The following is a 112,458-nucleotide window of genomic DNA, read 5'->3' on the forward strand; positions in this document are numbered from 1 at the left end:
TGACTGCGCCGTTCTTGCCCTGAGCCGCATCGGTCGAGAGCGAACTGAGGATCGTCGTTGCCGAGGTCGCCTGGGAGTTGCCGCCAAGACCGCCGCCACCGCCGATCGACTGCAAAAGCGCACCGTAGGACTGATCGCCGTGGGTCGTGACCTTGCCCTTGTTGGTGACGGTCACCGCACCGCCATCGCCACCACCGTCGCCTGTGCCGGCAACGGCAACGCTGGCGGAAATGGAGACCTTGTCGCTGAGGCCCGCCACCGGTGTTTCGGAAAACGCCGTTGCCGCTCCGCCGGAGCCGCCGCCACCGCCGACCGAGGCAGCATAGATACCGAGCGCATCATCATCATTGGTGATGATGGAGGCGAGATTGGTGACGTTGGTCGTACTGCCCGCTCCACCCTTGCCGCCATTGCCGCCGATCGAGACCGAAACGGCAAGGCTTACGCCCTGGATCGGAATGCCGAAGGCTGCACCGGTTGCCCCGCCCCCATCACCACCGCCGCCGCCGACCGAAAGCGCGTTGATACCATAGGCACCCACCCCCCATGTCTCGATTGTTGAACTGGCGGCCTCGGCTGCGACAGCACTGTTCAGAACGGTCGGCGAGACCGTGACCGCCCCGCCATTACCGCCATCGCCGCCGCTGCCGCCGATCGTCACCGTCAAAAAGCCGTTTTCGGCGAAGGAGCCGCCGCCCGCACCGCCGCCGCCGCCAATCGACTGGGCGATGACGGCGTGCGCATTGCTGCCATTGGTGGTGATGCTGCCAATGGGTGCGATCCGGACGGCGCCGCCCGCACCACCGCCGCTGCCGGCACCGCCACCGGCATAGAACGCACCGCCCGCGGAACCGCCGCTGCCGGTAGTTCCGAGCTGGGAGCCGAGAACGAGCCCGCCGCCACCGCCGACGCTGAATCCTGCCAGCCCGATGGCGCCAGCACCATCGGTCGTCACCTTGCCCGTACTGGAGATCGTGACGGCGCCGCCATTGCCCGATCCGCCTGCATTGCCGCCGATCGAAACGAGCGCAGAGGACGATCCGCCATTGCCGCCGCCGCCGCCGACAGACTGCCCGAGGATTGCGAGCCCGCCTGCGCCGCTTGTCTTTATCGATGATCCTGACTTTGTCGTCACCGTGATGGCGCCGCCAGCGGCACCTGCGCCTCCGGTGCCCGCATCGGCATAAAAGGGATCGATCGAGCCTGCGCCGGCGCCGCCGGTACCGGCATAGGAATGCGCGACGATCCCGAGCGAGTCATCCCCTTCGGTAACGATCATGCCGGAAAGGGTGACCCCGATTGTTCCCCCCGCCCCGGACGCGCCGCCATCACCGCCATCGCCGAGGCTGCCGCCGGACCCGCCCGCGCCGCCCGCGCCGCCATTGGCAGAGGCGTAGAGGCCGGCGGCGCTTTTGCCGGTGGTCTTGAGGGAAATATTCTCGCCCAGATTGATCGTGACAGATTGCGCCGCGCCGCCATTGCCGCCGTTCTGTTCCGTGCCGCCACGGCCACCATCACCGCCGGTGGCATCGACCCAGAGCGCCGGCGCGTTTTCGCCGGAGGTTTCGATATGGGCGGACCGGCCCGTAAACGTGATCGTGCCACCCGCACCGCCATTGCCTCCAACTGCCTCGGTACCGAACGGCTCACCCTCGTTCTGGCCCGCGCCGGCGTTTCCACCCGCAGCGGAGATATGCACCGCGCCGGCGTTAGCGCCTGCCGACGAGATTACCGGCTGCATCCCGCCCGCGCCGGCATCAAGCGTCAGTGACAATTTTCCGCCTGCGCCGCCGGCGCCGGAGCCATTGGGATCGTCCCAGAAAGCCCCTGTCGCGCCGCCATTGCCTCCCTGCCCGCCATTGCCGTTCACCGAAATCGCGGATGTTCCGCCGCCCGTTGCCGCAAGCGTGGCGCCTGAGGTGATCGTCGCGCTGCCGCCAGCGCCGCCCGGCGCACCTGAAACATCGGGCGTGTCGTCAAAACCGCCGGACATGCCGGCACCGCCACCCTTGCCGCCTGAGACATCCACCTGAACGGGCGCCGTGCCGGAGGGTTGGCTGTTGATCGTACCCGTAACATCGACGGTCACCACCGCACCGTTTCCGCCGGGAGGAAGCGGATCGGGCGGACTGCCGGAATAATCGGGATAGTTTGTGCCGCCGCCCTGGTAATTGAGCGGTGCGTTCGCGCCGTCATTGCTCACAGTGTCGGAAGACCAGGCCGGAGCCACGAGAAGCGGACTGAGGAGGGTTGAGGCGAGAAGAAGTCGCGAAAGGCGTGCGCTACCCTTTCTGGCTGGGCTCTTGTCAAAGCCGCTTCTCACGGGAGTTTCTACAGCGCGCGTCTTGGTCTTCATAATGTCTTGTCCCCTCGTCATGCCCCCATGACCAGGCAGCAGGATAGTTTAGGCATTTCCAGAAGACAATTGAACAAAGTCAACAATTTCAACACCCTATACGTGCACTCCTGCCAAAAATCGCGTCAGGAAAGAGGATGAAAAGCCCTGACGGCCGCCATCGATCCTGTTGCCGCATCAGCCCGACGCAAGCGCATTCCTGAATGCCGCGTGCAATCGACCTTGCAGAACGTGAAGAAACTGCCGTGTCGCAGCAGAGCGAAACGGGGTTGGCGGGAAGACAGCATAGATGCCGCCGGATATCAGCGTGAAATCGGGCAGGAGGCGGACCAGACTGCCATCGCGCAACGCATCGTTGACGAGAAAATCCGGCAGGATCGCAAAGCCGCCGCCGGCCATCGCGCACGCTTTGATCCCCATCGCCGTGTTGGCCCGGATCGCTGGGGTCAGCGCCACATTCCGCGCCGGTTCGCCCGCGCCCTGAAACAGCCAGCGGTCCGCATCGGTCAGGGCACGGTTGGCAATGAAGGGGAGCGCGATCAGGTCATCCGGCACGGACGGCCGGTCGAGGCTCTCCATCAATGTCGGCGCAGCGACGGCGAATTGCTGAAAGTCCGCAAGCTTCCGCGCGATATTTGCCGAATCCTTGAGCCAGCCGACACGAAAGGCGATGTCGAACCGGTTCTCGACCGGGTCCAGACGGGCATCGGTGAAATTCAGATCAACACTGACCTGAGGATAGCGGCGGGCGAACGCGGCGGTCGCCTCGGATACAAAGGCAACGCCGAAATCCAGGGGCGCAGTCACGCGCAATTCACCGGTCGGAACCTCGTTGCCCTGCTGCGCGCCCCTGTATGCCTCCTCAATCTGCATCAGGGCGGCGCGGGCGCTCTCATAAAAGGCCGCTCCCCGCTCCGTCAGCTTCAGGTGCCGCGAATTGCGGATCACCAGCGCGGTGCCAAGCTCGGCCTCGAGAAGCTGCAACTGCTTGCTGACGACTGCCTTGGTGATGTTCAGCCGTTCGGCTGCGGCCGTGATCGTGCCAGCTTCCGCGATAGCGGTGAAATATTGCAGCCGGGTGAAATTCCGCATGATCGTATCCTTTCGACTGACACACAGTCAAAATATACGCCCTTTGGCAAACATTCGTCACCGCTTATCTGTACGCCACAAAGAAAACGCCGGAGACGACCGCATGCCGCATTTTACCTATATCTACGATACCTATTGTGGCTGGTGCTACGGTGGCGAGCCCGTGATCACCGCCCTGGTCAACAGCGGCGCCGAGGTGAAGGTCCTTCACCGGCACCTGTTCCAGGGCGCCAACGCCCACCGGATGGGCGACGGCTTCGGCCGGATGGCAATGCAGTATGATCGCCGCATCGCATCACTTTCCGGCCAGGAATTCAGCGATGCCTATGCGCGGAACATTCTGCAAGCTCCGGACGAAGTGCTGGAGTCCGGCCTGACCGCAAAGGCGGCGGCACTGGTTCACGGTCGCGGCGCGAAGGCCGAAATGGCGCTCGCCGCCCGGCTGCAGCGGGAACGCTTCGTCAACGGCCGCTCGGCAGCCGACAAAGCCGTTATCGAGGCGGCTCTCGCGGAGGTGGGGGTAACCTCCGACCTGGACGGGGCAGAAGATCAGGCCCGCGCGATCTGTGAGGAGGCCGCATCACTTCTGGCGCGTTACGGCTTGTCGGGCGTACCCGCCCTGCTCCGTCATGATGCCAGCGGCACGCAGATCATCAATATCGGCGATTTCTATCAATCTCCCGAACGCATCGCAGCGCTTGCTGCCTGAAATAAGGAAAAGACAATGAAACTTCTCGTCATCGGCGCCACCGGCATGGTCGGCTCGCGCATTGTGAATGAAGCGCTCTCCCGCGGCCATGACGTGGTGGCCGCAACCCGCAATCCCGACAGGATCGAGGCTCGTGCGGGCCTCACCGCCGAAGCACTGGACGTTACGGAGGTCAAAAGGCTGAGCGAACTTGCGGCCGGCGTCGACACGGTGATCTCGGCCACCAGCCCGCGCAGCAGCGGCAAGCCGGAGGAAGAAGCCGTGTCCTACGCCACGGCCCTGGTTGCGGCGCTTGGCGAGACCCGCCTGGTCATGGTCGGCGGCGCAGGTTCTCTGAACCTGCCCGACGGCACACCGGTCGCCGATGTCGTGCCGGATGCCTATGCCGCCGAGGCCCGCGCCATGCGCTCTGCCTATAAACGCATCAAGGCCTCGGATCTCGACTATACGGTTCAGGCACCGGCGGGCGAGATCGCGCCCGGAGAACGGACCGGAAGTTTCCGCCTGCAAACGGATGTCCTGCTCTCCGACGCCGAAGGCAATAGCCGTATCAGCGCCGAGGACTACGCCGTCGCGCTGCTCGATGAGGTCGAACACCCGCAGTTCCGCCGCCAGCTCTTCACCGCTGCCTATTGAAATCGGTCAGATCCTTGAGCGTGGCTTGCCTTTGACGTCCACGCTCTACATTTCACCAAGAAAGGGAGATGAAACATGATCACGCGCAGAGAGACTTTGAAATTATCACTGGCGGCATCGGCTCTCGCAATGGCCGGACGCCGTGCCTTTGCTGCCGGAGCGCCGCTCGACTGGCAGGTGTTTCAGGCCGGACAGGCAGGCTTTCGCCGCACACCGGTATTGGTGAGCGGCGCGACCGAAGCGATCCTGCTCGATGGCGGCTTCACCCTGTCGGATGGCCGCGCCCTCGCCCAGGCGATCAGAGATACCGGCAAGACGCTGACGACCATTTATGTCAGTTGCAGCGATCCCGATTATTACTTCGGCCTGGGCCCCGTCGTTGAGGCTTTTCCGGAGGCAAAGGTGATCGCCAGGACGGTGACCGTCGAAGCCATCAACGGCAATGTGGAGAGCAAACTCGCAACATGGGGACCGATGCTCAAGGACAATGGTCCGCAGAGCCTCGCCGAGGTGGTCATCCCCACGCCGTCGGACCAGCCATCGCTCGAGCTGGAGGGGCAGACGATCGAAATCGCCGAGATTTCGGCAATGCATGACCGCCGCTATCTCTGGGTGCCGTCGCTCGAAGCTGTCTTTGGCGGCGTGCTGGTATTTTCCGGCGTCCATGTCTGGGTGGCGGATTCGGCTGCGCCAGAACAGCGCGCGGCCTGGGTTGCTGCGCTCGACGAAATCATTGCGCGTCAGCCTAAGATCGTCGTTCCCGGCCACAAGACGGAAGAGGCGCCCGGTGGCGTCGAGGCCGCGATCTTTACCCGCGACTACCTTCTGGCCTTCGATGAAGAGCTGGAGAAGGCCGCCGATAGCGCCGCCCTGATTGCCGCCATGACAACGCGCTACCCGGATCTGGCAGATGCAAGCTCCCTCGAACTCGGCGCGAAGGTCGCGACCGGTGAAATGAAATGGGGCTGACCTGAGGCGACCCCGGCCAGCCGGGATTCGGGCCGGCCGTTTTCTTTCTGCCTTCGCTCGATACGCGCGCTTCCGTGAGAAACCCGGAATGAGAACAGCGGCCCCGCAGGAGGACAAGCGCCTGCGGGGCCGCTGCTGATTCCAGCCGCCGCGCCTAGCAGCACCGGTCAGGCTCGGCCCAACGCAGACCGACCTCCACCCCCGCTCGGGCGACACCCTCCTGCGGGTCTCAAGCCTGCGTTCAAAGTGACCGACTTTTGCTACGCCCCGTGGCGGGTTTTTACGCCGCCGTTGACACTTATAGAAAGAATGACAGAATCGCCGTCTTCTCAGAGCGTGACTGTCTGCAATGCGCGCCCATTTCGGTCGGTCAGCTGCTCTCGGCCCGATCCCTAAAGCAGCCGGCTTCGGTCTTCCAGGGCGTTTGGCGCGAACGTGCGCACAGAGTTAGCGGCCGAGGCTCCAAACGTCGGGTGGCTCACCTGGCCTTTTGATCAAGGGAAGCATCAGTCGTCGTTGCCCGATGACTTGGCACTATACATTTTGGGGGTCGGTTCATTTGCATCACCAGCTGTTAGTGGTTGACCTACTATAAAATGAGGATCTGAGCATGACCCAAAAGCCATTCTACGAAGATCCAGCCGGAAATCAGACGCCGGAAGAAATAGAAGCATTCCTTCGGTCAAGGGTCGTTGGTGATGAGGTTGCGATTCACAACCCCCAAGGCGGCCCAGGACTCTTGAGTATCGAGTTGGCTAGGGTTACAGAGGTTCGTCCGCGCGGGCGGCTTTGGACGGACAAATTCGCTTCTTTCGGAGACAATCGCTGGTTCATGAAATCCGGCAAGAATTGTGGCGCGCCAACTGGACAATCGCGGCTGGTTATGCCGACAAAAGAGGTAAGGCGGTATGCAACAGAGCACCGGTTCGCTCTTGATTTCCGGCCATTTTCATAAGAGCTCGCTCAAGAGATTCCTGAGGATTCGGAGGGCGTGTTCAAGAGATCATCCTGATCTGGCGATATCCCGATATTGAGATCAGCCTGCTCTCTGGAAGAATTGTTGCTCGCAGCGTAAGCGCCGCCCCAACAGAATTGCTGCGAGACCTTCCGAGCGATTATTCTGGGAGCGTGGCACGCAGCAAGGACGAAAATCGACCATCTGAAGGATTCTGAATTGGGCACCGCTCGCGCTAGGATCGAAAGCCTGAAAATCGCGCGCTGCGGACATTGGGTTGGAGGACGTTGCTCGCATGTTGCCGCGAAGGGCCGGTTTGAGGAAGCTGCGGCGTAGCGGTGGCCAGCATTGTGAATGTCCGGAAAGGGCCGACTGCGGACTGGCGGCTTTCTTCGTTGAAAGAGATACAGCTGACTAAATTTCCGCGCGCAGGCCGGTAGCTGCCAGCGCCCGGACAGCGGCCAAGCCGCAGGTTCACCGCAATGCCAACGTCGAATTAGTTCTTAGTACCGATGGTCGTTGAAACGTCTGATTCGCGGCGAAAGCAGTGCGGCAGCAATCTGAGCACTGCAGAAGTCCATTGGGGTACGGCCCCGCCGAAACGGAGCCGCGTATTTTTAGATCTCTGTGTGCTCTGCCAACTCGAGGGCATCCTCGATGTCCACACCAAGGTATCGAACCGTGTTTTCGATCTTGCTGTGACCGAGCAGAATCTGGACTGCACGAAGATTGCCGGTCGCCTTGTAGATCATCGCCGCTTTGGTTCGGCGGAGTGAATGAGTACCGTAGTCTTCCCGCCGTAAGCCGATTGCTGTCACCCATTCATCGACCAACCATGCATATTGCCGGGTGCTCAAGTGACCGGCAGGATCGACCCGACTGGGGAAAGCGTAGTCGTTAACAGTTCCACCTCTTCGCTCCAACCAGGCGAGCAAGCTCGCTCTCACGTCCGCTGTGATCTCAAACTGAACCGGGCGACCCGTTTTCTGCTGAACCACCATGGCGCGGGTCCGGATCGACGGCCCCGAAACCAGCGTACCGATCTTGATCTTGACGAGATCACAGCCTCGAAGCTTGCTGTCTATGGCGAGATCAAACAGGGCGCGATCACGCATTCGCCCTTCGCGATCGAGAAAGAAGCGGATTGCCCAGATCTGGCGCTGCTTCAGGGGTTTCTTAACACCGACCATTCGTCCGGCGTTCCATGCAGGCCTGCCGCAAGCGGCAGGATCGTACTTTGCGATACCCATGTCGATACTCCTTCGGCCACCATTGGCCGTCAGGAGGATAGGCGAACATGGCAAAGCCAAAGGACCCGAATGCGGAATGGCCGCGCATGATCGCCTTTTTGAAAGGCGGTATCTTGGGCGTGCTCAGCGCTACCCTGCTTCCGTAGCAAAGGCAAAGGAAGGCCTGCCCCAGGGAGCCATTGTGAAGTAGACTGGTCTTATGGTCTGCGTGCTTGGAGAGGGAGTGAGGCGGATATGGTATTTCGGATAAAGCGGATTGAGTGCTCTGCGCTGGCGGCGAGCATGATTGCCGTCCTGCTTTATGCTGGCGTGACGCTGGCACAGATGCCTGGCGACGGGCTCGTTGAGCATGACACTCCTGCCGTTACTGAGGATGCCGTACCGTCCGTAGGAGAAGAAGAGGCTGAAACGGAGGAGGCGAAAGAGGCGCGGCCGCTCAGTCTTCTTGATCGGACCGAACAGCAGATTGTTGGCGGTGTCCTGCCGGAGAGCACACTGAAAACGCTACGTGCCTCGCTGGCGCGCCAACGTGCCGCAGCCTTTGAGGTGATCGAGAGCGGCAGCGTGATTGTCCGTTCACTTGAGGCGGAGCTTTCAGCCCTGGGGCCTGTCCCAGACGACGGCTCAACCGAACCTGCCGCTATCGCAGAAGAGCGGGCACAATTGCGCGAAGCGCTGGCCGTTGCCAGAACGCCGATCATCGACGCTCGACAGAACTTCGAACGTAGCGAGGTGCTGATCCATGAAGTGGACCGGATATTGCGGGAACGGGGTTTCAACTCGCTGCTCCAGCGCCTGCCCACACCACTCAACCCCTTGAACTGGAACACGAGCGTCAACGAATTGACGACCTTGGTTATCGCACAGTCGATGGCACTCAGCGAAGCCCTTGGCGACCGCGAGGAGCGGGTCCCCTTGCCGATTTTGATCGGATTGTTCCTGCTCGGACTGATCGTCACCTATCTCGTTCACCCCTATGCGGTGAAAAAGGCAACGCAGTTTCTGGAACGTGGTCACACGGGCGTGCTGAAAGCCGGCACGTTGACGACAATTCATATTATCCGGTTCGTTCTACCAATTGTCGGCGGACTCATCATTGCAAGCCCATTTGCCATCGTCGGGATGGAAATTTCGTCACCGACCACGACCCAGATCGCCCTGGCGGTGCCTGTTGTCATCGCCTTTTCCTTCTGGATTGGCCATGTCGCCTTTTCGCCGAACTATCCGCAGGCCGCAATCGTCAGGCGGCGCGATGAACTTGCGCGCCGAGGCCTATGGGTGACGCATTCGCTTGGCTGGGCGATCGCTCTGGTTAGCGCCATCAACCTGCTGCAACTCACCGGCATATTATCGCCCACACTGGAGAGCCTTCTTCTGTCGCTCGCCGTTGTCTGGGCGGCAGCCTGCTTTTTCGGTCTTGCTCAGATCATCGGCACCACCAACGCCGAAGAGGCGACCACAGCAGAGATGCCGACCTATCAGCGAGCCGCACAGGCCGGCGCCTTTGCTATCCGTCTCATTGCCATCATCGCCGCAGTTTCGGTTGCCATCGGCTATGCAGGTATTGCTAGACATGCGGTGACATCACTGGCGCTGACGCTGGCATTGCTGGTGATACTGGTGGCCATTCACCGGTTGGGCATGGGCATTCCGGCCCGCGTGCTGAAGCATGATCTTTCTGCGTCAGAAAAGGGTATGACCGCTCTCATCCCCGTGGTGCTGGCTTGCATTCTTGGCATCGTCGCCATACCGCTTCTGGCGATGACCTGGGGGGTACGCCAGACCGATATAGGCGAGCTTTGGATGCTGATCCTGACCGGGTTCGATGTCGGTGGCATCCGGCTTTCGCTGATGTCGCTCATCATGCTGATCGGCGTGTTCGCCATCGGTGTCTTTGTCACGCACTGGGTGCAGATTGCGGTGCAGACAAGCGTGATGCCGCGCACGAATGCAGATGCCGGTGTGCGGGCGGCGGTTGTTACATTCGTCGGATATCTGGGAGTCTTTCTCTCGGCGCTGTTTGCCGCAGGCGCTGCCGGCTTCAACCTTTCCAATCTCGCCATTGTAGCCGGTGCGCTTTCGGTCGGCATCGGCTTCGGTTTGCAGGCGATTGTCGCCAATTTCCTGTCGGGAATCATTCTTCTGATCGAAAGGCCGATCAAGGAGGGAGACTGGGTGGAAGTCAGCGGCTATTCGGGGCTGGTCCAGAAGATTTCAGTCCGTTCGACGCGCCTGCAGACCTTTGACCGCCATGATGTCATCATTCCCAATTCCGACCTTATCGCCGGAACGGTGAAGAACATGACGCTCGGCACCAGGCTTGGCCGGGTCATCGTACCTGTCTCTGTGGCCTACGGAACGGACACGCAGAAGGTCAAGGCGCTGCTATTGGAGATGGCGGTCGACCATCCGCTTGTGCTGAGCTATCCCGAGCCGGTGGTTCTGTTCCGCTCCCTTGGAGAGAGCAGCCTCGATTTCGACATGCGCTTCTTCATCAATGATGTCTTTGACACGCTTGGCGTTCAGTCAGACATGCTTTTCACCATCACCGAGCGGTTCACGCAGGAAGGCATCAGCATTCCGTTCCCGCAGCGCGATGTCCACATCACAATGGATGAGGCGTTGCGCGACCAACTGCGCGGAGACAAGGAATAGATCAATCCGCCCCGCGCTTGATCGTCAGCTGAAAGTCGGCTGAGCCCGTCTCCTTGGCCTGACCCAGAAGGAATACGCGGATTTCATATCGACCGTCCTGATCGAGCGTCCCCTTGTAGCCCTGCTCGCCGCCCCACGTGCTGAAGATCGCTTCGGGATTGCCATAGTGAAGCAGGTTGAAATTGGCAGAAGGCGTCGAAGCCTCGATGGCGATGTCGATCATATCACCCTTTGCGGCTTCGAAGACATAAGAACGCGCATCGCTTTTGACGATCCGGTCCTCGATCACCGCCGTTCCATCGGCACTGAAAGCGACAGGCTGAGGATCAAGGCCCAGTTGCTCGGGCGTCACAATACTGGCCTGGTCGTTCATGCCGTCATCGCCGTATTCCTGCCGGGCGTCAGTGCCCGCACCGACCCAACTGGCAATGTGATAGTTTTTCGCCTTGGTTGCTTCGCTGCAGCTATTGTCGAAGCGGCGCGTCGGATCATTGAAAAAGGCAACGGCCATGTCGCCAACGCATTTCTGGAAGATGAGCGCGCCGTGGCCTGCTTCGTGAATCAGAAATGACTGGCCATTCGCCAACGGTTCCACCGCATCGGCGGCCCAGCTTTGCGCCGTCTGCACATCCCAGGTGCTGCCAAAGGAGAGTGTGGGCACCTCGCTTGTGACCGGCTCGTGAAATCCGCTCTGCGGCAGCTTCTCGAAGAGATCGCAATTTGCATAGAGGCCGGCAGCAGTCGAAACTGCAACCCAGGTCAGCTCGGGATAGGCAAGATTGTCGATGACCTCCTGATAGCCGGCCGGGGAGTTATAGGGCATGTCCTCCTGACAGGCGTAAATCAGAAGGTCGACGCCGGTGATGAACTCACCAGTATATTTGAAGCTATCGGTCGAGATTGCTGCAAAGGTCGCTTCGACCTCGCTCTCCGACATCGCTGAAATCAATGCCTCCAGCCGTTCCAGCGTGGCGCCCTCGAAATAGCGCTCAACGAACGTACGCAGCAATTGCTTGTCTGGTGCCTCGGTTTGCAGGCTTACATAATCCGTTGCCATGGTGGAGATCAGCGCTCTGTCGCCCTTCACCATCGGTATGGTTGCCTCGGTTAACTCCTGATCGAAAAGGGCGGCCAACGGACCGTTGATTGTTTCATCATGCACGGAATCCTTCAGATCATGAATGATGTCCCGGAGCGCTCGGAGCGCGCGTTGCTGAATCACGATGTCTGATACCGCGCTCTCGGCAAGCGCCTGCTGGCTGTCCGACAGCTTTTCTGCAGCAGCGGCGACATGGCCTTCACCTAGAACTGGCAGGACAAAGCCATTCTTGAACAGCAACTCGACGGTTGGCGTCGGGCCACCGTTATTCAGTTCATAAAAATAGGCCGGAAGATAGGGCGTGATGCTGGGCGTGCGATATGACTGATTTCGGGTGACGAGAGGCGCCATGATCTGGTCGACGTCGAGCTTGGTGTCATCGATGATGAGCTCGCCCGCCGCTGCTTTTCCAAGAACCTCGCCGATAACGCGATCAAGTTCAGGATAAGCCGCGTTGCAGGCCTCGTTCTCTGCACAGTCATTCGCCAGGCTGACCAAAGCCTCGTCGATTGGCGTCGCGATTGTATCGTAAAGCTTGACGACCGGCGAAGCGACACCATCGATCACGGCAGCACGCAGGCCCTCCGGTGCAGACCGCATCACTTCAAGCGTCAGCTTGGTGCCATAGGAGATGCCGTAAAGATTATAGCTGTCATAGCCCAAAGTATTCAAAATGGCCGGAACATCCCGGGCATTCTGGACCGTATTGTATTTTGCAATATCGATCTCAGCCGCTTCCAGCTCGGAAAGACAGGCGGCCAATTGTTCATCCACTTCGCCGTCGGCCGCAGACATGATGTCCGGATCCACTTCACCATCCGGAGCAAGGGCAATATCGAGGAAGTTCTCGTTGATGGCATTGAAGCAGGTGACCGACTGGCTCGACAAACCCGCCGCCCGTTGGTCCCACATGACGACGTCACGGGTCTGGCGGAAGGGGTCGAACACCTGCGCCACGCCCTCAAGCGATTCCAGAGTGCCAGCTCCAGGTCCGCCGTGAAGATAGACCACCGGATCCGGTTCCGGGACGCTTGAGTGCGATTTCAGGACCGTAAAGAACAGACCGATGTGCTTGCCGTCCGGCGTATCATGATCTTCGGGAACGGAAACCAGACCGCAAACAATCGTCTTTCCCTCTATTTCCTCCATGCCGATCGGTCGAGGGCAAGCCTTGATCTGCACCGGAACCAGGGGATCGACACCGCCGCTCGCGACTGCGGGAAAAGCATCATCTATCGCGCTCGGCGCAGAAAGAGCGGCGAGCAAAGCCGCCATTTGTGTGAAATCCAGCATTGACCCCTCCAGGCTGCAGTAAGTAGCTTTTATTCTTGGTCAATCGGCGAATCTGCAGCTTGCCTGATTGAAGCTTTTGTAACCTTATCATCGGTTCGGCGTTTTCCTCTCAAGCTGAGAGTTTCACCTGGTCTTGCCTCAGAATCGCACCGTTCCGCTGCCGATTTCCAAGCCACCATAGGTGGCGCTTTTCGGTGCGCCGTCACCATCGTAAAGCACGGTCGCATTGCCGCCCTGACCGCCTGTGCAGGACAGAGCACGAAGCTCGCTGCCGTTTGGTTCTGCATCGGTGTAGATCGCAGAGCAAAATGCGCCGTCCGCGGTTATGCCAAGGGCGTAGCTTCCATCCGCACGTTCCCTGATGAACCCGCTGGCCGTGCCCCCGCTGCTATTCGGGCCAATCCCGCTTGAACTATGCCCAGAGCAGGCGGTCGCGAACAGCAATAGCGGTATCGTAAGTGCAGATCTTTTCATACCGACACACCCCATCGGACTAGCTTTGATCTTCGGAAACCGAAAATGGATGCCATTAAAGCAGAACGAGAAGTAAGGTTCGCATGATATCCCGGTTACGCCAAGCAAAACATTGGTGAGTTCATTCTGGCCGATATGCCAGAAATGCTTCTCCCGATGCATATGTCGTATTCCAAGGCCCCGGGTACCGCCCCTCTCGCCGTACTATTGGATGCTATTTCTGTAGTTGGTGAGCGTAACACTCGCGGATCGACCAAAGGTTAGAAGCTGCCGACACTGTTGGAGAAATGCGACTAAACGCCAACGATGGCTTTCGACCAAAAGCTCAGAGACAGGAGCCGTTGCTTAGGTGGTAGAGGCTAAAATAAACATCCTGGCGCATGCTGATGCTCACCGGAAGCATTGAAGATTGCTCAGCCAATGACAGCTTTCAGGAGCCGGTGAGGTCGCGCACTACGTCCGACTTGGGGGCGCTAAGCTGTCGTTCCCAGATGCCGCGCCAGGAGAAATCCGGGCGCATATATGCGGTTGGGGGTGCGTTCAGGATGCTTTGCCCCCACGCTTTGGGCTTCCGCCTCTTCACGCAAGCCGGGGCAGGAGCCGAACTTTGATTCAAGTTCAAACATGACAGAATCCCCATCTTCATCGTGATCTGATCCGATAAAGCCACAAGTATCTGATTTAATTTGACTTTCAAAGAATATTTGCATTTTCCGAGAAATCGCTCGACTCGGGGGTGCACGAAAATGGCGATTTCGTGCATTCTTATGCTTCATTGTCATCAGATAATGAGATGGCGACCCCTGCAGGATTCGAACCTGCGACCGTCGGCTTAGAAGGCCACGACGAATCCCCTTAAGCACAGGGGCTCCGGACATTCTAGGTGTAAACCGCTCTCCGCAGAAACATTGGACTTTTTGTAGGTCCTGTAAACCAGATTGGCCAGAAATCCCCTAGCCTATTCGCGCGTCCGAACAGAGGGGAATTGCCGCAAAAGCGACCTGATGAAGGCGATCCGTTTCCACCCTGCCATGAAACGCGGAAGCTAGAAGGACGCGAAATCGCCTCTCGCCCCTCGCTTTGTCGGCCAGATGGCATTTTGGATTTGAAAACATCCGGTTCGGAGTGCTAACGGACTGCCAACCTTTTCCAAGCGGTTTCCTGCAGGTTTTCTCGCCGGTTTCCAGCACAGCAGAAGAGAATCCGATGGCAGAACATGTCTCCGGCCTGGCCGAGCGGTCGGTTGCTGAACCCGGCTCGCCGATGGTCAGCTTTGAAAATGTGACCAAGACCTTCAACAGCCGGGAAACCGGCAGGAAGGCTTTCAGGGCACTCGACAATATCAGCTACAGTGTCCCGCGCGGCGCAATCACCGGCATTATCGGGCGCTCTGGCGCGGGCAAGTCGACGCTTGTGCGCCTGGTCAACGGTCTCGAGCGCCCGAGTGAAGGCCGCGTCATCGTTGATGGCACGGATGTCGCTGCGCTTGACGAGGTGGCGCTTCGCTCCGTCCGGCGCTCGATCGGGATGATTTTCCAGCACTTCAACCTGCTGTCGTCGCGCACGGTCTACGACAATGTCGCCATGCCGCTCGAGATTGCGGGCATGGCAAAGCAGGATATCAAGAAGCGGATCGAGCCGCTGATCGATCTCGTCGGCTTGTCGGAGCGCACGCGCCATTACCCGGCCCAGCTTTCCGGCGGACAGAAGCAGCGGGTCGGCATCGCCCGCGCGCTGGCCTCCGAGCCGAAGCTGCTTCTGTCGGACGAGGCAACATCGGCGCTCGACCCGGAAACGACCCAGCAAATTCTCGGCCTCCTGAAGACGATCAACCGCGATCTCGGCCTGACCGTGCTGCTGATCACGCATGAAATGGAAGTGGTCAAGGCCGTCACCTCGCGGGTCGCGGTGATGGACAAGGGTCAGATCGTCGAGAGCGGCCGCACCTTCGATGTCTTCACCGCGCCTGAGAACGAGACCACCCGCTCGATGCTGGCGGCCCTGCCGGGCGGCAGCCTGCCGGACTGGATCGGCCGGCAGGTGATCGCCGACCCCAAGCCCGGCTGCAATGCGCTTCTCCGCCTGCGTTTCTTTGGCGAGACCGCTGACCAACCATTGGTCTCGCGGCTGATGACGGTGCTCGCAAGCCCGGTCAATATCATCGCCGGCACTGTCGACGAGATCGCGGGAGAACCCTATGGCACGCTCTATGTCGCCTATTCCGCAGATCCGGCGGTGATGCAGAAGGCGGATCAATTCTATGCCCAAACCGGTCTGAACGCGGAGGTCGTCGGCTATGTCGCCTGATATGCTCATCTCTCTTCTGACCAAAGGTACGCTGCAGACACTGCACATGGTCATCGTCTCCGGCCTGATCGGAACCGCGCTCGGCCTGCCGATCGGCATTTTCCTTGCGACCAGCGGCAAGGGCGAGCTTCTGCAGGCGCCGATGCTCAACCGCATCGTCGGCCTGATCGTCAACGCGGCACGGTCTACCCCCTTCATCATCCTCGTGGTCGCGATCATTCCGTTCACGCGGCTGGTCGCGGGCACGTCGATCGGCACCCAGGCCGCGATCGTGCCGCTGACGGTTGCCACCATCCCCTTCTTCGCGCGCCTTGTGGAAAGCGCGATCCGGGAGGTCGACAAGGGGCTGATCGAGGCCGCGCGCGCGATGGGCGCGACGCCGATGCAGATCGTCATCAAGGTGCTGCTGGCGGAATCAAAGCCCGCCATCACGCTCGCCTTCACGCTCACCATCGTCAGCCTGATCGGCTATTCCGCCATGGTCGGCGCCGTCGGCGGCGGTGGTCTTGGCGATCTCGGCATTCGCTATGGCTATCAGCGCTTCATGCCCGGCGTCATGCTGGCGGTTGTCGTCGTGCTGATCGTGCTGGTGCAGGCCATCCAGAGTGCCGGCGACCGTCTGGCGCGCAGCTTCGACAAGAAGAACCGCAGCCAGTAAGGCCATCGTCGGAGTGGCGTAGGATGTGAATTCCTCGGCCTTTGGATTGGCAAGAAATTGCGCCAAAGGCCCAACTTTGAAAACCGGATTTCTTCGAAACCATCCGGCTGTTCGATAAATCAACAAAACCATCAGGAAACACAGCGCACCGGCGAAACCGGTGCGCCGGCGTCAAGGACAATAGAAATGAAACTCGCAACCCCATTTGCCGTACTCGCCATTGCATCCAGCCTTGCCGCCGGGACGGCCCTTGCGAAAGACACGATCACCGTCGGCGTCACGCCCGGCGCGCATGAGGAAATTCTCGAAGAGGTTCAGAAGCTTGCCAAGGAACAGGGCCTTGATGTCGAGATCGCAACCTTTAGCGATTACGTCGTGCCCAACCAGGCGCTGAATGACGGCGACCTCGATCTCAACAGCTTCCAGCACGTGCCGTATCTCGACAACCAGGTTGCCGATCGTGGCTACGACCTGAAGGCCGTCGGCAAGACGATCATCACGCCGATGGGCATTTATTCGAACAAGGTCGAAAGTGTCGATGACATTCCGGAAAACAGCCGCGTCGCGATCCCGAACGATCCGACCAATGGCGGCCGTGCGCTGCTCCTGCTGCAGGCCAAGGGCGTCATCAAGCTGGCCGATGGCGCCGGGCTGAAGGCTACGCCGCTGGATATCGTTGACAATCCCAAGAACATCGACATTCTAGAGCTGGATGCGGCACAGCTGCCGCGTGTTCTCAATGATGTTTCGGTCGCCGCCATCAACACTAATTATGCGCTTGATGCCGGCTTTAACCCGATCGAGGACTCGATCGCTATCGAGAGCCCCGACAGCCCTTACGCCAACGTGATCGTCGCACGCACGGAGGATGCGGACGCCGACTGGGTCAAGCAGTTCGTCGAAATCTATCAATCCAATGAGATTCGCAGCTTCATCGAAAATACTTATGGTGGTGCGGTCGTCCCGGTCTTCTGATCAGGCCCTCATGAACGGGAAACGTCTCTGCCATACTGCGGCCGACTTGTCGCGGTGAAGGGGGTTCCCTGCAGCAACGACCTTGTTTCGCCGAGGCAGCAATCATGTCTGCCTCGGCAAAGCTTTCAGAGGTAGGTTCGTCTTTGACAAGGCCGCGTCCGTGGGGGCTCCGTCGACCCGCCGCAGTAGGGTCGTCGCGACACGCAGCTTGAGTTTTGGGTCTTCGATAGACCGGTGGCCTGACCATTGGTGAGGATTTAGAACAGAGGAAGGTTTCGGTCTCCGCAAATATCCTTACCATCCAGTATAACGACCTCGCCCACGGCCTTCTGCTCACCGCTGCCGATCGTGTAGTCGAGCTTCAGATCGGCAACCCGAAAGTCCGAGAAGATATCGCGCACCTCCGGCCGGTCATTGAGCGAGAGGATGAACCGACCCTTGATTCCGACAAGCCGTTCCGCCATTTCGGCAAAGTCGGCGCGTCTGAAGCTATCCTTGCTGTAATCCGTCTCGCAGCCGTAATAGGGCGGGTCGAGGTAGAACAAGGCCCCTTCCCTGTCATAGCGATCGATGAAAGCGCGCCAGTCGAGGTTTTCGATGACGACACCGGAGAGGCGTTCGTGGATCTCCTCGAGGATCGGCCCCAGCCGCGTCAGGTCGAAGCGGGCCGGCCCGTGGCGCTCGACGCCGAAACTGCGGCCCATGATCTTGCCGCCGAAGGCGAGGCGCTGGAGATAGAGAAAGCGGGCGGACCGCTCGAGGTCCGTGAGCGTTGCCGGATCCGTGGCGGCGAGCCGCTCGAACTCCCGCCTGGAGGTGAGTTGAAACTTCACCACTTCCATGAACTGCGGATAATGCCGCTGCAGGATCCGGAAGAGCGTGATCACGTCGCCGGAATAGTCATTGATGACCTCGCAGCGGGCAGCGAGCGAACGGCGGAAGAAGACGCCGCCCATGCCGACAAAAGGCTCGGCATAGAGATCGTGCGGTGTCTGTTCGATGATGGAGGAAACGCGCTTGGCGAGACGTTTCTTGCCGCCAAGATAGGCGGCCGGCGGCGACACGGGCCGCACCGAGATCATTCCTTGCATTGTGGGATATGTCCGAATCTGCCACACACCGCATCGCCTGCGCAGGCAACCGGGTGTGGTGAGGATTCGATGTGCTTACCGGACGGGACCAAGTTTGGCGACTGACCCGTCGTTTGCAGCCTTTGCGGGCTGCAGACCGCCCGGGATCCGGGCAGAGAAAAAGGCCGGTGAAGTGTTCGCTTCACCGGCCTCAATTATCCATAAATACGTTTGGCTTGGCTTTTCCACGACGGCCCTTCATCAAAGATAGACCGGCAGGAAGCTCCACCCGGATGTGAAGCTAATCAGCCAGATGGCAATCGGGAGAACGGTATTCGGAAGAGGTGTGTAAAGGCGCATTAATCACATATCTGCAGACGATCACACGCCCGTATCCGTCAATATAAGCAAACACGGCATATTCTCCGTCAGATCCCAGCGCGATGAGATTCTGGGCACTCGTCTGCGCAATGGCGGGTGAGCCAATTAGCAAGAGAGAAGACACCATTAATGCAAAGATCTTTTTCACCGAAGCAACCTCACCTTTAGACGAAACCTATTTAATATCACATCGTTAGGCATTCTTGACTGTTGAATCAAGAAACTTCAGCATCTACCCACCCTTCAGCGCCTTCAGCACCTGCATCAGCCCATCGGAAAGCCACACGCCGAACCCGGTCCCGGCCATGGCGGCGCCGAGGATGTAGCCCCGACCGATCTGCTTGATCTTCTGGTATTCGGCGACGAACTCCTCGGTTTCGCCGAGACGTTTTGACAGAGCCTTGTTCTGCTCGAGCAGGCGTTCGTTCTGGTGCTCGACCGTATTCAGCCGGTCGTGGATTTCGTCATTGCCGCTGCGGTTTTCATCCACCTTGCGGATCAGGGCATCGAGCTTGCCCTGAACCTCTCCCAGATGACGCGCGAGATCGACCGTCATGCCCTGCCCTCGTTACTTGATGATTGCGCGCAGCCCGGCAACGCCCGAACCGACATAGAAGACCCACTGGATCATGTTGCCCGCCCAGGCATCGAGCGGGGCGGGAAAGGCGGCGATCGTCCAGGGCTGCGCATAGATGCAGTCCGGGCACCAGAGCATGTTGTAAAGGCAGATCGCTGCCCACCAGACGGCAAGCGGCACGAGGAAGAAGCCGGCAAACAGCCAGAACCACGGCACGGCGAACTTGGCCTTGTTGAGCGCCGCCATCTCGCGGGTTTCGGCAACCAACTGCCGAAGATATTCCGCTGTCAGTTCGGCCTTGATCTTCTCCCGGTCGTTTGCCTGTTCCGCCCGCTGTTCGATCAGGTCGGCGGCGCGGTCGATAAGGCCGCCCGCCCCCACCTTGGCGAGCCATGTCAGAAGTGCGGCAATCATACCCACACCTCATGACCGGTGAGCGTGTTGATCCGACGCGCGATCACATCGCGGTAGCGCCATGCGAACCAGAGCGCTGCGGCAACGGCCACGCCGCCGACAATCCAGCCGACCGGCAGACCAGAAGCCCAGGCGAACGCGCCGGTTGCCGCAGCCGAGACCCCGGATTTTTGCGCGGCATCCCCAACGGCCTTCATGTCGCGGCGCAACTGGGCAATGGTCGCCGGGCCGATGATCCCGTCATTGACGAGATGCGGATGCGCCATCTGATAGGCAAGCACAGCCGCTTTCGTCTTCTCGCCGAACCAGCCATCGATCGCGCCCGGATCAAAGCCACGCTTGGAGAGCATCGTCTGGACATCGCGCACGACGGGATCACCTGTTTCAGGCACGGTGCCCGTGGCCTTGCGCGGAACACCTTCGGGCGCGGAAGCATCCACACCGGTGTAGACACCCTTTTCGAACAGCAGCGCCTCTTCCCTGCGGCGGCGCACCAGCCCGGGCAGGCGCTTTCCATTCGAGGTGTTGTAATGCGTGGCGAGGTAATCCGCCGCCGCCTTCAGCTTGCCGGCGCGCCAGAGCTTACCGAAGCGCCATGTGCTGACCACGCGGCCGCCGAGATTATAGGCAGCGCTGGTTGCGGCATCGAGCTGATACTGCGTGCGATCCGCCGGCGAGTTGGCGACGACCTCTTTCGCATAGCCCTGATTGAGGACGGCGCGGAAGATCCGGTCGCCATCTTCGACCAAGATTTTCGTCTTGCCGGGCACGATTTTGGTGATCCCGATCTTTGCCAGCTCCAGCCGGCAATAGGGCGAGTTCATCGTGAAGCCGGCAAAGAGTGTCGGCGTGCCGGTCGGATCGATATAGGCAACGGTGGGCGCGCCCTCGTGACCGCGCACGAAGGCTGCCCCCGGTTCGGAGACCGTGGTGATTTCCATATTCTAATTTCCCTTGAAGTTGGCGCCGGGCATTCCGGCAGTCGTTCAGGCCGGCAAGCGGTCAGGCAAACCTTTCGGCCGGCGTTGCCGGTTGCGGCGCGACCTCGAAGTCAACGAGCGCCGCCGGCAGCGCCGCGCCATCGGTCATGCGGAGATTGACGTGGAAGCCCTCGACGGCTTCCATCAACGGATAGTCAAAGCCCTCGCCATCGGTCGCGGTCTCGCCGGTCGGCGCATAGACCAGGCCGTCGCAAGCCGCCCCGACGGGTTTGAGCACCAGAAGAGCCTCCGGCAGGCCGGCGTCGAGATAGGCAAGTTTGCCGGCGGGAACTGTCACGCCCGCGGCCTCAAGCGCCAACAATGCCTCGGCGTGATCCGCGAATTTCAGGAAATGGTCACGCATAGGCCACCGCCTTTGCCGCAAGGTCTTCGTCCGTCATCCGGAACGGCCAGATCACGATCTGATCGTACCAGCCGGGGGCAAAATTGCCGCTGTTGTCGCGCCCGAGGAACACATTGCCGGCGAATGCCGGTTGATGCGCGTCTCCTGCCGAGATGCCCGCAGCCGAAATCCGACGCCCCGAATCATCCCAGGCCACGCCGAGCCCGAGATCGGCCTGATCATCAACCCCAGAGGGAATTGACAAGACAGGCCCCGCGCCATCCCACTGGGAGGGCTTCTTGCTCGTGTCCAGCCCCATTATCGTATGGCTCGTGCCCATCCATCGGCGGGTGAAGCTCGTTGCGAAGGGTTGGAAGGCCTGGGCCACGATCGTGACCGCATCGCGCCGGACCAGTTCGGCGACCGCATCGGTCAGCCGGGCGCTGTCGGCCGGACGCGTCACCGCGCTGCCGGCCGTCGGGATATAGGAGGAGGGATACGAACCGGCCTCGACCTGCGCATTGGCGACGCTGCCCGAAACCGTGGCGGTCAACGTCCCCGCAGTCGCGGCGAAGGTCAGCGACACCCGATCCGATGCCCCCGTGCCCACAAGCGCTCCAGAATAAGCCCCGGACAGCGTGACCGTCCCCGTGCCTTGGAAACTCAGCGTGTATGTTGCGGCCGAGACCGTGACGGATTGCGTCGACAGAGCCGGGGAATTGAGAATGAGGTTGGTCGCCGGCCCCTCAAGCAGCAATTGCCGCCGCCCGTTGGTGTAGTCGAAGCGCGGCAGGTTCGCCGCCGCCGTATGGATCAAGCCGTCGGCGCCGACATAGGTCGCAGCCCCCGGCCGGGTGAAGGTAATCATGTCGGCAAATGTCGCGTTGCGCATTGCTACCTCGCATATCGGTTAGAGGAAAAATCCAGAATGGCGGAAGGCGGCCGCGCGACGCCCTCGGCATCGCCTGCCGCATAGGCCGGCAGTTCCCACCACCCTTCGGGGATCGCATAGCGACTGCGGCCAAAATCCACGACGGCGGCGGGCCCGTGCATCAATCCCGTGCTGGCATCAATGGCCCGCCAGGCGGCGGATGCCCACCAGCGCCCGTGCCCCGGCGGTCGTATGGCCGCAAGGCTCAGTCCGGTTGTCAGTGAAGGCATGGGGCTACTCCGGCCAGTGTCTGTCGGCGGCAAAATCGGTCGGGATCGGTGATAGATCCTTCAGCGCCCGGGCAGCGAAGATATGCGCCTGTTTATGGGCAAGCGCCGCCTGGCCGAACGCATACATGGTCGCGGCATCCATTCTGTTTGTGCTGTTGTCGGCGGCAATCCAGACAAAGTCGCTGTCCCCGCCGTGCCAGCGATAGTCGTCGGCTTCAGCACCATTGATCATGGCGCCGAGAGCCGCTGTTGCCGCGCCGGCAATGTTCTCACGGTCTTCCGCTCGGGACTGGTAGAGAATGCCCCGGAACACGAAGCCCGCCGCGATCCGGCGGTCACGCTCGGCATCAATGGCAATCAGCATTGTCCGGATGTCGCGATCCCGGATGAACGCGTCCACCGCTACTCGATGCGTATCGAGCATAGCGTGAAGATCATCCGGAGAAGGGAACTCAACATCGACATGCCATTCGAGGATCACAGCCGAGCCAAGTCGTCCTCCGGATCGCCGTTCCAGATGCCCGGCCAGAAAGTCACGGCCCGGTTTCAGATCCGGAAATTCGAGCGAAAGCAGATATTCCAACGCGTCACGGTCAATATCCGGATTAAGCGCATTGGAACTGTCAGGAGAGATCGTTTCTACCATCAGGAATTCCTCAGATATCTTGCGCGAAGCCTTACCCACTGGTTACCGCCACTGAAGCATTGAAGCCCTGTCAGGGCCTGACTTCCGGCACAATCGACCGTGTAGTCGCCAAAACCGACATCGCAGCCGCCGATATCGTAAGTGCCGGAATCGTGCTGGATCCGCGCACCTTTCGGTGCCTTGTTGCCGGCATGCGCTGCAGCACGGTCTTCGATCCTGTTGCTGACGGCCTCAAAGGCATAAGGACTACCCCAGCTTTGCCAGCGACTACCGCTGACATTGCCATCCTGATGGACCGACCAGCCCGCCGCCGACGACAAGATGCCGTCACTGCGGAACGAATACTCCATGCCCCGCGACAAGATGAAGCCGTCGCCATTGTTGCGCTGGCCGATCTCGACATAACCATTGCCGCCATTATTCGACCGGAACTCGATCCGGGCATCGCTCTGGCCGCTCGCCTGGAACGACGCTAGCGTCGCGCCATCGAACAAGACCCTCACAAATCCCGTGATCGCTCCACCGCTTGTCGAAAATGCGCCCAGCTTGTCCCGGGCACTTTCATCCGTCTCGGCCGTCATCAGGTCATTGGTGAAGTCGGTTCCCCCGGCGCTCAGAAAGCCATGCCCGTCCGGATCCAGTTCCCCGATCGCGACATCGGCCGCCCCGTCGAAGACAAAGAGTTTCCATGGTTTCGAGGCCGTGCTGATCCACATCGTGCCGCTTGTCGCATAGGCTGGGCGCTCCACACCGCTATGCATGGACAGGCTCGCTGTCCGCCAGTTGCTGATATTGGCCGCAAGCTGCGCGCCATTGGTGACGGTCGGATCGATCGTCACGTTGTTATACTGCGTCATGCATGTACCTTTCCGTAGCCGGCAGCCACATAGTCGAAAGAGCGCCCGACCGGCGTGCCGGACCGGTCTTTGAACACGATGTCAAAGCCGCTCTCATCCTTGTTTGCGATCTCGTAAAAGTCGCCGAAGCGAAGCCCCTCAGCCGAGACAGAAAGCCCGGTCAGACCGAAGTAAGGCGGATCAAAGTCGATCCTCCTCCCGCCGGTGGGCACGGCGAGATTGTTGCCGCTCAGGATCCGGTCGGGCATATCGACCGTCAGTTCCGCCCGCGCGACGATCGGCGTGATGTTGTCGTCGACCGAAGACAGCATCAGCCGCATCTGATAGGCCCTGGCCGCCACATCGCCGGTCGCGGCTTCCCGCCAGTCCGACCAGACAATACCGACGCTTTCCGGATCATCATCGGTGGTGCGCATCTCCATGACCACATTCCACTTCGACGCATCCGCGCCGACAATGCCGTCCAGCGCACTCAGCACCGGCCATTTGGCCATCGTGTCATCGAGATCCTGCCCATAGACGGAAAGCACTGGCGTGACCCTGGACGTAAAGACCGAGCCGAGATCGATCGTGCGCGAAGAGACGTAAGTGCCGGACGGGGTGAGCCCGCCCTCTTCTGTTTCCGCAAGTCGCAGGCCCGGCTCCCCCACACGGCAGCCGTCAAAGGTGCCGGACCAGGCCGGCTGTTCGACAAAGCGTTCCACTGCATTCATCGGCGTGGCGCCGACCGTGGTCTGGATGATGGTCGCAAGCGGACTTTCAACGCCCTGCCGCGTCACCGCCTTGATCAGGTAGGTCCCCGGCCGCGTCGGGATCTGCACGCTGGTCGCATCCACATGATCGAGCTGGGCGCCGGATGAGCGCCAGGACACGCCCGTCAGTTCTGGCGAATAGCGGATCACGTAGTGCGACAGGTTCAGTGCCTTCACCGGCGCCCACGTGAGCGTGGCAACATCGCCGATCACCGCGATATTGAACCGCTCGACATTGGCAGGCGGCGACAGCAGGCTTGACAGATAAACACCATCGAGCGTTGCCCAGGGCGAGCGCTGATTGAGAGCGGCAAAGACCGAGCGGACTCGGAAACTGTAGATCCCCGGATCGAGATCCTGCAGGTCGATCGAAACGCTTTCCGTTGTTCCGACATTCAGCCAGATCCCGCCCGGCCCCTGATACTGAACCTCATAGAGCGTTCCCCTTGTATCATTCGGCGCGCTCCAGCCGATGGTGACGGCACCACGCGCGGAAACGCCACCGGCAAGATAGAGATATTCGGCGACCGTCATACCGGAGGGGGCCAGAAGCGGCCCGGTCGGATAGGTCGAGAAGGATGGCGGTTCGAGCTCCAGCCCTTTCTCGACGCGATCCCATTTGGTCGCGTCATAGATCAGCGCCGAGACATCGAACTGATGCTTGTCGTTTTCCGTGATCGACAGCACCCGGAACGGACGCGGCGCCGCATCCGATCCGGTCAGGATCCACATCGCGCCGGTAACCGGTCGATCCGGCAGGGCCGAGGACAGGACAAGCGTTTCTACTTCCCCTGCCCCGTTCACGACGACCCGATCGGCAAGCGTGCCATCGGGCATGGCCACGGTCAGCGTGTAGGCATCGCCGTCTGCCAATGTCACCGGCGCATCAAGCGTTACCGACGCCAGATCTTCGGACACCGCCTTCACCCGGCCGCCATAGCGCACGCCGGCATAGGAGGGATCGGCGACCAGCACCAAATCGCCCGGCGCGACATCGGCATGATCGAGCCCGGCCCGATAGGTCACGACCTCGGTCGAATTCTGTTCCGTATCGAGCAGCCATGCTCCATAGCGATGCGCCTGCCCACGCGAGCAGCAGCCGATCGCCTGGATCTCGGTCTGGCGCGATCCGTAGCGGGCCACCGCCTCAGCATCCTCGACCACTTCGATGGCGGGCATATAATTGTTGGCCGGATCGAACCAGCGGACCAGCACTTGCGTGTGGCGGGCCGAGAGCGCCGATCCCTGATAGCTGAACGTGCCGTCGACCACATTGGCCGGCGTCACCAGTTTGACGGGATCGGCAGGCTTGTCGCAAACCGCCGTGACTGCCCCCGTGCCCCAATAGACCATCCCCCGGAACACGCCGGCAAAGGCCGTCAGCACATTGATCGCCTCATCGCGCGAGGTGATGGCGCCGTTGAAGGTATAGCGCGGTTCCTTGCCCCCGAACCCATCATCAACCGCTTCATCGCAATAGCGCGCGATCTCGTAAAACGCCCATTTGGACACCTGCCCGACATCGACATATTGGCCGAGGCCATAGCGGTCATTGACCACAAGGTCGTAAAAGATCCAGGCCGGGTTATCGGTGACAGCGCGTTTGAACGTCCCATCCCAGACACCCGCATAGCTTCGCGTTTCCGGATCATAGTTCGACGGGACAGCGATCTCGATCCCGGCCCAGTCGACCGAAACCGTCGGAATGGCGCCGCCGCCGAACTCGGCCGCATCGAGCGTCACACCCATCACCGCACTGTCGGGATAGGTCAGCCGGTAGTCTTCGATCACCGTATAGGAGGACCAATAGGTCTGGTTGTTCGAGGTCGTGCCGTTTGCATCCTCGGAGAGCCGCCGCACGCGGATATACCATGGCCCGGTTCCCTCAAGCGGGATCCGGTAGGCCCGGACATAGGGCGAGGTGCATTTGCCCGAGATCGTATCGCTGCGGACTTCTTGCCATGTGCCATCCTCGGTGCGGCGATCGATGGCGATATCGACGGCATTCTCCTTGACATTGCCATTGTCGGGATCGGTGAAGATCAGCTGCGGCACCTGAATGGAGACGCGCACCGCCGTTGCCGCGAGATTGGTGATCGCCCGCGTTGCCGACAGATCCTTCTTGATCTCGACACCGACGCCCTGTTCGTTCTCGACGGCCGGAAAGCCGGACAGGGCCGCCTGATCGGGAAAGCCATTGCGGGTCTCGAACGAGCCGCCCTCGAAGTTGAACGTGCCGTCGCTATTCTGGACCGGCACATCATCGAAGAAGATCGACTTCGCCCCATCCTTAAGCCCGCCAGTGACGCCTTCGCTCACCAGGAACAGAAGACGCAGCGTCTGTTTCGAGCGCAGCGTGTTCGCCGCCTCGCTGTAGCCGCCCGAGCCGCCGCTCTTGCCGCCCTTGCCGCCGCCACGGCCGGAGATGCGCAAATCATGCATGAGATTGTATCCGGTAACTCAAATGGCCACGTCTTCGGTGGAAAGCCCGGCGGCGATCAGCACCGGCTTGACGCGGAAACCGCGCCCATAGACCAGCGGCACGGGACCGCCTTCGGTCGTGACATTGGCGCCACCGCTGAAGAGGTAGGAGGACTGGTCCTCGCCATTGTTGCTATTGATCTTCGGCGCAGGCGACAGCATCTGCCCGAGCCCGCCCATGGCAAGCGCCACGCCAAGACCCTTCATCGCCCCGCCGATCGTCGAGCCGCCAATACCGATGCCGGTGATCGCGCCCGGAAACATGAAGGCCGCCCCGATCAGGAAGACGCCGGCGATGATCTTGCCAAGCCCGCGATTGCCCGCGCCGGCGATGACCGGAACGATATGGAGATCCGCATCCCCGAGCTGAAAGTCGAGATCATCCGGCCCGAGCGCCATACCGGTTTCCGGATCCCCGCGCAGGACACGAAAGTTCCGGTCAGCCGCATATTGGCGGAAGCCCGGCACGACGGCGGCGAGCGCCTGGCCCGCCTCGCCGGCGCTGGCGACGTCGAGCTGGTAGACGGGCGCGAACTTCCGGGCGAGATCGCCGTGGAGGTGAATGGTTCTCTTCATCGGTCACGCTATACGTATTCTTATGCGTATAATTGCTTGAAAGCCGACAGCTTAAGGCGTATATATATGCGCATAGAGAGGGAATGAGTTGATGGACACCAACAGTCGAAAGATCATCAAACACTTGGAGAATGATGGCTTCGAACTGGTCAAGGTGACGGGGTCGCACCACAAGTTCAAAAAGGACGACAAGACCGTCACCGTCCCTCATCCCAAGAAAGACTTGCCGATTGGCACAGTGCGCAACATCTACAAGCAAGCCGGTTGGCTGTAAGGAAAGGAAAGCGCCATGCATTACTACATTGCAGTGGTTCATCAGGAAGGCGACAGCGCTTTTGGTGTGCACTTTCCGGATGTTCCCGGCTGCTTCTCGGCCGCCGACGACATGAATGATCTTCTGGCCAATGCAAGCGAAGCGCTTGCGCTCCACCTGGAAGGCGAGGATCTGCCCGAGGCGCGCTCACTCGACGCCGTTCGCGCTGATAGCGACGTGGCACGTGATCTGGCCGAGGGCGCCTTTCTGCTTGCCGTGCCCTTCATCCAATTGAGCGGCAGAACCACCAAGGCCAACATCACTATGGATGCAGGCCTCCTGAGCGCGGTCGATCAGTATGCAAAAGCGCACGGTCTGACACGATCCGCGTTCCTGGCCGATCTGGCACGCCGCGAAATCGCAAGCTGACTAATCCCGGTACCACACCCAACGAGAAACAGATCTGCCCCACTTCGACTTGGTCACTCGTGCTCTATCTGCTCGAACACCAGCATTTGGCATAGCAGAACTGGTACGATAGCGACCGTCGCCAGGTCGCTTGACTCCACCAATATTCAGATTAATCTTGCGTTAATATGAAAGCACTGACGAACTTAAATTATTGGTCCACTTTCGTAATGGTTGGGGGAGCAAGACTTTGGACAGTACGTTACCTGCGGTTCATCCCGGCGAAATCCTTCGCGAAGAATACCTCGTTCCGCTCGAGATTGATCCAAGCCAACTCGCCAGCGCCCTGAAAGTCTCATCCGAAGATATCGATCTGCTTGTGAAGGAGGTCTCTCCGATTTCTGCAGAGCTTGCGCTCAAGCTTGCAAAATACTTTCGCACGAGTCCTGAGTTCTGGATGCACGCACAAGCCAGCTACGATCTTCATATGACCGTAGGTAAGCTTCGCGATCAGCTTAAAACGATATCTGAATTCGAGAACTTAGCCGATGTAGCGAACGCAATGGGTAACTCGTCTCAACCACGGCCCGATGGGTTCGCGTCGTGACAGCCGTCCATCGAGGTGATGCAGGCAAAGGCCATCCGCGAGCAGAATGCCGGAATGGCACGGCACCTTCGACACCAGCCGCATGAAGAACACATCGCCCGGCCGGACTTCCGACCCATCGACCGCCCGGAAGCCTGCCTCTTCGAAGTGATCGGCAAGCAGGTTCTCGCCGTCTTCCCACCAGCTTTTCGAGCGAGCGAAGTCTGGAAGGCGGATGCCGCGTTCCTGCCAGCACCAGCTGCGCACTAGCCCGTAGCAATCGAACACACCCGGCACGAAGGACCGGCCCGTCAGCGGTGCATCCAGGCAGTGATCGCCCCACCAGAGAATGGGCGTCGTCACCTCGCCGTCGCAACTCACAATCCCGAACGGGATATGCGCCGCGATCTGACTGTCCATATCGGCTTTTGACGGCCAGTGTGGATGCGCTTTGGCATTGTGGCTGTGAATGACCGCTTCCGGCTGGAACTTCAGCCAGGTTTCCGCCGGCATCTCGAAGCCGTTCTCACGATCGGCCGCGATGTTTTCGACGCGGATATAGCGACCGCCAGACACCACGCCGCAGGCCTCTTCCGGCCATGCGGCAAGCGCATGCGCCCGGGCTTCCCGAGCGACATCATCACCAAACATGATTGCTTATCCTTCAGGTGTTTGCCCGACCGACGCCGGGAAAGGCCCGGGTCGGCAGATCGCCATGGCCGAAGCGCTTGACGCAGCCCGATTGCAGAAGCTTGCTGCAGCGATCCTCCGACGCCGAAACCGCATTGCCTTTCGCATCAAAACAGGCGGAGCCCGCATAGGGGCATGTGGCCCTGGAATAGTCGAACGAACCGGTTTCCGGATCGAAGCGCCGATAGGTATGCGTGCAGGCGCTCTGGATGACCTGCCGGCCGGGGAGCTTTCGACCCTGTTGATCAATCGCGGCGGCCAAGGTCCACTCGATATAGACCCGGTTTTGGTTGGTCTTCTGCTCGATCCGATAGACATCGACCGGAAAATGCGCGTCCGGATCCGCATCTTCCATACCGTCGAGAAAGCGTCGAAAGGTGCGGATGCGCCGGAAGGTCGCGCCCACCAGGTCGCCGAATTCGTTGACCACGGCCGACAACACGCCGGAGACATTCGCGACCTTCAGCGTCGGGCGCGGCATCGTGCCCTGCGAGGACATCTCCCAGCCATCGGTCTCGATCGGCGTCGGCGCATAGACATTGCCGCAGAAGGACACCGGCGCTTCCTCGAAGGCCGATGACGTGAAGCGATAGATGCCGCCGCCGATGACGGAGGCATCAAGTTCATAGAGGTGGATGATATCATCGCTCACCAGCCCCTGCGCTGTCTGCGACAGGCCGTTTCCCGCCTGCTCGACAACCAGCATCGTGCCATAATGCGATCCCGTCATTTGACCAGCGCCACGATCTCGGAAGCTGTCGTGCCCGTCGCCAGCACCTTGTGGGCGGCGACCGGCAGAAGCGTGCCGCTCTGGCAGTGATAGACGGCCACGCCACCGCCCGCCTCGATCGCGACCGCACCGCCAAAGCCGACAAAGAGCGTCAGGACATCCTCCAGCACCGCATCATCGGATGGCGTCACCGCCTTGTGTCGGCGGGCCGGGGTGACGATCTCCACCGCTTCGCGGACCGCTTCCACCAGCGCTGCCGCTTCGGCTGAGAAGCCATGGCGCGGACTGATTGACCCGTCCGGATTGGTCTCGGCGGCAATCGGACGCTGGACACCCGTGGCGTCATAGACTTTCAGCTCCGTCATAGGTCGAAGACCCTTTCAATGGTCGCGTTGATCGTGTCATGGGCGCCGCCTGCCCCGGTTCTTGTCCAGGATTTGCAGCGATAAAGCCTTGCCTCCTTGTCGCGCGGCAGCTTCCATTCAAAAGCATGGAAACCGCGAAGCGACAGGAAGAAGCTTTCGATCCGATCGGCCTCGTCCAGCGTCAGGCCGGGCCACGTCGCATTGAAACTCACACCCGTTGTGTTAAGCCCGTCACCGCTGCGTTGACTGTAACCGTCGCCGAAGCGGCTCTCCAGCGTGCGCAGCTCGACCGACTTGGTGCTGGTGATCGCCGGGCATGCCGGCGGCTCGAACTTCTCGGCCATCAGAACGGCCCTCCTGCAAGCATGCCCCGCGCCCGGGCGTTTTCCTGAAGACGCCTGTCGACGACGGCGTCGATCTGTTTGCGGAATTCCTTCCCCATCGCCACGGCATCCTTCGGATCCGTGCTCTCCGGAACCGACACATTGATATCGCCAATGCTGACCGAGCTGATCATCGATCCCGAAGACAACGTTGAGCTGACCGCTCCAAGCCGGTGATTGGGAATGATCTCGCCGCCGCGCGGCAGTTTCAAAATCTCCGGCCCGCGCTCGCCAACCAGCGCCATGCCGCCCTGGGTGAAGTTCGTGCCCGTGGCATGGGTCGGCAGGAAGCCACTAAGCAGCCCGCCACCCAACAAACCGCCAAGCGGTCCGTCGCCGAAGAGCGCCGCCTGCGCTGCCGCCTCGATCAGCTTGTTGATCATGCTGTCGAGGGCGGCATTGCCGGTCTCGATTGCCGGTATCAGCGCCAGGAAGCTGTCGCGGGCCGTATCGCGGAAGAATTCGGCCGTATCGGCGGCGGCTTCCTGCTTGTACCTCTGTTCCTCGATCGCAAATGTCAGCTCCCGGATCGAGGCTTTTTCAGCGTCGGTCGCGGCCGTGCCGGCACGGCGGAGATTTTCGAAGACCTTCTTCTGGTCCGCCGTCATCTCGGTCATCCGCAGTTCGTCCTGCAGCGCCTGAATGAGTTTTTCGACAGCCTCGCGTTCGCGATCGACCGCAGTGGAAGCCGAGCCACCGCCGCCGGATTTGCCGTTGCTTCGCCGCGATGTCTTGGCCGCAAGCCGGGCCTCGGCCTGGGCCCGCACCATTTCCTTTGTCGGCGCGCCGCCCGCGTCCTCATAGAGCTTGCGGACGGTGGCCATTTCCTTTTCCAGCGCGAGCTGGTCCGAGGTCAGGTCGTTCTGCCGCTCCAGTTCCGCCGTCACCTCGCGGTTGGCGGCCATTTTCTGCTCATAGATTTCGCGGCCGGCATTATAGTCCGCGTAGTCGGCAGCCATGTCATAGCCGGTTGTCACATCGACGGGAGGGAGCGCTATTGTCCCATCGGCCATGGCGCCCATTTTGGCGCCGGCCTCGGCGGCACGCAGCCCCACCCGCGCATTCTGGATGGCTGTGCTCAGGTCCTGCATCTTGCCGATCAGGCCGCTGATCAGCCCGCCGATATCGACCAGCGCCCCTTTGACATTGGTGCCGATGATCAGCGCCATGGTTTCCCATTCGGCGTTGATGTCTTCCGCCTGTTGCAGAAGCTCGTCATCCATCACCGCGCCCATGTCCCGGGCCTCTTCCCGGGCATCCGCAATGCTCTGGCCGGTATCGTCCATAAGCCCAGCAAAATCCTCCGCAGCCGTGCCGCCGAAGATCTCGTCCAGAACCCGGATCTGCGCTGCCCTGTCGAGCTCGCGGATCTTGCCGATCAGCGTTTCGAACATCGCCGCCGGGTCTTCCAGCATGCGGGTGAGCTGCCGGGCGGAAAGGCCGAGACGCAGAAAAGACTCGGCAGCAGACCCACCACCAGTCTTGACGAATTCATCGGCGCGAAGCTGCATCTCTTTCAGGCCATCGGTCAAAGCGTTGAGCTCGATACGATTCTTGACCGCCGCATAGCGCAGTTCCTGGAACGCCTCGAAATCGACGCCGGCGGTCTTTGCCGCCTTGCCGAGATCCGCCACGGCGTCGACGGCCTTCTGCGTTTCGCTGACGATCACGCCGAGACCGAGGGAGGCGGCAAGGCCCGCCGGGCCGCCGCGCAATGCCCCGAAGATGCCATCCAGTCCTCCAATCTTCTTTTTGATCGAAAGGAACGAGCTTGCCGTGTCGTTGGCAGCGGTGCGCGCCTGCATCCGGACCCGGGTCATCGCGGTTCTGAATTCGCGATCATCGGCGCCGATCGTGACAGGAATATCCGGTCTGCTCATCTTCGCTCAGCCTTCTGACGAATGGATTTTTGGGGACCGTGATCCGCGACAATCTCGCGGATGCGGGTGCGGCTGACGGGTGAAGTCTGCGGGGACCGGCCCGTTACGCCGGCGATGGTCATGACAAGCTCGGAGGGCGTCGCCGCCCAGAAGGTGGCCGGCGTCCAGTGGATCCGCTCGGCGGAAACGGCAAGCTCGAACAGCGTCCTGACGTGATCGGCAATCAGGACGTCGTCCGAGGCTTTTTTCCGGTGACAGCCGCCTCCACGTCTTCCAGAGGCGAGGAGGTTTCGCGCAGCGCATTGCCGGCCTCGATATGAGCGGTCAGCGCCTGTTCGATGCCGATGCGCCAGCTTGCCTGGTCGGCAGCCGAGATGTTCTTGCCCGACAACACCCGGGCGGCAAGCGCGGCCCTGCCCTCGTCATCATCAGCAACGGCAAGGCAGCGGATCGCGCAGGAGACCGCGAAGGGTTCGAAACCGAGCAGGCGCTGATAGATCTCGTCCATCGTGCGCGCGCCGATGGCCTGCGACAGGTGCATCAGCCCGGCAAAGGTGACGGCGACAACGAAGCTCTCGCTACCGATCGTCACCGCCGCCTCGCCGCGCAGCTCATTGGCGAAGGCCATCATCAGGCAGCCGCCGCAAAGGCGACATCGCCATCGAAGACGCCGGAGAGATCGCAGGTCAGCTCGCCAGTCTTGTCGCCCTGGAAGTTCGCTGCGAGCACCCTCATAGAACCTTCAAACGTTCCAACGCTTGGAACGCTCACCTGATATTCAGCGCGCGCCTGGGCAAGAACGTCCTGCAGCACAAGCGCCTGCGTTGCCGAACTCACATAGGCGCCCGATCCCGACCAGCGCACGGACTGGACGCCGCCGATCGAGGAATAGTGCAGCACCCCGCCCGGATTGTCGCAGTCCGGCTTCGTCGTATCCACTTCCTCATTGTTGATGTTAAGCGAACGCTGCTCGACAACGCAGACGATCTCAAATTCTTCCGTCGCGTCGTTCCGGCGCTTGATGATCAGTTCGCGGCCCAGTGCCATGGCAAATTCCTTTCAGGAAGAAAAGCGCTCACCAGAGCGCAACGATGTTTCCGGCCGTGGTGCCGGTCTCTTTGACGCGGACGTAAACGCCCAGCACATAACCGATGGGATGGTTCTTCAGCGTCACTTCCGTGCCGCCCAGGGTCACGCCGCAAATGTCGCCCTCCGCGCCCAGATAGAGCGTCGAGGCCTGCGGCAGATCGGCATGGTCATCCGGCACGACAGGCGCGCCGAACCAGAAGGGCTGGTCGAGACCGCCCTCTTTGGAGGTGGGAATCATAAGAAACACTCCTTCTTCGTTGGCTTTCAGAGCCCCGAAAAACTTGACGTACCGAGAAGCGATTGGACGCGGTCAGAGACCGGGAATGGAGAACGCAAGACAATTCGACGCACTCGCCGCGATCAAGCCGACTTGACTCGCGATCGGTTCGGGGACACACATGCCCCATGAACAACACGCGTCTCCATCTTTGCACTCAGCGGGTTCGCCTCATCGTAGGCAAATAACCCCCGACCCGGTCGCGTCGCGCCCCGGTCGTGGGGCATAGGCAGTTTGCCACTGGGCGTTCATTTCGACCCACATTCAGCGACACAAGATCACAAACCGCAGAGACAACACTCGCACTCGCGAGGTTCATTATTGCTGGCTCGCTCAGCACGGAGATGCACTATGCCCGCCAACCAGAAGAGAAACCGCAAGCCGGCGATCGTATTAACGAAAACCGATCACAAGCGCCTGTCGCTTCTTGCCGAACGATTCGCCGACCAAAATGCAGAACTTGCTGATTTCCTTCTCAGTGAACTCGAGCGCGCCCGCATTGTTGAAGATGGGCGCATCGCAGCAGACGTGGTGCGAATGGACTCGTCCATTCGCTTCACGACGGATCTCAATGAAGACAGGCACGTCACGCTTGTTTACCCCGGAAAGGCCAATATCGCCGAAGGCAAAATCTCTGTTCTTACTCCAATAGGCTCCGCGCTGATCGGGCTCAAAGTCGGACAATCAATCGACTGGACGACGCGAGACGGCCGGGTTTGCCGGCTGACCGTAGAATCAGTCAGCCATATGCAGGACCAGACCGCCCTCTGAGCAACTCAGTCTCAGGATGGGCTGCACCTTGCCGTCCCGCGAGGACGCGTCTCACCAGAGGCGAACGGTCTGCTCCCTTGATCCCCACTCATTGACGCTCTTTCGAGCAAGGACAGAAATCCAGTGACTACCAAGCTTCATCTCGATCAGCCACGCAGCCGTGCGGAATTTACACAAGGCCTGATATGGGTCGCACTGAGCATGGCCGCCTTTATCGGAATGTCTGTCGGATCCCGCGAACTCGCGACGTCGCTCTCCATACGGCAGGTCCTGTTCTTCCGGGCTCTCGTCGGCTTGGGGATCATCATCGTCCTGGCAAGACAATTCCTGCCCGAATTAAGACAGGCAAAAATGGTCCGGCTACATATTGTGCGGAACGTCGTCCATTTCACAGGACAGTATTTCTGGACAATCGGCGTTGTGCTCCTGCCGCTGGCATCGGTCTTTGCGCTGGAATTTACGATGCCCATATGGGTTGCTTTCTTTGCCTGGCTATTCCTCAAGGAGAGGCTGACACGGCCGCGCATACTGGCCACGTTGGGCGGTTTCATTGGCGTACTGGTGATTGCTCGGCCCGGCCTTGGAATGATCGATCCGGCAGCCGGTCTCGTGCTGCTGGCCGCAGCATTCTACGCTTTGGCTCTCATCTGCGTGAAAGAGCTGACGCGCGAGTGCTCTCCCGGTGTGATTGTCGTATGGATGATTCTTATCCAGCTGCCGCTGGGTTTTATTGCCGCTCTGACAGACTGGCATCCAGTCAGTGTAGCCGATGTGCCATGGATGCTGCTTGCTGGTGTCGGTGCGCTCAGCGCTCATTTCTGCCAGGCGCAAGCGCTCAAAAGGCTCGAAGCATCCGTTGTAATTCCGATCGACTTTCTTCGCGTGCCGCTCGCGGCAATCGTTGGTTACTACGCTTACGGCGAAGCCATCGACCTTTGGGTATTCCTGGGCGGGGCGATAATTCTTCTCTCCAACTATCAGGCCGTACTCAGGGAGCGCAGCAGATATAGCAAGCCGTAGTCCATGCGCATGATCGGCAATATGGCCGACTTCCGGGTTCTTGGCTCGACAAGCTTTCAGAGGCTATGCTTCGATTTGACGATCAGCAAAGGGCATTGAAAGACCGTGGACGCATATGGACATCTGAGAATCCTCGTCAGCCTCATTCTGGGGCTGGCAATCACGCGCGTCTTGTCAGGATTGGCCCGCCGGCTCCAGGAGCCCATTAAGACCGATCGCCGGCATGCGCAGATCATCTGGTCGTTCGTTCTCCTCTTGAGCGCTGTTCACTTCTGGTGGTGGGAGTTTGCGCTTCGCTTCATCGATCACTGGAACTTCTGGATCTATGTCTTCATTCTTTCGTATGCCTCGCTGTTCTTCCTGATGTCGACATTGCTTTACCCCGACCACATTCATGAACATGCGGACCGCGAAGATTTCTTCATTCGAAGGCGACACGCGTTTTTCGCTCTCTTCGCGATCTCGTTCGCGTTCGATCTGATCGATACGTTAATCAAAGGGCGAGATCACCTTGCAGCGCTTGGCATCTGGTACGGCGTTCGCCTCCTCGCCGGGGCTGCAATAGCGTTAATTGCGATGAAAACAGAAGATAGTCGCAAGCTCACGTGGCTAGGTCTGATTTGGCTTGCAGGCAGCATCGTCTGGATAACGACCCTTTACGGTGGCCTGGACTGAGAAACGCGCTTCAAAGCGCGCCAGCCCCCGGATCCCCCGCCACGATCTTGTACTCCGCCACAAAGGTCAGGGCCCCGACCCCAAGCGCGATCCCGGTTGCCCGATCAATGAAACTTCGGCTTTCCGAAAGCGTCAGTTCGATCACCAGCCCGTCGAGCTTGATCGCCTGCCCGAGCGCGGTCTCGACCAGAACGGCAATACGGTCAAATTCGATATCCGGCTCCTCGGCCTTGAAATGCGCGATCACGTCGATCGGCAGACGTCGGTCATAACCGACCTCCCCGTTCGGTCCAGCGCAGGGCCGGACTTCCGCCGTTTCCTGATGCTCGGCCCAGGTGATGGTCAGCGCCGGCAGCAGGCTTTCGCGAATGGCGCTGGTGCGCGCCCGTTTCACCTTGCCCTCGCCGGCAAACTCCGGAATGGCGGAAAGCCGGGCGAGGATCGCATCGAAGATTTGCGTTCGGAGATGCGGCATCAGATATCACCTCGCAGCCAGATTTTTAGCATGGCGCGGCCGTCATCGGTGACGTTGCGGATGCCGTAGGTCGTGCCGTCGATCGTGACGCTGTCGCGCTCGCCTTCGAGCTCATCAAGCCCGGCCGCTGGCACCGAAAGCACATGGGTGATCGCCTCGACATCCTGCCGGCCGAATTCATCGGCAAGCTCGAGCTCGCGCTTCTGCCGCAGAATGCCGCGCACCGGATCCGCTAGCACGGCGCCGGCAATGGTGAAGCGGCAATCGACATTGCCGAACGTGCCGGCGAAGGCCTCGCCCATGCCGGCAAAGATCGCCGGCCGCTCGATCTTCATGTCTTGTCCTTCGCCGTGTCGTCGTCGGCCGCCGCCTGAAGCTTCTTCAGTTCGTCGGCCAGCGTGGCATTGTCCTCGGAAAGCTGATCGCGTTCTTCGGTGACGGCCTCCAGCTTTTCGGTCAGTTCGGCGAGGTCCTCGCCGCCATCGGTCTTCGCAGCCAGCGCATCGCGTTCTTTGGTCAGGGCCGCAACACGATCGGCGAGAGCATCCCGCTCTTCCGTCAGCGCGGTGATGCGTTTGTCGACTGCCGTGTCGGCCTCTTTGCGCCATTTGCCAAACACGCTCTCAAGATTGTCGGCATCGGCCTCGCTCAGACCGTTCTTCGAGACCGGCACATCCTCGCCGGGCGCATAGGTCTTGCCGCCGATTTTCACCGTTGTATTGAACTTTCTCGTTGTAGCCATTGTTTTTGCTCCATAATTTTCTGACTGAGGTGGGCGGCTTTACGCCGCCCGGTCCTGATCAGCGCACGAGCGCAAACAGGCTGGCATTCGGTTCTGGTGCGATCGGCAGAGGTGCTGCCTGCGTCTGCAGGATGGTGCGCGAGGGGTTTTTCTCCCGCCACATGTCGGGGAAGCGCTCCATCGGCACCAGCGCCTGGTCATCGAGAATGGCGCCATAGCCAAAGTGGCCCATGAAGCCCTGCGGATCGAGAATGCCCACACCATAGCTCGGCCAGAAATTGCGCTTGACGCCGCCGGCGGTATAGCCCTGCGAATACTGCAGAAAGGTGATCTCGCCGATCTGGCCGAGCACCGCCGAATATTTGCCTTCGGCGCCCGTCGAGACCGGGCCGAACTCCATGGAGCCGGAGGCCTGCCGGCGATTGTCGAGAAGCTTCTGGAAGCGCTCGGACCGCTTCAGCAACGTTGCCGCCCCCGGGCCAAGCGTCACCTCGCGCGCGGTAAAGCCATCGGTGATCGCCAGAAGGTCGATCCAGTCCTCGATATCGTCATACGGGTCGACGCCGCTTTCGCCCCAGCGGGCAGCGCCCGAAAGCGCGATGGTCAGTTCTGCGGCGCGCTGATAGTTGACCGTCTGGGTCGGATAGTTCTCACCCTCGACAATCACCCGGCCCGTGCGCAGGACTTCCGAACACATCAATTCCTCGCGCCGTGTGATGCGCATGTCCTGATCATCGAGGATCTGGGCGATATTGTAGGCATAGCGCTGCTCAGGCGAGACCGCGCCGGAAAGCTGTTCGCCGGGCATGCGGATGAGATTGCCGGACGGGCGAAGCGTGTTCTGCGGCTTCACATAGGCCGGTTTCAGGCTGGTCGCCGTAAAGCCGCGATTGGCCGCATCCTTGCCCGGCACGTCCGGATGGACGAAGGGGGCAAGCTCGCGATCGGGCAGGATCCGATCGAAGACGATCTCCTCCTGTTCGGAGAGAACCGTGGTGGAGAAGTAGCGGTTGCGCAGAAAGGCTTCCGGCCGGTCGCGCGGCGGCAGAACCGTCACCAGTTCCGCCGTATTGAGAAGAAGGTCGCTCATGGCATTGATTTCCTGTTTGTTTCAGGGATGACGGGAAGGGCTCAGTCGAGCCTGCGCACGAAGAGGGCGGCCCCCTTGCGGCGGAAGGCCTGGTCGACGCTTGCCGCATCATGCCCGGCGCCAAGGCTGAGCTTTGCGGCATCGACAGCCGCGCCAAAATAGGCCTGCGCCTCGACATCGCCGCCCGACGCATCGACATCGAAAGCAAGAATGCAGGCGGGCTCTTCCGAGCCATCATTGGCGGCAGCGAGCGACAGCACATGCTTGCTGTTCGCCGTGATCTCGCCAAGCACCGCGCCGCGCTTCAGGTCCTGGCCGCCCGCGATGGTGACGGTGCGGGTGACGACCGGAACGTCGCCGACGATCAGGTCATTGGGGGCAAAGCTTGCCGTTTCCATGGTCTCACTCTCCGGTGTTACGGCGGCCATGCCGCGCATTGATGGCGCCGCCGACAGCTGCCAGCAGCGATTTGCGTTCAGACTGCGCAGAAGGTGCGCCGCCGGCGCCCAGCTTCGGGGTCTTGCCCGCCATGCGACCGGCAAGGCGATTGCCGTCCGTTGAAGCCGAGGGCGTCGAGGCATTGAGGATCGCGCTCGCCTCTTTCGCCGAATAGGCCGTCGAGAACGCGAGATGACCGGCAAGCTCGGCATTGGCCGAGGCCTTCGGATGCATCAGGATCGCCTGGATCCGGGAGCGTTCATCGGCGCGGGCCGAGGCGGTCGCCGAGACAGGTTTTTCGTCTTCTCCCTCGGGATCGTCGCTTTTGGGATTATCACCGGGCGCGCCCTTGCCTTCGGCGTCCGGATCGGGATCATCCGCCTCGGCCTCGGGGTCCTTTTTCCCGTTTTCGAGTTCGTCTTCCGGGTTTTCCTTTTCCGGATCGTCTTCCATCCGGTTTCCGGCCCTGCCGCCGCGCATGGCAGCGAGCACGCTTGCGGACAGGCCGCGCGTGACATTCGACATATCGATTTCCTTTTGGTTGATCGTTTCAGGCCGCTCGGCCCAGTTCAGCCCCGAAGGCAGCAAGCACCTGCGAGGGACGCGCCACGGCATCGGCAAGACCTGCCGACACTGCCTTTGCACCGCGATAGACGCCCGCCTCCGTGGCAAGCGCCTGCTCTTTCGAAAGCCGCTCGGCACGGAACCGGGCAACCGTCTCTGCGAATTCGACACGCAGCTCTTCCAGCTCGGAAAGCTCACGCGCCAGCACATCCTCGGGGATGGCCTCGTAGGGGTTGAGATCGGCCTTGTGCGCACCAGCCTTCAGGATGGTGACGTTCAGCCCCTCCTTCTTCAGCCAGCCGCTGACATCGACATGAACCGAGACGACGCCGATGGAGCCGCAAAGCCCGGTCGATGGCAGCACGATCTGCCGAGCCGCCGAGGCCAGAAGGTAACCGGCCGAACAGGCGTGATCCGTCAGCACCGCGATCGTCGGCTTGACCTGCGACAGCTCGAAGAGCTTCTCCGCGCAATCGAAGGCGCCGGTCACCTCGCCGCCGAAACTGTCGACCTCGATGACGACGGCCCGGATACTGTCATCCGCCCGGCAGTCATCGGCCAGGATACCGATGCCCTCATAGGAGGTCATGCCGCAGGATTTACCGATCCAGCGCCCCTTGTTGACCAGCGAGCCTTCGATCTCGATCAGACCGATGCCCTCCATCGGGCGATCGACACCGCGATAGGTCTTCTCGCCCCACATGTCGGTGTCATCGCGTAGCTTCTCGCCAATCAGGCCCATCTGCCCGCCATCTGCTTCCGGAAGACCGAGGACGCGCGGAGCAAAGGCCCGGGCGATCGTGTCGGCCTTGGCCGGCTGCAGCATCAGCGGCGTGTTGAACATGCGACTGGCGATTTCGGGATAGTTCATCGTGGCTGCCTTCCGATCTGTGGAATGCCGAGTGGATGGCGCCGGGCGGAGCGATTGCCGCCCCGCCCGTTGACGCCTTCCTCGATCTCCGTGTCCTGGTCGGCCTCATCCAATTGCGGACCGCCATCGGAGCCGGTCGTGCCGTTTTCCATTTCCGCCGGATGCTTCAGGCCAAGGCTGCGATAATAGCGGGCCTCGCGGGCCAGCTGGTCGGCATCCATCTTCCAGTCCCGGCCCTGTTCGGCCGACTCCTGCTGCAGCGTCGTCAGCTTCCGATCGAGCCGTTCGCCGGCGGCCTGCGCTTCCCTGAGCGGATCGATCCAGCCGCGTCCCGGTCCGATCCAGTCGGCATGACACCACGCGGCCGGGTTTTCCTCAAATGGGACCGCGCCTGCCGGCAGTTCGATAAGCCCCTTGTCGAAGATCTCCTCCAACCATGCCCGATAGATCGGCGCCATGAACTGGGCCGCAAAACTGCTCTTCTTGGCCGTAAAGCCGCGCCAGATTTCCAGAAGTGCCGCCCTTGCCGAGGAATAGTTCACCTGGCTCCAGTCCATGGTAAGCTGCTCGTAGGTCAGCCCCACGGCCGAGGCGATCTTGCGGAGCGCCGCATTGACGAACACCTCGAAGTTCGCGTTCGGATGCTCTGGTTTGGTCAGATTGGCCTTCTCGCCCGGCAACAACGTGTTGACACGAACACCCGGCAAGCTGATCGGGGCGGCACCATAATAAGCCTTCTGGGCTTCCGACATCTCGCCATAGATCCTGCCCAGCGCACCCTCGCCGCCATCGGCATCGAGTGCTGCCATCATCTCTTCCGGATCAAACGGGGTTTCGATGAAGGCGGCCATGATCGCATTCAGCATCGCCGCCTGACTTTCAAAATCCTCGTAATCCGTCGATTGCTTGATGGAGCGCATGATCGGCGCCCAGTCGGAAGCCCCCCGCGTCATGCCAGGCCGTTTCGGGTCAAAAGCATGAACCACGACCGGACGGCCCCATTCGGTCGACCGGCTGACATATTCCCAGGACCAGAGTTTGGTATTGCCGGCATAGACATCGCCGGGATGGCTCTTGCGGAAGTGATAGCCGACCGGTGCGCCATAACCGTCAATGGCCACGCCATCGCGCAGATACTCGCCGTCGAGCATGCCCTTCGGATTAGAGCACCGGGCCGGATCGATCATATGCACCGCCGTGGAAAACAGCGGCGCATCCTCTTGCCAGACGATGACGGCAAAGTTCTCGCCTTCCGGGCCGAAGCGATTGCGCGCGGCAAGGCCGAGGATCCCGGCCATGTTCTTCGTCCGCTCGGCGTCACACCACATGTCGACGTCCTGCGTATAGTCCCGCCAAAGCCCCTCGATCTGCGTGGCGATCGCCTCGGCCTGATCGAAGGTGAGGTTCAGCGTCGTGTGGTTCGGCCGGGCAGCAAGCTTCCAGCCCGCCCCGATGATGTTGTCGACAAGCCGCGACGTGCCGGCCGCACCCCAACCGTCATTTCGCGCCACATCGTTGAGCCGATCAACCAGCGTCGAGCGCGAGAAGGAAAGCGCCGACTGACCGGAATAGTTGCCGGCCTTCCATCCGGCAAAGCTCGGATGATCATAGGAGGCGCCCTGATAGGCTGCCCGCGTCACCGCCTCGCCCGACACGGTCGCGGCCATTTGCCGGTTGCGGGCGGCCTGCAGGCGAGCGGCATTGCGCACATCGGCGGCAAGCGGCCGGCTGTCCGGTCCAAGGATTTCCACTGTCATCCGAAGATCACTCCCCGCCCGCGCGGCCGCGATGACCGGCGAAAGCCCAGTCTTGTTTCGAGGTCGCGGATATAGGCGCGCAGCGATGACCGATCAGCTCCCGAGTAAGTGACGCTCTCGCCGTCATAGGACAGCGTCACCGCGCTCTGGCCGATCTCCAGCCTGTGAAGCGCAAGCTTCGCATCGCCGAGCCGGGTCTCCAGCGTCAGCCGTTCGTCTGTCGAAGGCATGATATCTGTCCTCTTGTTATCCCGGTCGAGTACGTTGCGCGGCCCGCTCGGCCCGGCGCATCGCTGCCGCAACGCGGTCGGAAACGGGCGCGTCCGGTGAAGGCGTTGGCTTTTCTTCCGGTGTCTTGCCCGGATCACTGACAGCCTTCACTGCAACAGCAAGGCTGCCGATCAGGTCTTCCAGATCGCCCTGTTCTTCCGGTTCCTGCCGGGCAAGCTCTTCTGCCCGCGCATCCCATTCCTCATCCGTCCAGTAAGGCACGTTGAGCCGGATGGCGGCTGCCCGGGACTGGTTGAGCATGTCGAGCACTTCGTTGCGCTGCCCATCGGGCAGTTTCCACACCCAGCGCGGATAGCCGTTGCGGTCCTTTTCCTTGATCCGGACCTCGGATGTGGCCTGCTGATAGAAATTGTCCCCGAGACCGATGGCAAAGCTGATGAAGCCCGGCTGTTCGGGATCATCCTTCCGGAAGTCACGGTAGAGCCCCATCTTCATCACCGAAGCATTGAAGTTGAAGAACCGCGTCGACCATTTCTGTTTCTTCGGCCGGCCGCGCTTGTCGTATTCGCGCACCTGACTGAGGAGCGGCGCGGCATCACGATTGTCGCCGCGCACCATGATCACTTTCGAGCGCGGATGACGCCGGGCCCAGAACCAGACATCTTCGGTATAGGCATTGCCGTCGATCGCGACCCGGTCGACATCGCGCATCCGCCCGTTCTCATCCGGCCAGCGTTTGGCAATCAGCCGGTCAAGCGCCTCCATGACCTGATGTTCCGAGATATGGCCAGAATGCTCGCGATAGCCCGGCAGGTGGCTACCCGCCCGGTTGTCGATCACGCCGTAATCGATGACCGCGCTCATCTTGTTGCGGCCCCAGCCGCGAAGCAGCCATTCGACGCGATCGCCCTGGACGTCGATGCCGATCGTCAGCGCCAGCATGTCGCCGGGCACAACGCCGCGCCGGAAGCCGGTTTCCTCGGCCCGGTCGCGCAGGTCCTCCCAGGCAATCGCCTTGTTGTCGGCCTCATAGGCAAGCCCAAGCGTATCGTTGAAGAACACCTGCTCGGCGCCAGCGCCCTTTTCCTTGTCGTCAGCGCCACCCGACTGGACCTTCAGCCAGGCCCGGGCAATCGCCTCCCAGCTTTCCAGCGGCGAATACGGCACCCAGACATGGAACGAACGGTGATAACGCGCACGCTCCGGATATTTGGCCACCCATTCCGCACCGTTCTCCGGATCGACCATCCACTGGCGATGATGCTCGTGGATCTCGCACCCGCAATGGACGCAGACGAAGTGCGCCAGTTCGGGATACTGCGGATCGATGTGATCGCGCATGTTCTCCCATTCGAGCGGCTGCAGCTCATGGCAATGCGGGCACGGCACATGATAGCGTTCCTGCGTGCCGGCGAGATAATTGGCGGTAATCCGGCAGCCCGGTGCAATCAGCGGCGTCGAGATCTTGAAGACCTTGCGGTTGAAGAAGGCCTTCGAGCGACTGTCGGCCTGGCTTTCCGGGTCCCCCGCCTCGTTATAGACCCATTTGGCCAGGTCATCCTGCACCTGGGCGCGCGGTGAGATCATCGAAAGACCGGCCGCCGAATTGGCGCCGGCCGCCTGCACCGCGCCGCGCCCGTCGACGCGCTCTTTGTAAAGGATCGAATTGCCGCCATCACGACCGGCTTCGGGAAACAGCACCCGCACAGAAACCGTTTCGCGCAGCAGCGGCATCAGCTTTGTCTTCGACCAGCGCGAGGCGTTTTCCTCGGTCGGATGGACATAGAGGAAATCGCAGGGGTCTAGGTCAAGCGTGCCCAGCAGGAAGATATTCGCCAGCACCGTACCGCCGACCTGCGCCGACTTCGAAAGCGTGACGATAGAACAGGGATCGTCCGGCGACAGCGCCCGCAGGATCTCGGAGAAGAACGGGAACATGTCTTCCCGGTACGGTCCCGGAAAGGCCGAGATGCGCTCGGAGAACACGATATTGCTCTTGGCCCAGCCAAGGTAGTCGACCGGTGGCGGTGGTTCGCAGGCGTTTGCCAAAGCCTCGAACATCAGCCGCTCCGGATTGAACAGCATAGTCATTCGGCGCCCGCCTCTTCCTCGATCATCTCCGGCGTCGCATCACGATCCTCGCGAAAGACCGCTGAGGCTTTCACCCGGATCTCGCGCCACTTGCGCGTCAGCGCCTTCTGGATATCGCGCTGGGGCACGTTGAAGGCTTCGGCAACGGCTGTTGCCAGATCAGGCAATCCCTGCTCCATCACCTTGAAGGCTTCCGACGAGGCCCGGCCGATCTCGCGGCGCACATCCTCGGTGCGGGTATAGATCCCGGCCTCGGCCTTTTCCTGCCGCTCCATCTGTGCGGTCTTGTATCGCTGCTGCTGCAGCCGCTCGCGGGCGAGCTGCTCGGCAAGGTCTTCCTCCTCAGGATCGTCTGCAGGCGAGCGCAGCGGCAATTCCGCCGCCGCGCTCGCCCGGCGCTCGGCACGCGGGAAATCAGCCTGTTTTTTGCATGTTGCTGTAGGGGCTTTTCCGTTGGCGCCGTACCCTTGGGAGGGATCGATGGTGAGGCCGAGCTGGCCGATGGCGACATCGGGGCGAATGCGGGCAAAACGCCCCTCGCCCGTAATCGCCTTGCCATGGATCTGACCGGCGCTCAGATATTGCGAGACGCGGCCCGCAGATACCGAGATCAGGGCCGCAAACTCGGCCTTGCTCATGCTGTCCGGCATGGTTTCCATGGTGGCTAAACTCACCTCTGACTTTAATTTAGGCTTGGACTTTAGGCTTGAGTTTCGGGCTCAGACTGACGAACCCGCGCGGTGCCAAATACCCGCGTGGCAAAGGGCCCCAGGAAGGACCCGTCGCGATATCGAATGGCGTTGAGGTCAGGTCTTCGGGAAGACCTTTTTGAAAGCCCGGCGGAATGTCCGGTCCTTCTTCTGCCGCACCAGGTCGGCGACGATCTCATTCAACTTCAGGCGTTCCGAATAGGACGTCATCCGAACGAACAGGATCACCGGATAGAATTCGCGTTCCGTGCGCCCGGAAAACCAGACGCCCGGGAACAGGTCCGACCGTCCTTGCGGCACGAAGAACTGGTTCGGCTTTGCCCGGCGCTTGCGCCGTTTCGAGCCGCTGGCAACCCGCGTTGCCCCTGCCCCGCGATAGTCGATCCGAAGATCCCGCATCACGCGGTTCAAAAAACCTTGCGTCATGTTGCCATAGCGGTCGAGTGGTGTTCGATCCGCCGGCACGGCCACCTGATTGCGCGCCATCAGCCCCCGGCCGATCAGCTGTTCCTCGAAGGATTTGTGCCGGCGCATGCCGCCATGGATCTCCGAGCCGAGATAGGCCGCAGCCGGCAGCCCGCCCTTGCGCCCCGATCCGCCGACCACAACAGCCGACACCGGATTGCGCTCGCTCGCCTTGTCATAGACGATCCCGCGAATAGCCCGTGCTGTCGGCCGGTCGAACACGATCTTCATCTTCGCCCGCACATCCCGCATACCGTCATAGGCCAGCCAGTTCAGCGCCAGCGCCTCCGCCTTCGGCAGGTCACGGCGTTGCGCGGACGTCAGCTTGGCCTCGAAGCGCGTCAGGTCGATGTCGATATGGGAGGAGAGCATGGGCGAATTTCCCTCTTGCCCTAAACGCAAAAAGGCGGACCGTTTTCGCGACCCGCCCCAATATCGGCTTCCGGGCACCACTCGATGGAGGGCAAGTAATTTCTAACTTTCCGCTTTAGCGCGCAAAATCGGGAACTTGCCGAACTACAAGTTTCTGTTCGATAAGCCAGCTCCCAGGTCCTCTTGCGCTTCTCGCGATCAAGATGGCCTCCAAGAACCAATATTCCGTGATTGTGGCAAATCGGGAGCGTCCTACTTGCAGTTCATTCGTTCGTTCGGGCCTGTCATAGCTCCAGCTTCCTGGAAAGAAGCCCTTCGCGCTGGAATCGGCGCTTTCATCGGTCTGGGTCTTGTCGGGCTATTTGTCTTGTCGCCAGTTATTGATTTGACGACTGGGCTCTACCTGGTCGCTCCCTTTGGCGCGACATCTGTCCTGCTATTCGCAGTCCCGAACAGCCCGTTGGCACAGCCATGGTCTGCAATCATGGGAAATACGATCGCGGCCGTTATCGGCGTAATCGTTGGTATGCTTGTCCCGAACCCGGCAGTGGGGGTCGCCCTTGCAGTTGGCCTTTCAATCATTGTGACCATGTTCTGCCGCGCAGTGCATCCGCCAGCAGGCGCTGTCGCAATGACGGCAGTACTAAACGCGGACGCCGTCGAACAACTGGGATTTTGGTTCGCCCTCACTCCAGTCGCCCTCGGAACGGCTGCGCTCGTCTGTGCAGCATCCGCCTATGCCCATTTCACCGGGCGACACTACCCTTTTCGTCAGTTCAACGATCAAAGCAAACACCGGACTGGTGATCATAACCCATCCGAACGGTTGGGACTCTCAGAAAGCGAACTGGCACAAATCTTGGAGCGATACCGCCAGTCTTTCAACCTCGGCGTTGAAGATCTTGCACGATTGATCGGGGCTGCCGAGCTTCAGGCCTCCACCCACACAACAGCGCCGTTTCAATCATCAGACGTGATGTCTCGTGACCTGATTACGGTCGGCCCTGACGCCAAGCTGGATGAGGTCGCCGACCTCTTCGAACACCACAAGTTTACGTCTTTGCCTGTCGTGAGCGAAAACAAGGAATTCCTCGGTGTGATTTTTCAGATACACTTGATCAAACGCGCGAGCAAAACGGCATTGAACGGTCAAAACAGTTTCATGAAGAGCTTCCGCCAGATGCTTGGACGAAACACCGAGGAGGACATGTTGGCTCGAGACGTCATGGCCACAGCAGGGCCACACGCCTCGTCCGATACACCGATTGCTGCGCTACTTCCGATGATGGCAGACGGTGAAGTCGATGCCGTACCCATTCTTGATGGAAACAGAATCGTTGGTATCGTCACCCGGACAGATTTGATTGCGGCCATGGCGAGAAACGCGGTACGGCATCAGAACTAAGGTATAGAGGCGTCATGCACATTTCGGCGTAAGCGACGTGCTTGGCGAAATTCCCTTTTGCCCTAAACGCAAAAAGGCGGACCGCCTATACGATCCGCCAGAAAGGAACAGCACCCGTCCCTAAAAATGATTTCAACTTCTGAAGAAGGCATAGCTTGCGCACTGGCCCTCAATCGCATCTGCCGATCGGCTGTCGTGAGGGCGGGGTTCGGGCGCGAGAGCGAAGGTCACTGAGAACCGAATCAACCAATGACTCTATAAAATTCATAACTTTTCGAGAATTGCAAGAGGCAAATTTACAGGCGTTTTCTGTCCGAACATATCCACCTCGACCACCACGTCGCCCTTGCCCCTGTTGTTGGGAGTGACCACGTCGGCTTCAAGTCCCGCAAACATACCCTCGCCGATGCGCACCCGCTCCCCGGCAACAACAACGATCTTCGGGACCCGCTCCCAATCGAACCGGCCATCGCCGGCTTTCTGCATGATCCGGACAACCCGGTCGTTTTCCAGCGCGAACGGGCTGAGCCATCCGCCGAGCATTCCACGCACATGCTCGAAGCCCAGCAGCGCGCTGACCGCCGTTTCCGACATAGCAAACCGCACCAGCACATAGCCGGCCATCAGGGGGATATCCTGCGGTGGCAGAACCTTGTGCCGGCGTCGCCGCTTCGGCCCTTTTCGCGTCGGAGACAACGCCTCGGCGCCGCACTCCGTCAGCGCATCGCAAACGGCTTGCTCCCGTCCGGTCATCACCTGCAGCACATACCAGGGCGCTTCCTTCGCCGCCTCGTCGGCCAGCGCCGACCGGCCGGAGAGACGGATCAACCGAAGCCGATCCTCGAGTTTCAGGCCGTAGGCCAGATCGACAGAGGTTCCGATCTTCCGATATTCCGTCATTGAGCCGCCTCCACCTGTTTCGCCCTGTCCAGTCTGCCGAAGAACCTCTCCAGCGCCTCGCCCGGTGTTCCGGCCCCAAGAGGCGGGAAATAGACCCATTCCACCCGCCCCATCTCCGGCAGAAACGGCCAGCCGCGCGCCGCATGCTCAGCCTCCCAAGCCGCCCACTGATCGCCGCCCACCCGCACCGCCTCGAAGTCAGCACCAAGCAGCGCGATCTCGCCGGAAACCCGCATGCCTTTGCCGGGGAAACGGACCGCCTGATCGTTCATGGCGTTGACGGACGTCCAGCCCATCTTGGCCATGCGTTCACGCCAAAGCGCCTTGCGGTCTGCCCGCCCTTCAGCGATCTCCATTTCCTGAAACCGCGTCAGCGCCGGCAGCCGTGCGCACGGTTCGCCAAGCCGGGCAAAGCGTTCCGCCATCCAAGCCTTGCCGAAGGTCGCAGCAATCACCGAACCGCCCGCGCCCTCCATGCCCTCCGGAACAGCCGTCCAGCGCTTTTCCCGCAGATAGGTGCTGGCCGCGAACTTCACCGTCCGACCGTTCATCGCCTCGAACGCCAGAAAGCCCGGAAGCATGGAATCGGCAGCCTGCCGCTCTTCCGGCTGCAGCGCCTGCCATTCGGTAAACGCCCGTTCGTCGCTGTCGTCACCAAAGGTCGGCCACTGCCGATAGAACTTCAGGAAGGCCCGACGCACGGCCTTGCGGTTCTCAGCCTCAGTCATCCTCGCTCTCCTCCACCTTCTGGGCCTTGGTCGCAGTGCCGATCATCTCTCGCACGGCTCTTGCCCTGCGTCGGCGGCGCTCGCGCTCTTCCGGGGTCAGGTCCCGCCGCGCCCGTTCCGCCTCCCGTTCTTTCGCCGCCTCCGCCTGTTCGTGTTCGATCCTGAGCAAATCCCGGTCATGCTTCGCCGCCGCATCGACAAGAGCCGAAAGCTCGGCAGGCTTGGGCAGAAACGACTGGAATTTCGGATAGCGGCCGAGCCGCAGGTTCTCGAACACCCGGCGAAGCGCGCCGATCGGCTTGCCCCTCATCGCCTCGGCATAGAACTGCCCGGCCTTGTCGGCGTTGACGCTGTCGGGGATGGCAAAGCCACGGTCCATCAGCGCATCGAGCATGATATCGGATTGCCGTTCGTTCGCCGGTTCAAGAGCCTTGCGCAACCTTCCAATCTCCCCGGCTGATGTCGATAATTTTACGATCTTCGCTGCCATCGTCCTGTCCCATCCGTTTGCGCAAACTGTCCCGAGCGCGCTGATTGTGATCCCTGATTTCGTCGCCACGTGATGGCTTTGCCGGCGATGCCCGAGGAGCGCCCTGCTGCCGCTCCTGCACCCAGCCGGGCTCGAAACCCTGCCAGCCGCGACCGATCATGGTTTCCGCCGCAGCGTCCGGATCCGGCATCAGCGCAAACCGCCGTGCGAGCAGTTCGGCAGCCCGGACGGTCAGCTTCTTGCGAAGCGCTTTGCGATGTTCGATGACGGCATCGGCAACCTCCGGCGACAGCACATCGCAGAGAACCGATTTGGGCGATTTCTTTGGTGTTCCTTTAGGAACACTTTCTTTCTTAACTCTGGCTTCTGGCTTTAGCATTGCAGCTGCATTGCAAGTGCTATGCACCTGCATGCTCGCCTCATTGTTTTCATTGCTTTTTTTCCAGCGTTTTTTCGCGGCCTGTTTTTTGTCTTCCGAACTTTTTTCGCGAAATTGAAATTCTTTTTCCACGCGACGGTTCCAGAGACCGCCTCCGGAGCGGATGATTTTGCCGTCATCCAGGAACACATCGAGGTATTGGGAAAACACCTTTTTCGTGCAGCCGCACTGCCGCGCCAGTCGCTCGTGGTTCTCGGTCAGCGGCTCTCCGCGCTCATACATCAGCGCCAGCAGCGTGAAGTACACGCCCATTTCCGCCGCCTTCATGCCGCGCGTGGCAGAAAGCCAGTCAGACATGTAAAAGCGGACATACGGCATCTCGCTCATGACGCCACCTCCAATACATCGTTGAGGGCAGCGGCAGCCGACAAGGCCGCCCCGCCCCATTGGTCGGCCATTGCGCTGGCAATGCCCGGATATGTTCGTGATCTCAGCCGCCAGCGGTCGGGCCCCGGCGAGGCCCGATGCACGATCGACCATTTCTTGTGTTCGTCCGTGCCCGGTTTCGGCGGCTCCAGCCGGTCGGTTTCGGTCAGGGGCGGCAGTCCACGCAGATAGAATGAGGTTGCCTTGAACGCCCGGTTGCCAAACCACCACGGCTGCACGGTCTGCGCCGGCTTCTGATAGTTGACGATCCGCTCTTTGGCGTGCCGGTGCATCACCGGGTTCTCGATTGCCACCCGATCGACCGGCGCATTCCAGCAGGCGGAAAACAGCGCCGCGCCTTCATCCAGCAGCCGCCACATGATGGTCCGGCGCTCGGCAACGGAAAGAACAGGCCAGGCCTGCTTCTCGGCAAGGGTCGCCTCGTTCGGCGCATTCTTCGGCGGGCCGGAAAGCCAGCGCACGCCGCTGTTGCAAAGCCGCGTGCACGGCGGATGCATCACGGCCAGCAAATCCCAACCGTCATCGAGAATATCGCGGATATCGCAGACGATATGCCGGTTGCTTCCATCTTCGGCCGGCAGAACATCGCATGACCAGACGTCATGCCCGCGTGCGGCAAAGGCGCGACGCACCACGCCGGAAGTCTCGCAGCCGACAAGAACGCGCAGCTCGGTCATCCCGTCGCCCTCCTGTGCGCCCGCCAGGGCGGCAGCTCCTGCAACAGCTCATAGATGCCCTCGGCAATCGCCGCGCATTTGCGCTTTTGCGGCCACGAAAGTTCGCCGGCGCCATTGGCGTCCGACATGCGCCGTTGCGCCATGGCATAGGCACGGGCATCGTCAGCCGAGATCCGCTCATTGCCGCAGCACACCGGGCAGCGGCGGCGGTCACCGGCCAGATAGCCATGCCCTGCACAATGCGGGCAAAGAATTCGGGTAATCCTCACCGCGCTCACAGCCTGCACTCCCGAACGATCCGGTTCTGCTGAACGCCGATTTCTTCGGCACGGCGCTGCAGATCGAGCGCGGTATTGTGCAGCCGCTTGCCCTCCGCCTTGTGAGCCGCCAACTCGGAGCGAAACTTTTCGTAGTCGGCCTTCCATTCCGAGTGGACGCGCCGGTATTCGGCAAGCTTCGGATTCTCGTTGGCCGGCCCGAACATGAAATCGCGCACCTCCGCCACCCATGCGCGCGGCACACCCAGATCCTGCGCCACGAGTTCATCCGTCCACGGTGCGATATAGCCCTCGTCGTCGTAGACATCGGCAATCTTGTCGGCGACGATGCGCCGGTCCTCGCGCTGCATTTGCGGCGGCGGTTCTGCCCGCTTGGCCGCCGTCGTTGCCGTTTTCGTCTTTCGTGTCGCCATCGCTTCAGTGCCTTCCTTCGTTTTCGGGTGGACGCAGGCAAACGGCCTGTCATCGTAGTCGTTGCCGCCGCAGCGGCTGCAAAAGGTAAAGCCCCACACAAAGGAGATATCGCAGGGGCTCGTGTCTTGCGGGCTTTGCGTTTCGCCGGTCATCTCAGCCCTCCCCTTCGCAGCCATGCGCCTTGCTCTCCACGGCGTGGGCAACCCGCATGAAGTTCGCGTATTTTTCGAGGATTTCGGCCGCTTCGCGCGGGTCGACCTTGCCGTCGGCAACGGCCTGGATCATGGATTGCGACAGCGCGTGGAAAGCGTCCTGAAATGCCCCAATATCGGCGATACCCAGCCCGCCGCCGGCGCTGTCGGCCCCGTCATCGCGCACGAGCCGATAGCCGAGGATCCGTGCCATCTCGCCGACGATCACCGGCGCGCCGGCCTCCATGTCGGCCTCGACGGCAATGTCGATCGCCATCACATGCTGGGTCTTCCGGCTGGGGTCATGGGTCCAGCATTTCGAAAGCTGTCCCTGCGTCACCCTGGTCACATATTGAAACCGCTCCGGTCCGCCGCCCTGCACGACCGAACGGCGGGAAGCCTCGCGCAGGCCATCGACAGCCTTCTGCGCCAGCAAACGCTCCATCACTGCACCTCGTTTTTAGAATGATTTCGGGGGAAGCATTCACGGCGGCCGACCGATCGCGGTGCTATGCCAGAGAAGTCGAGAACAGAGACCAGATCGGAAATAGCCGACGGTGAAACGAGTAAGAGAGAACCCGAGTGCTTCGCCTGAATTGATAGCTGTTTGCGGGGTGTTAGCATTCGTCCTCCTCCATAGGAGGAGCGCCGAAGATATCCGGCCGCAAATGGTGGCGCGATATTCCGACGATGCGTTCGAGTTCGAGAACACGGCCAACAGGCACGCGTTTCCACTGAGAAACCGCCTGAGGCGAAACGCCACCTATCGCCTTTGCCAAGGCTACCGGCCCGCCTGCCTTCTGCTTCGCGAGTTTACAAAAATGCTCCATACGGCATTTGTAAGCATTTCTTGCATTTATATGCAAGCATATCTTTCGATGAAAGATAAGCTTTCATCGGTCATAATTCTCCCATGATGACCAAACGGAAAATCGACAAAGCTCGCGGCGAGCGCATTCGGCACGTCCGATCTGAGATCCTGAAGATCGGTTCTCAGGAACAGTTCGCAAAGCTCTTGAGCCAACACGGGACACCAGTCACGCGTGGCGCTGTTGGCAATTGGGAAACCGGAAAAGAAGTCGGCATCGAGAACCTCAGCCGGATATGCAAAGTGGCTCAAGTGAACCTCGATTGGCTCGCATATAATCGGGGCCAGCCGAAGGGATTGGCGATTGCTTCATTCGATCCGGACAGCCCAGACGATGATCCTTTCGAAGCAGGTTATACCCGTGAGCACTGGCAAGGGTCGCAAGAGGGCGCCATCCCCGAGATCGATGGCAAACTTGGTGCCGGTCAAGGGCAAGTCGGCGAAGTAATAAACCTTCCGGTCGGAAAGAACGCTATTTCCGGTCACGCAGTGAAAGCTGAATGGATACTACCGATCGAATACCTGAGAAATGAAGCCAAGGCCTCACCCGCAAAGACGATCGTCATGGAAGTTGTCGGTGATTCAATGTCACCAACCTACCAGCCCGGGGATCGTGTTCTCGTGGACCTCTCGCAAGACACCATGACTTCCGACACTGTCTACGCCATATCCGACGGAGAATCGGAGCCGCAGATCAAGAGACTGCAGCGTGTGCCGTTTAGCTCACCTACAGAGGTGATCATTATCTCTGACAACGAAAACCTTCAGGATTTCACTGTCGAACTGAATCGCTTGAAGATACTTGGCCGCATTTGCGGCGTGATCGCTCGCCGATAAACTGACTTGCCTCAACAACCTGCACGAAAACAGCGCCGACTAGCGCCGGCGCGGAGCTGGCCGCGCGCTCGAATGACAGCATTGCTTTCATTAATGCGTGATGATATGAAAGCATATCTTTCATACATCGTGCTCTGAGGTAGCTTATGTCCATCGACCACATCATCGGGTTCTTTTGCGGAACCTGCATTGCGATCACAGCCTACTCTTTGATTGGAGGTATCGCGATGCGTCGCTCCCTCAAGCGAACAGAAGCAATCCTCTCCAACGAGAGGCCCAGAATCCGATGAGACAAGCTTCTGCCAAAGATCGCCTCAGCCGCATTCGCGAACTGGTCGCGAGCGCAGTCCCGATCGCCCATGTATCTTCTGATATCGAAGGTCTCCGCCTGGCGTCAGACAGCATGGAACCAGCCGAACCCGAAATCATCGGGACGATCCCGCAAGCGTGCCCGGTCTCAAACCGCGAACTATTGCTCAAGCATGTCGAGATACCGGCCGATCTGATCCGAATGATCGACGCAGCGGCCAAGCTCGACCGAAGACGTCGGACCGAAATCGAACGCCTGCAGATGGAACTGGAAGCGAGAGGCGGCAGGCCGGCGAAGAACTATGCCGCCGAATGCGCTATGAAATGCAGCGAGCCGGCCTTCAAGGCATTCATGGAAGCCCGGCACGCCCTCGCCCGACCGCTGACAGACGATCGCGTCGCCGCTCGCGTGCGATCGGTCCTCGCCATTTCAAGCCGAACCGAACTGAACACAAGCAACGAAGCCGCCGCGCGCTGGCGCGAAATGGTCAAAGACTTTGACGCATGGAGGAAAAGATAGCCATGGGACGCCGAACCATTCCATTCACACTGGACGCCGTTAAGCGCGCCATCATGGCCGTCAAAGCCGCCGGCATTGATGTCCGCACCGTCAGCGTTCGCCCCGATGGCACGGTTGTCATCAACGGAGATAACGGGAATAATTCGGAAGACGATCTTGTCGACCGGTCTCAACCGGAAAACCTGAATAGTCTGGATGACTATTTCGCGTGGAGGGAGAAGGATGCACGTCGTGACAGAGCTTAAGGGCGTGCACAAGGTCAGGAAGAAACTGGCCAGCGGAAAGATCGTTTACTACTTCTACGCATGGCGCGGCGGCCCGCGTATCCACGCGGATCCTAAAACAGAAAAGGACGCCTTCATCGCCGAATATCGGCAGCACATGCTGACCGCATCGACCGATGGCGTCCTGACACTTGAAGGCCTGATCGACCTGTTCACCGGCTCCGAGAAAAAGCCGAATCCTGACTTTCTTGCGCTGTCCGCTTCAACCCAGCGCGATTACCTCTATGCGTTCCGGCTCATCCGGCAGCGATGGCCCCGCCTGCCCGCGCGCCTCACCCAGCAGCGTGGCATGAAGCGCGATATCAGGGACTGGCATCGATCATTTGCGAAAAACCCTCGGAAGGCGGACAAGCTTCTGTTCGCGCTCTCCAAGGTTTTTTCCTATGCGATCAAGCACGAGTACATCGAAAAGAACCCCTGCGCCGGCATAGACCGACTCTATCGTGGATCAAGACGGGAATTCGTCTGGACCGACGCCATGATCGACAAGGTTCGCAGAGAGGGAAACCCGCACATCGTCGCGGCCATGGAAGTCGCCGTCTACACCGGCCAGCGCCAGGGCGACATCCTCGCGCTGAAATGGCCGCAATACGACGGCACCCACCTGTCGCTGAGGCAAGGCAAAACCGGCAAACGCGTCAAGGTCAGGCTCCACAAGGACCTGAAAGCCCTGATCGACCACCTCAAACAAGCCGCCGAAGACCGAAAGGTCCGCTCGGCCAGCATCCTGACAAACAGTCGCGGCCGCCCCTGGACGCAAGACGGCTTTCAAACTTCATGGCGAAAGGAAATGGCCCGCCTAGGCATCGAGGGCGTCACCTTCCACGACCTGCGCGGCACCTTCATCACCGCCCGCCGCCGCGAAGGCTCCACCGTCGAACAAATCGCCAGCATCTCCGGCCACACGATATCGGAAGTCCGCTCAGTTCTTGAAAAGCATTATCTGGCCGACGATCAGCTGGTTAGTGATGCGGTGATTCTGCGTATGGAACGAAACAACGGCTCGTAAGGTTAACGAGTGCCGTATTTAGCCCACCGTGAATTTAGTTTGCGACTAGAATTCTTCGCCGACCCCCTTCCAGCAAGACACACAACTCCCCGATTGCGTAAGTAGAACTACCCAAATCAATCAAAGCTGGACAAGCACATGCGGTTTGCATGTTGCGCGCACCTTTGGAATCGAGCACTCTTTTCCGAAGTGATTGGGAGACTTTTGCATTCGCAGTTCAATCGTTTTTTGTTGACAAGAGGCAGCCAGTATCATTTGATGCCGGAATGAAGAGGTATGATGGCAGAGGTTGAAGTCAGTGATGCCATTAGGCAGATGCTTGCGCGAAGGTGCAGATCCAGACGCACGAGGCATGCTACCTTTTCGTACGAACAGCCAACCGATTGGAAGCCTAACTCATTGCTTGATCCGAGGGATCCAACTCGGTACTTCACAGAGGATTCAGCATGGGAATTCATATCACAGCTAATTGCCGATGGCTGCGAAATCGAGATGGTAGCTCTGACAAAACCATGCGGTAAAACCGGCTACGTTATTATCGTTGAAGGATGCCCACCAGCTTCCCACATTTACATAAAGCTCCAGCTCGGGCCAAATAATGTCATCGGCCGTAGCTTTCATGAGAGCTACGTTACGGCGAGCTAAGCGAAAAAAAGGATCAAATGATGCAGCGTTGTGAAATTTGCGAAGCAAACGCCGTCACGGTTCGAGAACACGAAGAAAAATTCGTTTATGGCTCAGGCGATGACCAAGTACTGCTGTCCGCGATTGTCCCGGTTTATGAATGTAGTGAATGCGGTGAGATGTACACCGACCACGAAGCAGAGGAACTGCGCCACGAGGCCGTTTGCAAACACCTTGGACGCCTGACACCTCGCCAAGTTAAAGCGATCCGGGAAAGCTATAATTTGTCCCAGGAAAAGTTTGCAGACGTCAGCGGATTCGGTGTCGCTTCCATAAAGCGTTGGGAACTTGGAAATCAGATACAGGGCGAGTCAGCCAACAATCTTCTCTTGTTACTTCGCGCACCCCGCAACCTTCGTCTTGTTCAGGAAGCCAACAGGAAGGGTTCATTCCAGCCGAAATTTCGCACGAAGATTGCAGATACCACACGCCAGCAATCGCTTAAATTTAAACTCCGGCGCCCCGCCCCACTCGAAAATGCTGCCTGATGTTTGTCATCACTTTCTATTCATACAAGGGCGGCGTTGGCCGCACAATGAGCCTTGTAAATGTCGCGTCAGAGCTCGCTAAGCGTGGCCGGAAGGTTCTCGTAATAGATTTTGACCTCGAGGCGCCGGGTATTCCGAGTTTTGAGCAATTCTCTGCAAGTGAAAGCCGTAAGGGTATCGTCGACTATGTTTCGGAGTACATGGAGACATCCGTGGCTCCCGATGTAAGAGACTTCATTGTTGATGCGCAGCTAGATATGCAGGGTGCGAAAGCTCCTCTGTGGGTTTTGCCTGCCGGAAGGAATGATCAGCATTACGGCACGAAGCTTTCTTCTATCGACTGGCAGGACTTGTATCAAACGCGAAGCGGCTACCTTCTTTTCGAAGATTTGAAGCAGCAGATCGCAGACGATAAAAGAGGTTTTGACTACATCTTGATCGACAGTAGAACCGGCCATACCGACGTTGGAGGCATCTGTACGCGCCAGTTAGCGGACGCTATTGCGTTCATGTTTTTTCCAAACCGGCAAAACATCTCTGGCCTTAAGACAATAGTGGACGAAATCCGCTCGGATCCTCTTGTCGAAGCGAAGCGAACTAGGATGTTCTTCTGCCCCTCCAACGTCCCTGACCTCGACGACGAAGAAGGCATACTAAGATCTATGCTCGACGACGCGGCCAAAGAGCTGGGCTATGACGAGGCCGCTGCGACAATAAGGCATTACAATAGCATGTCACTGGTTGGTCAGAGAGTCTTCGTCATTGATCGCCCTAAGACAAAACTGGCCGCCGAATACAGACGCCTGACCGAAACGCTCATGAGCTCCAACATAGAGGATCGCGAGGGGGTACTCCTAAATCTCCAGAAGATGAGCGAGGACCTACGCAGCAAAGCGCGAAAGGACACCAAGGGGAGAATAGTCCGCTCATTCAACCTAGAGGAGATCACTGCAGACCTTGAGAAGATCAATGCAAAGCACGATCACGACGGCGAGATATGCTGGCTCATGGCGGCTGTCTATAGCAAACTGGGAGACTTCGCAAACGAAATGGAGGCGCTGGGAGGTGCCATCAAAGCAGGATTCAACGTACAGAAAGCACACCTCAGGCGGGCCTTAATGCTCCTAAGCCTTTCGCGCCATGAAGAAGCCAAAGAGGATCTTCTCGATGTCCTCAATTCTACCGAAACGGCCCCAACGGATCTACGCTCAGCAATTGAGGCCATAAAGTCGTTGGACCCTGACTGGATCACAATCGTCGAAGAAGCGCCAATGCTGGAGCTGCTTGCGCCGGAAGATGTCGGTATTATTTCTGCGGCCCTTCAATCCGATGAGCGAGCCGTAACACTAGCTGCCCGGTTGCTTGAGAGAGCATACTCTGAAGCAGAAGGTTCTAATGCACGGCTTCACTCGGACTTGATCATATCGTTGATATCGAGCGGTCAGTTCCAAAAAGCGATGGACTTGATTTGCGCCAATAGAGAACAACTTCTATCCCACTTAGATATCGCTGATACTTTCAACTACGCGATGGCGGATTGGGGACAGAATGGCATACCGTCCGTTGACTTGTTCGAGCGCGCATTGGCGCTAGCCGACACCCCGTCAGACTACCTCGGTGCAAACTATTTTCAGTGTTTAGCATTAGCTAGCGCGATTACAGATGCCCCAAACCGTGCTCTCAATTTTCTGAACACAGCGAGAGAGAAAACCCAGCAAGGTACAATTTTCAGCTGTTGGACGTATTTGACCAGACGACGCACCGCGATGTTATCCGATCTCGATGCTATGGAGGCCGCGATCAAATCAGGTGAGATCAATCCTCCGGTAATATACCGGAACAGGAAAATAAAAACAGCTCATTGACACGGCGATATATATTGGGGATCATGTAAAAAACATACAGTCATATATGATGGATATTTCCGTAAAAACCTAAAATCAGGCGGATCAAAAAATGGACGCGCCGAAATACTACTAAAAACAACTAATAACCTCAATGTCACTTAATCTCACCGCCACCAATGTGGCAAAAATCGCTCCGGTAAGCCCAACCGCTCCCACGAACACAAACATAAATCGATGCCAACGAACCCTTCTCGTTAGCTTTCTGAATGCACCATCGAAATCCGATTGAAGCTCGGTGAAATCTTTCATTAGGCGTTCTCGCTGTCGTCCGAACTCAAAAGACACAGCATTGAGCGTTAGCCACTGATTGACAATAGACGCAAGCAAAAACAAGACGAAGATCCAAGCGCCAGCCAAGATCGCAATGTTTGTCCAGAGGTCAGCTCCACATGCTTTGATGGGTTTGAGTTGGGAGGCGACAACGATTGTGGCGATGGGGATGCCGAGGATTTGCCCCTGCAAATCAACAAAGGTCTTGTGCACCCGAGCGATAAAATCAGCCTGTGCACTCTCTATCTCACGCCTGATCTTTGAATATGTGAAGCTGGATGCGAAGAGACGGTAACCCGCCGCTACCTTTTCCCGCAAGTCCTCTATTTCGCGAATTATCTGACGGAACCGGCTTCGAGCAGGAAGACCGACTACAAGGTCGACCACAGCTTCAGCCAAAATAGTGAGTTTCTGCTCCTGGTGGATTGGGTCATTAAAAAGCTCCGCCAACGCTTCAACATGAGCAGCGTTCAAAGCCTGAAGATCTCCCACGTCATAATCAATCGGTATCTCGATTCTGCCATCGCGAAAAAACACCAGCGTTTGCTGGACGGCATCGAGGAAAGCTGCAGATTTAGCGAGAAGATCTACCAACGAAAGCGCTGATCGATATTTCAACTGCAAACCTGATGGCGGCTGAGTCCACCGAGTGATACCGCCCTCCACAATGAAATACTCGTTGGGCTCTCGCACTCGAGCTTTTGCGCCGGCGATTAGGCTGTCGAATGTTCGGGAAAACCGACCAAGAGAAATTCTTGGCGGGCTAAATCGCACCCAAGCCTCGCCTCCCACCTGTATTTGATCTCGCTCGCTGATGACCGCCATCCCAGCATCTTCCATTGCGTCGGTATCAATATCGATATGCAGCAACGTATCTCGAATTTCGTCAGATATGATGGTAACGCGCCCGGTATCATCTGCACTGAAGGCGGTAGCAGCGTAAACAGCTTCGAGGTCTGACCATTTTAGCCTAGCCATCTCCGTATTCGCTATTCAGCCTAACGGTTAGTTCTTCCGGCAGATTTTTTAGGGTAAGGGTCTGTTTTTCATTGTCAAAAGTCACATCGCCTTCCTCAATTGCTCTTCGATCAAATTCCAATGTCCAATTGTCCGTATGACCTTTGAAACGCACTAAAGTATTCAGTATGGCTCTGTTCGGAATAAATAGGTCGTTTAACCTCAAATGAGGATCGGCGAGGTGGTCTCGAAGAGTGTCCGGATCCTCGGGAGCGAGTTCGTTTGTGAGCGTATCGAATGATATCTCTACCCTTGTCCGAGCTGCTCGATCGCATATCTCCTTGGCCTTCGCGAGAAACGTCGTCTTAGCTTTATGATCAAAGCCTTGTTGATCAGCGAAGGACTTTAGTGCGGCCACTAGCATACGAGTATCAGTCTTCTCCTGGACATGATCCGTGCAACCAAGGAATGCTCGGAAATACTCGGCCACATTTCCTTTACCTTTAAGAAAACCAATGTAGCGGTCTTCCTCAGAGGTCCATCCACTAATATTGATACGTCCTGCAAAGCGGAAGCCATTGATGTCCAAATGGGTAACATCCGTGACATCATGCTGCTTGGTCAAGGCAGCACTCAATGCGTCGCCCACGATGGCGACCATCAAGTAGTGCTTGCCGTCTCGCTGGAAATGAGCAAAAAAGACATGGCCTCCCGTGGCTGCCGCCTTGGTTTGCGCGTTCACCGCCAGCGTTCTCATCAGCGCCTCCGTTAAGGCACCGAAATCCTTAAATTCGGCCTCGAGATATTGGCGCAGATGTCGCTGTGTCGGATAGTTATCTTCGTCCTCATCAAATTTCCCATGGGACTTGGCGGTGCGCCTCCCATATAGCGTGTGCAATTGATCGACGACACGCTGAACTGGAGCAGTCACTCCGAGATCTGATTTGCCCAAAACGACTTGAAAATCATCGGGGCCTTTCCTCAAATCGTGAACAGCCACGCTAATGATAGAGTTTTCTGCCATCGTGATTCTCCCTCCCACAAAAATATAGCCACCTCTGGAGAACTATCATAGGACTCAGCTTGGAGCTCGCTAGAACTTTTAGTCTCAGCCAAAGGAAGTATTTGAGGCAAAAATCGTTGACAGTGCCTTACGTCAAGGGATCAACGGTACACCAGATGCAAATCAGTTTTCCCCAGCAGACACATACACGTTGCGCAATTCAGCGCCCCGCGGTCAGTAAAAATGCCGAGAAAAAAGAACCTAAATGAAGCAAAGGCGTAAACCGTTCCGTAAACCGAACAACTCTCAAGGAAGGCAGAAACACTAAACCATTGAAAAGATTGGCGACCCCTGCAGGATTCGAACCTGCGACCGTCGGCTTAGAAGGCCGGTGCTCTATCCAGCTGAGCTAAGGGGCCGTTTGGCGCTTGTGGTTGCCGCGCGGCATCAATGCCTCATCCTGTCGCAAATGACAAGCTGTCGCAGGGCGAACGCCGGGAGAGGAATGAGAAGCGCTACAGGTCGCGGGCGTCCCGAACCGGGCCGCCGTCGGAAACGGCAACAAGAATGCCTTCAGTGCGTCCAGGGCTGGATGCGACCCGGCTTGAAATTGTCGGAATAGGAGACGACCTTTTCCTTGGTTTCCTTCGGCTGGATCACCCGGTAGGCGATCCCGTGGCGGCGGGCGTAATCCTCCGCTTCCTGCTGGCTCTCGAAACGCAGCTTGACCTGCTGCAGCATGTCGGAAGACGAGGTATAGCCAAACAGCGGATCAATCGTGCGCGGCGCCTGCTGGTCGAATTCCAGCACCCATTGATGGGTCTTGGCCTGGCCCTGCTGCATTGCCGTTCTGGCGGGACGATAGATCTTCGCCGACATCGTAATTGCTCCGATTGGTTTTGCGCGCCGCCCGGCGCGCCGAAATTTGAAAACCTTCTGGCCCAATTTTCGCTGCCGGGCAATAAAAATCAAGTCTCGGCGGACGCGCGCCCTCAGAATTCGGCATTCCAGATGATCATTTCAAGCCGCCAACCGCCAAGTTCATCGCCGGGTGGAAGCGCGTCATCCGGCCCCGTCGCCTCACCCGCAAAGATCAAGGCGATCTGCTCGCTGCCGGGAGCAAGGCACACCGCGCGGCCGGAGAACACTTCCATCCCCGGCTCACAATACCGTTCTGTCGCGCCCGCATAGACCGTCCGAAAACTGTCTCCGATGCGCGCGCCGCCGTCGGTCGCGGCATCCGTTCCCGCCACATCCGCCCGCACCACCGTTTCAGCGCCGTAAAGCGTCACGATGTCCCTGCCGTTGTCCGTAGCGATGAAGACGGAATAGAAACCGCCCTCGCCCTCGCGCTCCTCTGCGCGCACATCGAAGCCCGGCAGCGCGCGGCGGACGGCCGGTTCGGAAAACGCGGTTCGGCCGTTGATGCCGCAAAGGCCCGATTCGGACACGACAAGAAGCGCGTCTCGCGCAGGCGCGGCTTCGCCAAAAGCCATAAGGGCCATGCCCGCGACAAGCCAGGCCTTGAGGGTTCGTCCGGTATTCAAATAAGTATTCGCCTCTGTTGAAAGATACCATACGCTTTTGTATTGAAGAGGGAAATTGTTTTCCTTCCGCTGGCCTTGCCCTCGCTCAAGGTGGTCAGTGGCGGCAGCAACGTGGAGCGATTTGGACCGCCTGCTTCTTTGCAGATCGGCGAAAGCACTATAGGATCGTCGTCTTTACGGATTGCGCCGGAGCCAATGCTGCGGTCCATGCCGTAGCGTCTAGGGCCGCCCGGGAGAGGCTGAATTGAGAGAATGAGCAGGACTTTGGAAAAAAGCTCTCTCGACCATGAGATGTTCGAGCTCGCCCCCATTGCCATGTGGGTCGAGGATTTCAGTGCGGTAAGGGCGATTTTCGATGGGTGGCGTGCCGAGGGCGTGACCGACATCGCTTCATTCCTGCGCGCCGACATGTCGCGCGTGGCCAGATGCGCCGGCGCGATCCGCGTATTGAAGGTAAACCGGAAGACGCTGGAGCTTTTCGAAGCGCGCGACACGGCCCACCTCGTCGACAACATCACCTCGGTTTTCCGGGACGACATGCTGGAGACCCATATCGACGAGCTGACGCAGCTTTTCGAGGGCCGGCTCAACTTCACCAGCTACACGGTCAACTACACGCTTTCCGGCAAGAGGCTTGATGTCCAGTTGCGCGGCCAGGTCATGCCCGGCCACGAGAAGACGCTGGACTATGTCCTTCTCGCAACGGAAGACGTGACCGAGCGCGAGGACGCCCACAGGCGCGAACGCCATCAATCGCTTTACGCAAAGGGCCTGTTCGAGCACTCGCCGGTCTCGCTCTGGGTCGAGGACTTCTCACGCATCCGCACGATGCTGGATGACTTGCGCGCCCGCCATATCGTCGACCTCAGGGTGTTCATGGACGTTCACCCGGAATTCGTTCGCCAGTGCCTGAGCGAGATCCGCGTTATCGACGTCAATCAGGCCACGCTCGACATGTTCCGTGCTCCCAACCGCCAGGTGCTGCTGCAAAACCAGCATGCGGTCTTCCGCGATGATGTCGAGGACCATTTCCGCGAACAGCTTATCGACCTCTGGGAGGGCCGGCTGCTGCACACCCACGAGGTGATGAACTACGCGCTCGACGGCTCGGAGCGATACGTCCTGCTGCAGTTTTCGGTCTTTCCGGGCCATGAGGACGACTGGTCCCTGGTTCTGGTCTCGCTGACCGACATCACCGCGCGCAAGAAGGCGGAAGCCTATCTCGAATATCTCGGCCGCCACGACGTCCTGACCAAGCTCTACAACCGGTCCTTCTATACCGAGGAAATCAACCGGCTGGAGCGCAAGAACTTCCGGCCGGTCGGCGTGCTGATCATCGACCTCAACGGCCTGAAAGAGACCAATGACGCTCTCGGCCACGATGCCGGAGACAGTCTGCTGCGCCGGCTCGGCGAGGTCCTCAACGAATCGGTCTTCCAGCCCAACTGCGCCGCCCGCATCGGCGGCGACGAATTCGCGGTGCTGATGCCTGGCGCAGACCATGAGGCAGCCGAGGTCGCGCTTGAGGAAATTCACAAAGTGCTGAAGGTCAACAACCAGTTCTACGCCGATGCGCCGATCAGCGTTTCCGCGGGCATCGCTATCTGCGAAAAGGGCGAGACAATCGAATCCGCCGTCCGCCGCGCAGACGCGGAAATGTACCGCCAGAAACGCGAATTCTACGCGCTCCATCAAAAGACCGGCTCTGACGGGTGATTTCCGTTTTCTTCAGGAAGTGGTCGGAGTGGAGAGATTCGAACTCCCGACCCTCTGGTCCCAAACCGGATAACAGGGGGCACATATCCGATGCAACAAGGCAATATTGACGAGATCGACCCAGAACAATACAGGAACTGATGTGCTTTGCACCCACAGTGCTCTCACAGGCTTTCTTCTGTGCCCGCTTTTGGGCGCCTTGAAAGGTCACCGGACACGCAATGGTTCAGTTGACCACGCAAGACGGTCTAGGTCGCAATTTCGGCGCAGCTAGCGAAGTCGCGGTTCGTGCGCACGCCAGCAAATGGCCAGGGGTTAGGCAAACCAAGCCCTCAGCGTCACGCATCAGCCTGATATCGGCACACCAATTTCGACCGTCGCGGAGCGGCTGACGGTGCGATTACCCTCGCTCGAGTTGGCCGCGTACCAACTGGTGAGACGGAAGTCATCGCCGATCCGAGGCATCCATCCATTCGCAAAGCCGGCGCTTTGCTTCGGCATGGGCGGTATCGTCGGCGAGACTGACGGTCTGGAACGGATCTGGTTTCACGGTCATAAAAGTGCTTGCTGCCGTCTAAACGTGCTCTGCCTGCCAGAAGATGTAAGGAAGCCTGCGTCAGGTAAATTTCAATAACTTGACACTAGCCGAGTAGCCAATTTGTGGTGCGTGGAGAACACACCGGCAGACCAACAAACATTGATTTTAAATATTAATTTCATCTATTCGGATGAAAAGTAGCTCGCTTTGCTACACAGTCCGTCACCCGCAAGGCTCGACAGTATCGGGATCCCCAGCATCGATTTAGAGCCTGCGATCTCGACCGCTTTGCGCCCCCATTGCGGACGTTCACCCAGCCATGGCCGATTACTGCAAGCAGACGTTCTACATGATCGTCCTTCTTCCCGTCCTCGGTCGCACTATATTTCGAGTTTACTAATCTCCTACCCACAGGCTGTTCTAGCGAAGAAAATCATCCAGCGTGGGTGCCGGTTGCTCGGTGCTGGTAATCAGTGTCTGCGACCAAAGGACAGAGGCTTCGTAGACAGAACTGCACATCCACTCGCCGTCCTGTTCGAACCAATGGGTCGCCTCTGGGAGGAGATCGAAGGAGACAGGGTGGCGAGCATAGGGGTTGTGGAAGACTTCCATCTCCGCCGTCCACGGCTCATAACCGTGAGGCCAGAGCCCCCGATACTCGTCACTCGTGATATCAAAGCAAAACGGAATGCCTTTCAGTGCCCCCGGCGTTCGGTCAAAGAAATTGCCGATACGGGTGTAACGGCAGCCAGCCGGTGCACCGCCACCCGAGATGGCGACGCGATTGAGTTTGGCTATAGAGCAGGCATTTGTGAAAATCACCGCTGAAAGCTCGGAATGCTGATCGTTGGCGAAAAGCCCGGCGGGAAATCGTGCAGACCCAAGCAAGTGCTTCGCTGGCATCGGCACAGCCTGCATCTGACCGCCGATTTCTTCCGCTGTCGCGCTCAATCCATGCAGGTAGCCGATCAGCCCCTCCCGGCTCCACAGCATCGAACCGGATGCCTGGAAGTCGGCGACTGCCAGGATGAACGGCTTACCGAAGACATGGGGAAGCTGATCGTAACGCCGGGCGAGCTTGTTGCCGATAGTCTTTGCGAACCGCAACGCGGCTGCGCCGAAGAAGATTTCCTCTCGATCGGTGGGCATGTCGGCGAAGGGCGCATTGACGTGATTGTACGGGACAGGCGGGTTAGCTGTGACAGCCTCTACCCAAGCTTCACCGCCAAGAGGGTTTTCAATTCGAAAATCCGGTGATTCAAAAGGCTGCTCGACGAGCAATCCCTGTTCGCGAAAAGACGCAAGAAGCTGCGCTTCCCATAGCCGAGTATGGAAATTGGTCGTTTGGCAATCGCTCACCCAATTGCGGTCGGGCTTCGGTAGTGCGAGATAGAGCTGGTTAAGTGCCCATGCTGCAGGATGATGGGTCTTGTTGAGCAGTATCCTAAAGGCGTCGCTGGGCTCACGACCGGCCAGGTCGCTGAGCGGAGCGCGCATGACAACACCGGGAGGTAGTGGCTCCAGCGCCAGTCCGACGGCAAGGTCGCGTTCGAGTGCTCTACGCGCCGCCTCAATCGTTTCGAAGCCGCCCGCTCGTTTCGTTACCGTCCAGACAAAATCCACCCTGCGCCGCATCAGTGTGAGGCCGAATGAGCCGTCCTGTATGTTTTCCGTGACGATGCCGCATCCATTTCCATCGCCTGCTGACCAAGCTGCGACTGGAGGTTTATCGCCAAATCCGTGCCCGCGCGGAAGAGAGAGCGCATAGAAATCAAATTCCCACCGCGGAATTTCACGCATCTTCTCACCTTCTCTGTTAATCTGCAGTGTCTAAACCGGTAAGGACGACACAACAGGAGGGCACATGGAGGTTTATTGTAGGGGCATAGCGCGGATTCGTCATGCGTCGACCGGCGAAATATTTGAAATCGTGAGCGATACGCTGGATTGGAATGCCGTTGGTGGCGATGAGCGCTCGATGGGCTCTGAGATCCACTATGAGGCCGCGATCAACCATCCCGAACTTGGCGATCTGACCTGGGGAGTTTGGGAATATCCGATCGGCATCGAAAGTTAACGTATAACCGATGTCGGCGAGCACAAGGTCATCGAGAATTTTGATTACGGGCTTGAGCATGGCGAGCTCGAGCTCGACGACTGGCTAGACTTTGCAGCGGTCGCTGACCCTTATCGGGTTTTCATGGACTCATATCATCACACCGGCGACTTACTTGCAGATCACGGCGGCGTGCGCGGGAACCACCTCGTCAATCGGATGGTTTTTTCTCAGCAGGTCACCGCGCTGGAAGCCTATCTCGGTGACACTTTGCTCAATGAGGTCATGAGCAACAAGGAGGCGATGCAGCGTTTGATCGACAAGGACGATGACCTAATAAAAGAGAAATTCACGCTGTCCGAAGTTTCGAAGGATCCAGGTCTGGTCGAGCGCAAAGTCCGCACGCACCTGCGCAAGATCATGTACCACAACCTCAAGAAAGTCGATGTTCTCTATAACATTGCTTTTGGGGTTCGAATTCTTGATCTTGCCGTAGACAAAAAGAGCCTCCTCAAGGCGGTGTTAGTACGCCACGATTGCGTTCACCGGAATGGTTTCGATCAGGAGGGCAATGAGATCGATGTATTCACCAAGACGTTTGTTCAGGGCGCGGCCGACCAGATTAAAGCTTTTGTTGAAGGCATCGAGCAGGCGGTAAAGCATCGACCTGTTTAGTGTGCGCTGCGTTTCACGAAGCGGTCTACCAGCGGGGGAAATGGTGTCCAATGTCGGCTAACGCTAGCTCGTCGGCCGAAACCCGTCATTCCGGTTCCGGCCCCATTTCTGCCGTTCACAGCGTGCCAAGATTTTCTCCTGTTTTTGTCGACTTGCAGAGTAAATGTCTTTTCCTTCGGAGGTGCGGATCACAGCAACCTCATCTGTTCATCCCCTGCCCTGTCAGAACTTTCGTTCAATGACGAAAGTGTTACCCCAAGCAGGCGAATTCCCTTCTGCACCGGAAAGACCTCGATCAGCAACGCGCTGGCGATCTCGCCAATTTCGTCTGCGCTTCTCATATTCTGCCCAACAGTCCGGCTCCGCGTGATCTGCTGGAAATCAGCGTATTTCACCTTCAGCGTCACGGTCCGCCCGCTCACCTGCTTGTTCTCCGCGTGGCGCCAAACCTTCTCGGCAAGCGGGATCAACTCCGCCTTCGCCGCCCCCAGATCGAATATATCGGCCGCAAACGTATCTTCCGCGCCGATCGATTTGCGCGGACGATTCGGCTGAACCGGACGCTCGTCGATGCCCCGTGAGATCCGATAATACCAACTCCCCGACTTGCCGAAGTTATCACGCAGGAAGGCAAGTGATTTGTCGCGGAGATCCGCTCCGGTCACGATCCGAAGCCGTTGCATCTTCTCGGCCGTCGCCGGCCCAATGCCGTGGAATTTCTTGACGGCGAGGTCAGCGACAAACGCTGGACCCATCTTCGGTGTGATCACGGCCTGGCCGTTCGGCTTATTGAGGTCGCTCGCCATCTTTGCGAGGAACTTGCAGTAGGATATCCCGGCCGACGCATTGAGACCGGTCACGTCCTTGATGCGGGCGCGGAGAATTGTCGCAATCTCGGTTGCGAACGCGATGCCCTGCTTGTTTTCGGTGACATCAAGATAGGCCTCGTCGAGCGATAGTGGTTCGATCAGATCGGTATGCTCGGCAAATATCTGGTGGATCTGCGCCGAGACCGACCGATAGACATCGAAACGCGGCTTCACGAACACCAGGTCGGGGCAGCGCCGTTTCGCGGTCACTGATGGCAGAGCAGATCGCACGCCAAACGCCCGCGCCTCATAGCTGGCCGCGGCGACGACGCCTCTGGCGGCCGATCCTCCGACTGCGACCGGCTTGCCTCTCAGGTCGGGATTGTCGCGCTGCTCGACTGAGGCATAGAAGGCATCCATGTCGACATGGATGATCTTGCGGATGGCCGGGGTGGAACCATCCGTTTCGACCTCATGGTCTCTTTCCAAAACCGTCAGTTCATCCAGCGCGGCCATGACCATCTCAGAAGCGTGATCCAGAACGACGTCAATCGTCTACAGGGTTTTCAGGAGGGTCGACGAGGACCAGCATGTTGCCGGGCAGCGGCCGCTGAAGGTGTTTCACGTCGGCCCACTCGCCGGTGAGCCAGAGATCGACCTCTTCCGGCGTCGTCAGGATCGACGGCATCGCCTTTTCATGAATGGGCTTGACGATCTCGTTGGGCGTCGTCGTCAGAAACCCGAACAGTTCATATTCCTGTTCGCCATCCCGGACTTTCCGCACGCCCTTCCACGGCGTCCAGAGGCCGGCAAAGAACATCAGCGGCCGGTCGGAGTTCTGCGCAAACCAGGCATTCGGCACGCGTCCACCTTCTATCTTGCTCGCAGGATCGGGTTCCGCGAATGACGTGAATGGCACGACGCAGCGGCTTGTCGGTCCAAGCCAGCGCCGCCAATGCGGGGATCCGACATTTCGGATATTGGTGACCCCGCGATCGGCCTTGCCTTTGACGAAGGCCGGCGGTGTCGGCATGCCCCAGGTGGCACTGACGATTTCCCGATTTCCATCGTCATCGACGCGAACGATCGGCGCCAGCGTGTTGGGATAGACGTTGAGCGACGGCTCATTCCATCCGGCCTTGTCGCTCATCGCCTTCGTAAACTGGACGACGGCATCCCGCGTTGTCGTCAAATTGTAGAGATTGCACAAGTCCGTGTCCTCCCTCAGCGCCACATTCCGCGCATCCGCGCACCGACATCAAGACGCACCTGGCGCGGGCCCGCATTGCTCTGTTGCCCGGGCTTCACCACCGGCCATGTCCTGTTCTCAAAATGCTGAAGCAACATAGCGGGAATGAACCGGGTTCGCGAGGCATAGACATGCCTGTCGCCGGTCGAGGACTGCCCATGGGTAAAGAAGCGCTGGGGAACGACAAGGTTCAGGCTGTCCCGCGCCCGTGTCATTGCAACATAGAGCAGGCGCCGCTCTTCCTCGATATCGTCGGTCGTGCCGACGCCAAGATCGGAGGGAATGCAGCCATCGACGGCATTGAGAACAAAGACCGAGCGCCACTCCTGCCCCTTGGCCGAATGGATGGTCGAGAGGATCAGATAGTCTTCGTCGAGCAGCGGCACACCGGCCTGGCCGGAGGTGGCGTCCGGTGGGTCGAGCGTCAGCTCGGTCAGGAACCGTTCCCGCGACGGATAGCCGGCGGCAATATCTTCAAGCTGGAGGAGATCGGCGCGGCGCATCTCAAAGTCTTCATGGATGCGCTCCAGATAGGGCTCATACCATGCCCGGATCCGGCCGAGCTCGGCGGGCCAGCCCATGTTTGATTGGCGGAGATCCGTCACCAACGACACGAGGCCCGGCCAGTCGGCTACTGCTCGTGACGGCGCTGGCAGAGCCGCCAGGGTCTCGATCGGGTCGGCGGTTTCCGCAATCGCATCCAGCGCAGTTTGCGCCGAGGCCGGCCCCACACCTGGCAAGAGTTGCATCAGCCGGAAGCCCGCTACGCGATCGCGCATGTTCTGGGCAAACCGGAGGGCTGCCAGCATGTCCTTCACATGGGCGGAATCGAGGAATTTCAGGCCACCGAACTTCACGAAGGGAATATTCCGGCGGGTGAGCTCGACCTCCAGCGGCCCGCTATGGTGGCTCGCCCGAAACAGCACGGCCTGATCCTTCAGCCGCATGCCACCCTCGCGGTTATCGAGCACCTCATCGGCAATGAACCGCGCCTGATCGCCCTCGTCGCGAACCGTCACCAGCCGCGGCTTTTCGGTTGAGACGCGGTCGGTCCAGAGATCCTTGGTGTAGCGTTCCTGGGCAAGACCGATGACGCCATTGGCGGCCGCGAGGATCGGCTGCGTCGACCGGTAATTGCGGTCGAGCGTGATCACGTCGGCCTTCGGCGAGAATTCATTCGGAAAGTCGAGGATGTTGCGAACCGTCGCAGCCCGGAACGAATAGATCGACTGCGCATCGTCACCGACGACCGTCAGCCCCCGTCCGCCAAGTTTGAGCGCCATCAGGATCGAGGACTGCAGGCGGTTGGTGTCCTGATATTCGTCGACGAGAACATGATCCCATCGTCCGCCGATCTCGGTGGCAAGCGCCGGATCGCCCATGGTCTGAGCCCAATAGAGCAGCAGATCGTCGTAATCGAGGACGTTCTGGATCTGCTTGGCCTCGACATAGGCCGCGAACAATTCCTTCAGCTCCTTTTCCCAGGCGGCACACCAAGGAAAGTTCGCCCTCAGGATTCCCGAGAGCGGCGCCTCGGCATTGACGGTGCGCGAATAGATCGAAAGGCAGGTGCCCTTGGCCGGAAACCGGTTCTCGGTCTTGGAGAAGCCAAGGTCATGGCGGGCGAGGTTCATCAGGTCGGCCGAATCCTCGCGGTCATGGATGGTGAACTGCGGATCGAGACCAAGCTCGATTGCATATTCGCGCAGCAGGCGGGCGCCGATACCGTGGAACGTGCCGGACCAGGCAAGCCCGTCCGCCATGATCCCGGCCCTCTCACCAAGCGCCTTTGCGCAGATCCGCTCGACCCGCTTTCCCATTTCGGCCGCGGCGCGCCGGGAAAAGGTCATCAGCAAGATCCGGCGCGGATCGGCTCCGGAGATGACCAGCTGGGCCACGCGATGGGCAAGCGTATTGGTCTTTCCGGATCCCGCACCCGCAATGATCAGCAGCGGACCGCCGATGGCGCCATCAGGCAAATCCGTGCCATGTAGAACCGCGGCCCGCTGGTTGTCGTTCAATTTTTCGAGATGCGCCGCGCTCATACCGCCCTACCCTAAACCCCTTGTGTTTCGACGATACGCGCCTCGCGCATCAGTGTTCTGTCCCGGTCGCCGTCCACAGGGCCCGCCAATGAGGCCGATTGACTCAAAACCTGAAAAAGAACAAATAAGGAACATATCGGAGAATTCCGCCGTTGCAAAGTCCTGAAGGAGACCGTCCGACATCATGCCGAACAATGCCGCCAGTCCCGCCATCGCAGAGCTTCGTGAGCGCATCGCGCATCTCGAAGGTTCTGGGGGACGCGCGCGATCGGTTCTGCCCTTCGGCCTGAAGGAGATCGATCGCAGGCTACCGGGCGGCGGACTTGCACTCGGCTGTCTGCATGAGGTGGCCGGCGGCGGCAATGGCGCGGTCGACGGAGCAGCGGCGGCACTGTTCGTGGCGGGTATTGCCGCGCGCACCCGAGGCAAGGTGCTATGGGTGGTCACGCGTCCCGATCTCTTTGCACCAGCCATCGCCCAGGCCGGGCTTCAGCCCGACCGCGTGATCCATGTCGAGGCCGGCGACGAGAAGGCATTGCTTGCCTGTTTCGAGGAAGGGCTTCGCCATGGCGGGCTCGGCGCAGTTGTCGCAGAGACCGCGCGTCTTTCCATGACAGCCTCGCGCCGTCTGCAGCTGGCGGCCGAGAACTCCAACACCATCGGGCTGGCGCTGCGCCGCTGGCGACGGCAGACCGAGGCCGGCGACTTCGGGCAGCCGACGGCGAGCGTCACCCGCTGGCGGGTCTCCGTTCTGCCCTCGCGGCCCCTGCCCGTTCCCGGCCTTGGGCGCGCGCGTTGGCTGGTCGAACTCATCCGATGTCGTGCCGGCGAAAGTGCCGATTTTGAACTGGAGGCGTGTGATGACACGGGTCGTCTCGCTCTTCCTTCCGAGGTGGCCGACGGATCGCCTCAGAAGGAAGTCGGGCGCCGCATCGCCTCCCGCTGATGCGCCGCTCGTCATGGCCGGCCGCACAGGCCGCCGCCGTCTGATCACGGCCCTCGATGTCAATGCCGAACGGCTTGGCATTCGGATCGGCATGGCCGTTACCAAGGCGCAAGCCCTTGTGCCTGGGCTTGTGATTGCCGATGCAGATCCTGCCGCTGAGGTCGAGGGGCTGAACAAGCTGGCGCTCTGGGCGCTTCAGCGAATTTCGCCGGTGGTGATGGCCGACCCTCCGGACGGCCTGGTCATCGATACGAACGGCGCTGATCATCTGCATGGCGGAGAGGACGCCATGCTTGCCGACATGATCCGCCGTTTTGCCGCGGCCGCCGTCGAGGCGCGTGCTGCGGTCGCTGATACATGGGGCGCAGCGCATGCTGCTGCCCGGTTTCTGGCGCGACCCGCGATCGTCATCCCACCGGGCGAAAGCGAGGTAGTGTTGCGAACAATGCCGCTTTCAGCGCTCCGGCTCGATCCCGCGACGGTGTCCGACCTGCACACACTCGGTTTCGAGACCATTGGAGAGCTGCTGGATCAGCCGCGCGCACCGCTGACCCTGCGCTTCGGCCCGGAAGTCGTCCGGCGGCTGGACCGGGCGCTTGGCCGGATTGCCGAACCGGTCGACCCAATCCGCTCGCCGGAGTTGGTCGAGGTGCGCAAGGCCTTTGCCGAACCGATCGGCGCGCCTGAGACTATCGCCCGCTATATCGCCAAACTCGCAGACGCGCTCTGTCTTGAACTCGAAAAACGCGGTCTTGGTGCCCGGCGGCTGGATCTTCTGTTCCACCGCGTCGACAACACCATGCAGTTCATCCGCGTCGGCACAGCGCAGCCGGTTCGCGACCCTCGACGCCTTGTGCGACTGTTCCGCGACAGGCTGGAGACCGTCGATCCGGGCTTCGGGATCGAGATCATGGAACTGGTCGCCATCCACGCCGAACCCTTGCGAGAGAAGCAGACGATCTCCTCCCTGGTCGAGGAGCCGGAAGCCGATGTCTCCGATCTGGTCGATGTCCTTGCCAACCGCGTCGGCGAACACCGGCTCTGTCGCTTCGTGCCCGTTCAAAGCGATGTACCCGAACGCTCGGTCGCCCGTATTGCCCCGCTGGCGCCGGAGACGGGCCTTACCTGGGATGGCGACTGGCCGCGGCCACCGCGGCTGCTGCCAAGACCGGAGCCGATCGAAACCATGGCGCTCCTCCCGGATCATCCGCCCGTCTGGTTCACCTGGCGCGGCGTGCGTCGCCGTATCCGTCGTGCCGATGGTCCAGAGCGGGTCCGTGGCGAATGGTGGAAGCGGGATGCCGAACTCACTGCTGTCCGGGACTATTTCCGGGTCGAGGACGATACCGGCGAGCGCTATTGGCTGTTTCGCTCCGGCGACGGCGAGCATGAGGATAGCGGCTCACACCGCTGGTTCATCCATGGGATCTTCGGATGACAGGGCCGCGCTACGCCGAACTGCAGGTCACCACCCATTTCTCGTTTCTGCGTGGGGCGAGCAGTTGCGACGAACTGTTCGCCCGCGCAGCAGAACTCGGCATCGAGGCCATCGGTGTCGTTGATCGCAATTCTCTGGCCGGGGTCGTGCGGGCATTCGAAGCCTCGCGGCAGACCGGCGTCCGACTGGTTGTCGGCTGCCGCCTTGACCTTGCCGACAGCCTGCCGGTCCTCGTCTATCCGACCGACCGGGTGGCCTATGCCCGGCTTTGCCGCCTGCTCTCGCTCGGCAAGATGCGTGCCGGCAAAGGCAAGTGTCGCCTCGAATGGACCGACCTCGTCGCTTATGGCGAGGGGCTGATTGCCATCCTGGTGCCCGATCGCGCCGATGATGACTGCGCCATGCATCTGCGACGGCTGCGGGAGGCTTTCGGGGATCGTGCCTATCTTGCGCTGACGCTGCGACGGCGGCCGAACGATCAGCTCCGTCTATGGCAGCTATCGAACCTCGCTCTCGCAGCCCGGGTTCCGACTGTTGTCACCAATGACGTTCTCTTCCACGCGGTCGGCCGGCAGATGATGCAGGATCTCGTTACCGCGATCCGGCACAATGTCACCATCGACGAACTCGGGCATCGCCGCGAGCGTTTCGCCGATCGCTACCTGAAGCCGCCAGAGGAGATGCACCGGCTGTTCGATCGCTTTCCGGAAGCGCTCGCCCGCACGATCGAGATCATGGAGCGGTGCAGGTTCTCGCTCACGGAACTCGCCTATCAGTATCCGGAGGAAAAGCTCTTTCCGGATCTCAGCCCACAGCAAGCACTGGAAAAACTCACCTGGGAAGGTGCCGCCGAGCGCTATCCCGAGGACCTGCCCGACAAGGTGCGCTCCAATCTCTGCCATGAGCTGGCGTTGATCGAGAAGCTGGACTACGCGCCCTATTTCCTGACGGTGAATGCGATCGTCCGCTTTGCCCGTTCGAGGGACATTCTCTGTCAGGGTCGCGGATCGGCCGCCAATTCCGCCGTCTGCTATGTCCTCGGCGTGACCTCAGTCGATCCGGATCGCAACGATCTCCTGTTCGAGCGCTTTGTCTCGGAAGAACGGCGCGAGCCGCCTGACATCGATGTCGATTTCGAGCACGAACGCCGAGAAGAAGTCATCCAGTGGGTCTATCAGACCTACGGTCGCGATCGATCCGCGCTCTGTTCCACCGTCATCCGCTACCGGGCCAAAGGGGCGCTTCGGGATGTCGGCAAGGCGCTCGGACTGACCGAGGATCTGACCAAGACCCTGTCGTCACAGGTCTGGGGCTGGTCGGAGGGTGTCGGGGAAAAGCATGCTCAAGAACTGAACCTCAATATGGGGGACAGGCGGCTTCGGCTTGCCCTGGAGCTTGCCCGGCAACTCGTCGGTACACCACGCCATCTCTCCCAGCATCCGGGCGGCTTTGTCCTGACCCGCGACCGGCTCGACGAGCTGGTACCGATCGAGCCGGCAGCCATGGAAGACCGGCAGGTCATCGAATGGGACAAGGACGATATCGACGTTCTCGAGTTCATGAAGGTCGATGTGTTGGCGCTTGGCATGCTTTCATGCATGCGCCGTGCCTTTGATCTTCTCGCAGAGCACAAGGATATCCGGCTGGATCTCGCCACCATACCGGCGGAGGATCCGCGCACCTATGCGATGATCCGCAAGGCCGACACGCTCGGCACTTTCCAGATCGAAAGCCGCGCGCAGATGGCCATGCTGCCGCGCATCAAGCCGCGCACCTTCTACGATCTCGTCATCGAGGTCGCGATCGTCCGGCCCGGGCCGATCCAGGGCGATATGGTTCATCCCTATCTGCGCCGGCGCGAGGGCAAGGAAGATGTGACCTATCCAAAGCCCGAGCTTGAAGCGGTGCTTGGCAAGACGCTGGGCGTGCCGCTGTTTCAGGAGCAGGCCATGCGGGTGGCCATCGAGTGCGCCGGGTTTACCGCCGGCGAGGCCGATGAGCTGCGTCGCGCCATGGCAACCTTCAAGCACACCGGCGGGGTATCGAAATTCGGCGCAAAGCTGATCGATGGCATGGTTGCCAGTGGCTATGAGCGCGAATTCGCCGAGCGTACCTTCAGACAGTTGGAAGGCTTCGGCTCCTATGGTTTTCCGGAAAGCCATGCAGCGAGCTTTGCGCTGATTGTCTATGCCTCATCCTGGATGAAGTGCTGGCACCCCGATGCCTTTTGCTGTGCGCTGCTCAATGCCCAGCCGATGGGATTCTATGCCCCGGCCCAGATCGTGCGCGATGCCCGCGACCACGGCGTCGAGGCCCGTCCGGTCTGCATCAATGCAAGCCGATGGGATTGCACGCTGGAACCGACCGACCGCGACGACGGGCGTTTTGCCGTCCGCCTTGGGCTCCGATTGGTGAAGGGCCTTGCCAATGCCGAGGCCGCCCGGCTGGTCTCCTGTCGCGAAGACACGCCCTTTGCTTCGGTCGACGATCTCTGGCGTCGCGCCGGTATTCCGGCCGCTGCCCTGGTAGAACTCGCAGAAGCCGATGCGTTCAGGCCCTCGCTCGGGCTTGCTCGCCGTGAGGCGCTCTGGGCGATCAAGGCCCTGCGGGACGAACCGCTGCCGCTCTTTGCTGCGGCGGCAAGACGCGAGGCCGGTATCGTACCCGAGCAGGCAGAGCCGGAGCCCCTTCTCAAACCCATGGAGGCCGGTCGGGAAGTGGTCGAGGATTACGGCCATGTGGGCTTAACCCTGAGGAAACACCCGGTTTCGTTCCTGCGTTCGGAACTCTCCCGACAGCGGTTCAGGTCCTGCGCCGAAGCCGTCTCTCTGCGCGACGGTCGCTGGGTCAACCTTGCCGGCCTCGTTCTTGTGCGCCAGCGACCGGGCTCGGCCAAGGGCGTGATGTTTATCACGCTTGAGGACGAAACCGCCGTGGCCAATCTCGTGGTCTGGGCCAAGGTGTTCGAGAAATACCGTCGCACCGTTCTTGGATCCGGCATGCTCGGCGTCAAAGGGCGGGTCCAGCGAGAGGGCGAGGTTGTCCATATCGTGGTGCGTGAGCTTGTCGATCTGTCGGCGGAACTGGCAAGCGTCGGGAGCCGGGATACAGCATTTCCGCTTCCGCACGGGCGGGGTGATGAGTTTCATCATGGATCGCCTGGACCGGATCCGCGTGGGATGCCGAAACCGCGCGACATGTTCGACCCGTATGGACATATCGATGAGATTAAGGTGAAGACGCGGGATTTTCGATAGGTTGTCTATAGCGGCTCCGGCTAGCACAATGCGCGAAGTTCATCCAATAGAAAAGACTTTGGCCACGGCATCGTTCACTTTTCTGCCCGAGAACTGTCCGAAAAGCGCCCCCATTTCGGCCGTTCGAGGGTTCTCCGCCCGCTCTACAGAGCAGCCGTTCGCTGCGCAGCGTGGGAAGGTATTCAATGGGCGGGAAACCGACCTTCGCCGCAGGTACTAGAACGCCGGATGTCAACTGCGGAAACGGAGATTTACTTGGTTGGTCAGTGCTACAGGTGAAGGACGGCACTAGAATATTGCTTTCGAGAGTTGGACGCGACACACTGTACCGAAGCAGATAGTCATGAAGGCCAAAAATGCAAGTTCCAGTGCCACCATATGTTGGGCAATTTCTAGCGGAGATTAAAAGAAACCATCGAACCAACGCCGTGATTCGTGAGCGCTTGACTCTGGGGAAATCTGGAGCTTTCGTGGCCATTGTGGACTGTACAGGCAGCCTGGACGGGATACACATCTTGAAGGTTGATATCCTTCCTACTGACTGGGATGGGGAGGAGGTGCGACATAGGAAGGCGATCTCCGATGGAGCGTTTTCGGGAAAAATCCCTCAAATCGCATTGAGCCTCGAAGCGGACGAGCACTATTGTATGCTGATCAAATTGGCCGGCCAATCGCGTATTAAGTGGCGGCCGCTGGTTGCCGATCACTGGCTGTTTCGTTCTGCCTACACAGAGTTTTCAAAGATATCCTGGACCCCTGACTTATTTACGCTGGGTGAGCAACAAACGATAGGTAAAGTGATCACAGCTCTTTTGGGGTACAAGCTATTGGCGGAACAGGGTGGTCGAATTCACACGCATGTTTCAGACTTTATTTCGTCGGATATCCTTGGGGCCTCGTTGTTCTTTCTTCATGGGCAAATTCTGCCCAACCCGGTTGTCTTTGCCACATCCGACACGAGCGAGTCGGTGATTCGACCGTTCTTTGGTCCGACACATGGTGACTGTCATAGTCAAAATTTGTTCGTGAAAGCCGGTGAGAATGGCAATGTTCACGACATTAATCTGATCGATTTCGCAACCTATCAATCAAACGGCCCCGTGTTTTTCGACCATGCTTATTTGGAGCTCGCAACTCTCCTGCGGACCTTCGACGGTCTTGGAATTGCACGCTGGCACAAGTTGGCCGAGGCGCTGGCCGAGGAGAATGAGGCGGCGCAAATTGATCCAGGCGAGCGCGGTTGGCTCCAAGACATTTTGACTGCTCGCAAGACTGCTACAGAGCTCGCTTTCCGACGTTACCCGGATCGGCAAGATGATCTGAAACTACAGATGGTATTGGCGCAGGTCGGGGCTGGTTTGGCCTTCCTACACAAGACTCCTCGTGCGGGCAGTGGGTCGGGTGGGCTCACGACTTCGCAGTACAGCCAGAGCTTTGTTTGGTCAGCCGTCTTCCTCAAACAGCTCCTCAATATGATCGGCAAAGAGGTGACTGACCTGTTTCCGAATGGCACAGCAATCCCATGGCCGAATAGCCCGGTTCAAATTCCTGGGCGCGACACCCTGCTTTCCGACTTCACTCTGCGCTTTGACAACTCCGGCTTCAACATCCTCATAGTGGGCAACGACCTCGATACGGTGCCTCCGGATATCGCGAGCGCGCCTTGGTCCTTTGTGATTGATTTCCGAACGTCGGCCCCGACCGAAAGTGAGCAGCAGGCAAATCCCAGAGCATCCCGTCAGTTCTGGCCCGGTCAACAACCACCGGACCTAAAAATTCTGCATCGCGGGTGCATCTGGTATTTTGCGAACGGCCGGCAGGACATTTCCGGCGTCGTTCCCACTGTTTCCACGACCGATTGGCGGCGAACATACAAGCGTGGTCTCGACCATTTGCTGGGCGAAATTGCCAGGTCACACGCGCCGACTGATGTTCGTTGCCTAGTTCTCGCGAATGGCCTTTCCCAGGACATCGCTCGGATGGTGATAGAGAGCATGGACATGGAGTTCGGCGAAACGCTCGCTCCGGTGAGCGTTGCTGACGGAAGTCCTGAATTGTCCACCATCGAAGGGGTCGAGATTTCGCAACTCCCCTTGGACACGATAATTTCTGAGCTGGTTGGCAATCGCGCCGCCTCTCCCCGTGCGGTGGACGACGCTCTGCTTCCGCAACGAACTGCGGGATCCGTGGGCCTGGTTCAAGCCCCTGCGGGTTTGCTTTCTCGTGTCGATCGGGATCTAACAGTACTCTACCGCGCAAGGGCGCAAAGCCTTCCACAAGGTCGATCGTTCGGGATCGATTTCCGCCGTGGCATGCCGATCGAATGGGCCGAGTTGGCGCAACAACTCGATGTGCCGCGCGAAAACGCGTTCGATACCTATAACAAGGAGATTCTGGAAGCTCTCGAAGCTTCAAGCAATCGCACCGTGAACCTGTTTCATGAACCCAGTTCAGGCGGAACTACACTCGCTCGACGACTCGCTTGGAGTTTCATGGAGCGTGTCCCAACTGTCATCTTGGACCAAATCAGCAGCGACACCTCTTCGTATCTGAGGGATGTGTTCCAATTTTGCTCGCTTCCAGTGTTAGTGGTCATGGAGGCGTCCGTTGTCACTGAGAGCGAGCGCGAGGGCCTCCTCCAGCAACTTCGAGAAGACAACACCAGGGCGGTATTCTTGACCGTCTCCCGATCCGTCAAGAAGAACGATTCCGACGGAGTTCTTTCCGGGAGGCTCAACGACGAGGAGACTCGCAAGTTTCTGAAAGCATATCTTGAGCAAGTAGAAGACCCCAATAGGCAGAGCCAGCTTCGCCGGCTTGCAAGCCCGCAGACGCCAGGCGAACAAAAAAATCCATTCTTTTTCGGCCTGACGGCATTCGGTGAGGGGTTTCTGGGCGTCCAGAAACTGATTGAAGATGTGGTTAAGGGAGCTAAAAGCGATGCTGCGAGGGAGCTCTTGGCCGATCTTTCTCTTGTCAGCTTCTACTACAGCGAAGGGTTTCCCGAAGTCGAATTCGATGAGCTATGCGATGTCCTGAACGATGGGAACGCGCCCGTTGACAATGAGTCGCTGTTCTTGCTGCGATCAGGCAGCCACATCCGCGTCTCCCATGCGCTCTTGGCACGGGAAGTTCTGGCTAACCTTGCTAGAAACGAAGAGCGGTGGCATGCGGATATTTCGCGTTTTTCGACCACTCTTTTGTCTCACCTCCGCAGGCTTCGGAACAACGCTTCGGACAGAGTCCAGAGAATGGTTCAGTCATTGTTCATCACACGCGACACTGAGAGTGCGATCCTTGCAGACGTTGACGTTTCGGTTGGTGGTATCGGAAGCCGGCGCTTCTCTCAGCTAATCAATGACATTGGAAATGCAGAGCTAGCGCGAAAGCTATTTGACCGAATTACACAAATCTGGCCGAGAGAGCCGCACTACGCCGCACACCTTGCGCGCCACTTGATGTACGAGGACCCTAAGGACATCGATGAAGCAGTGCGAAAGGCAAGTTTCGCCGAACAGCTACCCGATGCGGGAAGCGACGCGACATTGGTTCACGTCGCAGGAATGGCTCATCGAATCCGCATGGAACAGATCCTCAAAGAGGCGATCACACAATGCCATACCTTGGGCGCAGTCGAGACCGCAGTTCAATCCGATTTTGTTGAGGCAACCAGCCGCTTCGAGCGATCTACACAGATCAAACCATCGAATGAACATGGTTTAGTTGCGACTATCCAAACGGTCTCGATTTTGCTTAGGCAATCGATGCGCCTTTCCGGTGTGGACAATTTCTCGGCCTTCCTGACTGCGCGTTCTTCAGGGTTTTACATGGACGCTCTCTCTCTTGCCGAAGAGAATATAGATCTGTTGAAAAACCGACCGAGACTATCAATCCGAGCCGAAAAGACCATCGCCGAATGGAACAATGTCTACGGTAATACCGATAGGGTGGTGTCGGACCTTAGGGCGTTGGCGGCTCGTCGCGAAGACCTTGATGTGCGTCGGGCTTTGTGTGCCGCGATAATCGCGCGCGCAAAGCACAATTGGCGATCGATGAGCCAGGGCGATCTTCGTACCATTGTGTTGATGATGGAAAGGAATATTAATCAACAAGGGGTCCGCGACGCGGACATTCGGCGTTGGTTCTCAGCGTATCGCCACCTGAACACATTCGACGAGTCGATCGCGATTCAACGTCTGATCGATTGGCACGGCCTTAGCTCAAAATCGGTCGAGCCGGCATACTACCTGTTTGCTCTCAACTTCTTGCGTTTCCTCAGTTCTCAAGGCTCGCTCCAAGCACTAGCGACTGAAGTCAACAGCTGGAACCAAGTTTGCCAGAACAACCGGCCTTACGGGAGCCGGTCGTGGTCCTACGATTGGCTTGAAAGAACAGGCAAAGAACCCAGGCTGGCACATTTCAAGAACGACCTAGAAGATCTCGACCCACCTTCTATGATCAAAGGGGAAAAGCCAGCAGACCTCGCGAAGCTGGAAGCCCGACTAGCACGGGTGGAAGGAACCCTTAGAGGGTACCGGGGGCCACAGTTCGCCAACCTCGATCTTGGGTTCAACCTTTTCGCCAAGATCACTCCGCTTGACCGATTGTCGAAAGACGACGAAGGGAAGCGAATTTCCGCGTTCATTTCGTTTTCCTATGATGGGTTGATTGGGTGGGACCCGAAGCTTGTTCAGCGCTAAATGCTCGATCGGTCCAAGTAAACGACGCGATTGTCGAGCCGAAAGCGACTATGCCCCTGTTAAGTGCCAATGTCTGCTTCTCTCACTGCCGGGGCCAAAACCTGCCAGTCCGCAACCGGTCCCTTTTCTGCCGGTCCGGAAGGCGTCCCCATTTCGGACGTTGGCTCGGTGGCGCGTGGTTCCCGAAAGCAGACATTAAGGCGGCGCAGGGCAGAAGACGCCGATCAGGCTCAGCGATTCGATTTGCGGGCCTTATATTTTGGCGTTCTGCCGCGATCGGCCGAAGGAGCCTGGTGTTTGCGGGTCGGCTTGCCGTCCTGTTTGAATTTCGGTTTCGCTTGTCTCGGCTTTTCGAACATCTTACCGGCCGGCGCGATCCTGATGCCTTTCTCGAGGCTGCCGGGCTGCCTGATCTGTTCCGCGTAATCGGCCGCCTTGTCGGCGGAAATTTCGAAACGGGTTTCGGTGTCATCGATCCTGATTCTGCCGACATCGCGTTTGGTCACACCGCCAGCATTGCAGATCATCGGCAGCAGGAATTTCGGATCGGCGCGCTGCCTGCGGCCGAGCGAGATGGTGAACCATACGCCGTCCTGCATGTCCGTGTTGCGCGGCTCGCGTGCTGACGCGTTCCTGTCTTCCGACCGGCGGGCACGAGCGGGCGTCTTGGTCTTGAGCGCATCGGCGGGAAGTGGCGATAGTTCCTCGGGCAACGGGTGGGCCGCTCGTTGCAGGCGAAGGAACGCCGCTGCAATGCGTTCGGGCCCCGCACGCTCCAGCAATTCGGAGACGATTTCCGCCTCCGCTGCGTCGGGCAGCGCGGAAGAGGCGGCAGCATCGATGATCCGCCGGCGGTAGCGCGCCTCGATGTCAGCAATGCCGGGTGCAGCACGAACCGCCGCGGTCAGCTTCGCCAATGAAAGGACGCGCTGGGCAGCACCCCGCCTGTTTTCCGGGACGATGAGCACGCAGACGCCCTTTCGGCCGGCGCGACCGGTCCGGCCGGAGCGATGCAGCAGTGTTTCCGGGTTGCCCGGCACGTCGGCGTGGATCACGAGGTCGAGGTTCGGGAGGTCGATGCCGCGCGCTGCCACATCGGTTGCCACGCAGACATGCGAGCGCCCGTCGCGCATGGATTGCAGCGCATTCGATCGCTCAGACTGTGCCATTTCGCCCGAAAGCGAAACCACCGCGAAGCCGCGATTTGAAAGGCGCGCCGTCAGATGGCGAACGGCTTCGCGTGTGTGGCAGAACACCAGGGCGCTTGAACTGTCGGAATCGAGCAGCGTATTGATGATGGCGTGTTCGCGCTCGTCGCGCCGCACCAGCATCAACTGATATTCGATGTCGGCATGCTGTTCGGTGGACGCAGTCGTTTCGATGCGCACCGCATTCTTCTGCACGGTCCTCGCCAGTTCGGCGATGCCGCGCCGCACGGTCGCCGAAAACAGCAATGTGCGGCGCTCCTCGGGCGCGGCGCCGAGGATGAACTCCAGGTCATCGCGAAAACCGAGGTCCAGCATCTCGTCGGCCTCGTCGAGCACCACGGCGCGAATGGCGCCGAGGTCCAGCGCACCCCGCCTGATATGATCGCGCAGGCGCCCGGGGGTACCGACGACGATATGGGCGCCGCGGTCGAGTGCGCGGCGTTCGGTGCGCATATCCATGCCGCCCACGCAGGTCGCGATCTGGACCTCAGCGCCGGCATAGAGCCAATCGAGCTCCCTCTGGACCTGAATGGCAAGTTCGCGCGTTGGCGCAATGACCAGACCGAGTGGGGCAGCGGCGGTGGCGAAATGCGCGTCGTGTCCCAGCAACGTCCGCGCGACTGCAATGCCGAAGGCGACCGTCTTTCCCGAGCCCGTCTGCGCCGAGACCAGCAGATCGGCGTCAACGTGATCTTCATTCGTCATCGCCATTTGAACCGGCGTCAGCGTGCTGTAGCCTTTCGCCGTGAGGGCGGAGGCAAGGGCCGGATGTATATCGGCAATCGGGGATTTGAAAACGGTATTCGGGGTCATGGTCACCACCTTTGTGAGCCGCCGAATATCATCATGTGTGCGCTCTGGATAGCAATAGTTTGCGGGGTTCTGCGGCCCATGGGACGCAGTGCTAGTAACGACATCCAGCAGAATTGAACAGAGAATAGAGTCGATATCCTGCGCAGGCCCGGGTTGGACAACCAGCGGGCTGACCACGAGCGGAAAGCCTGCACAACGTTCGACGGCTGACTATCTCCGTTTGAAACGCGCTGCTCCATCCATGACGAAGAGTTCGATCTCCAGCGTTTCGGCCTTGTCCGGGCCGCCGGAAAACGTGGCGGCGGAGCGGGAGCCGGCGGGCGCATTTTCGGTGTCGATATCGAACACCATCATCGCGCCGTCCCACGGCATCAGGGGAAATGTTTCCGGTTCAGGCCCGACAGCCAAGACGAGGCCGCCCGTCGCGCCCTCGCGCACCTCGACGGTTCCGAAATAGGGGTGGCTGTAGCTGCCGGCGCAATAGCTTGCCGGCGGCGGGGCCGCAGCCGCCTGTGGGAACGGCTTTCCGGCGGTCTCGCCGAGCGGCGTGTAAAAGGCTGCAAACATCGGCTCATAGCCCGAGAACCAGTCGCGGGTCACGACGCCGGTCTGAACCATGTCGGTAAAACTCGCACCGATCGCTTCGACCGCGCCCACCGGGGCAGCGTTGGAGAGCACGACGATCCCGACATCAAGCGAGGGGATCAGCGCGAAATAGGTCGCCGCCCCCAGGATGAAAGCGCCCGAATGGCTGAGGATCACCCGACCGCTCTCACTGATGCTGACACCGAAGCCATAGCCATAAAAGCCCGCGCGCTCATCCGGGCTGTGCGGCCGGCTGGAGAAGCTCTGCGGGCTGATCGCCGGCTGCAGCGCTTCCGGCCGGATGAGATCACCGCCATCGGCGAGCACCATCTTCATCCATTTCGTCATGTCATTGGCCGAAGAACTGACGCCGCCAGCAGGCGACTGGGCATCGGGCTGGCGCTGATAGAGCGCGGCGAAGCCATCTACGGTTCTGGCATGGGGCATGGCCCGGTTTTCGCGCGCCATGAAATCGTCAAACCGCGCGCTGGTCTCGGTCATGCCAAGCGGCTCGAACAAAGCCTCTTGCATGAGATCGCTCCATGCCATGCCGGACGCATCGGCAACGGCCTCCGCGGCTGCCGTCAGGCCGAAATTCGTATAGGCATAACTGGTGCGGAAGGGTGAAAGCGGCTGGAGCCTCAGCCTTTCGAGAATGGTCTGGCGGCCGAAGCCGAGGTCTTCGAGATCATCGCCGGCATGATCCGGCAGGCCGGAGCGATGGCTGTAAAGGTCGCCGATCGTCAGACGCTCGCTCACCGCTGCGTCGGAAAGGGAGAACCACGGCAGAAGATCCTGCATGCGGCTGTCCCATGAGACCACGCCGCGGCTGACCTGGCGGGCGACAGCCGTCGCGCCAACGGATTTGGAGAGCGAGGCGAGCTGGAACACCGTATCGGGTGTCACGGGCATGTCGCCATCGCCGCCGCGTGTTCCGAACCCCTTGGCATAAACGGTCTCGCCGCCATGGACCACGGCGACGGCAATGCCCGGAACGCCGCTGCGGGCCTTGATGTCTTCGACGATACCATCAAGCGCTGCGACCGCCTCGTCGATCTGGCCGGGGGGAACAGGGACACCCGATGTGCGCGACGGCGGCAGCATGTCCGCAAGTGCCGGAGTCGAGAGCAGGACGAGAGAGGCCGAAGCCAGTGAGGCGGAAGCCAGAAAACGGCGCCGCGAAGCTCTGAACTGTGACATGAAAAACCTCTCCTAATTGCAATCACCGGCGCGGCCGGAATATCTCGTTGTCGAATGCTGACGCGATCAATCCCGCGTCAGAGCGGCAGGCCCAGCCGGAAGAAGAGCCTGAGCCCGTCATCCTCGCCATTGTCGGGACTGTACCACGGCACGGCCGCGATCAGCTGAAAACTCATCTTTTCCGCCAACATGCCGCTGATCCCGACGCCGACCGAGCCCAGCGCATCGCGCGCATAGTCAGCGCTGGCAGCCTCATTCCAGACCAAGCCATAATCCGCAAACGTCGTCCAGGTGAGCCCCGGAAGCGCCGCCCAGCCGGTTTCGAAATCATGGCTGAGTTCAAGGGCGGCCGCCGCGCCGCTGGCGCCGGAAAGCGTGCCGCCGTCAAAGGCCCAGCCATAGGGATCGCCGCCAAGCGAGAACTGCGCCGCCGCCGGCAGCGGCGTTGCGGAATACTGCCCGGCGCTGCGCAGCCGGATGGCGGTGTCGGCGCCGAGATCATGCGCGATGTCAAAGTTCAGTCGCGCGAAGCGGTAGTCCTCCGGCACCTCAGGCAGACCGGTTTCCCGTCCCAGCCCCTGGCCGAATTCCGCCGTCGTGAGGAAGGCGGTGTCGCCGTCCTGCCGGTCATAGGTCAGCGACATGGCCGCCCAGCGCGTCTGCTCGCGGGTCGCCCGCGCGCCCATCACATCAATGCGGTCATTGCGCAGATTGACCTCGATCCTGCCGAAAAGGCTCTGATCAATGGTACGGACGAAAGGATAGTCGAGCCGCGCCGTGCCGATCACGGAATGGATATCAATGTCGTCGGCCTTCAGATCGCCGCCCGGTTTCTGGGTGATGTAGGAGAGATCATATCCGGCGGACAGGCCGTTGAAGCCGATGGGAATATCCTGGGATGCCTGCAGGAAGATCATCTCCTGCGGCATGTTGGGAACGGTGACGCCGACGAGGCTCGCGCTGTCGAAAAGCCCGAGCATATCGTTGACGGTGACATTGCCGGATAGTTCCAGCGGACCGACCTCATCGGTCCCGAGATTGTCGAGCCCGATCCCGCCCGAGGCGCGGTCGAAGCCGATATCGAGGCGCAGGGTACCGCCGCCCTGCGGAGTCTCGGGCCGTATCAGAATGCCTTCGATATCAAGCCCGCCAAGATCGCTCATCAGCAACAGAATGCGCTCGGCCTCCTTGATCCGGATCGGCCGCATGGCGATGATCCGGTCGATATAGGGCGATAGCCGTTCACGGATGCCGGGAATGGAACTGTTGACTTCCAGCGTCTCGACATAGCTTTCATAGACGCGGAGCGTGATCTTTCCGGAGGAGAAATCCTGGACCGGCACGACGGTCATGGCGAGATAGCCGGCGCTCAGATACCGGGCGTCGATCTCCGCGGCGATGCGATAGAGATCGGCAAGCGTGATGACCCTGCCCGTCATCCCCTGCCAGAGATCGGAAAACGTTGTTCCGGGCAGTGTCGCAGCGCCCTCGACCGTCAGGGACTTCAGCGTGAAGCTGATCGCTGCCGCATCCTCTTCGGGCGTGCGCTTGCGCTGGTCCTGAACCTTGATATCGACCGTGCCGACACGTTGCGGGGGCGTGAAGCGCTCGAGAATGGTCGTCTGGCCGGCAACCGTCTGCTCGATCCGCTCTGCGGTTTGCGAGAGAGCCGTGTCGGTCTGCGCGAAAAGGCTCCCGATGGCGAGCGGACCACAGGCGAGGAAGCCCCACCAGGAGGAAACCGGGCGCGCGGGAGGACCGCTTTTACGCGATGGCGCCTGAACGCCGCCCTCCGCGCTTTCGTCATCAAGCCGTGCCATCAGCTTCAGCTGCGTTATCGCTGAGCAAGCCGGATTTTCTGACAGGGCCGTCTGACGCATGGTTCCCCCAACATGGATCGTTGCACAAGGGACCCTCTCTTGCATTCAGCCTGATGACGGCGGCGAGGCGCACCGGATTTGACGAGACCCTGTTTTCCGAGACTTATCGATCAGGCGTCCGGCGTTTGGAATCCCCTGATCAGGGGGGTAAGGGCTGACCCAGCCAAAGCGCCATCAACGACGCCCGGCTCGAAACGCCGTATTTGCGGTAAATCCGCTTGACGTGATCATGGACGGTGTGGGGACTCTGGCCGTTGTTTTCGGCAATCTGTCGTTCCGAGAGCCCCTGCAGCAGGTCGCACAGCACCTTGCTCTCCATCGGCGTCAACGGTTCGGATGCAACGCCGATCCCTTCCGACAGCATCTGCAGCCGATAGAACCACCGGATGCCACGCAGGGCGTGCGCCACGATCCGTCGTTCGCGTTCCGAGAATCGCGGCTGCGACAGCGCGCGGTGAAAGCCGATCTGGATTTCGGCATCGGCATTGATGGGAATCCCCACCCAGATCGAATCCAGTCGGTCCAGACTGCGATAGAAGGTCTTGTAGGAATAGCTCTCAAACCATTCGGGCGTCGCAAGCTCATCCAGCATGAACACCCGGAATTGGCCCGCAAGCTCGGCATTGCGGATCGTGGTGATGTCGGGTTCGCCCTTCTCCATTAAGGCGAAGGCTTCCTGGATGGTCCGTGCGGTTTCCGCGTCGGGATAAAGTGCGGAATGGCTGCGCGGTCGCCAGCCGAAAAGCGGGTCGCGATGCATGTTGCCCGCAAGTCTGACGGCGCCGATCCAGTTGGCCTGTCGCGCATCGATCATGTTGCAAACGGTCGAGAGCAGGTGGACGCGCGCCTCAGGCATACGCGACGCTTCGAAATCCGAAAGCTCGTCCCAGAGCGCATAAATGCGTTCAGTATCGATTGCTTCTTCCAGCATCAGATTATGTGACTGTAGAAATCGGTCATTTCGCCTTTTCCTATATCAGTACTCGACGACATAACGAGCAAGAAAAGTGAGCATCCCACGAATGTTCTTACACATCAAAGCGCAGGCCTATCTGAATAGGCTGGCCTGACAAGCATCGAGCGGCATCAAATGTCAGCTTTTCAACAGCATCATCTCTAGACCCGACAGTCAGGAATCGGCCCCATTTTTGCCGGTCCGGAAGGCGCTTCCAATTCGGTCATTCACCGTCTCTCCATTTCGCCCTTAAAGCAGCCGTTCGCCGCACCGCGAGCGAAGGCCGATAAGGGCGGAGAGCCGACTTGCGCTGGCCACAGCATGAAAGACTGCGACGCCGGGCGGCCCAGCCAGCCGTCGTTCCCCTAATTTTTTCTCGCTATTTGCGGAAATCCTCAAAGTAGAAAATAAACCGCACCGAGCTTACCGGGAACCGTTTTTCGGTACCGAACTTAGCTTGGTAGACCATTGAATTTCTGGATGTCTTCGAAACGCGCGTCCCACTCCGCTCGGCTTGCAAAGCAGATATGAGCACTCGGCCGGATCTCAATCGCGCTATCAAGGCTCCCGGCTGGGACGACGACCAAGGCCCCTTCCAACTGCACGCTTGGAAGTGCTGATCCGCATTTGTTGCAGAAGCTTTTTTCGTGCCGGGTCCCAGGCACCTTGTAGGTCTGGACGCTCTCAAGGCCGGAGATCCATGATAATCTCGCTGTCGACGAAAACAGATTGGCCGAATGGGCCGACCCTGTGTCCTTTCGACAGCGCTTGCAGTGACACAGAAAGAAATTCTCAAGCTCGCCCGAGATTTCAAACCTAACGTCACCACACAAACAGGAGCCGACTGTGGTTGAGGTCATAATGAAACACCCATGTTCATACGCGTTCGCTTGCAGCGCAGCAGCAGTAACCCGCCGGATTGATATAGCCCGAGCCTCTTGTCTCCGACGCCTGCGATATCTCGCGGTCTCAACGTAGAGATAAAGCTGTGGCGTCAAATGCCCGATACGAAACCGTCTACGGCCTCCGGACCTTCGCGTCAAAACCCCTGATCAGGGGATTCCAATCATTGGGTTGCTGAACAATAAGCGCCGACGGAGCTTTACTTCGTAAGCAAATCGGCATGGTTTCCCGATCGTCGAGGCCGCTTAGTGAGCATGGTTCCAGGAGATGATTTTTGGGGAGCGACCATGCGGCGAGGCCAAAAGACGACGACAGTTTGCACATCAGTGCGTACCCACAAGCGCCCGAATGGCGTAGCTGAACATGCGTTCCAATCTGCGCCAAAATTGGCAATGCTGGCTTCCACCGCCTTTCTCGCGCTTTCGGGACCGGCGCTCGCCGGCCTGTGGATCGATACTGACGTTACCGTCGATGGCATCGACGGCGGGCCATACGGGACTGCTATTTCAGAACCTGACTTTGTTTCGGTGGGAGTTAAAGACCCAGCCTCGCTCACGATTTCCAGAGGGGGCACCGTAACCGCTCCCATCGCCAATATCGGCACCAATGAATACGGCATGGCAACGATTACCGGCGCCGGCTCGCTTTGGCATGACTTCGTTATTTCACGCGTGGGCTGGAACGCCGAAGGCGTGGTAACCATCACGGACAGCGGCGCGATGAGCGGAAAGGACATGGTTCTTGGCGCAAACGATATTGCGCAGGGGACGGTAAATCTGTCCGGTACCGGCTCCAAACTGGCGCTCACCGGTGCATTGACCGTGGGTAGCGAAGGCGCTGGTATTCTGAACCTGTCAGGCGGCGGAACGGTTGAGTCCGTCAGCGGCATCATCGGTGCAGCGGCTGGCGGTTCGGGCAAGGCCTTTGTTTCCGGTGCGGGCACGACCTGGACAAGCACCGACGGCGTGCTGGTCGTCGGCGATCGCGGGGACGGCGTTCTGACATTGGCTGATAGCGCAACCGTCATCGCAAACGATCGCGTTGACATCGCCAGGGAAAGCGGTTCCACCGGCATCCTTAATATCGGGGCCGCGGTGGGAGAGGCAGCCACCACTGCAGGTACGCTTGAGGCCGGTGCGGTCGTCTTCGGCGCGGGTGATGGCAGGATCGTCTTCAACCAAACCGACAGCGCTTATGCCTTTGCGCCCGATATCAGCGGCGCGGGTGGCGTCGAAGTTTATTCCGGCACCACCATTTTGACCGGCACCAACACCTATACCGGCGGCACACGGATCGAAGGCGGCACCCTTCGGGCCGGCGCACCCCTCGGTTTTGCGGACAATACGGCCTACACGGTCAATGGCGGCATGCTCGATCTCAACGGCCATCATCTCACCATGTCCACGCTTTCGGGAACCGGCGGCACGATCGGTCTGGGGGCGGGCACGCTGACGATCAGCCAGGATACCGATACGACGTTCGCTGGCAGCTTCACCGGCTCCGGCACTTTGACGCTCGATAGGACCGGCGGACTTGAACTGACGGGAGCGACCAGCGCCTTTAGCGGCGATGTGCGCATTGTCTCCGGCACGCTCGCCATCAACAACGCATTTTCGAGCAGATCCGGCTTCATCGGAACCGTCGCAGGCGAGGATGGGCGCGTCGATGTCACTGGTTCGGCCGCCTTGTGGACACTGGACGGTGATCTGAACGTCGGACGCACCGGTTCCGGCGCGCTCGTGATCAGCGATGGCGGAGGCGTCGAAGCGTCGGGCAAGATTGCTGTCGGCAGCGCATCGCTTTCCTTGCCCAAGGGCAGCATCACGGTGACCGGAAAAGGATCGCGTCTTTCAACCGGGACCGGCAGATCACTGGTCATCGGGTCGATTGCCGGCAGCACGCTTGTGGTCGAAAATGGCGGCGCTGTTACCAGCGGAACAGCCACGCTCGGACAGTCCGCTTGGACGAGAGGTGCGGCGACGGTCAGCGGGACCGGTTCGCTCTGGACCACCGGTTCGATGAAAGTCGGAAGTGCTGGCGCCACCGGGGTTCTGAGGATTGCCGATGGCGGCACGGTTCGCGCCACGGACGCGTTCACCATCGGGTCACAGGGAACGTTGAACATCGGTGCGGCGGCGGGTGATACGGCTACCGCGGCTGGCAATCTCGAGACATTGCTGATCGATTTCGGCACGGGCAGCGGCAAGATCGTCTTCAACCACACCGATACGGATTACAGGTTTTCCCCCGATCTCAAGGGTACGGGTGGCATCGAAGCCCATTCCGGCACGACCACTCTGTTCGGCAACAACATCTATACCGGCGAAACCACGGTCGAGGGCGGCATTCTGCGGGCAGGCTCGCTGCTCGCCTTTGCACAAGGCGGGGCCTACACGGTCAATGGCGGCGTGCTCGATCTCAACGACAATGATCTCATGATGTCGAGGCTTTCGGGAACCGGCGGCACAGTCGACCTCGGAACAGCCAGGCTATCGGTCAGCCAGAATGCCGATACGGCGTTTGCCGGCAGCTTCACCGGCTCCGGCACGCTGGCGATCTATGGACCCGCACGCCTTCGGCTGACTGGGGCAACCAGCGCCTACAATGGCGAGGTGCGCGTTGGCTCAGGCACGCTCGAGATCAACAACGCGTTTGCAAGCGGTTCCGGCTTCATCGGAACCGTCGCCGGCGAGGATGGCCGCGTCGAAGTCACCGGCCCGACCGCTTTGTGGACGCTGAACGGCGATCTGAATGTCGGGCGCACCGGCTCCGGCTCGCTTGTGATCAGCGGCGGCGGCGGCGTAAACGCCTCGGGCAAGATTGCTGTCGGCAGCACATCGCTGTCATTGCCCACTGGCGAGGTCCTGGTGACCGGAAGCGGATCGCGACTCTCCACCGGAGCTGGCGGGTTGCTGGCCATCGGGTCGATTGCCGGCAGCACGCTTGCGGTTGAGGATGGCGGCTCTGTAACCAGTGGAACGGCCACGCTCGGACAGTCCGCATGGACGAGCGGCACTGCGACGGTCACCGGCGCCGGATCGCTCTGGACCACCGGTTCGATGAAAGTCGGCCGCGTTGGGGCCTCCGGTGTGCTGACGGTTGCCGATGGCGGCACGGTTCGTGCCAAGGACGCCTTCTCGATCGGGACACAGGGAAGGCTGAACATTGGTGCCGCGGCAGGCGAGACGGCTGTCTCCGCGGGCGTAGTCGATACGTCACTGATCGACTTCGGCTCGCGCAGCGGCAAAATCGTCTTCAACCATACCAACCCGGATTACGTCTTCGCGCCTGCTATTACCGGCGCGGGCAGTGTCGAGGTCTATTCCGGCACGACCATACTGACGGGCAAAAGCAGCTATACCGGCGACACGGATGTTTTCGGCGGCAAGCTGGTGATCAATGGCGTTACCGGCGCGGTCAATGTTTCCTCCGCCGCCATGCTTGCCGGCTCCGGTACGGTCGGAGATACGGTGGTTTCCGGCGTGATCGCGCCGGGCAATTCCATCGGGACAATGAATATCGCCGGCGATCTTGGCCTTGGCGCCGGCGCGGTCTATCAGGTCGAGGTCAATGACGCGGGCACGGAAGCAGGCGTTAACAGCGACCTGCTCAAGGTCGCGGGCGCGGCAACGATAGACAAGCGCGCAGATCTCGTCGTCTTGGCGGATCGGTCCGGCGATACCGGCTCCGGTTATGATCCAATCAACGTCTACACCGTGGTGACGGCCGAAGGCGGCGTCACGGGTGGTTTCGGCAACGTGACCGACAATTTTGCCTTTCTCGACTCCTATCTCGGCTATGATGCCACGAGCGTCTATCTGACGCTTCAGCGAAACGATGTCGATTTCGTCGACGAAGCCAGAACGTCCAACCAGAAGGCAACGGCAGCGGGGCTGGACAACCTCTCGCCCGACACCGCGCTCTATCGGACGATCCTCGGGCTCTACGAGAATGAGGCACCTCAAATATTCGATGCGCTGTCCGGCGAAATCCATGCCTCTGCCAATACCGTTTTGCGGGACGAGCCGAGACAGGTCGAAAGGGCAATTCTCTCCCGGATCGATGCCGCCTTTGCCACGAACGGCGCTGAGGGCGCTGCGCAAAACGACGAAGCGCTGGCAGTCGATCAGGTATCGATCTGGTTCGATGCTCTGGGCGGGCTCGGGCGATATCAGGGCGATGGCAATGCCCATACCGTCGATACGTCCGGCGGCGGAGCCCTGTTCGGCGGCGATGCCCGTGTCGGTCAGGACTGGCTGTTCGGCCTTGCCGCAGGCTACATGAATACCTCGATTGACGAGAAGGGGTTCACGGCCTCTGCTGATACCGACAGCTACTATTTCGGCGGATATGGAAGCACACAGACAGGTCCGTTCAGTTTCAGCTTCGGCGGCTCCTACGGCCACCATGCAATCTCCACCAAGCGGACCGTGTCCTTTGTCGGTCTGAGCGAACAACTGAACGCCGACTATGATGCTCGCACTCTGCAGGCCTTTGCCGAAACCGGCTGGCGGTTCGGAGACGAGGCCGGATATCTGCAGCCTTTCGCGGCGGCATCCTATGTCAACCTGAAGACCGATGGATTTTCCGAAACAGGCGGTATGGCGGCGCTCCACGCGGCGTCGCAAACCCAGGATCTGTGGACCACGACGCTCGGCCTTCGCGCCAGCCGCGACATCATGCTCGATGAAACGGCGGCGCGCCTTTCCGGACACGCCGGCTGGCAGCATGCCTATGGCGATCTCAACGGGACCTCGGTGATGGCGTTCGATGGTGGCAGCGATTTCGGGATCTCAGGTATTCCGACGGCCCGGGACGCGGCTTTGCTCGGGGTCGGCCTGTCTTTCGACCTCAGCAACGAAGCAAGCCTCTCCTTAGGCTATGACGGGCAGCTTGCTGAAGGGGTGCAGGATCACAATTTCAGCATGCGCTTCGACCTTCGCTTCTAGATCGGCAAAGCAGCATGGGCCGGGCATGCACAATCGCTCGCAACATCATCAAAGGGGTTCTTGAAATGCCAGCATCCGTCTCATGCGATCTTCTGAAACGAAGGAGCCTGCCGCTCTTGACACTGCTTCTGCTGACCTCAGGCGGTATCGAAACGGCCGTTGCTGCAGAAGCGTGCGTGCAGGATGTCGACCGCATCCTGTCGATGCCGGCTGAACAGGCGGCAAGTTCGAAGCGCCTCTCCGAAGCGCTTGCGTCAAGGCTCGACGCTGCCGTAACAAAGGCACTGCACCAGACTGCAGCGCCCGGCGCGATTGTCGGCGTGCGCACGCCTGAAGGCTCATGGGTAAAGGGGGTTGGCATCGCAGATCCCGGCACAGGCGCGCAGATGGCGCCGGGCATGCACACCCGCACCGGCTCGGTCACAAAGACCTTCACGGGAACCGTTATTCTGCAACTCGCTGAAGACGGCCTTCTTTCGCTGGACGACACGATTGGCGCTTATGTCACCGGCATTCCGAACGGCGATGAAATCACGCTGCGACAGCTGGCAAACATGACGAGCGGTGTTGCCAGCTACACCGCCTCGGAGCGGTTTGTGGACTTGTACCTTGAAGACCCGAACATGTTTTTCTCACCGGAGGATCTGGTAGCCTACGCCGTCGAGAACTCTCCGCTGTTCGCACCCGGGTCTGAATATGACTATTCCAACACCAACACGATCCTGCTTGGAATGGTGATAGAGAAGGTCACCGGTCAACCGGTCGAGACAGCTCTGAGAACAATGATCTTCGAACCGCTCGGTCTGGAAAACACGGTCTGGCCAGGCAGGCAGACCGCAATCCCCGCACCATACGCGCGCGGTATCTCGCTGCAAGGTTATGACGCGACCCCCGAAGCCCCGCTGGACGCCACCAACTGGAGCCCGGCATCGCTTTGGACCGCTGGCGAAATCATTTCAGATGTCGATGACCTGCTCACCTATGGCAGGGCCCTGGCAACCGGTCACGGCCTTCTTGACGCAAAATCGCAGGAACAGCGGCTGCGCTCTTTCCAGGGGCCCGCAGACTATGGCCTGGCGCTGCGTTGCACCGACAGCTGGGTCGGACATACCGGTGAACTGCCGGGATACACCACCGTCGTCTATTACAATACACAAACCGACACGACCGTGGCCATACAAACCAACAGCGACATTCCTTCGGGCGATTGCGGCGAGGCTGAGGTTCTGCCCTCCAATACGCACGGCATTGCGTGCTCCTTGCCTGCCATGCGCATTTTCAATGCCTTGGCGCCTCTTCTTGGAGGCACGGCAGCCCCGTGAGGCAATTGAAATGCCATCAGCGAGCACTTCACCGAACGTAATCTGATTGTCGTGCTGCGGGCTTGGCATTCAATATTCCGACGCTCGCCTTTGCCGTGCTTTGCATCAGCACTGGCATCGCGCTCTCGCGCCCGACCTTCATGGCGGGCCTCTCCGTCGAGGTTCCTCAGGCACGGCGAGGCGATGTCATGGGCGCGATCCAGTCCCGCGTCGCGGTGACGGACATTGCACGCCCGATCGTTGCCGGCTTTATCCTCGGATTGGGTCTTTACGGAGTATGGATCGAGGCGGTGGTGGCGATCGCGCTGACCGGAGCGTTCATCGCATACACGCGCCTGCGTCGCGACGATGATCCCGAGGCAATAGAAGCCCGAACTGACACCGAAACCTCGGCGCATGGCGACAGCGCGCCCTTAGATGGACCGGCATCGAGTTCGAACTAATATTCGCTGGGATCTACGGATTTGATCGCATTCTCACCGATGAAGGACGGCGGCGAACGCGTTGCTTCGGCCGCTTTCGTCTTATCGATTCGAAAAGCGGTCAGACTGGATACGGCCCCCTTTGCGCCAGCCAGAAAACCCTTAGCGTGCGGCCGGCAAGCACCGTCCACTGCTGCGATTTCCTTGGGTGGCCCGTACAGAACTTTACCCCTGCCCTAAACTTTAGCCCTGACTTTAGGCTTCGAATTTAGCCTCAGACTGGGCAACCCGCGCGGTGCCAAATACCCGCAGGGCAAGGGGTTGTAGGAAGGACCCAATGTTCGTTTCGGGGGGCAGCCCGCCCCCGTCGTGTTATGTCGGGGATTGCCCCGCATCGACGGAGCAGAGCCCCATACACGAGGAGACGGACCATGGGAGAGGATACATTATTTGTCGGGCTTGACGTCCACAAAGAGACAATCGCTGTCGCTGTTGCGGAAGGCATACGTGGCGGTGAAGTGCGTTATCTCGGAGAGATTAAGAACTCACACGAAGCCGTTCGACGTCTGGTCGCCAAGCTCGGAAAGCATGAAGCCATACCCCGCTTCTGCTACGAGGCCGGTCCTTGCGGCTATGTCCTTCACAGGCAACTGACAGATCTCGGTCAGGTTTGCATCGTCGTTGCTCCATCTCTAACACCGGCGCGCCCTGGTGACCGGGTTAAGACAGACCGCAGAGATGCCGTCCTGCTGGCACGCCTGCATCGCGCCGATGAGCTCACCGCAGTCTGGGTTCCCGATGAGGGACATGAAGCGATACGCGACCTGGTGCGGGCCCGCACGTCGGCGATGGAGAATCGGCGTCGGGCCCGACAACAGCTTGCCGGTTTCCTTTTGCGGCACGGCCGCATCTACAGATCGGGGCTAAACTGGACGAAGAAACATCGGCTATGGTTGTCAACGCTCCGATTTGGACATCCTGCACATCAGATCGTCCTGCAGGAATACGTCGACGCTGTCGATGATGCCGACAAGAGGCTTTCCCGGCTCGAAACACAGATAAAGATGTTAATCCCAGAGTGGTCACTGGGGCCAGTCGTGCAAGCGATCCAGGCCATGCGTGGCGTGAGGCTCATCTCAGCCGTCACCATCGTCGCAGAGACCGGCGATATAAACCGTTTCGATACGCCGCGGCAGTTCATGAGCTATCTCGGTCTCGTGCCATCAGAGTATTCCAGTGGAGGCAGCACCAGAAGGGGCGGAATCACCAAGGCAGGCCCAAAAGAGGCACGACGCGTCTTGATTGAAGGTGCATGGGCCTACCGATGCCATGCGGCTGTCGGATCAGAACACTCAGGCAGACTGGAGGCACTTCCCAAACCTGTCAGAGACATCGCTTGGAAAGCACAGATCAGACTGTGTGCCAGATACCGGCGCCTGAGTTCACGCGGAAAAGTGCAGACTGTTGTAACCACAGCAATAGCCAGAGAGATGGCTGCCTTTATCTGGGCCATCGCACGCCATGTTCATCCGGCGGCGCCCGCCGCCTGACGATGGGATTGAGAGCAGAGAAAGGGGAAAAAGTTCAGTTCATCATCAATGACGCGTATTACTGGGGGCAGAGCAATCCAGGGAACCCTCGAGGGTCCTTAGTGACCGGCCACTCTTGCAGAGTTGGCCGACGTCCGCAGGAAGACAGCAGGCGAGCCCAAGACGGATCATCGGTCCTGCGGTAACCAACCCGCGTATCAGAGTGTGATCTACCGTCGTCTTATCTGCTCTGCCCCCTGCAATACGCGTCGCATAAACTTCCAACACGGCGGGGCACCTGCCCCGTCAAACGGATCAGTGTGCAAGAAACTTGACAAACGAACATCAGAGGACCCGCGGATTGCCTGCCCCCTGCCCTGACGACAAAGAGCGGGTCACCGAAGCAACCCGCTCTCATCAGTCTCATGCGGAGCACCCGTCCCGCTGATACGCTGCGATCGTGCCGAGATCCCGACGGGATCATCTTCGACCGTCAGGCGTATTGGCTCACACCTTGCCGATCACGGCAAGCGGCACGACCATCGGCGTCAGCCGGCCGAACAGATCAACCTCGACCACGACATCACCCTTGCCCTTGCTGTTGGCCGTGACCACCGTGCCGACCTGTCCCTCGAAGATCCCGTCGCCGATTATCACCCGGTCGCCGGCTGCGACCATGACATCGCTGTGGCGCTCATAATCGAAGTCGCCATTGTCGGCCTTGCGCATGATCTGAGCCACCTTGTCATCTGAGACAGGGTAAGGCGTCTCCCAGCCACCGAGAATGGCGATGACATGATCAAGCCTCAGCAGGCCTCTGAGCGCCCTCGCCGTGCTGACAAAGCGGACAAGCACATAGCCGGTCATCAGCACTTCGTCCCTGACCGGCAGCATCCGCCCGCGCCTGCGCCTCTGCTTGCCCTTGCGCATCGGCACAAGCGCCTCGGCGCCAATGTCCTTCAGAACCGTCTCCACCTGCTGCTCATGGCCCGGATGAACCGCTGCCACATACCATGTCGCCTGGTCATGGGCTTCCGTCAGGGCATGCTGCTCATCAAGCCGCATGCGTCTGAGGGCTGCATCCCGTTCCAGACGCCGAAGGCTGTCCTTGCCGAGTTCGGCCTCAAGGCTCGTCATATCCCGTGTCATTGTGCTGCTGCCCCGCTTGTCCGTCCGATCCGTTCCAGCCTGTCGAAGAAGGCAGCAAGCGCCGCCTTCGGTCCGTCCTCATCAGGGATGGGCGGGAAGTAGACCCATTCCACCCGTCCCGTATCGGGTAGCCATGGATAGCCATGGGCATGATGCTCCGCCTCCCATGCCCGCCAGAGATTGCCATCCACCCTCACCTGCTCGAAGTCTGCACCAAGCAGCACGGTTTGCGGGGAAACCCTGACACCGCGTCCGGGATAGCGGATGGCCTGTTCATGCATGGCATTGACGGCAGGCCAGCCCATTTTCTGCATGCGCTCGCGCCAGAGTGCCTTGCGGTCTGCCCTGCCATCGGCAATCTGGCTTTCCTGGAAGCGGGTCAGCGGTGGAAGCCGGGCGCAGGGATCAGCAAGCCGGATGAAGCGTTCGGCCATCCATGCCTTGCCGAAGGTCGCGGCAGTCGACGGGCCTGTTGTTGCCTCCATCCCTTCCGGCACCTCCTGCCAGCGCCGTTCCTTCAGATAGGTGCTGGCAGCAAACTTCACCGTCTGTCCCTTCATCGCCGAGAAGCTGAGAAAGGCGGGCAGCAGGGAGGCAGCCGCTTCACGCTCTGAATGTTGAAGCGCCTGCCATTCGGCAAAGGCGCGTTCATCACTGTCATCGCCAAAGGTCGGCCATTGCCGGTAGAATTTGAGGAAGGCCTTTCTGACAGTCTTCCGGCTTGACGTATCGCTCTCAGTGTTCATCGGCTTCCTCCTTGACCATGCGGGCTGCTGCAGCATTGGCCAGCATCGCCCTGACGGAGGCTGCCTTCTTCCGGCGACGTTCGCGTTCCTCCTCGCTCATCTGTCTGGTGAGACGCCTGCGCTCTTCCATGGCCTTCAGCCGTTCCCGCTCCAGCACCAGCATCTCCCGGTCATGGCGGGCGGCCTCGTCGATCATGGCGGAAAGCTCTGCCGGTTTGGGCAGGAAGGAGCGATAGCGCTCATAGCGTCCAAGCCTGAGGTTCTCGAACACACGGCGCATGGCGGCGATCGGCTTGCCGCACAGCACTTCGGCATAAAGCTCAGGCGCCATATCCGGGTCGATACTGTCTGGCACCACGAAGCCGCGTTCGATCAGCTTTGTCAGCATCAGGTCTGACTGGTAGCTTTCAGCCGGTTCAAGCGCTGCCTTCAACCGTCCAGTCTGATCTGTCGATGTCGATGATGTCTGCAGTTGCGTTGCCATTGTCCTGCCTCATGCGCTTGTGGAGGGCTTCGCTGACCCGCCTGTTGTGGTCCCGGATCTGTTCGGAGCGTGATTGCCTGCCGGAGGAGGATGGCGGCGCTCTGGCTGGTGCGGCTGCCGGCCTGTCGGTCCAGCGGTCCTGATTGAGCCATGTCGAGAGATTGCACCACGGCCTGTCATCGCGTTTGGCGACGTAGCGCTTCAGTCCCTCCATGATCGTGTCGAAGTCGGCGCGCTGGCGTGCCGAGGCCCAGGCCTTTGCCGCTGTCTTGCGGGCGACCTTCTGCGGGTAGAGCGGCCAGACATGGGTGTCGAACTCGGCTGTCAGGCCGGTGATGTCACCGCCATGACGGCGGGAGCGGCGTTTGCGGTCTGTGCCTGTCGAGGCTGAGGATGACCCGGTTTGTTGGTTGGCATCAGTTGCCTCGTCTGCATCGAAGGCTTCGGAAGCTCCGACCCTCCCTGCCCTGTCCGGCTTGGCGCTGAGATCGGCCTCGGGTTCTGCCTCGAACAAACCCTTGTCCGCCGGTTCGGGGGGAACTTTCTTTTGGGCCCCTTTAGGGGCCTTTTCTTTAAGGGGGGAATTTTTCTCTTGGGGGGTATGGGGGGTGTTCTCTTTTGCCGGCTCGCCAGCAAAACCCGTCACCGTCTTAAATTCAGACGCAGGCGTCTTAAAACCGTCTGAAGCCGTCTTAACCTGCCCGTCTAGCGTCTTAATCCCGTCTGAAAGCTTCTTAGTAGCGTCTGAATCGGTGGTTTTAAGACGCTGTTCAGACGCCTTGCGCCGTTCATAGTAGCGACGGTTGCGCGCACGCCGTGATGCGCCGGCCTCTCCACAGGAGCTGCCAGCGTCATCGACACCCGTTCCGGTGCTGTCGTCGGGTCCGACAAACACAGGCTCGCGTTCGGCCAGTGCCTGAGCCGTGCGGCCGATCAGATCGGCATCGACCCCGGCACGCACCATATCGGCAATGAGTGCGGCAACCTGAGACATCAGCCGAGTTCCCGTTCGACCCGCTTGCCGAGACGATTGATCTCGTCGGCCTTCTTCGAGATGTCCATCGCCATCTTCACCAGCTGATCATGCGCCTCGCAATGGCGCTTGCGGGCGGCCATGAAGCCAGCATGAAGACGCTCGAATTCTTCCCTTTCCTGCCCATAGCGATCCAGCAGCGGGTTGCTGCCCTCAGGCCCGAAGAAGGCCTCTCGCACCTCGCTCACCCATGCCCGGGGAACGTTGAGGTCACGGGCCACCGTCGTATCCGTCCATGAGCCCCCATAGGCATTGTCACCATAGACGTCATCCAGCTTCTCCATTATGATCCGGCGATCATCCCGGCCCATCTGCGGCGGGAGGTCAGCCTGGATACCTGGAGCCTCGGTCGGGGTTGGCGAGGCGGTGATCGCTGTCGTCTTTGCTGCGGCCTTTGCCGTTGCCGCCTTTGCCGTTGTCTTGCGCGGTCCTGCCGCCATCGTGCCGGCTCCTTTCGTCGTCTGTTTCCTGTCTGAAGAAGATCTGCGGCTGCAGGCCGGGCAGCGGTCCTCGGCCGGTGTCGCACCGACCAGCCAGCCATGGGCCCCAAAGGCCGCAATCGCCGCCGCCGGCTCTCCCTGCCTCAGCGCTGCCGTGGCCGGCACATAGCCCGCCGCCTCACAGCAGCCACAGACAATGCGCAGTGCCGATACCCGGCTGCTGCCGCTGGCAATGCCAGTGCGTTCGAAGTGGCGGATATGTTGGGCGTCGGCTTGCGTTGGTTTTGTTTGTGCTGATAGGTGGCTCATGCGGAGGCCTCCTGCATGGCTTTGCCGGCATGACCGCCCCATTGCTCTGCCATGGCATCGGCGATGCCCGGATATGTTCTCGAGCGCAGACGCCAACGGTCCGTTCCGGGTGGCGCGCGGTGCACGATCGACCAGCGCCTGTGATCATCCGTTCCCGGCTTCGGCGGTGTCAGCCTGTCTGTCGGCATCAGCTTCGGCAGGCCGCGCAGATAGAGCGAGGTGGCCTTGAAGGCCCTGTCGCCGAACCACCAGGGCTGGACCGTCTGGGCCGGCGGTTCATAGCCGGCAATACGGGCTTTGGCATGCCGGTGCATGACCGGGTTCTCGACGGCAACCCTCTCGATCCTCGCATTCCAGCAGGCAGCAAACAGATCGGCCCCTTCATCCAGGAGCCGCCACATGATGGCGCGGCGCTCTTCCGTCGAAAGGACCGGCCATGCCTGCCGTTCTTCTGCCGTTGCCTCGTTTGGCGGATTGGTCGGCGGTCCGGAAAGCCAGCGCACCCCGCTGTTGCAAAGCCGCGTACAGGGCGGATGCATGACCGCCAGAAGGTCCCAGCCATCATCAAGGATATCCCGGATGTCGCAAACGATATGCCGGTTGCTGCCATCTTCGGCCGGAAGAAGGTCGCATGACCAGACATCATGGCCGCGTGCGGCAAAGGCACGGCGCACCATGCCGGATGTCTCGCAGCCGATCAGGATCCGCATCGGATGATCTGCCGCGATCACGGCAGTCGTTGCACTGGCGCTGTCAGTCCTAGCCATCCCGTTCATGCCGCCCTCCCCGGTGTCCGGTACATCAGCTTCAGATGCTGCGGGCAGTAGGCAGAGCCCTCTGCTACCGGTCTGCCGCAACATGGTGCATCGGGACCAAGGGCATCCTCGCCACCGGTGATGATCATACGGCACTGGAATTCGCCGCAGTCGATGAACGGAACCGTCTCCGATCCGGCAAGCTGCATATGCCGGGTGTCATAGGCACGGATGGCTGCACGCCGGCGTGCCTCGATCCGGCGCGCGGCTGCCAGCTCCTCTTCTTCTGCCGTCGGGTATGCAGGCTGTTGATGCGTTGGCGCTTTGATCCGCCCTCGCCCTGCTTTCCCGTTCTTTGTGGTCTTGCCGACCTGTGCTGCCTTTGCCGTCTCACTTGCCGGCTTCTTCGGCGGGCCCGGCTTGCGGGGAAATGCCCCCTTGGGAAAGCGTTCGGGATTGCGCGAGACAAGCCCGGCAATCACACCGCGCGAGACATCAAAGGCGGCAGCAATCACCGCAAGCGTCTCGCCTCCGCGATACATCTTCGCCATCCGATCAAGCGCTTCAGGGTTCCAGCGTGTCATCCAGCCTCTCCGTTCCGTTCGGGATGCCCGCCCCTTTGCCAAAACAAGCGGCGGGACACCCGAGCGGAACGATCAGCTGAACCGTGGCTTTCGCCGCCAGTCGACCGCCGCCTCGACAGCCTCCATGCACAGCGCATCCATATCGTCTTCGCTCAGTTGATCGGGATCGATGGTCTGGAGGATCCGGATGGTCTGAGAATCACGCACTGGCAGCCATGCATCCGGCCGCAGTCTGATCTCGCCTGGCATCACCCGGTGTGAGGGTGCTTCGGCAAAGGGAAAGGCGCCCTTCATCGTGCTGCCCTCCCCTTGAGGACATCCAGACCACCGCCGGCAATCGCATCGATCAGGCAGCGCTTCAGCCGGTCATGACTGATCTCCTTGTCGGAAAGCTTCTCAAGGCAAAGCCTGGCTTCCGTCGGCGTCACATGGCCATCCGACAGCGCCTCCAGAATGGTTCCGGTCAGATCGCTTTCACTCGCCTGATCACCGGCAAGGCACTGGATCAGCGACAGCGCGCGTTCACGCCGCTCTCCCGAACCGGAAAGCCTGCGCCCCGTCACAGACGCCATTGCCGCTGTCACCAGCGGCGCATCGGTATCCTCTTCCAGGATCCGCACCACCGGGATCGGCATGATGTCGGTCTCACGCTTGCCGTTCCAGCGGCCGACGGCACTGGTTGAACGGCTGGTGATCAGGGCCACGCGCTCAATCCCGCCGGCCCGGCGGATCAGGTCACGCTGGGCACAGCGGATAGCGAGGATGAACGGATCGATTGCAGGTTCTTCGGCCATGTCTTTCCCTTTCGAAGACACAAAAAGACATTCGCGCCGGGAAAGGCCCGGCGTCGTTTCCCATGGCGGGAGGGTGGATCGCGGTTTAGGGTCGGATCAGTCGAACAAAGCCGCTAGGGCGGGTGCAGTCGGGAAGGACAGGATGACAGGAGTGCTGCAGCCTGCGAGCGCAATTCACAGCAGCGCCGAAGCAGGCTCCCACAAGCCCTGCTCCGGCGCACCCGGCACAAGCAAGCCCGAAGACTGCCCGTGCATCGCGCGCTACAACAGGCCACGGGAGATGTGGCTCTGCGCGCGCGGAGTCGGATGTCAGGAAAAGAAAAAGGCCGTGCCTGACGCAAGGACATTGGCACGGCTTCACCGGAACGAAACCGGCAAGGTGTCCGCGCGGATCTTTGGACACACGCGGATTGGGGGGATATGGAGAGAGGTGTCAGGATCATTGGGGAGCCACCGTTTCCAAAAAAGCGAAACCCTTTTTGCTTGGCCCCTAATGATCGCAGGCCAAAATTGCCGCTCCGCAAAGCCGCAGCTAAACCAACATCGGAATAATCAATCAAAATGACTTGAGCCCGATTTCGTAGTCTCGGGATCTGATTTGCATTCCGCGCACTTTCCATAGCCCATGTTATGCATAACGCATCTACTCCAGTCAAGTCGAAACGCATCTATATATTATGCAAAATGCACATCATGGATCCAGACCTGCGACCCGATGCGGCCATTCGACTAGAAACGGCCCGTAAAAAACGAGGCTTTCGCTCCGCCAAAGCAGCGGTGGACTATTTTGGCTGGTCGTACCCAACCTATAAGCAGCACGAGCAAGGCATCAGGGGTATTGGCCGAGCAGCAGCAAAATACGCTAAAGCATTTCGCGTAAGCGAAGGGTGGCTCTTAACCGGAGAAGGCGATGGGCCCGGTCCGACGGTTCCAATTGTTTCATTCACCCAAGCTGGAAAACTCAGCCCACCAAATGGCTACGTCGAATCCGATGAGTTTGTGACAATTCCCGCTGGTGGCCTGCCGCACGGTGACTGGATTGCTATACGTGTGCAGGGAGACTCCATGGACCTATTCTCCCCTCCCGGCTCACTGATCTTTGTAAACCGAAGCGAGCGTGAAGCCGTTGACGGCGCATTCTACGTTGTCACCACGGACGATGGGGAAGCTACCTACAAGCGATACCGCAAAGATCCTGAGCGTCTTGAACCGGAATCCACGAACCGGGACCATAAGGCTATCTATCCGCGCTCTCCGCTGACAATCATTGGGCGCGTTCGGCGAACGCTATACGACTTCCCCGGCTAACCAGAACCACAGAATGCCTCATCAGAGGAAGGTGCCTTTGTCATTGTGAGGCCCTTGCTTTACCGCGCGTCCGACATCAGAGCGTTATCAATTATCAAAAAATATGCAATAAGCATATTTTAGTTGACAGCATATTTATGCATGTTGCATCCTTCTCTTATCGGACCCGCTGGCGTGTGCTTTACCTCTCGGCGAAGGGAAGGAACAACTATGAAGCTGCTCACCATCTGCATGACTGTTACAAATGATCCCTGCGATAGACGATGGTTGATTGACAAATCTTCATCTTCGAACATCAACCTACCCCGCCCTTTGAATGCCGAAGTCAAATCTCTCCAAGCGGCGGGACAGCGAACGGCATCGTGGCTCGGCTTCGTAGTCGGCCTCTGCTGCGGAATGAGCATCACCGCTGTCCTGGCGATTTCCATCCTTGGCAACTGAACACCACTGCCAGCATAGCGAATGGAGGCTACGATGAGCGTCTATCTGATCAGGGCATCAGAAACCAAGAAGCTACATGGCATCGTCTGGGGCAGTCTCGACCAAATCTGGGATGTCGTGGACGAGATCGAAGAACCCGAGTTCTTCGAATACGCGAAGCTAAAGCCCGGCGGCCTGATCTCACCAACCGGAATTGATCCTGCAAAATCATCCGAGACCCGCTTTAGCGAGATACCGCCCCTTCCAAATGGTGGTTTTCTGCCCGCTGACCTCGACCCTTCAGAACGGACTTTTGATGCACTATTCGATCCAGACGACCTTCGCTGGCGCCGCTTCGATGATACTCTAGGCAAGCACGGAATGGTTTCCCGGATCATGGCGAGTATAGATGCTCACAATGGTGATACACCATGAGCGCCCAGATTGCTTCACTTTCGCACAGCGCCTCGCCAAGGCATTCCATAACCGATCGACGCTCAGCGCGCGAACGTCTGGAAAGCTATCGTGCGCTAGTCACCAGCGCCGCCCCACTTGCTGACGTCATGGCCGACACGGAAGGCATGCACCTAGAGGTATCCGGACCGGACGAGCCGGAAATCATCTGCTCGCTTCCGCCGTCCTGCCCATCAGACAACCGCGAACTGATCCGTCGACACATCGATATCCCGGCTGATCTGATCGGCATGCTGGATGCAGCGGCGCGTCGCGATGCGGAGCGTCGCCGCGAGATAGAGCGGCTAAGGCAAGCACTGGAAACAAAGGGCGGCAAGCTCACGAAGGACTATGCCGCCGAGTGCGCCATGAAATGCGCCGACACTGCCTTTAGACAGTTTTTGATTGAAAGACACGATCTGCCGCACGCTGCCACAGAACAGACGGCTGCCACGCGCGTGAGATCCGTCCTCGCTATAGACAGCCGTGCGGCGCTCAACTCAGATCCCGACGCCGCGTCGCGATGGCGAGGGATTGTTCAGGACTTCGAAATGTGGAGTAGGGGCAAATGACAGATACGATCCAGCTTGAAGACATGATCGATCAGGACACGCTCTTAAACAAATATCCTTGGCTGTCGACCCACATCGTCAGCCGCTGGCGCACGAAAGGCCACATCCGGTTTTTCTGTGGCAAGGAAGGAAAGCTGGTTTATCCTCTTGGCGACATCGAAACGGCTCTGGGTAGGGAAATGGTATGGCAGCATCAAGAAAGCCAAGATTGTTCGAATACCGCGGACAGTGGATCGGTGAAGAGCCCGGCCGCGTCGGTTTCTATCGATACTGGTATGATCAGCGAACCCGCAAGGTTAAGCGAAGAGCGCTCGAGGCGCAGGATATTGAGGAAGCAAAAGAGGAGCTGATCGATATCCTCGGCAGTGCCGGCGCTTCGCGCGGCGCACCGGAAGCCGTCAGCATCGCTGATGTTATGGCCCACTATTTGGAGCATAAGGCCGAACCCAAAGGACCACGCGCTGCAAGCGCCGCAAGAAGGGCGGCAGAACTCGCTCTGGAAGCTGCCGAAACATTCAGCTCACACCCGACCGTGGCCCATCTCACCCGTCTCAATCAGCAGCGCATGTGGGCATACATGAGCAGCGAAAACGGTTTGAGCCCGAAATCGATCACCACCTACATGATTTCGGTTCGTGCCGCCGTCAACTTTGCCGCCATTCCGCAGATCGTCGCGGTCGGAGACGAGAAACAGGAGGTTCAACTTCTGACCTCAGCCACCCCGATTTTCTGCAATCAGTCGGAGATCGCCGATCACGTTGGCGGAGAGATGTCACGGCCACGAGACTACATTCCAACTTTCGAAGACCTTGGCCGCTGGATTGACCGCATCCAGCACGAGGATGATTTTCGCTATGTGATCATCGCGCTCAACACGGCAGCAAGAAACGAGGCGATCTTCGACCTCCGCGTCGATGGCCAGGTTGATTTCAATAGCGGAACGATCGATCTCAACCCGCCCGGCCGTCGCCAGACGAAAAAGCGGCGCCCGGTGATTCGGCTGACCACTGGCCTTGCGGCCTGGCTGGACCATTGGGGAGATGACCGACCAATCCGGCAATATCAGGATACGGTCGAAAAGCGGCTGAACGCCATGGGAAAAGATTTGCAGCCGAGAGACCAGGACGGTCGCTTGCTTGCCCCGCTCGGCATGCCTGGCATGACCTGCTACACGCTCCGGCACTTTATTGCGACCAACATGCGCCGCGCAGGCATCGAGGTCTCACGCGAGCAGCGCTCGAAATGGCTGGGTCACGTTGTTGCCGAAGGCTCCCGGACGACCGACTGGTACGAAAAATTCGACCCCGACTACCTGGAAGACCCAATGCGCGCCACGGAAATGATCATCCAGAAACTGCAGAATCACACGCACAAAAGCCTGCTTGCTCCCACCATGCACTCACAAGGAACACTTCGCGTAGTTTCAGGGCATGAAAAATAATAGCAATTTCATAATGATAAGTGGTCGGAGTGGAGAGATTCGAACTCCCGACCCTCTGGTCCCAAACCAGATGCGCTACCAGGCTGCGCTACACTCCGACTGCGGTCCGGATACACTGAAGGTCCTTGCGCCGCAACAGGAAAATGGCTTTTGCAAACAGGCGCCGCCTAATCAGAAAGCGCGGGGCCGGTGACGCGATCGCCGGACTTCAACCCGTAGGCCGCCGCCTCACCGCCGCCAAGCTCCAGCACATAGCGCACCGGCTCGGATGAACTGATGACCGCCTTCGAGCCCGGCACGGCATTTTCGTGGTAGCCGGAGACCGTGCCGTCGGCGCGGATGAACACCATGTCGAGCGGAATCAGCGTATTGGCCATCCACATCGAAGCCGGACGGTCCACGCCGAAATCGAAGATCATGCCGTGATCTCGGGCAAGCTCGGTTCTGAACATCAGCCCGCGCTGTCGCTGGGGTGAACTTGTGGCGACTTCGACGGCAATAGGATAATCACCGTTCTCGGTATGAAGCGTCAGCTCGGAGACCGGGAACCGCACCGTCTGGTCCTGCGCCAGGCCAGCGCCGGCAGGCAGAAGCGCGAACAGCGACAGCAGCAAAGCAAGTACTCTCCGGCGCATGGGCTTTTTCATCTCACATCCTTTCAGGCAAGGCCCGCCCCATACATAGGCTGGTCCAGACCGCGCTTCCTCACGTGAACGAAAGCTGAGACCAGATAGAGCCGGGCATCAAGCGAAATCTGCCTGTCTTGAGAAATGTCGCGGGCTTCGCACCTTCGCTGGAGGGACCTGCGTACAAGCGGCAGCCGAAAACCTAGTGCGTGCTGCGGTTCGGCGACGGCATGTCGGGATGAACTTCCGCAGCCATCAGCCCCTTCGGCCCCTCGCCGAAACGCACCAGCACGCTCTGGCCGGGCACGAGCTCGGTAATCCCGTAGCGCCTCAGCGTCTCCATATGCACGAAGATGTCCTCCGTGCCTTCCCCGCGCGTCAGGAAGCCGAAGCCCTTCTCGCGGTTGAACCATTTGACCAGAACCCGTTCCAGCCCGCTCGAAGGCTCGACCTGGACATGGGTCTTGACCGGCGGAAGCTGCGAAGGGTGAACCGCGGTCGACTGGTCCATGGAAAGGATACGGAAGGCCTGAAGGCCGCGCTCGCGTTTCTGCACAAGCGCCACCACGCGGGTGCCTTCCAGGATTGTCTGGTAACCGTCGCGTCTGAGGCAGGTGATGTGCAGCAGAATGTCCTCCATGCCGTTATCCGGCACGACGAAGCCGAAGCCCTTGCCGACATCGAACCACTTCACGAAACCGGTGACCTCCAGCAGTTCATCGGTTTCCGTGCCCGCCTCTTCACCGGCCGAGTATCGTTCTGCCTCAGACCTTTCGGCCATACCGCCCCGCTCCTTGAAAAAACCCGGCTGCGAATTAACTGATTCTTGTCATAAGAATAACATTCATACTGCGGGTTCCCGCAAGTTCTAAACGCAAAACGCGTCCATACGGGTCCCGTCCCCATCCTGATGCCCACCGGCGAACAAACAACAGGGAAGAGAACAATGCACTATCTCCACACAATGGTCCGCATTACGGACATCGACGCATCGCTGCGTTTTTACCGCGACCTGATGGGCCTGAAGGAGGTGCGCCGCATCGACAATGACAAGGGCCGGTTCACGCTGATCTTCCTCGCCGCGCCGAAGGACCTGGAAAACGGCGATGGCGAACATGTGCCGAAACTTGAACTCACCTATAACTGGGACCCGGAAGAGTATGCCGGCGGCCGCAATTTCGGCCACCTCGCCTATCGCGTCGAGAACATCTACGATTTCTGCCAGAAGCTTTCCGATGCCGGCGTGATCATCAACCGTCCGCCGCGCGACGGCAACATGGCGTTCGTTCGCTCGCCCGACGGTATCTCGATCGAGATATTGCAGGAAGGCGATCCGCTTGAGCCGAAAGAGCCCTGGGCATCGATGGCGAACACCGGCAGCTGGTAGCAGAAGCGATGCCGCGCGAGAACGCGCGGCATCTTCCCATTAAAATCAACCAGTTACATGCGGGCCTGAAGCAGGCATTTCAACATGTCGATTTTTTGAAGAAATCGCTGTTTTACGCTTGCAGCAATTCTATTGCCTGATTATAAGGGCGCCCAGCGAACGCACGCGCCCTTCGTCTATCGGTTAGGACGCCAGATTTTCATTCTGGAAAGAGGGGTTCGATTCCCCTAGGGCGTGCCATTCGCGCATGGTCGCAAGATCGTGTTGCAATGGGTCCGAGGCTCAGCTTCGGATGACGTGTTTTCGCCGACCGGCGGGATTGCCCAAAGCGATTTCGCCAAACATGAGATGCGCGCCCTTCGTCTATCGGTTAGGACGCCAGATTTTCATTCTGGAAAGAGGGGTTCGATTCCCCTAGGGCGTGCCACTCATATTCTTCTGCCTGACGGCAACCACCCCTGTGATACAGAGATGGCGACCGCCAACACATGCCGCATGTCCCGCGCATGCGCCCTTCGTCTATCGGTTAGGACGCCAGATTCTCATTCTGGAAAGAGGGGTTCGATTCCCCTAGGGCGTACCAGTTATCCACAGCTCTGTTGCCGCCTCCTGTCCGCCGCCCTCTTGTCGAGCAAGGGATCGGGCCACTCTTGCCCCTTGCGCCACCCGCCCTTTATTGGCATTGCATATTAGGTTACCGCGCACTTTCGAAAGCGGCGAAGGCGTCGGAAACCGCCAGGACATTGTCCCGGAACGAGGAGCGGGCATGCATCTGATTCACGAATCGATCGCGATGATCGAGCCCTACCTGCGCCATTACGGCGTGGCGGCGCTGTTCGTCATCGTCTATCTGGAATCGCTCGGCGCCCCCCTGCCCGGCGAAAGCGCCGTCATCGGCGCCTCGCTTCTGGCCTCCGGCGGGCAGTTGCCGATCGAGGGCGTGTTTCTGGCAGTGTTCATCGGCGCCGTGCTCGGCGACAATACGGGCTATGCGATCGGGCGCTATGGCGGTCGAACAATCGTCGAGCGCTATGGTCGCTATATCGGCTTCAACGATCAGAGACGGGAATGGATCGAAGGGCTCTACGACAAACACGGGACGGCCGTCGTGGTCGGGGCGCGCTTCGTGGTGATTCTGAGACAGTTGAACGGGATTGTTGCCGGCATGATGGCAATGGCATGGCGCCCTTTCCTGCTGGCAAACATCGTCGGCGCGCTTTTGTGGACCAGCGTGTGGACCGCAGCGCCCTTCGTCTTCGGCGATTTCTTCGCCGCGCATTTCCACGACCTGATGAAGTAGCCGCCTCAGCCGCGGATCATCCGATCGATCTTGACCGCATAACGGTCAGTCATCCCGGACACATAGTCGGCCAGCGTATGCAGTGCGGAATACGGATCGCGCGCATGCCGCAGGTCTATGCCAAGGGCGCGCTGCAACTGACGGGGATAGCCGTCGATCCGGTCCTCGACGAAATCCGCTTCGGCAAGCGCTTCCAGAACGGGTAGCACCCCGTCCAGAATGCGGTGTACCAGATTGCGGCCCATCACCTCCAGTTCCGTCTTGCGCGGAG

The 112,458-nt window shown here is 59.8% G+C and carries 111 protein-coding genes and 5 tRNA genes (2 of these 116 running past the window's edge); 41 read left to right on the top strand and 75 right to left on the bottom strand.

The window, feature by feature from the left end; genetic code table 11:
• Together GGR30_RS02815 and GGR30_RS02820 are read right to left on the bottom strand one after the other, a co-directional pair.
• On the bottom strand, positions 1 to 2,323 hold the 5' portion of the coding sequence (locus GGR30_RS02815) for an autotransporter outer membrane beta-barrel domain-containing protein (RefSeq protein WP_183482275.1). Its footprint begins 3,989 nt before the window's first position; only the first 2,323 of its 6,312 coding nucleotides appear in the window; it begins with the start codon at positions 2,321 to 2,323; its stop codon lies off the left edge, out of view.
• Between the two features lie 210 nt (positions 2,324 to 2,533).
• On the bottom strand, positions 2,534 to 3,448 hold the full coding sequence (locus tag GGR30_RS02820) for a LysR family transcriptional regulator (protein WP_183482277.1): 915 nt from the start codon (positions 3,446 to 3,448) through the stop codon (positions 2,534 to 2,536).
• On the opposite strand from GGR30_RS02820, the gene GGR30_RS02825 reads away from it, so the two are divergent.
• The 3 genes from GGR30_RS02825 (at position 3,345) to GGR30_RS02835 (ending at position 5,762) form a co-directional block, all read left to right on the top strand.
• Positions 3,345 to 4,157, top strand: coding sequence for a DsbA family protein (locus tag GGR30_RS02825; RefSeq protein WP_246413508.1), 813 nt, complete (start codon positions 3,345 to 3,347; stop codon positions 4,155 to 4,157). The genes GGR30_RS02820 and GGR30_RS02825 overlap by 104 nt on opposite strands.
• 15 nt (positions 4,158 to 4,172) lie before the next feature.
• Positions 4,173 to 4,793: an NAD(P)-dependent oxidoreductase gene (locus tag GGR30_RS02830; RefSeq protein ID WP_183482283.1), complete on the top strand. Its 621-nt coding sequence runs from the start codon at positions 4,173 to 4,175 to the stop codon at positions 4,791 to 4,793.
• A 75-nt stretch (positions 4,794 to 4,868) separates the two neighbouring features.
• Positions 4,869 to 5,762: an MBL fold metallo-hydrolase gene (locus GGR30_RS02835; RefSeq protein ID WP_183482286.1), complete on the top strand. Its 894-nt coding sequence runs from the start codon at positions 4,869 to 4,871 to the stop codon at positions 5,760 to 5,762.
• A gap of 1,572 nt (positions 5,763 to 7,334) precedes the next feature.
• Here GGR30_RS02835 and GGR30_RS02840 read toward each other — a convergent pair.
• Positions 7,335 to 7,967, bottom strand: coding sequence for a tyrosine-type recombinase/integrase (locus GGR30_RS02840; protein WP_183482289.1), 633 nt, complete (start codon positions 7,965 to 7,967; stop codon positions 7,335 to 7,337).
• 234 nt (positions 7,968 to 8,201) lie between these two features.
• Here GGR30_RS02840 and GGR30_RS02845 point away from each other — a divergent pair, with 234 nt between their 5' ends.
• The gene (locus GGR30_RS02845) at positions 8,202 to 10,622 is read left to right on the top strand and encodes a DUF3772 domain-containing protein (RefSeq protein ID WP_183482292.1); all 2,421 of its coding nucleotides are present in this window, start codon (positions 8,202 to 8,204) and stop codon (positions 10,620 to 10,622) included.
• Position 10,623: 1 nt separating this feature from the next.
• Here GGR30_RS02845 and GGR30_RS02850 read toward each other — a convergent pair whose 3' ends face one another.
• Together GGR30_RS02850 and GGR30_RS02855 are read right to left on the bottom strand one after the other, a co-directional pair.
• On the bottom strand, positions 10,624 to 13,014 hold the full coding sequence (locus tag GGR30_RS02850) for an alpha/beta hydrolase (RefSeq protein WP_183482295.1): 2,391 nt from the start codon (positions 13,012 to 13,014) through the stop codon (positions 10,624 to 10,626).
• A 138-nt stretch (positions 13,015 to 13,152) separates the two neighbouring features.
• Positions 13,153 to 13,650, bottom strand: coding sequence for a hypothetical protein (locus GGR30_RS02855; protein WP_183482298.1), 498 nt, complete (start codon positions 13,648 to 13,650; stop codon positions 13,153 to 13,155).
• Between the two features lie 1,044 nt (positions 13,651 to 14,694).
• Here GGR30_RS02855 and GGR30_RS02860 point away from each other — a divergent pair.
• The 3 genes from GGR30_RS02860 to GGR30_RS02870 all read left to right on the top strand — a co-directional run bounded on the left by GGR30_RS02860 (position 14,695) and on the right by GGR30_RS02870 (position 17,428).
• Positions 14,695 to 15,795, top strand: a complete 1,101-nt coding sequence (locus GGR30_RS02860; protein ID WP_425488330.1) for a methionine ABC transporter ATP-binding protein — start codon at positions 14,695 to 14,697, stop codon at positions 15,793 to 15,795.
• A complete protein-coding gene (locus tag GGR30_RS02865) occupies positions 15,785 to 16,453 on the top strand; it encodes a methionine ABC transporter permease (protein WP_183482301.1) in 669 nt (222 codons plus the stop codon). Before GGR30_RS02860 ends, GGR30_RS02865 begins: the two co-directional genes overlap by 11 nt.
• Before the next feature lie 186 nt (positions 16,454 to 16,639).
• Positions 16,640 to 17,428, top strand: a complete 789-nt coding sequence (locus tag GGR30_RS02870) for a MetQ/NlpA family ABC transporter substrate-binding protein (RefSeq protein WP_183482304.1) — start codon at positions 16,640 to 16,642, stop codon at positions 17,426 to 17,428.
• A 257-nt stretch (positions 17,429 to 17,685) separates the two neighbouring features.
• On the opposite strand, the gene GGR30_RS02875 is transcribed toward GGR30_RS02870, so the two are convergent.
• The 12 genes from GGR30_RS02875 to GGR30_RS02930 form a co-directional block, all read right to left on the bottom strand.
• The gene (locus tag GGR30_RS02875; protein ID WP_425488331.1) at positions 17,686 to 18,519 is read right to left on the bottom strand and encodes a DNA adenine methylase; all 834 of its coding nucleotides are present in this window, start codon (positions 18,517 to 18,519) and stop codon (positions 17,686 to 17,688) included.
• Positions 18,520 to 18,799: 280 nt separating this feature from the next.
• Positions 18,800 to 19,027: a hypothetical protein gene (locus GGR30_RS02880; RefSeq protein WP_183482307.1), complete on the bottom strand. Its 228-nt coding sequence runs from the start codon at positions 19,025 to 19,027 to the stop codon at positions 18,800 to 18,802.
• A gap of 84 nt (positions 19,028 to 19,111) precedes the next feature.
• On the bottom strand, positions 19,112 to 19,435 hold the full coding sequence (locus GGR30_RS02885) for a hypothetical protein (RefSeq protein WP_183482310.1): 324 nt from the start codon (positions 19,433 to 19,435) through the stop codon (positions 19,112 to 19,114).
• 12 nt (positions 19,436 to 19,447) lie between these two features.
• Complete coding sequence (locus GGR30_RS02890; protein WP_210287908.1) at positions 19,448 to 19,870, bottom strand: hypothetical protein; 423 nt, start codon at positions 19,868 to 19,870, stop codon at positions 19,448 to 19,450.
• Positions 19,867 to 20,811, bottom strand: coding sequence for a glycoside hydrolase family protein (locus GGR30_RS02895; protein WP_183482313.1), 945 nt, complete (start codon positions 20,809 to 20,811; stop codon positions 19,867 to 19,869). The genes GGR30_RS02890 and GGR30_RS02895 overlap by 4 nt, the downstream gene beginning before the upstream one ends.
• Before the next feature lie 61 nt (positions 20,812 to 20,872).
• The gene (locus GGR30_RS02900) at positions 20,873 to 21,214 is read right to left on the bottom strand and encodes a hypothetical protein (protein ID WP_183482316.1); all 342 of its coding nucleotides are present in this window, start codon (positions 21,212 to 21,214) and stop codon (positions 20,873 to 20,875) included.
• Positions 21,207 to 22,085, bottom strand: coding sequence for a hypothetical protein (locus GGR30_RS02905; protein ID WP_183482319.1), 879 nt, complete (start codon positions 22,083 to 22,085; stop codon positions 21,207 to 21,209). Before GGR30_RS02905 ends, GGR30_RS02900 begins: the two co-directional genes overlap by 8 nt.
• A gap of 2 nt (positions 22,086 to 22,087) precedes the next feature.
• On the bottom strand, positions 22,088 to 22,354 hold the full coding sequence (locus GGR30_RS02910; RefSeq protein WP_183482322.1) for a hypothetical protein: 267 nt from the start codon (positions 22,352 to 22,354) through the stop codon (positions 22,088 to 22,090).
• A gap of 4 nt (positions 22,355 to 22,358) precedes the next feature.
• Positions 22,359 to 23,000, bottom strand: coding sequence for an XkdW family protein (locus GGR30_RS02915; RefSeq protein ID WP_183482325.1), 642 nt, complete (start codon positions 22,998 to 23,000; stop codon positions 22,359 to 22,361).
• The gene (locus GGR30_RS02920; RefSeq protein WP_183482327.1) at positions 23,000 to 23,857 is read right to left on the bottom strand and encodes a hypothetical protein; all 858 of its coding nucleotides are present in this window, start codon (positions 23,855 to 23,857) and stop codon (positions 23,000 to 23,002) included. Before GGR30_RS02920 ends, GGR30_RS02915 begins: the two co-directional genes overlap by 1 nt.
• On the bottom strand, positions 23,854 to 27,051 hold the full coding sequence (locus tag GGR30_RS02925) for a TipJ family phage tail tip protein (protein ID WP_183482330.1): 3,198 nt from the start codon (positions 27,049 to 27,051) through the stop codon (positions 23,854 to 23,856). The genes GGR30_RS02920 and GGR30_RS02925 overlap by 4 nt, the downstream gene beginning before the upstream one ends.
• An 18-nt stretch (positions 27,052 to 27,069) precedes the next feature.
• Positions 27,070 to 27,666 (bottom strand): tail assembly protein, encoded by a 597-nt coding sequence (locus tag GGR30_RS02930; RefSeq protein WP_183482333.1) that lies wholly within the window; start codon positions 27,664 to 27,666, stop codon positions 27,070 to 27,072.
• Between the two features lie 91 nt (positions 27,667 to 27,757).
• Between GGR30_RS02930 and GGR30_RS02935 the strand changes: the two genes are divergently transcribed.
• From GGR30_RS02935 to GGR30_RS02945, 3 genes are all read left to right on the top strand, one after another.
• A complete protein-coding gene (locus GGR30_RS02935) occupies positions 27,758 to 27,940 on the top strand; it encodes a type II toxin-antitoxin system HicA family toxin (protein WP_183482336.1) in 183 nt (60 codons plus the stop codon).
• 15 nt (positions 27,941 to 27,955) lie between these two features.
• Positions 27,956 to 28,348, top strand: a complete 393-nt coding sequence (locus tag GGR30_RS02940; protein ID WP_183482339.1) for a type II toxin-antitoxin system HicB family antitoxin — start codon at positions 27,956 to 27,958, stop codon at positions 28,346 to 28,348.
• A 229-nt stretch (positions 28,349 to 28,577) separates the two neighbouring features.
• The gene (locus GGR30_RS02945) at positions 28,578 to 28,934 is read left to right on the top strand and encodes a HigA family addiction module antitoxin (RefSeq protein ID WP_183482342.1); all 357 of its coding nucleotides are present in this window, start codon (positions 28,578 to 28,580) and stop codon (positions 28,932 to 28,934) included.
• On the opposite strand, the gene GGR30_RS02950 is transcribed toward GGR30_RS02945, so the two are convergent.
• From GGR30_RS02950 to GGR30_RS02985, 9 genes are read right to left on the bottom strand one after another with little or no spacing between them, the layout of a single operon-like run.
• Entirely contained in the window at positions 28,869 to 29,564 is a 696-nt protein-coding gene (locus GGR30_RS02950; RefSeq protein ID WP_183482345.1) for an NlpC/P60 family protein, read from the bottom strand. The two genes, GGR30_RS02945 and GGR30_RS02950, sit on opposite strands and share 66 nt — an antisense overlap.
• A gap of 13 nt (positions 29,565 to 29,577) precedes the next feature.
• A complete protein-coding gene (locus GGR30_RS02955; RefSeq protein WP_183482348.1) occupies positions 29,578 to 30,333 on the bottom strand; it encodes a phage minor tail protein L in 756 nt (251 codons plus the stop codon).
• Positions 30,330 to 30,698, bottom strand: a complete 369-nt coding sequence (locus GGR30_RS02960; RefSeq protein ID WP_183482351.1) for a spike base protein, RCAP_Rcc01079 family — start codon at positions 30,696 to 30,698, stop codon at positions 30,330 to 30,332. Before GGR30_RS02960 ends, GGR30_RS02955 begins: the two co-directional genes overlap by 4 nt.
• Entirely contained in the window at positions 30,695 to 31,042 is a 348-nt protein-coding gene (locus tag GGR30_RS02965; RefSeq protein ID WP_183482354.1) for a phage tail protein, read from the bottom strand. Before GGR30_RS02965 ends, GGR30_RS02960 begins: the two co-directional genes overlap by 4 nt.
• A complete protein-coding gene (locus tag GGR30_RS02970; RefSeq protein ID WP_183482357.1) occupies positions 31,042 to 32,961 on the bottom strand; it encodes a phage tail tape measure protein in 1,920 nt (639 codons plus the stop codon). Before GGR30_RS02970 ends, GGR30_RS02965 begins: the two co-directional genes overlap by 1 nt.
• Positions 32,958 to 33,188 (bottom strand): phage tail assembly chaperone, encoded by a 231-nt coding sequence (locus GGR30_RS23735; RefSeq protein ID WP_425488334.1) that lies wholly within the window; start codon positions 33,186 to 33,188, stop codon positions 32,958 to 32,960. Before GGR30_RS23735 ends, GGR30_RS02970 begins: the two co-directional genes overlap by 4 nt.
• Positions 33,185 to 33,592, bottom strand: coding sequence for a hypothetical protein (locus tag GGR30_RS23295; RefSeq protein WP_246413510.1), 408 nt, complete (start codon positions 33,590 to 33,592; stop codon positions 33,185 to 33,187). The genes GGR30_RS23735 and GGR30_RS23295 overlap by 4 nt, the downstream gene beginning before the upstream one ends.
• Complete coding sequence (locus GGR30_RS02980) at positions 33,592 to 34,008, bottom strand: phage tail tube protein (RefSeq protein ID WP_183482360.1); 417 nt, start codon at positions 34,006 to 34,008, stop codon at positions 33,592 to 33,594. The genes GGR30_RS23295 and GGR30_RS02980 overlap by 1 nt, the downstream gene beginning before the upstream one ends.
• A gap of 28 nt (positions 34,009 to 34,036) precedes the next feature.
• The gene (locus tag GGR30_RS02985) at positions 34,037 to 34,288 is read right to left on the bottom strand and encodes a spike base protein, RCAP_Rcc01079 family (protein ID WP_183482362.1); all 252 of its coding nucleotides are present in this window, start codon (positions 34,286 to 34,288) and stop codon (positions 34,037 to 34,039) included.
• A gap of 390 nt (positions 34,289 to 34,678) precedes the next feature.
• Here GGR30_RS02985 and rnk point away from each other — a divergent pair, with 390 nt between their 5' ends.
• From rnk to GGR30_RS03000, 3 genes are all read left to right on the top strand, one after another.
• Positions 34,679 to 35,098, top strand: a complete 420-nt coding sequence (rnk, locus tag GGR30_RS02990) for a nucleoside diphosphate kinase regulator (protein WP_183482365.1) — start codon at positions 34,679 to 34,681, stop codon at positions 35,096 to 35,098.
• A 123-nt stretch (positions 35,099 to 35,221) separates the two neighbouring features.
• Positions 35,222 to 36,118 carry a DMT family transporter gene (locus GGR30_RS02995; protein ID WP_343066459.1) on the top strand — a complete coding sequence of 299 codons (897 nt, stop codon included), beginning with the start codon at positions 35,222 to 35,224 and terminating at the stop codon, positions 36,116 to 36,118.
• Between the two features lie 105 nt (positions 36,119 to 36,223).
• Positions 36,224 to 36,793: a hypothetical protein gene (locus GGR30_RS03000; RefSeq protein ID WP_183482368.1), complete on the top strand. Its 570-nt coding sequence runs from the start codon at positions 36,224 to 36,226 to the stop codon at positions 36,791 to 36,793.
• A 10-nt stretch (positions 36,794 to 36,803) separates the two neighbouring features.
• Here the strand turns inward: GGR30_RS03000 and GGR30_RS03005 are convergent, their stop codons facing one another.
• The 12 genes from GGR30_RS03005 to GGR30_RS03060 all read right to left on the bottom strand — a co-directional run bounded on the left by GGR30_RS03005 (position 36,804) and on the right by GGR30_RS03060 (position 46,599).
• Positions 36,804 to 37,268 carry a hypothetical protein gene (locus tag GGR30_RS03005; RefSeq protein ID WP_183482370.1) on the bottom strand — a complete coding sequence of 155 codons (465 nt, stop codon included), beginning with the start codon at positions 37,266 to 37,268 and terminating at the stop codon, positions 36,804 to 36,806.
• Entirely contained in the window at positions 37,268 to 37,603 is a 336-nt protein-coding gene (locus GGR30_RS03010) for a head-tail joining protein (RefSeq protein WP_183482373.1), read from the bottom strand. Before GGR30_RS03010 ends, GGR30_RS03005 begins: the two co-directional genes overlap by 1 nt.
• Positions 37,600 to 38,010: a hypothetical protein gene (locus tag GGR30_RS03015; protein ID WP_183482377.1), complete on the bottom strand. Its 411-nt coding sequence runs from the start codon at positions 38,008 to 38,010 to the stop codon at positions 37,600 to 37,602. The genes GGR30_RS03010 and GGR30_RS03015 overlap by 4 nt, the downstream gene beginning before the upstream one ends.
• Positions 38,011 to 38,068: 58 nt before the next feature.
• Positions 38,069 to 39,100, bottom strand: a complete 1,032-nt coding sequence (locus GGR30_RS03020) for a major capsid protein (RefSeq protein ID WP_183482379.1) — start codon at positions 39,098 to 39,100, stop codon at positions 38,069 to 38,071.
• Positions 39,101 to 39,141: 41 nt separating this feature from the next.
• The gene (locus tag GGR30_RS03025) at positions 39,142 to 39,498 is read right to left on the bottom strand and encodes a head decoration protein (RefSeq protein WP_183482382.1); all 357 of its coding nucleotides are present in this window, start codon (positions 39,496 to 39,498) and stop codon (positions 39,142 to 39,144) included.
• 4 nt (positions 39,499 to 39,502) lie between these two features.
• Positions 39,503 to 40,063, bottom strand: a complete 561-nt coding sequence (locus tag GGR30_RS03030) for a hypothetical protein (protein WP_183482385.1) — start codon at positions 40,061 to 40,063, stop codon at positions 39,503 to 39,505.
• A 25-nt stretch (positions 40,064 to 40,088) separates the two neighbouring features.
• The gene (locus GGR30_RS03035; protein WP_246413512.1) at positions 40,089 to 40,973 is read right to left on the bottom strand and encodes a S49 family peptidase; all 885 of its coding nucleotides are present in this window, start codon (positions 40,971 to 40,973) and stop codon (positions 40,089 to 40,091) included.
• Positions 40,970 to 42,730, bottom strand: a complete 1,761-nt coding sequence (locus GGR30_RS03040; protein ID WP_183482388.1) for a phage portal protein — start codon at positions 42,728 to 42,730, stop codon at positions 40,970 to 40,972. Before GGR30_RS03040 ends, GGR30_RS03035 begins: the two co-directional genes overlap by 4 nt.
• On the bottom strand, positions 42,727 to 42,960 hold the full coding sequence (gpW, locus tag GGR30_RS03045) for a gpW family head-tail joining protein (RefSeq protein ID WP_183482391.1): 234 nt from the start codon (positions 42,958 to 42,960) through the stop codon (positions 42,727 to 42,729). The genes GGR30_RS03040 and gpW overlap by 4 nt, the downstream gene beginning before the upstream one ends.
• A gap of 16 nt (positions 42,961 to 42,976) precedes the next feature.
• On the bottom strand, positions 42,977 to 45,052 hold the full coding sequence (locus tag GGR30_RS03050; RefSeq protein ID WP_183482394.1) for a phage terminase large subunit family protein: 2,076 nt from the start codon (positions 45,050 to 45,052) through the stop codon (positions 42,977 to 42,979).
• Entirely contained in the window at positions 45,049 to 45,711 is a 663-nt protein-coding gene (locus GGR30_RS03055) for a hypothetical protein (protein WP_183482397.1), read from the bottom strand. The genes GGR30_RS03050 and GGR30_RS03055 overlap by 4 nt, the downstream gene beginning before the upstream one ends.
• A gap of 147 nt (positions 45,712 to 45,858) precedes the next feature.
• Positions 45,859 to 46,599, bottom strand: a complete 741-nt coding sequence (locus tag GGR30_RS03060; protein ID WP_183482400.1) for a hypothetical protein — start codon at positions 46,597 to 46,599, stop codon at positions 45,859 to 45,861.
• Between the two features lie 256 nt (positions 46,600 to 46,855).
• Here GGR30_RS03060 and GGR30_RS03065 point away from each other — a divergent pair, with 256 nt between their 5' ends.
• Complete coding sequence (locus tag GGR30_RS03065) at positions 46,856 to 48,004, top strand: HPP family protein (protein WP_183482403.1); 1,149 nt, start codon at positions 46,856 to 46,858, stop codon at positions 48,002 to 48,004.
• 264 nt (positions 48,005 to 48,268) lie between these two features.
• On the opposite strand, the gene nusG (GGR30_RS03070) is transcribed toward GGR30_RS03065, so the two are convergent.
• The 9 genes from nusG (GGR30_RS03070) to GGR30_RS03110 all read right to left on the bottom strand — a co-directional run bounded on the left by nusG (GGR30_RS03070) (position 48,269) and on the right by GGR30_RS03110 (position 53,338).
• The gene (gene nusG, locus GGR30_RS03070; protein ID WP_183482406.1) at positions 48,269 to 48,832 is read right to left on the bottom strand and encodes a transcription termination/antitermination protein NusG; all 564 of its coding nucleotides are present in this window, start codon (positions 48,830 to 48,832) and stop codon (positions 48,269 to 48,271) included.
• A 68-nt stretch (positions 48,833 to 48,900) separates the two neighbouring features.
• Positions 48,901 to 49,632, bottom strand: a complete 732-nt coding sequence (locus tag GGR30_RS03075; RefSeq protein WP_183482409.1) for a hypothetical protein — start codon at positions 49,630 to 49,632, stop codon at positions 48,901 to 48,903.
• Complete coding sequence (locus tag GGR30_RS03080) at positions 49,625 to 50,071, bottom strand: hypothetical protein (protein WP_183482412.1); 447 nt, start codon at positions 50,069 to 50,071, stop codon at positions 49,625 to 49,627. Before GGR30_RS03080 ends, GGR30_RS03075 begins: the two co-directional genes overlap by 8 nt.
• On the bottom strand, positions 50,055 to 50,888 hold the full coding sequence (locus tag GGR30_RS03085) for a YdaU family protein (RefSeq protein ID WP_183482414.1): 834 nt from the start codon (positions 50,886 to 50,888) through the stop codon (positions 50,055 to 50,057). The genes GGR30_RS03080 and GGR30_RS03085 overlap by 17 nt, the downstream gene beginning before the upstream one ends.
• Positions 50,885 to 51,625: a hypothetical protein gene (locus GGR30_RS03090; RefSeq protein WP_183482416.1), complete on the bottom strand. Its 741-nt coding sequence runs from the start codon at positions 51,623 to 51,625 to the stop codon at positions 50,885 to 50,887. Before GGR30_RS03090 ends, GGR30_RS03085 begins: the two co-directional genes overlap by 4 nt.
• Complete coding sequence (locus GGR30_RS03095) at positions 51,622 to 51,903, bottom strand: hypothetical protein (protein ID WP_183482420.1); 282 nt, start codon at positions 51,901 to 51,903, stop codon at positions 51,622 to 51,624. Before GGR30_RS03095 ends, GGR30_RS03090 begins: the two co-directional genes overlap by 4 nt.
• On the bottom strand, positions 51,900 to 52,469 hold the full coding sequence (locus GGR30_RS03100) for a hypothetical protein (protein WP_183482423.1): 570 nt from the start codon (positions 52,467 to 52,469) through the stop codon (positions 51,900 to 51,902). Before GGR30_RS03100 ends, GGR30_RS03095 begins: the two co-directional genes overlap by 4 nt.
• Position 52,470: 1 nt before the next feature.
• The gene (locus GGR30_RS03105) at positions 52,471 to 52,953 is read right to left on the bottom strand and encodes a hypothetical protein (protein WP_183482426.1); all 483 of its coding nucleotides are present in this window, start codon (positions 52,951 to 52,953) and stop codon (positions 52,471 to 52,473) included.
• A gap of 172 nt (positions 52,954 to 53,125) precedes the next feature.
• Positions 53,126 to 53,338 (bottom strand): transcriptional regulator, encoded by a 213-nt coding sequence (locus tag GGR30_RS03110; protein ID WP_045683141.1) that lies wholly within the window; start codon positions 53,336 to 53,338, stop codon positions 53,126 to 53,128.
• An 83-nt stretch (positions 53,339 to 53,421) separates the two neighbouring features.
• Between GGR30_RS03110 and GGR30_RS03115 the strand changes: the two genes are divergently transcribed.
• The 6 genes from GGR30_RS03115 (at position 53,422) to GGR30_RS03140 (ending at position 59,372) form a co-directional block, all read left to right on the top strand.
• Positions 53,422 to 54,213 carry an XRE family transcriptional regulator gene (locus GGR30_RS03115; protein ID WP_246413514.1) on the top strand — a complete coding sequence of 264 codons (792 nt, stop codon included), beginning with the start codon at positions 53,422 to 53,424 and terminating at the stop codon, positions 54,211 to 54,213.
• A gap of 286 nt (positions 54,214 to 54,499) precedes the next feature.
• Complete coding sequence (locus GGR30_RS03120; protein ID WP_183482429.1) at positions 54,500 to 55,042, top strand: hypothetical protein; 543 nt, start codon at positions 54,500 to 54,502, stop codon at positions 55,040 to 55,042.
• Positions 55,027 to 55,287: a hypothetical protein gene (locus tag GGR30_RS03125; RefSeq protein WP_183482432.1), complete on the top strand. Its 261-nt coding sequence runs from the start codon at positions 55,027 to 55,029 to the stop codon at positions 55,285 to 55,287. Before GGR30_RS03120 ends, GGR30_RS03125 begins: the two co-directional genes overlap by 16 nt.
• The gene (locus tag GGR30_RS03130; RefSeq protein WP_183482435.1) at positions 55,265 to 56,335 is read left to right on the top strand and encodes a tyrosine-type recombinase/integrase; all 1,071 of its coding nucleotides are present in this window, start codon (positions 55,265 to 55,267) and stop codon (positions 56,333 to 56,335) included. The genes GGR30_RS03125 and GGR30_RS03130 overlap by 23 nt, the downstream gene beginning before the upstream one ends.
• A gap of 662 nt (positions 56,336 to 56,997) precedes the next feature.
• Positions 56,998 to 57,507: a type II TA system antitoxin MqsA family protein gene (locus GGR30_RS03135; protein ID WP_183482438.1), complete on the top strand. Its 510-nt coding sequence runs from the start codon at positions 56,998 to 57,000 to the stop codon at positions 57,505 to 57,507.
• Entirely contained in the window at positions 57,507 to 59,372 is a 1,866-nt protein-coding gene (locus GGR30_RS03140) for a KGGVGR-motif variant AAA ATPase (protein ID WP_183482441.1), read from the top strand. Before GGR30_RS03135 ends, GGR30_RS03140 begins: the two co-directional genes overlap by 1 nt.
• A gap of 111 nt (positions 59,373 to 59,483) precedes the next feature.
• Here GGR30_RS03140 and GGR30_RS03145 read toward each other — a convergent pair whose 3' ends face one another.
• The 6 genes from GGR30_RS03145 to GGR30_RS03170 form a co-directional block, all read right to left on the bottom strand.
• Positions 59,484 to 60,662, bottom strand: a complete 1,179-nt coding sequence (locus tag GGR30_RS03145; RefSeq protein ID WP_183482445.1) for a hypothetical protein — start codon at positions 60,660 to 60,662, stop codon at positions 59,484 to 59,486.
• Positions 60,655 to 61,665, bottom strand: a complete 1,011-nt coding sequence (locus GGR30_RS03150; RefSeq protein WP_183482447.1) for a nucleoid-associated protein — start codon at positions 61,663 to 61,665, stop codon at positions 60,655 to 60,657. Before GGR30_RS03150 ends, GGR30_RS03145 begins: the two co-directional genes overlap by 8 nt.
• A gap of 321 nt (positions 61,666 to 61,986) precedes the next feature.
• A tRNA-Arg gene (locus tag GGR30_RS03155) sits at positions 61,987 to 62,063 on the bottom strand.
• A gap of 154 nt (positions 62,064 to 62,217) precedes the next feature.
• Positions 62,218 to 62,523, bottom strand: coding sequence for an ETC complex I subunit (locus GGR30_RS03160; protein ID WP_183482449.1), 306 nt, complete (start codon positions 62,521 to 62,523; stop codon positions 62,218 to 62,220).
• A 113-nt stretch (positions 62,524 to 62,636) separates the two neighbouring features.
• Positions 62,637 to 63,191 carry a DUF1131 family protein gene (locus GGR30_RS03165; protein ID WP_183482451.1) on the bottom strand — a complete coding sequence of 185 codons (555 nt, stop codon included), beginning with the start codon at positions 63,189 to 63,191 and terminating at the stop codon, positions 62,637 to 62,639.
• Entirely contained in the window at positions 63,188 to 63,400 is a 213-nt protein-coding gene (locus GGR30_RS03170; protein WP_183482453.1) for a hypothetical protein, read from the bottom strand. Before GGR30_RS03170 ends, GGR30_RS03165 begins: the two co-directional genes overlap by 4 nt.
• Positions 63,401 to 63,482: 82 nt before the next feature.
• On the opposite strand from GGR30_RS03170, the gene GGR30_RS03175 reads away from it, so the two are divergent.
• Positions 63,483 to 64,907: a sensor domain-containing diguanylate cyclase gene (locus GGR30_RS03175; protein WP_183482658.1), complete on the top strand. Its 1,425-nt coding sequence runs from the start codon at positions 63,483 to 63,485 to the stop codon at positions 64,905 to 64,907.
• Positions 64,908 to 65,865: 958 nt separating this feature from the next.
• Here GGR30_RS03175 and GGR30_RS03180 read toward each other — a convergent pair.
• A complete protein-coding gene (locus GGR30_RS03180) occupies positions 65,866 to 67,245 on the bottom strand; it encodes a hypothetical protein (RefSeq protein ID WP_183482454.1) in 1,380 nt (459 codons plus the stop codon).
• A 64-nt stretch (positions 67,246 to 67,309) separates the two neighbouring features.
• Between GGR30_RS03180 and GGR30_RS23300 the strand changes: the two genes are divergently transcribed.
• A complete protein-coding gene (locus GGR30_RS23300) occupies positions 67,310 to 67,522 on the top strand; it encodes a hypothetical protein (RefSeq protein ID WP_246413515.1) in 213 nt (70 codons plus the stop codon).
• Positions 67,523 to 67,645: 123 nt separating this feature from the next.
• Complete coding sequence (locus GGR30_RS23305; RefSeq protein ID WP_246413517.1) at positions 67,646 to 68,176, top strand: hypothetical protein; 531 nt, start codon at positions 67,646 to 67,648, stop codon at positions 68,174 to 68,176.
• Positions 68,177 to 68,364: 188 nt separating this feature from the next.
• Here GGR30_RS23305 and dinB read toward each other — a convergent pair whose 3' ends face one another.
• From dinB to GGR30_RS03200, 3 genes are read right to left on the bottom strand one after another with little or no spacing between them, the layout of a single operon-like run.
• On the bottom strand, positions 68,365 to 69,501 hold the full coding sequence (gene dinB / locus GGR30_RS03190; protein WP_183482456.1) for a DNA polymerase IV: 1,137 nt from the start codon (positions 69,499 to 69,501) through the stop codon (positions 68,365 to 68,367).
• A gap of 31 nt (positions 69,502 to 69,532) precedes the next feature.
• Positions 69,533 to 70,195 (bottom strand): SOS response-associated peptidase, encoded by a 663-nt coding sequence (locus GGR30_RS03195; RefSeq protein ID WP_183482458.1) that lies wholly within the window; start codon positions 70,193 to 70,195, stop codon positions 69,533 to 69,535.
• A 14-nt stretch (positions 70,196 to 70,209) separates the two neighbouring features.
• Entirely contained in the window at positions 70,210 to 72,279 is a 2,070-nt protein-coding gene (locus tag GGR30_RS03200; RefSeq protein WP_183482460.1) for an ATP-dependent helicase, read from the bottom strand.
• A 184-nt stretch (positions 72,280 to 72,463) separates the two neighbouring features.
• Between GGR30_RS03200 and GGR30_RS03205 the strand changes: the two genes are divergently transcribed.
• From GGR30_RS03205 to GGR30_RS03220, 4 genes are all read left to right on the top strand, one after another.
• Entirely contained in the window at positions 72,464 to 73,225 is a 762-nt protein-coding gene (locus GGR30_RS03205) for an ImuA family protein (protein ID WP_183482462.1), read from the top strand.
• The gene (locus tag GGR30_RS03210) at positions 73,140 to 74,663 is read left to right on the top strand and encodes a Y-family DNA polymerase (protein ID WP_183482464.1); all 1,524 of its coding nucleotides are present in this window, start codon (positions 73,140 to 73,142) and stop codon (positions 74,661 to 74,663) included. The genes GGR30_RS03205 and GGR30_RS03210 overlap by 86 nt, the downstream gene beginning before the upstream one ends.
• Complete coding sequence (locus tag GGR30_RS03215; RefSeq protein WP_183482466.1) at positions 74,660 to 77,920, top strand: error-prone DNA polymerase; 3,261 nt, start codon at positions 74,660 to 74,662, stop codon at positions 77,918 to 77,920. The genes GGR30_RS03210 and GGR30_RS03215 overlap by 4 nt, the downstream gene beginning before the upstream one ends.
• A 515-nt stretch (positions 77,921 to 78,435) precedes the next feature.
• Positions 78,436 to 82,620, top strand: a complete 4,185-nt coding sequence (locus tag GGR30_RS03220) for a hypothetical protein (protein ID WP_183482468.1) — start codon at positions 78,436 to 78,438, stop codon at positions 82,618 to 82,620.
• A 230-nt stretch (positions 82,621 to 82,850) separates the two neighbouring features.
• Here GGR30_RS03220 and GGR30_RS03225 read toward each other — a convergent pair whose 3' ends face one another.
• The 5 genes from GGR30_RS03225 to GGR30_RS03245 form a co-directional block, all read right to left on the bottom strand.
• Positions 82,851 to 84,641, bottom strand: a complete 1,791-nt coding sequence (locus tag GGR30_RS03225) for a DEAD/DEAH box helicase (RefSeq protein ID WP_183482470.1) — start codon at positions 84,639 to 84,641, stop codon at positions 82,851 to 82,853.
• A 210-nt stretch (positions 84,642 to 84,851) separates the two neighbouring features.
• Positions 84,852 to 86,426: a serine hydrolase domain-containing protein gene (locus GGR30_RS03230; RefSeq protein ID WP_183482472.1), complete on the bottom strand. Its 1,575-nt coding sequence runs from the start codon at positions 86,424 to 86,426 to the stop codon at positions 84,852 to 84,854.
• 77 nt (positions 86,427 to 86,503) lie between these two features.
• Positions 86,504 to 88,246: a ShlB/FhaC/HecB family hemolysin secretion/activation protein gene (locus GGR30_RS03235; RefSeq protein WP_183482474.1), complete on the bottom strand. Its 1,743-nt coding sequence runs from the start codon at positions 88,244 to 88,246 to the stop codon at positions 86,504 to 86,506.
• 199 nt (positions 88,247 to 88,445) lie between these two features.
• A complete protein-coding gene (locus GGR30_RS03240) occupies positions 88,446 to 89,237 on the bottom strand; it encodes a response regulator transcription factor (RefSeq protein ID WP_183482476.1) in 792 nt (263 codons plus the stop codon).
• A gap of 476 nt (positions 89,238 to 89,713) precedes the next feature.
• Entirely contained in the window at positions 89,714 to 90,121 is a 408-nt protein-coding gene (locus GGR30_RS03245; protein ID WP_183482478.1) for a GFA family protein, read from the bottom strand.
• Positions 90,122 to 90,556: 435 nt separating this feature from the next.
• Between GGR30_RS03245 and GGR30_RS03250 the strand changes: the two genes are divergently transcribed.
• The 4 genes from GGR30_RS03250 to GGR30_RS03265 all read left to right on the top strand — a co-directional run bounded on the left by GGR30_RS03250 (position 90,557) and on the right by GGR30_RS03265 (position 98,407).
• Complete coding sequence (locus GGR30_RS03250; RefSeq protein ID WP_183482480.1) at positions 90,557 to 95,113, top strand: autotransporter domain-containing protein; 4,557 nt, start codon at positions 90,557 to 90,559, stop codon at positions 95,111 to 95,113.
• Between the two features lie 116 nt (positions 95,114 to 95,229).
• The gene (locus GGR30_RS03255) at positions 95,230 to 96,435 is read left to right on the top strand and encodes a serine hydrolase domain-containing protein (protein ID WP_210287909.1); all 1,206 of its coding nucleotides are present in this window, start codon (positions 95,230 to 95,232) and stop codon (positions 96,433 to 96,435) included.
• Positions 96,436 to 96,497: 62 nt separating this feature from the next.
• The gene (locus GGR30_RS03260) at positions 96,498 to 96,878 is read left to right on the top strand and encodes an MFS transporter (protein WP_246413519.1); all 381 of its coding nucleotides are present in this window, start codon (positions 96,498 to 96,500) and stop codon (positions 96,876 to 96,878) included.
• Between the two features lie 410 nt (positions 96,879 to 97,288).
• Positions 97,289 to 98,407: an IS110 family RNA-guided transposase gene (locus GGR30_RS03265; protein ID WP_183482482.1), complete on the top strand. Its 1,119-nt coding sequence runs from the start codon at positions 97,289 to 97,291 to the stop codon at positions 98,405 to 98,407.
• Between the two features lie 486 nt (positions 98,408 to 98,893).
• Here GGR30_RS03265 and nusG (GGR30_RS03270) read toward each other — a convergent pair whose 3' ends face one another.
• From nusG (GGR30_RS03270) to GGR30_RS03310, 9 genes are all read right to left on the bottom strand, one after another.
• Entirely contained in the window at positions 98,894 to 99,535 is a 642-nt protein-coding gene (gene nusG / locus GGR30_RS03270; RefSeq protein WP_183482483.1) for a transcription termination/antitermination protein NusG, read from the bottom strand.
• Positions 99,532 to 100,281, bottom strand: a complete 750-nt coding sequence (locus tag GGR30_RS03275; RefSeq protein ID WP_183482484.1) for a hypothetical protein — start codon at positions 100,279 to 100,281, stop codon at positions 99,532 to 99,534. The genes nusG (GGR30_RS03270) and GGR30_RS03275 overlap by 4 nt, the downstream gene beginning before the upstream one ends.
• Positions 100,271 to 100,765, bottom strand: a complete 495-nt coding sequence (locus GGR30_RS03280) for a hypothetical protein (protein ID WP_183482485.1) — start codon at positions 100,763 to 100,765, stop codon at positions 100,271 to 100,273. The genes GGR30_RS03275 and GGR30_RS03280 overlap by 11 nt, the downstream gene beginning before the upstream one ends.
• Complete coding sequence (locus tag GGR30_RS03285; RefSeq protein WP_183482486.1) at positions 100,698 to 101,759, bottom strand: hypothetical protein; 1,062 nt, start codon at positions 101,757 to 101,759, stop codon at positions 100,698 to 100,700. The genes GGR30_RS03280 and GGR30_RS03285 overlap by 68 nt, the downstream gene beginning before the upstream one ends.
• A complete protein-coding gene (locus GGR30_RS03290; protein ID WP_183482487.1) occupies positions 101,759 to 102,547 on the bottom strand; it encodes a hypothetical protein in 789 nt (262 codons plus the stop codon). The genes GGR30_RS03285 and GGR30_RS03290 overlap by 1 nt, the downstream gene beginning before the upstream one ends.
• Positions 102,544 to 103,314 (bottom strand): hypothetical protein, encoded by a 771-nt coding sequence (locus GGR30_RS03295; RefSeq protein WP_246413548.1) that lies wholly within the window; start codon positions 103,312 to 103,314, stop codon positions 102,544 to 102,546. Before GGR30_RS03295 ends, GGR30_RS03290 begins: the two co-directional genes overlap by 4 nt.
• Before the next feature lie 5 nt (positions 103,315 to 103,319).
• Positions 103,320 to 103,886 (bottom strand): GcrA family cell cycle regulator, encoded by a 567-nt coding sequence (locus tag GGR30_RS03300; protein WP_183482488.1) that lies wholly within the window; start codon positions 103,884 to 103,886, stop codon positions 103,320 to 103,322.
• Between the two features lie 72 nt (positions 103,887 to 103,958).
• Positions 103,959 to 104,180 carry a hypothetical protein gene (locus GGR30_RS03305; RefSeq protein ID WP_183482489.1) on the bottom strand — a complete coding sequence of 74 codons (222 nt, stop codon included), beginning with the start codon at positions 104,178 to 104,180 and terminating at the stop codon, positions 103,959 to 103,961.
• Positions 104,177 to 104,680, bottom strand: a complete 504-nt coding sequence (locus GGR30_RS03310; RefSeq protein WP_183482491.1) for a hypothetical protein — start codon at positions 104,678 to 104,680, stop codon at positions 104,177 to 104,179. The genes GGR30_RS03305 and GGR30_RS03310 overlap by 4 nt, the downstream gene beginning before the upstream one ends.
• Positions 104,681 to 105,373: 693 nt before the next feature.
• Between GGR30_RS03310 and GGR30_RS03315 the strand changes: the two genes are divergently transcribed.
• The 5 genes from GGR30_RS03315 to GGR30_RS03335 all read left to right on the top strand — a co-directional run bounded on the left by GGR30_RS03315 (position 105,374) and on the right by GGR30_RS03335 (position 108,874).
• Complete coding sequence (locus GGR30_RS03315) at positions 105,374 to 105,988, top strand: helix-turn-helix domain-containing protein (RefSeq protein WP_183482493.1); 615 nt, start codon at positions 105,374 to 105,376, stop codon at positions 105,986 to 105,988.
• Between the two features lie 210 nt (positions 105,989 to 106,198).
• Complete coding sequence (locus tag GGR30_RS03320; RefSeq protein ID WP_183482495.1) at positions 106,199 to 106,429, top strand: hypothetical protein; 231 nt, start codon at positions 106,199 to 106,201, stop codon at positions 106,427 to 106,429.
• A 33-nt stretch (positions 106,430 to 106,462) separates the two neighbouring features.
• Positions 106,463 to 106,843: a hypothetical protein gene (locus GGR30_RS03325; RefSeq protein WP_183482497.1), complete on the top strand. Its 381-nt coding sequence runs from the start codon at positions 106,463 to 106,465 to the stop codon at positions 106,841 to 106,843.
• Complete coding sequence (locus tag GGR30_RS03330) at positions 106,840 to 107,433, top strand: hypothetical protein (protein WP_183482499.1); 594 nt, start codon at positions 106,840 to 106,842, stop codon at positions 107,431 to 107,433. The genes GGR30_RS03325 and GGR30_RS03330 overlap by 4 nt, the downstream gene beginning before the upstream one ends.
• A 184-nt stretch (positions 107,434 to 107,617) precedes the next feature.
• Positions 107,618 to 108,874, top strand: a complete 1,257-nt coding sequence (locus tag GGR30_RS03335; protein WP_183482501.1) for a site-specific integrase — start codon at positions 107,618 to 107,620, stop codon at positions 108,872 to 108,874.
• A gap of 21 nt (positions 108,875 to 108,895) precedes the next feature.
• Here GGR30_RS03335 and GGR30_RS03340 read toward each other — a convergent pair.
• The 3 genes from GGR30_RS03340 to GGR30_RS03350 form a co-directional block, all read right to left on the bottom strand.
• Positions 108,896 to 108,972 (bottom strand) — tRNA-Pro (locus tag GGR30_RS03340).
• Positions 108,973 to 109,041: 69 nt separating this feature from the next.
• On the bottom strand, positions 109,042 to 109,521 hold the full coding sequence (locus GGR30_RS03345; RefSeq protein WP_183482503.1) for a DUF192 domain-containing protein: 480 nt from the start codon (positions 109,519 to 109,521) through the stop codon (positions 109,042 to 109,044).
• A 181-nt stretch (positions 109,522 to 109,702) separates the two neighbouring features.
• A complete protein-coding gene (locus GGR30_RS03350; protein WP_183482505.1) occupies positions 109,703 to 110,281 on the bottom strand; it encodes a cold-shock protein in 579 nt (192 codons plus the stop codon).
• 165 nt (positions 110,282 to 110,446) lie between these two features.
• Here GGR30_RS03350 and GGR30_RS03355 point away from each other — a divergent pair, with 165 nt between their 5' ends.
• The 5 genes from GGR30_RS03355 (at position 110,447) to GGR30_RS03375 (ending at position 112,187) form a co-directional block, all read left to right on the top strand.
• On the top strand, positions 110,447 to 110,887 hold the full coding sequence (locus GGR30_RS03355) for a VOC family protein (RefSeq protein ID WP_183482507.1): 441 nt from the start codon (positions 110,447 to 110,449) through the stop codon (positions 110,885 to 110,887).
• 165 nt (positions 110,888 to 111,052) lie between these two features.
• A tRNA-Glu gene (locus GGR30_RS03360) sits at positions 111,053 to 111,127 on the top strand.
• A gap of 112 nt (positions 111,128 to 111,239) precedes the next feature.
• Positions 111,240 to 111,314: transfer RNA gene (locus GGR30_RS03365), tRNA-Glu, on the top strand.
• Positions 111,315 to 111,395: 81 nt separating this feature from the next.
• Positions 111,396 to 111,470: transfer RNA gene (locus GGR30_RS03370), tRNA-Glu, on the top strand.
• A gap of 204 nt (positions 111,471 to 111,674) precedes the next feature.
• Positions 111,675 to 112,187 carry a VTT domain-containing protein gene (locus tag GGR30_RS03375; RefSeq protein WP_183482664.1) on the top strand — a complete coding sequence of 171 codons (513 nt, stop codon included), beginning with the start codon at positions 111,675 to 111,677 and terminating at the stop codon, positions 112,185 to 112,187.
• A gap of 5 nt (positions 112,188 to 112,192) precedes the next feature.
• Here the strand turns inward: GGR30_RS03375 and dgt are convergent, their stop codons facing one another.
• Positions 112,193 to 112,458 carry the final stretch of a dGTP triphosphohydrolase gene (dgt, locus tag GGR30_RS03380; protein WP_210287911.1) on the bottom strand. It continues 1,066 nt past the right edge of the window, so the window shows 266 of its 1,332 coding nt (coding positions 1,067-1,332); the start codon falls outside the window, past its right edge; the stop codon is at positions 112,193 to 112,195.

It is taken from the genome of Martelella radicis, from assembly GCF_014196625.1.
Taxonomy (GTDB): domain Bacteria; phylum Pseudomonadota; class Alphaproteobacteria; order Rhizobiales; family Rhizobiaceae; genus Martelella; species Martelella radicis.

Excerpts from the sequence above, each read along its gene's own strand:
- GGR30_RS02905 (WP_183482319.1), bottom strand. The coding sequence starts at position 22,085 with ATGCGCAACGCGACATTTGCCGACATGATTACCTTCACCCGGCCGGGG.
- GGR30_RS03295 (WP_246413548.1), bottom strand. The coding sequence starts at position 103,314 with ATGGCTAGGACTGACAGCGCCAGTGCAACGACTGCCGTGATCGCGGCA.
- GGR30_RS03125 (WP_183482432.1), top strand. The coding sequence starts at position 55,027 with ATGGAGGAAAAGATAGCCATGGGACGCCGAACCATTCCATTCACACTG.
- GGR30_RS03085 (WP_183482414.1), bottom strand. The coding sequence starts at position 50,888 with ATGAGCGAGATGCCGTATGTCCGCTTTTACATGTCTGACTGGCTTTCT.
- GGR30_RS03235 (WP_183482474.1), bottom strand. The coding sequence starts at position 88,246 with ATGGCACGGCTTGATGACGAAAGCGCGGAGGGCGGCGTTCAGGCGCCA.
- GGR30_RS03145 (WP_183482445.1), bottom strand. The coding sequence starts at position 60,662 with ATGGCTAGGCTAAAATGGTCAGACCTCGAAGCTGTTTACGCTGCTACC.
- GGR30_RS03215 (WP_183482466.1), top strand. The coding sequence starts at position 74,660 with ATGACAGGGCCGCGCTACGCCGAACTGCAGGTCACCACCCATTTCTCG.
- GGR30_RS03040 (WP_183482388.1), bottom strand. The coding sequence starts at position 42,730 with ATGACAGTGGAAATCCTTGGACCGGACAGCCGGCCGCTTGCCGCCGAT.
- GGR30_RS02925 (WP_183482330.1), bottom strand. The coding sequence starts at position 27,051 with ATGCATGATTTGCGCATCTCCGGCCGTGGCGGCGGCAAGGGCGGCAAG.
- GGR30_RS02850 (WP_183482295.1), bottom strand. The coding sequence starts at position 13,014 with ATGCTGGATTTCACACAAATGGCGGCTTTGCTCGCCGCTCTTTCTGCG.
- GGR30_RS02835 (WP_183482286.1), top strand. The coding sequence starts at position 4,869 with ATGATCACGCGCAGAGAGACTTTGAAATTATCACTGGCGGCATCGGCT.
- GGR30_RS02900 (WP_183482316.1), bottom strand. The coding sequence starts at position 21,214 with ATGCGTGACCATTTCCTGAAATTCGCGGATCACGCCGAGGCATTGTTG.
- GGR30_RS23300 (WP_246413515.1), top strand. The coding sequence starts at position 67,310 with ATGGAGGTTTATTGTAGGGGCATAGCGCGGATTCGTCATGCGTCGACC.
- GGR30_RS02940 (WP_183482339.1), top strand. The coding sequence starts at position 27,956 with ATGCATTACTACATTGCAGTGGTTCATCAGGAAGGCGACAGCGCTTTT.
- GGR30_RS03030 (WP_183482385.1), bottom strand. The coding sequence starts at position 40,063 with ATGTCGAATGTCACGCGCGGCCTGTCCGCAAGCGTGCTCGCTGCCATG.
- gpW (WP_183482391.1), bottom strand. The coding sequence starts at position 42,960 with ATGCCTTCGACAGACGAACGGCTGACGCTGGAGACCCGGCTCGGCGAT.
- GGR30_RS03205 (WP_183482462.1), top strand. The coding sequence starts at position 72,464 with ATGCCGAACAATGCCGCCAGTCCCGCCATCGCAGAGCTTCGTGAGCGC.
- rnk (WP_183482365.1), top strand. The coding sequence starts at position 34,679 with ATGCCCGCCAACCAGAAGAGAAACCGCAAGCCGGCGATCGTATTAACG.
- GGR30_RS03105 (WP_183482426.1), bottom strand. The coding sequence starts at position 52,953 with ATGGAGCGTTTGCTGGCGCAGAAGGCTGTCGATGGCCTGCGCGAGGCT.
- GGR30_RS03055 (WP_183482397.1), bottom strand. The coding sequence starts at position 45,711 with ATGGAAACCATGCCGGACAGCATGAGCAAGGCCGAGTTTGCGGCCCTG.
- GGR30_RS03335 (WP_183482501.1), top strand. The coding sequence starts at position 107,618 with ATGGCAGCATCAAGAAAGCCAAGATTGTTCGAATACCGCGGACAGTGG.
- GGR30_RS03225 (WP_183482470.1), bottom strand. The coding sequence starts at position 84,641 with ATGACCCCGAATACCGTTTTCAAATCCCCGATTGCCGATATACATCCG.
- GGR30_RS02860 (WP_425488330.1), top strand. The coding sequence starts at position 14,695 with ATGGCAGAACATGTCTCCGGCCTGGCCGAGCGGTCGGTTGCTGAACCC.
- GGR30_RS02970 (WP_183482357.1), bottom strand. The coding sequence starts at position 32,961 with ATGAGCAGACCGGATATTCCTGTCACGATCGGCGCCGATGATCGCGAA.
- GGR30_RS02820 (WP_183482277.1), bottom strand. The coding sequence starts at position 3,448 with ATGCGGAATTTCACCCGGCTGCAATATTTCACCGCTATCGCGGAAGCT.
- GGR30_RS03075 (WP_183482409.1), bottom strand. The coding sequence starts at position 49,632 with ATGACTGAGGCTGAGAACCGCAAGGCCGTGCGTCGGGCCTTCCTGAAG.
- GGR30_RS03230 (WP_183482472.1), bottom strand. The coding sequence starts at position 86,426 with ATGTCACAGTTCAGAGCTTCGCGGCGCCGTTTTCTGGCTTCCGCCTCA.
- GGR30_RS03210 (WP_183482464.1), top strand. The coding sequence starts at position 73,140 with ATGACACGGGTCGTCTCGCTCTTCCTTCCGAGGTGGCCGACGGATCGC.
- GGR30_RS03245 (WP_183482478.1), bottom strand. The coding sequence starts at position 90,121 with ATGACCTCAACCACAGTCGGCTCCTGTTTGTGTGGTGACGTTAGGTTT.
- GGR30_RS03315 (WP_183482493.1), top strand. The coding sequence starts at position 105,374 with ATGGATCCAGACCTGCGACCCGATGCGGCCATTCGACTAGAAACGGCC.
- GGR30_RS02895 (WP_183482313.1), bottom strand. The coding sequence starts at position 20,811 with ATGGAAATCACCACGGTCTCCGAACCGGGGGCAGCCTTCGTGCGCGGT.
- GGR30_RS03285 (WP_183482486.1), bottom strand. The coding sequence starts at position 101,759 with ATGTCTCAGGTTGCCGCACTCATTGCCGATATGGTGCGTGCCGGGGTC.
- GGR30_RS03110 (WP_045683141.1), bottom strand. The coding sequence starts at position 53,338 with ATGGAGCATTTTTGTAAACTCGCGAAGCAGAAGGCAGGCGGGCCGGTA.
- GGR30_RS02965 (WP_183482354.1), bottom strand. The coding sequence starts at position 31,042 with ATGGCCGAGAAGTTCGAGCCGCCGGCATGCCCGGCGATCACCAGCACC.
- GGR30_RS03025 (WP_183482382.1), bottom strand. The coding sequence starts at position 39,498 with ATGGAAACGGCAAGCTTTGCCCCCAATGACCTGATCGTCGGCGACGTT.
- GGR30_RS03250 (WP_183482480.1), top strand. The coding sequence starts at position 90,557 with ATGCTGGCTTCCACCGCCTTTCTCGCGCTTTCGGGACCGGCGCTCGCC.
- GGR30_RS03090 (WP_183482416.1), bottom strand. The coding sequence starts at position 51,625 with ATGACCGAGCTGCGCGTTCTTGTCGGCTGCGAGACTTCCGGCGTGGTG.
- GGR30_RS03355 (WP_183482507.1), top strand. The coding sequence starts at position 110,447 with ATGCACTATCTCCACACAATGGTCCGCATTACGGACATCGACGCATCG.
- GGR30_RS03330 (WP_183482499.1), top strand. The coding sequence starts at position 106,840 with ATGAGCGCCCAGATTGCTTCACTTTCGCACAGCGCCTCGCCAAGGCAT.
- GGR30_RS03120 (WP_183482429.1), top strand. The coding sequence starts at position 54,500 with ATGAGACAAGCTTCTGCCAAAGATCGCCTCAGCCGCATTCGCGAACTG.
- GGR30_RS03265 (WP_183482482.1), top strand. The coding sequence starts at position 97,289 with ATGGGAGAGGATACATTATTTGTCGGGCTTGACGTCCACAAAGAGACA.
- GGR30_RS03130 (WP_183482435.1), top strand. The coding sequence starts at position 55,265 with ATGCACGTCGTGACAGAGCTTAAGGGCGTGCACAAGGTCAGGAAGAAA.
- GGR30_RS02885 (WP_183482310.1), bottom strand. The coding sequence starts at position 19,435 with ATGACGGTCGATCTCGCGCGTCATCTGGGAGAGGTTCAGGGCAAGCTC.
- GGR30_RS02950 (WP_183482345.1), bottom strand. The coding sequence starts at position 29,564 with ATGTTTGGTGATGATGTCGCTCGGGAAGCCCGGGCGCATGCGCTTGCC.
- GGR30_RS03275 (WP_183482484.1), bottom strand. The coding sequence starts at position 100,281 with ATGAACACTGAGAGCGATACGTCAAGCCGGAAGACTGTCAGAAAGGCC.
- GGR30_RS03320 (WP_183482495.1), top strand. The coding sequence starts at position 106,199 with ATGAAGCTGCTCACCATCTGCATGACTGTTACAAATGATCCCTGCGAT.
- GGR30_RS02830 (WP_183482283.1), top strand. The coding sequence starts at position 4,173 with ATGAAACTTCTCGTCATCGGCGCCACCGGCATGGTCGGCTCGCGCATT.
- GGR30_RS23295 (WP_246413510.1), bottom strand. The coding sequence starts at position 33,592 with ATGATGGCCTTCGCCAATGAGCTGCGCGGCGAGGCGGCGGTGACGATC.
- GGR30_RS03240 (WP_183482476.1), bottom strand. The coding sequence starts at position 89,237 with ATGCTGGAAGAAGCAATCGATACTGAACGCATTTATGCGCTCTGGGAC.
- GGR30_RS03310 (WP_183482491.1), bottom strand. The coding sequence starts at position 104,680 with ATGGCCGAAGAACCTGCAATCGATCCGTTCATCCTCGCTATCCGCTGT.
- GGR30_RS03180 (WP_183482454.1), bottom strand. The coding sequence starts at position 67,245 with ATGCGTGAAATTCCGCGGTGGGAATTTGATTTCTATGCGCTCTCTCTT.
- GGR30_RS02980 (WP_183482360.1), bottom strand. The coding sequence starts at position 34,008 with ATGGCACTGGGCCGCGAACTGATCATCAAGCGCCGGAACGACGCGACG.
- GGR30_RS03170 (WP_183482453.1), bottom strand. The coding sequence starts at position 63,400 with ATGGACCGCAGCATTGGCTCCGGCGCAATCCGTAAAGACGACGATCCT.
- GGR30_RS02875 (WP_425488331.1), bottom strand. The coding sequence starts at position 18,519 with ATGCAAGGAATGATCTCGGTGCGGCCCGTGTCGCCGCCGGCCGCCTAT.
- GGR30_RS02985 (WP_183482362.1), bottom strand. The coding sequence starts at position 34,288 with ATGATTCCCACCTCCAAAGAGGGCGGTCTCGACCAGCCCTTCTGGTTC.
- GGR30_RS03005 (WP_183482370.1), bottom strand. The coding sequence starts at position 37,268 with ATGCCGCATCTCCGAACGCAAATCTTCGATGCGATCCTCGCCCGGCTT.
- GGR30_RS03300 (WP_183482488.1), bottom strand. The coding sequence starts at position 103,886 with ATGACACGCTGGAACCCTGAAGCGCTTGATCGGATGGCGAAGATGTAT.
- GGR30_RS03305 (WP_183482489.1), bottom strand. The coding sequence starts at position 104,180 with ATGAAGGGCGCCTTTCCCTTTGCCGAAGCACCCTCACACCGGGTGATG.
- GGR30_RS02960 (WP_183482351.1), bottom strand. The coding sequence starts at position 30,698 with ATGACGGAGCTGAAAGTCTATGACGCCACGGGTGTCCAGCGTCCGATT.
- GGR30_RS03175 (WP_183482658.1), top strand. The coding sequence starts at position 63,483 with ATGTTCGAGCTCGCCCCCATTGCCATGTGGGTCGAGGATTTCAGTGCG.
- GGR30_RS03020 (WP_183482379.1), bottom strand. The coding sequence starts at position 39,100 with ATGAGCGACCTTCTTCTCAATACGGCGGAACTGGTGACGGTTCTGCCG.
- GGR30_RS03115 (WP_246413514.1), top strand. The coding sequence starts at position 53,422 with ATGATGACCAAACGGAAAATCGACAAAGCTCGCGGCGAGCGCATTCGG.
- GGR30_RS03010 (WP_183482373.1), bottom strand. The coding sequence starts at position 37,603 with ATGAAGATCGAGCGGCCGGCGATCTTTGCCGGCATGGGCGAGGCCTTC.
- GGR30_RS02865 (WP_183482301.1), top strand. The coding sequence starts at position 15,785 with ATGTCGCCTGATATGCTCATCTCTCTTCTGACCAAAGGTACGCTGCAG.
- GGR30_RS03100 (WP_183482423.1), bottom strand. The coding sequence starts at position 52,469 with ATGACCGGCGAAACGCAAAGCCCGCAAGACACGAGCCCCTGCGATATC.
- GGR30_RS02910 (WP_183482322.1), bottom strand. The coding sequence starts at position 22,354 with ATGCCTTCACTGACAACCGGACTGAGCCTTGCGGCCATACGACCGCCG.
- GGR30_RS03280 (WP_183482485.1), bottom strand. The coding sequence starts at position 100,765 with ATGGCAACGCAACTGCAGACATCATCGACATCGACAGATCAGACTGGA.
- GGR30_RS03035 (WP_246413512.1), bottom strand. The coding sequence starts at position 40,973 with ATGAACTATCCCGAAATCGCCAGTCGCATGTTCAACACGCCGCTGATG.
- GGR30_RS02890 (WP_210287908.1), bottom strand. The coding sequence starts at position 19,870 with ATGATTGCCGCACTTCTGACATGGCTCGCCAAGGTGGGGGCGGGCGGC.
- GGR30_RS03350 (WP_183482505.1), bottom strand. The coding sequence starts at position 110,281 with ATGGCCGAAAGGTCTGAGGCAGAACGATACTCGGCCGGTGAAGAGGCG.
- GGR30_RS02955 (WP_183482348.1), bottom strand. The coding sequence starts at position 30,333 with ATGACGGGATCGCATTATGGCACGATGCTGGTTGTCGAGCAGGCGGGA.
- GGR30_RS03160 (WP_183482449.1), bottom strand. The coding sequence starts at position 62,523 with ATGTCGGCGAAGATCTATCGTCCCGCCAGAACGGCAATGCAGCAGGGC.
- GGR30_RS02915 (WP_183482325.1), bottom strand. The coding sequence starts at position 23,000 with ATGGTAGAAACGATCTCTCCTGACAGTTCCAATGCGCTTAATCCGGAT.
- GGR30_RS03290 (WP_183482487.1), bottom strand. The coding sequence starts at position 102,547 with ATGAGCCACCTATCAGCACAAACAAAACCAACGCAAGCCGACGCCCAA.
- GGR30_RS03140 (WP_183482441.1), top strand. The coding sequence starts at position 57,507 with ATGTTTGTCATCACTTTCTATTCATACAAGGGCGGCGTTGGCCGCACA.
- GGR30_RS03325 (WP_183482497.1), top strand. The coding sequence starts at position 106,463 with ATGAGCGTCTATCTGATCAGGGCATCAGAAACCAAGAAGCTACATGGC.
- GGR30_RS02840 (WP_183482289.1), bottom strand. The coding sequence starts at position 7,967 with ATGGGTATCGCAAAGTACGATCCTGCCGCTTGCGGCAGGCCTGCATGG.
- nusG (WP_183482483.1), bottom strand. The coding sequence starts at position 99,535 with ATGACACGGGATATGACGAGCCTTGAGGCCGAACTCGGCAAGGACAGC.
- GGR30_RS02845 (WP_183482292.1), top strand. The coding sequence starts at position 8,202 with ATGGTATTTCGGATAAAGCGGATTGAGTGCTCTGCGCTGGCGGCGAGC.
- GGR30_RS02855 (WP_183482298.1), bottom strand. The coding sequence starts at position 13,650 with ATGCATCGGGAGAAGCATTTCTGGCATATCGGCCAGAATGAACTCACC.
- GGR30_RS02930 (WP_183482333.1), bottom strand. The coding sequence starts at position 27,666 with ATGAAGAGAACCATTCACCTCCACGGCGATCTCGCCCGGAAGTTCGCG.
- GGR30_RS03060 (WP_183482400.1), bottom strand. The coding sequence starts at position 46,599 with ATGCTCTCCTCCCATATCGACATCGACCTGACGCGCTTCGAGGCCAAG.
- GGR30_RS02935 (WP_183482336.1), top strand. The coding sequence starts at position 27,758 with ATGGACACCAACAGTCGAAAGATCATCAAACACTTGGAGAATGATGGC.
- GGR30_RS03015 (WP_183482377.1), bottom strand. The coding sequence starts at position 38,010 with ATGGCTACAACGAGAAAGTTCAATACAACGGTGAAAATCGGCGGCAAG.
- GGR30_RS23305 (WP_246413517.1), top strand. The coding sequence starts at position 67,646 with ATGGACTCATATCATCACACCGGCGACTTACTTGCAGATCACGGCGGC.
- GGR30_RS03150 (WP_183482447.1), bottom strand. The coding sequence starts at position 61,665 with ATGGCAGAAAACTCTATCATTAGCGTGGCTGTTCACGATTTGAGGAAA.
- GGR30_RS03345 (WP_183482503.1), bottom strand. The coding sequence starts at position 109,521 with ATGAAAAAGCCCATGCGCCGGAGAGTACTTGCTTTGCTGCTGTCGCTG.
- dinB (WP_183482456.1), bottom strand. The coding sequence starts at position 69,501 with ATGGCCGCGCTGGATGAACTGACGGTTTTGGAAAGAGACCATGAGGTC.
- GGR30_RS03200 (WP_183482460.1), bottom strand. The coding sequence starts at position 72,279 with ATGAGCGCGGCGCATCTCGAAAAATTGAACGACAACCAGCGGGCCGCG.
- GGR30_RS02920 (WP_183482327.1), bottom strand. The coding sequence starts at position 23,857 with ATGACGCAGTATAACAACGTGACGATCGATCCGACCGTCACCAATGGC.
- GGR30_RS02870 (WP_183482304.1), top strand. The coding sequence starts at position 16,640 with ATGAAACTCGCAACCCCATTTGCCGTACTCGCCATTGCATCCAGCCTT.
- GGR30_RS03135 (WP_183482438.1), top strand. The coding sequence starts at position 56,998 with ATGATGCAGCGTTGTGAAATTTGCGAAGCAAACGCCGTCACGGTTCGA.
- GGR30_RS03050 (WP_183482394.1), bottom strand. The coding sequence starts at position 45,052 with ATGACTATGCTGTTCAATCCGGAGCGGCTGATGTTCGAGGCTTTGGCA.